This is a genomic window from Streptomyces sp. P6-2-1, assembly GCF_050613165.1.
Taxonomy (GTDB): domain Bacteria; phylum Actinomycetota; class Actinomycetes; order Streptomycetales; family Streptomycetaceae; genus Streptomyces.
Genome location: NZ_CP192513.1, coordinates 559,973 through 655,000, shown reverse-complemented (window position 1 = coordinate 655,000; position 95,028 = coordinate 559,973). Strand labels below are relative to the sequence as shown.

86 protein-coding genes, 2 rRNA genes, 2 pseudogenes and 1 riboswitch (2 of these 91 only partly in view) are annotated in these 95,028 nt (G+C 73.1%); of the genes and pseudogenes, 57 read left to right on the top strand and 33 right to left on the bottom strand.

What is annotated here, in order from left to right; translation table 11 throughout:
* From ACQYWQ_RS02925 to ACQYWQ_RS02870, 12 genes are all read left to right on the top strand, one after another.
* Window positions 1–1,676 (top strand): 23S ribosomal RNA (locus tag ACQYWQ_RS02925); it begins 1,447 nt to the left of the window's first position.
* A gap of 91 nt (window positions 1,677–1,767) precedes the next feature.
* A 5S ribosomal RNA gene (gene rrf / locus ACQYWQ_RS02920) occupies window positions 1,768–1,884 on the top strand.
* Window positions 1,885–2,066: 182 nt separating this feature from the next.
* On the top strand, window positions 2,067–2,675 hold the full coding sequence (locus ACQYWQ_RS02915) for a CDP-alcohol phosphatidyltransferase family protein (protein WP_431032298.1): 609 nt from the start codon (window positions 2,067–2,069) through the stop codon (window positions 2,673–2,675).
* Between the two features lie 67 nt (window positions 2,676–2,742).
* Entirely contained in the window at window positions 2,743–5,238 is a 2,496-nt protein-coding gene (locus tag ACQYWQ_RS02910) for a sugar phosphate nucleotidyltransferase (protein ID WP_431032297.1), read from the top strand.
* 204 nt (window positions 5,239–5,442) lie between these two features.
* Window positions 5,443–6,396, top strand: a complete 954-nt coding sequence (locus ACQYWQ_RS02905) for a DUF881 domain-containing protein (RefSeq protein ID WP_431032296.1) — start codon at window positions 5,443–5,445, stop codon at window positions 6,394–6,396.
* Complete coding sequence (locus tag ACQYWQ_RS02900) at window positions 6,393–6,725, top strand: small basic family protein (protein ID WP_008749169.1); 333 nt, start codon at window positions 6,393–6,395, stop codon at window positions 6,723–6,725. Before ACQYWQ_RS02905 ends, ACQYWQ_RS02900 begins: the two co-directional genes overlap by 4 nt.
* Window positions 6,726–6,732: 7 nt before the next feature.
* Window positions 6,733–7,662 (top strand): DUF881 domain-containing protein, encoded by a 930-nt coding sequence (locus tag ACQYWQ_RS02895; protein ID WP_431032295.1) that lies wholly within the window; start codon window positions 6,733–6,735, stop codon window positions 7,660–7,662.
* A gap of 189 nt (window positions 7,663–7,851) precedes the next feature.
* Window positions 7,852–8,676 carry an FHA domain-containing protein gene (locus ACQYWQ_RS02890; RefSeq protein WP_431032294.1) on the top strand — a complete coding sequence of 275 codons (825 nt, stop codon included), beginning with the start codon at window positions 7,852–7,854 and terminating at the stop codon, window positions 8,674–8,676.
* Window positions 8,677–8,697: 21 nt separating this feature from the next.
* Window positions 8,698–9,420 carry a transcriptional regulator FtsR gene (ftsR, locus tag ACQYWQ_RS02885; protein ID WP_431032293.1) on the top strand — a complete coding sequence of 241 codons (723 nt, stop codon included), beginning with the start codon at window positions 8,698–8,700 and terminating at the stop codon, window positions 9,418–9,420.
* Window positions 9,421–9,566: 146 nt separating this feature from the next.
* A complete protein-coding gene (locus tag ACQYWQ_RS02880; protein WP_431032292.1) occupies window positions 9,567–10,040 on the top strand; it encodes a bifunctional nuclease family protein in 474 nt (157 codons plus the stop codon).
* Between the two features lie 192 nt (window positions 10,041–10,232).
* Window positions 10,233–10,847 (top strand): MerR family transcriptional regulator, encoded by a 615-nt coding sequence (locus tag ACQYWQ_RS02875; protein WP_431032291.1) that lies wholly within the window; start codon window positions 10,233–10,235, stop codon window positions 10,845–10,847.
* A gap of 133 nt (window positions 10,848–10,980) precedes the next feature.
* Entirely contained in the window at window positions 10,981–12,408 is a 1,428-nt protein-coding gene (locus tag ACQYWQ_RS02870) for a DNA polymerase IV (protein WP_431032290.1), read from the top strand.
* 17 nt (window positions 12,409–12,425) lie between these two features.
* Here the strand turns inward: ACQYWQ_RS02870 and ACQYWQ_RS02865 are convergent, their stop codons facing one another.
* Window positions 12,426–12,797 (bottom strand): PRC-barrel domain-containing protein, encoded by a 372-nt coding sequence (locus tag ACQYWQ_RS02865; RefSeq protein WP_431032289.1) that lies wholly within the window; start codon window positions 12,795–12,797, stop codon window positions 12,426–12,428.
* Between the two features lie 143 nt (window positions 12,798–12,940).
* A riboswitch (glycine riboswitch) is annotated at window positions 12,941–13,040 on the top strand.
* 189 nt (window positions 13,041–13,229) lie between these two features.
* On the opposite strand from ACQYWQ_RS02865, the gene gcvP reads away from it, so the two are divergent.
* Window positions 13,230–16,115 (top strand): aminomethyl-transferring glycine dehydrogenase, encoded by a 2,886-nt coding sequence (gene gcvP, locus ACQYWQ_RS02860; RefSeq protein WP_431032288.1) that lies wholly within the window; start codon window positions 13,230–13,232, stop codon window positions 16,113–16,115.
* A gap of 109 nt (window positions 16,116–16,224) precedes the next feature.
* Here gcvP and ACQYWQ_RS02855 read toward each other — a convergent pair whose 3' ends face one another.
* Both ACQYWQ_RS02855 and ACQYWQ_RS02850 read right to left on the bottom strand, forming a co-directional pair.
* The gene (locus ACQYWQ_RS02855) at window positions 16,225–16,428 is read right to left on the bottom strand and encodes a DUF5999 family protein (RefSeq protein WP_431039044.1); all 204 of its coding nucleotides are present in this window, start codon (window positions 16,426–16,428) and stop codon (window positions 16,225–16,227) included.
* A gap of 255 nt (window positions 16,429–16,683) precedes the next feature.
* On the bottom strand, window positions 16,684–17,271 hold the full coding sequence (locus ACQYWQ_RS02850) for a hypothetical protein (protein WP_431032287.1): 588 nt from the start codon (window positions 17,269–17,271) through the stop codon (window positions 16,684–16,686).
* A 578-nt stretch (window positions 17,272–17,849) separates the two neighbouring features.
* Here ACQYWQ_RS02850 and ACQYWQ_RS02845 point away from each other — a divergent pair.
* Window positions 17,850–19,343, top strand: coding sequence for a glutamate--cysteine ligase (locus ACQYWQ_RS02845; RefSeq protein WP_431032286.1), 1,494 nt, complete (start codon window positions 17,850–17,852; stop codon window positions 19,341–19,343).
* A 172-nt stretch (window positions 19,344–19,515) separates the two neighbouring features.
* On the opposite strand, the gene ACQYWQ_RS02840 is transcribed toward ACQYWQ_RS02845, so the two are convergent.
* Window positions 19,516–21,282: a substrate-binding and VWA domain-containing protein gene (locus ACQYWQ_RS02840; RefSeq protein ID WP_431032285.1), complete on the bottom strand. Its 1,767-nt coding sequence runs from the start codon at window positions 21,280–21,282 to the stop codon at window positions 19,516–19,518.
* A 322-nt stretch (window positions 21,283–21,604) separates the two neighbouring features.
* Here ACQYWQ_RS02840 and ACQYWQ_RS02835 point away from each other — a divergent pair, with 322 nt between their 5' ends.
* Window positions 21,605–22,405 (top strand): CPBP family intramembrane glutamic endopeptidase, encoded by an 801-nt coding sequence (locus tag ACQYWQ_RS02835; RefSeq protein WP_431032284.1) that lies wholly within the window; start codon window positions 21,605–21,607, stop codon window positions 22,403–22,405.
* 139 nt (window positions 22,406–22,544) lie between these two features.
* Here ACQYWQ_RS02835 and argG read toward each other — a convergent pair whose 3' ends face one another.
* The 5 genes from argG to ACQYWQ_RS02810 form a co-directional block, all read right to left on the bottom strand.
* Window positions 22,545–24,011 carry an argininosuccinate synthase gene (gene argG / locus ACQYWQ_RS02830; protein ID WP_431032283.1) on the bottom strand — a complete coding sequence of 489 codons (1,467 nt, stop codon included), beginning with the start codon at window positions 24,009–24,011 and terminating at the stop codon, window positions 22,545–22,547.
* A 90-nt stretch (window positions 24,012–24,101) separates the two neighbouring features.
* A complete protein-coding gene (locus tag ACQYWQ_RS02825; RefSeq protein WP_431032282.1) occupies window positions 24,102–26,483 on the bottom strand; it encodes an ATP-binding cassette domain-containing protein in 2,382 nt (793 codons plus the stop codon).
* Window positions 26,484–26,629: 146 nt separating this feature from the next.
* Window positions 26,630–27,553, bottom strand: coding sequence for an aminoglycoside phosphotransferase family protein (locus tag ACQYWQ_RS02820; protein ID WP_431032281.1), 924 nt, complete (start codon window positions 27,551–27,553; stop codon window positions 26,630–26,632).
* 98 nt (window positions 27,554–27,651) lie between these two features.
* A complete protein-coding gene (locus ACQYWQ_RS02815; protein ID WP_431032279.1) occupies window positions 27,652–28,710 on the bottom strand; it encodes an aminoglycoside phosphotransferase family protein in 1,059 nt (352 codons plus the stop codon).
* Between the two features lie 232 nt (window positions 28,711–28,942).
* Window positions 28,943–30,673, bottom strand: a complete 1,731-nt coding sequence (locus ACQYWQ_RS02810) for a CocE/NonD family hydrolase (RefSeq protein WP_431032278.1) — start codon at window positions 30,671–30,673, stop codon at window positions 28,943–28,945.
* Window positions 30,674–30,768: 95 nt separating this feature from the next.
* On the opposite strand from ACQYWQ_RS02810, the gene ACQYWQ_RS02805 reads away from it, so the two are divergent.
* From ACQYWQ_RS02805 to ACQYWQ_RS02790, 4 genes and pseudogenes are all read left to right on the top strand, one after another.
* Entirely contained in the window at window positions 30,769–31,485 is a 717-nt protein-coding gene (locus ACQYWQ_RS02805) for a TetR/AcrR family transcriptional regulator C-terminal domain-containing protein (RefSeq protein WP_431032277.1), read from the top strand.
* Window positions 31,486–31,794: 309 nt separating this feature from the next.
* On the top strand, window positions 31,795–32,553 hold the full coding sequence (locus tag ACQYWQ_RS02800) for a TnsA-like heteromeric transposase endonuclease subunit (protein ID WP_431032276.1): 759 nt from the start codon (window positions 31,795–31,797) through the stop codon (window positions 32,551–32,553).
* A 231-nt stretch (window positions 32,554–32,784) separates the two neighbouring features.
* Window positions 32,785–32,976 carry a hypothetical protein gene (locus tag ACQYWQ_RS02795; protein WP_431032275.1) on the top strand — a complete coding sequence of 64 codons (192 nt, stop codon included), beginning with the start codon at window positions 32,785–32,787 and terminating at the stop codon, window positions 32,974–32,976.
* 46 nt (window positions 32,977–33,022) lie between these two features.
* Window positions 33,023–33,959: pseudogene (locus tag ACQYWQ_RS02790) on the top strand (ATP-binding protein).
* A gap of 1,129 nt (window positions 33,960–35,088) precedes the next feature.
* Here ACQYWQ_RS02790 and ACQYWQ_RS02785 read toward each other — a convergent pair.
* Window positions 35,089–35,658 carry a DinB family protein gene (locus ACQYWQ_RS02785; RefSeq protein WP_431032274.1) on the bottom strand — a complete coding sequence of 190 codons (570 nt, stop codon included), beginning with the start codon at window positions 35,656–35,658 and terminating at the stop codon, window positions 35,089–35,091.
* A gap of 335 nt (window positions 35,659–35,993) precedes the next feature.
* On the opposite strand from ACQYWQ_RS02785, the gene ACQYWQ_RS02780 reads away from it, so the two are divergent.
* The 4 genes from ACQYWQ_RS02780 (at window position 35,994) to ACQYWQ_RS02765 (ending at window position 39,980) form a co-directional block, all read left to right on the top strand.
* A complete protein-coding gene (locus ACQYWQ_RS02780; protein WP_431039043.1) occupies window positions 35,994–36,740 on the top strand; it encodes a PadR family transcriptional regulator in 747 nt (248 codons plus the stop codon).
* A 178-nt stretch (window positions 36,741–36,918) separates the two neighbouring features.
* Window positions 36,919–37,584, top strand: a complete 666-nt coding sequence (locus ACQYWQ_RS02775; protein ID WP_431032273.1) for a Clp protease N-terminal domain-containing protein — start codon at window positions 36,919–36,921, stop codon at window positions 37,582–37,584.
* 125 nt (window positions 37,585–37,709) lie between these two features.
* Window positions 37,710–38,717: an EamA family transporter gene (locus ACQYWQ_RS02770; RefSeq protein ID WP_431032272.1), complete on the top strand. Its 1,008-nt coding sequence runs from the start codon at window positions 37,710–37,712 to the stop codon at window positions 38,715–38,717.
* 330 nt (window positions 38,718–39,047) lie between these two features.
* Window positions 39,048–39,980 carry a DMT family transporter gene (locus ACQYWQ_RS02765; RefSeq protein WP_431032271.1) on the top strand — a complete coding sequence of 311 codons (933 nt, stop codon included), beginning with the start codon at window positions 39,048–39,050 and terminating at the stop codon, window positions 39,978–39,980.
* A gap of 153 nt (window positions 39,981–40,133) precedes the next feature.
* Here ACQYWQ_RS02765 and ACQYWQ_RS02760 read toward each other — a convergent pair whose 3' ends face one another.
* Window positions 40,134–40,805, bottom strand: coding sequence for a pyridoxamine 5'-phosphate oxidase family protein (locus tag ACQYWQ_RS02760; protein ID WP_431032270.1), 672 nt, complete (start codon window positions 40,803–40,805; stop codon window positions 40,134–40,136).
* Between the two features lie 94 nt (window positions 40,806–40,899).
* Between ACQYWQ_RS02760 and ACQYWQ_RS02755 the strand changes: the two genes are divergently transcribed.
* Window positions 40,900–42,237: an aminotransferase class I/II-fold pyridoxal phosphate-dependent enzyme gene (locus ACQYWQ_RS02755; RefSeq protein WP_431032269.1), complete on the top strand. Its 1,338-nt coding sequence runs from the start codon at window positions 40,900–40,902 to the stop codon at window positions 42,235–42,237.
* A gap of 61 nt (window positions 42,238–42,298) precedes the next feature.
* On the opposite strand, the gene ACQYWQ_RS02750 is transcribed toward ACQYWQ_RS02755, so the two are convergent.
* The 4 genes from ACQYWQ_RS02750 to ACQYWQ_RS02735 form a co-directional block, all read right to left on the bottom strand.
* Window positions 42,299–42,736: a Rieske (2Fe-2S) protein gene (locus ACQYWQ_RS02750; protein WP_431032268.1), complete on the bottom strand. Its 438-nt coding sequence runs from the start codon at window positions 42,734–42,736 to the stop codon at window positions 42,299–42,301.
* Window positions 42,737–42,885: 149 nt separating this feature from the next.
* Window positions 42,886–45,021: a prolyl oligopeptidase family serine peptidase gene (locus ACQYWQ_RS02745; protein WP_431032267.1), complete on the bottom strand. Its 2,136-nt coding sequence runs from the start codon at window positions 45,019–45,021 to the stop codon at window positions 42,886–42,888.
* Between the two features lie 80 nt (window positions 45,022–45,101).
* Window positions 45,102–45,554 carry a hypothetical protein gene (locus tag ACQYWQ_RS02740; RefSeq protein WP_431032266.1) on the bottom strand — a complete coding sequence of 151 codons (453 nt, stop codon included), beginning with the start codon at window positions 45,552–45,554 and terminating at the stop codon, window positions 45,102–45,104.
* Between the two features lie 61 nt (window positions 45,555–45,615).
* On the bottom strand, window positions 45,616–46,134 hold the full coding sequence (locus tag ACQYWQ_RS02735; RefSeq protein WP_431032265.1) for a hypothetical protein: 519 nt from the start codon (window positions 46,132–46,134) through the stop codon (window positions 45,616–45,618).
* An 85-nt stretch (window positions 46,135–46,219) separates the two neighbouring features.
* Here ACQYWQ_RS02735 and ACQYWQ_RS02730 point away from each other — a divergent pair.
* The 7 genes and pseudogenes from ACQYWQ_RS02730 to ACQYWQ_RS02700 form a co-directional block, all read left to right on the top strand.
* Window positions 46,220–47,026, top strand: a pseudogene (locus ACQYWQ_RS02730) (HipA family kinase); the annotation flags it as partial.
* Window positions 47,012–47,440, top strand: coding sequence for a DUF3037 domain-containing protein (locus ACQYWQ_RS02725; RefSeq protein ID WP_431039042.1), 429 nt, complete (start codon window positions 47,012–47,014; stop codon window positions 47,438–47,440). The pseudogene ACQYWQ_RS02730 and the gene ACQYWQ_RS02725, both read left to right, overlap by 15 nt.
* Window positions 47,441–47,727: 287 nt before the next feature.
* On the top strand, window positions 47,728–48,489 hold the full coding sequence (gene fabG / locus ACQYWQ_RS02720; protein ID WP_431032264.1) for a 3-oxoacyl-ACP reductase FabG: 762 nt from the start codon (window positions 47,728–47,730) through the stop codon (window positions 48,487–48,489).
* A 22-nt stretch (window positions 48,490–48,511) separates the two neighbouring features.
* Complete coding sequence (locus ACQYWQ_RS02715) at window positions 48,512–49,276, top strand: SDR family oxidoreductase (protein WP_431032263.1); 765 nt, start codon at window positions 48,512–48,514, stop codon at window positions 49,274–49,276.
* 258 nt (window positions 49,277–49,534) lie between these two features.
* On the top strand, window positions 49,535–50,218 hold the full coding sequence (ung, locus tag ACQYWQ_RS02710) for a uracil-DNA glycosylase (protein ID WP_431039041.1): 684 nt from the start codon (window positions 49,535–49,537) through the stop codon (window positions 50,216–50,218).
* A gap of 93 nt (window positions 50,219–50,311) precedes the next feature.
* Window positions 50,312–50,758: a hypothetical protein gene (locus tag ACQYWQ_RS02705; protein ID WP_431032262.1), complete on the top strand. Its 447-nt coding sequence runs from the start codon at window positions 50,312–50,314 to the stop codon at window positions 50,756–50,758.
* 65 nt (window positions 50,759–50,823) lie between these two features.
* A complete protein-coding gene (locus ACQYWQ_RS02700; protein WP_431032261.1) occupies window positions 50,824–51,342 on the top strand; it encodes a GNAT family N-acetyltransferase in 519 nt (172 codons plus the stop codon).
* Window positions 51,343–51,345: 3 nt separating this feature from the next.
* Here ACQYWQ_RS02700 and ACQYWQ_RS02695 read toward each other — a convergent pair whose 3' ends face one another.
* From ACQYWQ_RS02695 to ACQYWQ_RS02680, 4 genes are all read right to left on the bottom strand, one after another.
* Window positions 51,346–51,717, bottom strand: coding sequence for a hypothetical protein (locus tag ACQYWQ_RS02695; RefSeq protein ID WP_431032260.1), 372 nt, complete (start codon window positions 51,715–51,717; stop codon window positions 51,346–51,348).
* 63 nt (window positions 51,718–51,780) lie between these two features.
* On the bottom strand, window positions 51,781–52,590 hold the full coding sequence (locus tag ACQYWQ_RS02690) for a copper homeostasis protein CutC (RefSeq protein ID WP_431032259.1): 810 nt from the start codon (window positions 52,588–52,590) through the stop codon (window positions 51,781–51,783).
* The gene (locus tag ACQYWQ_RS02685) at window positions 52,587–54,164 is read right to left on the bottom strand and encodes a M81 family metallopeptidase (protein ID WP_431032258.1); all 1,578 of its coding nucleotides are present in this window, start codon (window positions 54,162–54,164) and stop codon (window positions 52,587–52,589) included. The genes ACQYWQ_RS02690 and ACQYWQ_RS02685 overlap by 4 nt, the downstream gene beginning before the upstream one ends.
* A 119-nt stretch (window positions 54,165–54,283) precedes the next feature.
* On the bottom strand, window positions 54,284–55,546 hold the full coding sequence (locus ACQYWQ_RS02680) for an ROK family protein (RefSeq protein WP_431032257.1): 1,263 nt from the start codon (window positions 55,544–55,546) through the stop codon (window positions 54,284–54,286).
* Window positions 55,547–55,875: 329 nt separating this feature from the next.
* On the opposite strand from ACQYWQ_RS02680, the gene ACQYWQ_RS02675 reads away from it, so the two are divergent.
* The 5 genes from ACQYWQ_RS02675 to ACQYWQ_RS02655 all read left to right on the top strand — a co-directional run bounded on the left by ACQYWQ_RS02675 (window position 55,876) and on the right by ACQYWQ_RS02655 (window position 62,522).
* Window positions 55,876–57,675, top strand: a complete 1,800-nt coding sequence (locus ACQYWQ_RS02675; protein ID WP_431039040.1) for a peptide ABC transporter substrate-binding protein — start codon at window positions 55,876–55,878, stop codon at window positions 57,673–57,675.
* Window positions 57,676–57,854: 179 nt separating this feature from the next.
* Entirely contained in the window at window positions 57,855–58,814 is a 960-nt protein-coding gene (locus ACQYWQ_RS02670) for an ABC transporter permease (protein WP_431032256.1), read from the top strand.
* Window positions 58,811–59,710 carry an ABC transporter permease gene (locus ACQYWQ_RS02665; RefSeq protein ID WP_431032255.1) on the top strand — a complete coding sequence of 300 codons (900 nt, stop codon included), beginning with the start codon at window positions 58,811–58,813 and terminating at the stop codon, window positions 59,708–59,710. The genes ACQYWQ_RS02670 and ACQYWQ_RS02665 overlap by 4 nt, the downstream gene beginning before the upstream one ends.
* The gene (locus ACQYWQ_RS02660) at window positions 59,707–61,551 is read left to right on the top strand and encodes a dipeptide ABC transporter ATP-binding protein (RefSeq protein WP_431032254.1); all 1,845 of its coding nucleotides are present in this window, start codon (window positions 59,707–59,709) and stop codon (window positions 61,549–61,551) included. The genes ACQYWQ_RS02665 and ACQYWQ_RS02660 overlap by 4 nt, the downstream gene beginning before the upstream one ends.
* A 56-nt stretch (window positions 61,552–61,607) precedes the next feature.
* Complete coding sequence (locus ACQYWQ_RS02655; RefSeq protein ID WP_431039039.1) at window positions 61,608–62,522, top strand: ROK family protein; 915 nt, start codon at window positions 61,608–61,610, stop codon at window positions 62,520–62,522.
* 19 nt (window positions 62,523–62,541) lie between these two features.
* Here ACQYWQ_RS02655 and ACQYWQ_RS02650 read toward each other — a convergent pair whose 3' ends face one another.
* Window positions 62,542–62,988, bottom strand: a complete 447-nt coding sequence (locus ACQYWQ_RS02650) for a hypothetical protein (protein ID WP_431032253.1) — start codon at window positions 62,986–62,988, stop codon at window positions 62,542–62,544.
* Between the two features lie 116 nt (window positions 62,989–63,104).
* On the opposite strand from ACQYWQ_RS02650, the gene ACQYWQ_RS02645 reads away from it, so the two are divergent.
* Window positions 63,105–63,485, top strand: a complete 381-nt coding sequence (locus tag ACQYWQ_RS02645; protein WP_431032252.1) for a VOC family protein — start codon at window positions 63,105–63,107, stop codon at window positions 63,483–63,485.
* Here ACQYWQ_RS02645 and ACQYWQ_RS02640 read toward each other — a convergent pair.
* Window positions 63,479–64,135 (bottom strand): HAD family hydrolase, encoded by a 657-nt coding sequence (locus ACQYWQ_RS02640; protein WP_431032251.1) that lies wholly within the window; start codon window positions 64,133–64,135, stop codon window positions 63,479–63,481. The two genes, ACQYWQ_RS02645 and ACQYWQ_RS02640, sit on opposite strands and share 7 nt — an antisense overlap.
* Window positions 64,136–64,246: 111 nt before the next feature.
* On the opposite strand from ACQYWQ_RS02640, the gene ACQYWQ_RS02635 reads away from it, so the two are divergent.
* Window positions 64,247–65,161 (top strand): Gfo/Idh/MocA family protein, encoded by a 915-nt coding sequence (locus ACQYWQ_RS02635; RefSeq protein ID WP_431032250.1) that lies wholly within the window; start codon window positions 64,247–64,249, stop codon window positions 65,159–65,161.
* A gap of 235 nt (window positions 65,162–65,396) precedes the next feature.
* On the opposite strand, the gene ACQYWQ_RS02630 is transcribed toward ACQYWQ_RS02635, so the two are convergent.
* On the bottom strand, window positions 65,397–66,935 hold the full coding sequence (locus tag ACQYWQ_RS02630) for a DHA2 family efflux MFS transporter permease subunit (RefSeq protein WP_431032249.1): 1,539 nt from the start codon (window positions 66,933–66,935) through the stop codon (window positions 65,397–65,399).
* Window positions 66,936–67,333: 398 nt separating this feature from the next.
* Here ACQYWQ_RS02630 and ACQYWQ_RS02625 point away from each other — a divergent pair, with 398 nt between their 5' ends.
* From ACQYWQ_RS02625 to ACQYWQ_RS02615, 3 genes are all read left to right on the top strand, one after another.
* Window positions 67,334–67,975 (top strand): HAD family hydrolase, encoded by a 642-nt coding sequence (locus ACQYWQ_RS02625; RefSeq protein ID WP_431032248.1) that lies wholly within the window; start codon window positions 67,334–67,336, stop codon window positions 67,973–67,975.
* A 144-nt stretch (window positions 67,976–68,119) separates the two neighbouring features.
* Complete coding sequence (locus tag ACQYWQ_RS02620) at window positions 68,120–68,602, top strand: hypothetical protein (protein WP_431032247.1); 483 nt, start codon at window positions 68,120–68,122, stop codon at window positions 68,600–68,602.
* The gene (locus tag ACQYWQ_RS02615) at window positions 68,599–68,922 is read left to right on the top strand and encodes a transcriptional regulator (protein WP_431032246.1); all 324 of its coding nucleotides are present in this window, start codon (window positions 68,599–68,601) and stop codon (window positions 68,920–68,922) included. The genes ACQYWQ_RS02620 and ACQYWQ_RS02615 overlap by 4 nt, the downstream gene beginning before the upstream one ends.
* A 60-nt stretch (window positions 68,923–68,982) precedes the next feature.
* Here ACQYWQ_RS02615 and ACQYWQ_RS02610 read toward each other — a convergent pair whose 3' ends face one another.
* The 3 genes from ACQYWQ_RS02610 to ACQYWQ_RS02600 form a co-directional block, all read right to left on the bottom strand.
* Window positions 68,983–69,165, bottom strand: a complete 183-nt coding sequence (locus tag ACQYWQ_RS02610) for a hypothetical protein (RefSeq protein ID WP_007829623.1) — start codon at window positions 69,163–69,165, stop codon at window positions 68,983–68,985.
* A gap of 228 nt (window positions 69,166–69,393) precedes the next feature.
* Complete coding sequence (locus ACQYWQ_RS02605) at window positions 69,394–70,266, bottom strand: undecaprenyl-diphosphate phosphatase (protein WP_431032245.1); 873 nt, start codon at window positions 70,264–70,266, stop codon at window positions 69,394–69,396.
* A 187-nt stretch (window positions 70,267–70,453) separates the two neighbouring features.
* Window positions 70,454–71,197 (bottom strand): TVP38/TMEM64 family protein, encoded by a 744-nt coding sequence (locus tag ACQYWQ_RS02600; protein ID WP_431032244.1) that lies wholly within the window; start codon window positions 71,195–71,197, stop codon window positions 70,454–70,456.
* Window positions 71,198–71,430: 233 nt separating this feature from the next.
* On the opposite strand from ACQYWQ_RS02600, the gene ACQYWQ_RS02595 reads away from it, so the two are divergent.
* On the top strand, window positions 71,431–72,279 hold the full coding sequence (locus ACQYWQ_RS02595) for a spermidine synthase (RefSeq protein ID WP_431032243.1): 849 nt from the start codon (window positions 71,431–71,433) through the stop codon (window positions 72,277–72,279).
* Here the strand turns inward: ACQYWQ_RS02595 and ACQYWQ_RS02590 are convergent, their stop codons facing one another.
* Window positions 72,280–73,626: an MFS transporter gene (locus ACQYWQ_RS02590; RefSeq protein WP_431032242.1), complete on the bottom strand. Its 1,347-nt coding sequence runs from the start codon at window positions 73,624–73,626 to the stop codon at window positions 72,280–72,282.
* Window positions 73,627–73,716: 90 nt separating this feature from the next.
* The gene (locus tag ACQYWQ_RS02585; RefSeq protein WP_431032241.1) at window positions 73,717–74,886 is read right to left on the bottom strand and encodes a hypothetical protein; all 1,170 of its coding nucleotides are present in this window, start codon (window positions 74,884–74,886) and stop codon (window positions 73,717–73,719) included.
* Between the two features lie 233 nt (window positions 74,887–75,119).
* Between ACQYWQ_RS02585 and ACQYWQ_RS02580 the strand changes: the two genes are divergently transcribed.
* The 4 genes from ACQYWQ_RS02580 to ACQYWQ_RS02565 all read left to right on the top strand — a co-directional run bounded on the left by ACQYWQ_RS02580 (window position 75,120) and on the right by ACQYWQ_RS02565 (window position 78,076).
* Entirely contained in the window at window positions 75,120–75,920 is an 801-nt protein-coding gene (locus ACQYWQ_RS02580; protein ID WP_431032240.1) for a DedA family protein, read from the top strand.
* Window positions 75,917–76,441, top strand: a complete 525-nt coding sequence (locus ACQYWQ_RS02575) for a gamma carbonic anhydrase family protein (RefSeq protein WP_431032239.1) — start codon at window positions 75,917–75,919, stop codon at window positions 76,439–76,441. Before ACQYWQ_RS02580 ends, ACQYWQ_RS02575 begins: the two co-directional genes overlap by 4 nt.
* A 76-nt stretch (window positions 76,442–76,517) precedes the next feature.
* Complete coding sequence (locus ACQYWQ_RS02570; protein ID WP_431032238.1) at window positions 76,518–77,336, top strand: acyltransferase; 819 nt, start codon at window positions 76,518–76,520, stop codon at window positions 77,334–77,336.
* Window positions 77,337–77,506: 170 nt separating this feature from the next.
* Window positions 77,507–78,076, top strand: coding sequence for a YbaK/EbsC family protein (locus ACQYWQ_RS02565; RefSeq protein WP_431032237.1), 570 nt, complete (start codon window positions 77,507–77,509; stop codon window positions 78,074–78,076).
* Here ACQYWQ_RS02565 and ACQYWQ_RS02560 read toward each other — a convergent pair.
* A complete protein-coding gene (locus ACQYWQ_RS02560) occupies window positions 78,073–78,483 on the bottom strand; it encodes a CoA-binding protein (protein ID WP_431032236.1) in 411 nt (136 codons plus the stop codon). The two genes, ACQYWQ_RS02565 and ACQYWQ_RS02560, sit on opposite strands and share 4 nt — an antisense overlap.
* An 86-nt stretch (window positions 78,484–78,569) precedes the next feature.
* On the opposite strand from ACQYWQ_RS02560, the gene ACQYWQ_RS02555 reads away from it, so the two are divergent.
* A complete protein-coding gene (locus tag ACQYWQ_RS02555) occupies window positions 78,570–79,199 on the top strand; it encodes a YigZ family protein (RefSeq protein WP_431032235.1) in 630 nt (209 codons plus the stop codon).
* 43 nt (window positions 79,200–79,242) lie between these two features.
* Here ACQYWQ_RS02555 and ACQYWQ_RS02550 read toward each other — a convergent pair whose 3' ends face one another.
* Both ACQYWQ_RS02550 and ACQYWQ_RS02545 read right to left on the bottom strand, forming a co-directional pair.
* Window positions 79,243–79,848, bottom strand: coding sequence for an HD domain-containing protein (locus ACQYWQ_RS02550; protein WP_431032234.1), 606 nt, complete (start codon window positions 79,846–79,848; stop codon window positions 79,243–79,245).
* A gap of 65 nt (window positions 79,849–79,913) precedes the next feature.
* On the bottom strand, window positions 79,914–80,474 hold the full coding sequence (locus ACQYWQ_RS02545) for an NAD(P)H-dependent oxidoreductase (protein WP_431032233.1): 561 nt from the start codon (window positions 80,472–80,474) through the stop codon (window positions 79,914–79,916).
* Between the two features lie 161 nt (window positions 80,475–80,635).
* Here ACQYWQ_RS02545 and ACQYWQ_RS02540 point away from each other — a divergent pair, with 161 nt between their 5' ends.
* The gene (locus tag ACQYWQ_RS02540) at window positions 80,636–81,265 is read left to right on the top strand and encodes a TetR/AcrR family transcriptional regulator (protein WP_431032232.1); all 630 of its coding nucleotides are present in this window, start codon (window positions 80,636–80,638) and stop codon (window positions 81,263–81,265) included.
* A gap of 65 nt (window positions 81,266–81,330) precedes the next feature.
* Here the strand turns inward: ACQYWQ_RS02540 and ACQYWQ_RS02535 are convergent, their stop codons facing one another.
* Together ACQYWQ_RS02535 and ACQYWQ_RS02530 are read right to left on the bottom strand one after the other, a co-directional pair.
* The gene (locus tag ACQYWQ_RS02535) at window positions 81,331–81,957 is read right to left on the bottom strand and encodes a DUF305 domain-containing protein (RefSeq protein ID WP_431032231.1); all 627 of its coding nucleotides are present in this window, start codon (window positions 81,955–81,957) and stop codon (window positions 81,331–81,333) included.
* A 120-nt stretch (window positions 81,958–82,077) separates the two neighbouring features.
* The gene (locus tag ACQYWQ_RS02530; RefSeq protein ID WP_431032230.1) at window positions 82,078–82,482 is read right to left on the bottom strand and encodes a DUF6153 family protein; all 405 of its coding nucleotides are present in this window, start codon (window positions 82,480–82,482) and stop codon (window positions 82,078–82,080) included.
* Window positions 82,483–82,650: 168 nt separating this feature from the next.
* Between ACQYWQ_RS02530 and ACQYWQ_RS02525 the strand changes: the two genes are divergently transcribed.
* From ACQYWQ_RS02525 to ACQYWQ_RS02495, 7 genes are all read left to right on the top strand, one after another.
* Window positions 82,651–82,782 carry a hypothetical protein gene (locus tag ACQYWQ_RS02525; protein ID WP_431032229.1) on the top strand — a complete coding sequence of 44 codons (132 nt, stop codon included), beginning with the start codon at window positions 82,651–82,653 and terminating at the stop codon, window positions 82,780–82,782.
* Window positions 82,783–83,110: 328 nt separating this feature from the next.
* Window positions 83,111–84,151 carry an amino acid ABC transporter permease gene (locus ACQYWQ_RS02520; protein WP_431032228.1) on the top strand — a complete coding sequence of 347 codons (1,041 nt, stop codon included), beginning with the start codon at window positions 83,111–83,113 and terminating at the stop codon, window positions 84,149–84,151.
* Window positions 84,148–84,963, top strand: coding sequence for an amino acid ABC transporter ATP-binding protein (locus ACQYWQ_RS02515; RefSeq protein ID WP_431032227.1), 816 nt, complete (start codon window positions 84,148–84,150; stop codon window positions 84,961–84,963). Before ACQYWQ_RS02520 ends, ACQYWQ_RS02515 begins: the two co-directional genes overlap by 4 nt.
* Window positions 84,964–85,053: 90 nt before the next feature.
* Window positions 85,054–86,076, top strand: a complete 1,023-nt coding sequence (locus ACQYWQ_RS02510; protein ID WP_431032226.1) for a transporter substrate-binding domain-containing protein — start codon at window positions 85,054–85,056, stop codon at window positions 86,074–86,076.
* Window positions 86,077–86,126: 50 nt separating this feature from the next.
* On the top strand, window positions 86,127–86,849 hold the full coding sequence (locus ACQYWQ_RS02505; RefSeq protein ID WP_431032225.1) for a GNAT family N-acetyltransferase: 723 nt from the start codon (window positions 86,127–86,129) through the stop codon (window positions 86,847–86,849).
* 115 nt (window positions 86,850–86,964) lie between these two features.
* The gene (locus ACQYWQ_RS02500; protein ID WP_431032224.1) at window positions 86,965–88,170 is read left to right on the top strand and encodes an LLM class flavin-dependent oxidoreductase; all 1,206 of its coding nucleotides are present in this window, start codon (window positions 86,965–86,967) and stop codon (window positions 88,168–88,170) included.
* Between the two features lie 26 nt (window positions 88,171–88,196).
* A complete protein-coding gene (locus ACQYWQ_RS02495) occupies window positions 88,197–89,546 on the top strand; it encodes an NtaA/DmoA family FMN-dependent monooxygenase (protein ID WP_431032223.1) in 1,350 nt (449 codons plus the stop codon).
* A 127-nt stretch (window positions 89,547–89,673) separates the two neighbouring features.
* Here the strand turns inward: ACQYWQ_RS02495 and ACQYWQ_RS02490 are convergent, their stop codons facing one another.
* A complete protein-coding gene (locus ACQYWQ_RS02490) occupies window positions 89,674–90,555 on the bottom strand; it encodes an alpha/beta hydrolase (RefSeq protein WP_431032222.1) in 882 nt (293 codons plus the stop codon).
* 407 nt (window positions 90,556–90,962) lie between these two features.
* Here ACQYWQ_RS02490 and ACQYWQ_RS02485 point away from each other — a divergent pair, with 407 nt between their 5' ends.
* Together ACQYWQ_RS02485 and ACQYWQ_RS02480 are read left to right on the top strand one after the other, a co-directional pair.
* Window positions 90,963–92,123, top strand: a complete 1,161-nt coding sequence (locus ACQYWQ_RS02485) for an exonuclease SbcCD subunit D (protein ID WP_431032221.1) — start codon at window positions 90,963–90,965, stop codon at window positions 92,121–92,123.
* A protein-coding gene (locus ACQYWQ_RS02480; RefSeq protein WP_431032220.1) for an AAA family ATPase crosses the window boundary here: on the top strand, window positions 92,120–95,028 show its 5' portion. It continues 97 nt past the right edge of the window; the window shows 2,909 of its 3,006 coding nt (coding positions 1–2,909); the start codon lies at window positions 92,120–92,122; its stop codon lies off the right edge, out of view. Before ACQYWQ_RS02485 ends, ACQYWQ_RS02480 begins: the two co-directional genes overlap by 4 nt.

Here is a 95,028-nt window from a genome sequence, read left to right as displayed (position 1 = left end):
CCCAGGGTAAGTCGGGACCTAAGGCGAGGCCGACAGGCGTAGTCGATGGATAACCGGTTGATATTCCGGTACCCGCTGTGAAGCGTCAAACATTGAATCCAGTGATGCTAAGCCCGTGAAGCCGCCCTGATCTCTTCGGAGTTGAGGGGAGTGGTGGAGCCGGTGACCCAGGCTGGTAGTAGGTGAGTGATGGGGTGACGCAGGAAGGTAGTCCATCCCGGGCGGTGGTTGTCCCGGGGTAAGGGTGTAGGGCGTTGCGTAGGTAAATCCGCGTAGCTTGTGCCTGAGACCTGATGCCGAGCCGATTGTGGTGAAGTGGATGATCCTATGCTGTCGAGAAAAGCCTCTAGCGAGTTTCATGGCGGCCCGTACCCTAAACCGACTCAGGTGGTCTGGTAGAGAATACCGAGGCGTTCGGGTGAACTATGGTTAAGGAACTCGGCAAAATGCCCCCGTAACTTCGGGAGAAGGGGGGCCACACTTGGTGATCCGATTTACTCGGTGAGCTGGGGGTGGCCGCAGAGACCAGCGAGAAGCGACTGTTTACTAAAAACACAGGTCCGTGCGAAGCCGTAAGGCGATGTATACGGACTGACGCCTGCCCGGTGCTGGAACGTTAAGGGGACCGGTTAGCTGACTTTCGGGTTGGCGAAGCTGAGAACTTAAGCGCCAGTAAACGGCGGTGGTAACTATAACCATCCTAAGGTAGCGAAATTCCTTGTCGGGTAAGTTCCGACCTGCACGAATGGCGTAACGACTTCTCGACTGTCTCAACCATAGGCCCGGTGAAATTGCATTACGAGTAAAGATGCTCGTTTCGCGCAGCAGGACGGAAAGACCCCGGGACCTTTACTACAGTTTGATATTGGTGTTCGGTTCGGCTTGTGTAGGATAGGTGGGAGACTGTGAAGCGGCCACGCCAGTGGTTGTGGAGTCGTTGTTGAAATACCACTCTGGTCGTGCTGGATGTCTAACCCGGGTCCGTGATCCGGATCGGGGACAGTGTCTGATGGGTAGTTTAACTGGGGCGGTTGCCTCCTAAAGAGTAACGGAGGCGCCCAAAGGTTCCCTCAGCCTGGTTGGTAATCAGGTGGTGAGTGTAAGTGCACAAGGGAGCTTGACTGTGAGACCGACGGGTCGAGCAGGGACGAAAGTCGGGACTAGTGATCCGGCGGTGGCTTGTGGAAGCGCCGTCGCTCAACGGATAAAAGGTACCCCGGGGATAACAGGCTGATCTTCCCCAAGAGTCCATATCGACGGGATGGTTTGGCACCTCGATGTCGGCTCGTCGCATCCTGGGGCTGGAGTCGGTCCCAAGGGTTGGGCTGTTCGCCCATTAAAGCGGTACGCGAGCTGGGTTTAGAACGTCGTGAGACAGTTCGGTCCCTATCCGCTGTGCGCGTAGGAATATTGAGAAGGGCTGTCCCTAGTACGAGAGGACCGGGACGGACGAACCTCTGGTGTGCCAGTTGTTCTGCCAAGGGCATGGCTGGTTGGCTACGTTCGGGAGGGATAACCGCTGAAAGCATCTAAGCGGGAAGCCTGCTTCGAGATGAGTGTTCCCACCTCCTTTGAGAGGGTAAGGCTCCCAGTAGACGACTGGGTTGATAGGCCGGATATGGAAGCCCTGTGAGGGGTGGAGTTGACCGGTACTAATAGGCCGAGGGCTTGTCCTCAGTTGCTCGCGTCCACTGTGTTGGTTCTGAAACCACGAACAACCGGACCACGTCCTTTTGAGGGGCGGGGTGGTTGTGGGTTTTATAGTGTTTCGGTGGTCATAGCGCGTGGGAAACGCCCGGTTACATTCCGAACCCGGAAGCTAAGCTGCGTAGCGCCGATGGTACTGCAAGGGGGACCTTGTGGGAGAGTAGGACGCCGCCGAACAATTATTGTGGGATTGCCCCGCACCATTCATTTGGTGCGGGGCTTTTCCGCGTTCGAGGGCAGGGCCGGCCGAGGCCGCACCGCCGTCAGCGGGACCCTGCGGGACCCCTCGCGTCCCGGCGCCCGGGCCACCCGGTAAAGTCGGGCTGCACTGTTGACGGTTCCCCTCAGGAGGCCCCCGGGTGGAGGTCCAGGAGACCGCGGTCCAGACGGATCGGGTACTCACCATTCCCAACATCCTCAGCGCGGCGAGGCTTGTCGGCGTTCCGCTGTTTCTGTGGCTGATTCTCCGCCCCGAGTTCGGGGGGCCGCAGAGCGACGGCTGGGCACTCCTCGTACTCGCGCTCAGCGGGATCAGTGACTACCTCGACGGCAAACTCGCCCGGCGGTGGAACCAGATCAGCAGCCTCGGCCGGGTACTCGACCCCGCGGCCGACCGGCTCTACATCCTGTCCACCCTGGTTGGTCTCACCTGGCGCGAGATTCTGCCGCTGTGGGTCACCTGCGTTCTTCTCGCACGTGAGCTGCTTCTCGGCGTCATGGTGCTGATCCTGCGCAGGCACGGATTCCCGCCGCCCCAGGTGAACTTTCTCGGGAAGGCGGCTACGTTCAACCTCATGTACGCCTTCCCGCTGCTGCTGCTCAGCGACGGAAGCGGATGGCTCGCCTCGTTGGCGGCGATTTTCGGATGGGCGTTCGCAGGATGGGGTACAACTCTGTATTGGTGGGCAGGAATCTTGTACGTGGTGCAGGTCCGCCGGGTCATCAAGGCGGCGGCCACGGCCGACTGAAGCCGTTCTCCCGAAGGGGCGGCTTGTTCGGTATTCGATCCGTCTCTTCGAGGAGGACACTCCCGATATGAAGGCCGTCGTGATGGCCGGTGGTGAAGGTACCCGGCTTCGCCCCATGACCTCCAGCATGCCCAAACCACTGCTCCCGGTCGCCAACCGGCCGATCATGGAGCACGTGCTGCGGCTGCTCAAGCGGCACGGTCTCACCGAGACAGTCGTCACCGTGCAATTCCTGGCCTCGTTGGTCAAGAACTACTTCGGCGACGGCGAAGAGCTCGGTATGGAGCTGAGTTACGCCAACGAGGAGAAGCCGCTCGGCACGGCGGGGAGTGTGAAGAACGCCGAAGAGGCGCTCAAGGACGACGCCTTTCTCGTCATCTCCGGCGATGCGCTCACCGACTTCGACCTGACCGACCTCATCAATTTCCACAAGGAAAAGGGTGCTCTCGTCACGGTCTGTCTCACCCGGGTCCCCAATCCGCTCGAATTCGGCATCACCATCGTCGACGACGAAGGAAAGGTCGAGCGCTTCCTGGAGAAGCCGACCTGGGGGCAGGTCTTCTCGGACACGGTGAACACCGGCATCTACGTCATGGAACCGGAGGTCTTCGACTACGTCGAGGCCGACACCTCCGTCGACTGGTCGGGTGACGTCTTCCCGCAGCTGATGAAGGAAGGCAAGCCCGTCTACGGGTACATCGCCGAGGGCTACTGGGAGGACGTCGGCACCCACGAGAGCTACGTCAAGGCGCAGGCCGACGTGCTCGACGGCAAGGTCGACGTCGAACTCGACGGCTTCGAGATCTCGCCGGGCGTCTGGGTGGCCGAAGGTGCCGACGTCCACCCGGACGCCGTGCTGCGCGGTCCCCTGTACGTCGGCGACTACGCCAAGGTCGAGGCCGGCGCCGAACTGCGCGAGCACACCGTCGTGGGCTCCAACGTCGTCGTCAAGAGCGGCGCCTTCCTCCACAAGGCCGTCCTGCACGACAACGTCTACATCGGTGAGCACAGCAATCTGCGCGGCTGCGTCATCGGCAAGAACACCGACATCATGCGCGCGGCCCGGATCGAGGACGGCGCCGTCATCGGGGACGAGTGCCTCGTCGGCGAGGAATCGATCATCCAGGGCAATGTGCGGGTCTACCCGTTCAAGACCATCGAGGCCGGCGCCTTCGTCAACAACTCCGTGATCTGGGAGTCGCGCGGCCAGGCGCACCTCTTCGGCGCCCGAGGCGTCTCCGGAATCCTCAACGTCGAGATCACCCCCGAACTCGCCGTGCGCCTCGCCGGTGCCTACGCCACCACGCTCAAGAAGGGCTCCACGGTCACCACGGCGCGTGACCACTCCCGTGGCGCCCGCGCCCTCAAGCGGGCCGTGATCTCCGCGCTCCAGGCGAGCGCCATCGACGTACGCGACCTGGAGAACGTGCCCCTGCCCGTCGCCAGGCAGCAGACCGCGCGAGGAAGCGCGGGCGGCCTGATGATCCGTACGACCCCCGGCGTGCCCGACTCCGTCGACATCATGTTCTTCGACGGGAACGGGGCCGACCTCTCGCAGGCCAGCCAGCGCAAGCTCGACCGCGTCTACGCCCGGCAGGAGTACCGCAGGGCCTTCCCCGGCGAGATCGGCGACCTGCACTTCCCTTCCAGCGTCTTCGACTCGTACACCGGCTCGCTGCTCCGCAACATCGACACCACGGGCATCAGCGATTCCGGGCTCAAGGTCGTCGTGGACGCGTCCAACGGGAGCGCCGGGCTCGTGCTGCCGAGCCTGCTCGGCAAGCTCGGTGTCGACTCGCTCACCATCAACCCCGGGCTCGACGAGTCCCGCCCCACCGAGACCGCCGACACGCGGCGCGCGGGTCTGGTGCGGCTCGGTGAGATCGTCGCCTCGGCGGGCGCCGCCTTCGGGGTGCGTTTCGACCCGGTGGGGGAGCGGCTCTCGCTCGTCGACGAGAAGGGCCGGATCGTGGAGGACGACCGCGCCCTGCTCGTCATGCTCGACCTCGTCGCCGCCGAGCGGCGCAGCGGCCGCGTCGCGCTGCCGGTGACCACGACCCGTATCGCGGAACAGGTCGCCGCCTACCACGGCACGCAGGTCGAATGGACGATGACCTCGCCCGACGACCTCACCCGGGTCGGCCGCGAGGACGGCACGATCTTCGGCGGCGACGGCCGGGGCGGCTTCATCATCCCCGAGTTCAGCAGCGTCTTCGACGGCACGGCCGCCTTCGTACGGCTCATCGGGCTCGTCGCCCGCACCCAGCTCACGCTGAGCCAGATCGACGCGCGCATCCCGCGTGCCCACGTCCTCAAGCGCGACCTCGCCACACCGTGGGCGGTCAAGGGTCTCGTGATGCGGACCGTCGTCGAGGCCGCCGGAGGGCGGTCCGTCGACGTGACCGACGGCGTACGGGTCGTCGAGTCGGACGGGCGCTGGGTCATGGTCCTCCCCGACCCCGCCGAAGCGGTCACCCACCTGTGGGCCGAGGGCCCCGACGACGAGTCCGCGCAGGCCCTGCTCGACGAGTGGGCGAGCGTCGTGGACAGCGCGGGGCACTGAGGCGTATCCCGCCGGAGGCCGTCCCCCTGGACGCGACGTACCAGGGGGACGGCCTCCTTCGACGTGCGAGCCACGGACTGACACCTCGTGAAGAACCTGGCAGGACGGGCGGAGACTCACTCTTGCGGGTGAAAGAGGACACCCGGGCGCATCGCCGGTGGGGCCATTCGGAGGAACGGCCCCCGACATGCGACGATGTGCGGCATGTCGCAGCAGCCCCCTACCCGAGGCGGTGCCCCCTCCCGGCGCCCGGACGCCTCCATGTCGCTGCTGACGAACGTCATGGACCACAGCCTCGACGACGGGTACGCCGAGGCCGCCGCCCGTAAGCGGGCCGCCGGGAGTGCCGCGGGGCTGCCGCGCACCCTGCGCGGCAGGCTGCTGCTCGGCCTCGGTCTCGTCCTCGCCGCACTCGTCGTGACGGTCGGTGCCTCGCAGGCGCGGGAGAGCGCGCCCGTACTGGCCAAGGAGCGCGAGGAACTCATCGACCGCATCAACGACGAGAGCGACGCGGCCGACAAGCTGGAGAAGCACGTCGAGTCCCTGCGCGACGAGGTCGGCCGACGCCAGGACGCGGCGCTCAAGGACAACGGTACGGACCGCGTCCGGCTCCTCGGCCTGCTCTCCGGGGCGAGCGCCGCCCACGGCCCCGGGGTGCGGCTCGTCGTGGACGACGCCGCCTCCGCGCAGAGCAGCACCGGCGACGGGCCGCGGCAGACCACCGACTTCTCGGACATCGGGCGGGTGCGCGACCGGGATCTGCAACGCGTCGTCAACGGCCTGTGGGAATCGGGTGCCGAGGCAGTCGCGGTCAACGGGCAGCGCCTCACCGCGCTCTCGGCGATCCGGGCGGCCGGGGAGGCCGTGCTCGTCGACAACAAGCCACTCGTCCCCCCGTACACCGTCCTCGCCCTCGGGGACGGGCCCCGGCTGAAGGACAGGTTCGCGCGCAGCGTCGACGGCCAGTACCTCGACCGCCTGCACAAGGACTACGACATCCGGGTGAAGCTCTCGGCCGAGGACTCCCTGCGGGTCCCGGCCGCTCCCGCGGTCCGGGTGCGCTCCGCCCGGCCCGAGACCCCGCAGGAGAAGCGACCGGGGGCACAGCCGACAACGCAGTCGAAGACAGCGAATCCAGCAGGGAAGGGCACATCGTGATCGCCGTACTGGGCCTCGTCGTGGGGGTGGTGGTGGGACTCTTCGTCCGCCCCGAGGTGCCCGCCGTCGTCGAGCCGTATCTGCCCATCGCCGTCGTCGCGGCGCTCGACGCCGTCTTCGGCGGCCTGCGTGCGATGCTCGACGGCATCTTCGACGACAAGGTCTTCGTCGTCTCCTTCCTCTCCAACGTCGTGGTCGCCGCGCTCATCGTCTTCCTCGGCGACAAGCTCGGCGTCGGTGCCCAGTTGTCGACGGGAGTCGTGGTCGTCCTCGGCATCCGCATCTTCTCCAACGCGGCCGCGATCCGCCGACACGTGTTCAGGGCGTGAGCGCACCATGAGCGAAACGCCCGACGAGCGGCCCCCAGCGCGGCCAGGCGAGCTGCCGGGCCCCCTGCCCGAGGAACAGACCGGCGAACGAACCGGCGAACAGAGCGGCGTACGACCAGCGGAGCGGGCCGGGGGACGCGACGAGAGGCGAAGCGGGGAACAGCCCGCCGAGCCGCTCCCCGCGGCCCCGCGTACGCCCGAAGGGTCCGGCGCGCAGCTGACGGGCCGTCAGCGGCTCGTGAAGGGCCTGTGGCCGCCGCGCGTCACGCGTGCGCAGCTCATCGTCGCCCTGCTGCTCTTCGTCCTCGGCCTGGGGCTCGCCATCCAGGTGCGCTCGCACAACGACAGCAGCGCGCTGCGCGGAGCGCGTCAGGAAGATCTTGTTCGTATCCTCGATGAACTGGATGACCGAACTCAGCGTCTGGAAGACGAGAAGCAGAGTCTGGAGGGCCAGCGCACGGAGCTGGAGAACAGCTCGGACCAGGCGGAGGAGGCACGGAAACAGACCGTGGAGAAGGAACGCCAGCTCGGCATCCTGGCCGGCACGGTGGCCGCGCAGGGTCCGGGAATCACCGTGACGGTCAAGGACCCGGAGCACCGGGTCAAGGCCGACATGCTCCTCGACACCATCCAGGAGTTGCGGGCCGCGGGGGCCGAGGCGATCCAGATCGGCGACGTCCGGGTCGTCGCGAGCACGTATCTGACCGACGCGGGCAAGAGCGTGCGGATCGACGGACAGAAGGTCGACGCGCCGTTCCGTTTCAAGGTCATCGGTAAATCACAGGACCTCACGCCCGCGCTCAGCATCCCGGGCGGGGTCGTGCAGACTCTGGAGAAGGAGCAGGCCACCGTCGTGGTGCAGGAGGAGAAGAAGATCGTCGTGGACGCCTTGCGGCCCGCGAAGACGCCCGATTACGCTCAGTCGTCCTCGCGGTGAAGCGGTGCGCATGACGGTTGCCGCGCGAGGGCAGGAGGAAGCGGGGGGTCGACGCGTCGTCAGACCGGCGCGTAGGGGAAACTGTCCGATGGTCGTGGGCCTCGTGGAGATGTCCCGGACAGTCAGTGAGAGCAATGAGGGTTCGTCCTGCCCCACGGGCGGGTCTGTTTCGGTCAAGGGGAATCGCCCGTGAGTTTTTTTTCGAAGTTGTTCGGCAGGAACAAGCGCGAGGACGGTGCCGCCGCGCGGCACCGCGCCCGTCCCGGCGAGGAGGGGGAGCGCCCGCTGTTCCGCGACGAAGTCGCTGGTCCGGCCGGTGGTACGCAGGGTGGTCAGGGCGCGTCGGCTGTTGACCCGGCCACCGCGGGCCGCATAGGTTTCGGGGAACCGTCAACCTCAAGTGCGGGTGGAGGGTTCGCCCGCGGCTCCTCTGCGTCGAACGCTTCCGCGGGACAGCCGGGTCAGGAGGACTCGCACATGGGCTTTCTGGTGTGTGGCAGGTGCGGTCATCAGAACCCACAGACCGGCCGCTTCTGCTCCAACTGCGGGGCTCCGTTGCGCCCCGGCGCGGTGCCCGAGCGTGCCTCGGAGACCACGTCGACCATCTCCATCTCGGGTCTTGAGGCGTACGATCCCGAGGCCACAGGACAGACGGCGCTGCCCGCGCTCTCGCCGGAGGCGCAGGCGGCCGTGGACGCCCTGCCGCTCGGCTCGGCGCTCCTGATCGTGCGGCGCGGCCCCAACTCGGGCAGCCGCTTCCTGCTCGACGGGGAGCTGACCACGGCGGGCCGTCACCCGCAGAGCGACATCTTCCTCGACGACGTGACCGTCTCCCGGCGGCACGTGGAGTTCCGGCGGGAGGCCGACGGCACCTTCACGGTCGCCGACGTCGGCAGTCTCAACGGCACCTACGTCAATCGTGAGCGCATCGACTCGGTCGTGCTCGCCAACGGCGACGAGGTGCAGATCGGCAAGTACCGGCTGGTCTTCTACGCGAGCCAGCAGGCACTCTGACCCGCGAGAGCAGAGGCGATCATGGACAGAGCGAGGGGCGGTGCCGGACTTGACGGCACCGCCGCCGAGCGGACTCGCTCGGTGAGTATCGGGGCCGTGCTGAACATCCTGCGCGAGGAGTTCCCCGAGGTCACCATCTCCAAGATCCGCTTTCTGGAGTCGGAGGGGCTCATCGAGCCCCAGCGCACCCCTTCCGGATACCGGAAGTTCACCCCGCGGGACGTGGAGCGCCTCGGCCACGTCCTGCGGATGCAGCGCGACCACTACCTGCCGCTCAAGGCGATCCGCGAGTACCTGGACGCCGTCGAGCGCGGGGAGCGCCCCGCTGCCCCGCTCGTCGGACGGCAGAGCGGCCCGCCGCCACGCGACGAGGTGACCGTACGCCGCCTCGGCCGCGCCGAACTGCTCGCCGCGGCGGGTGTGGACGAGGCGGAACTGGCCGCCTGGGAGTCGTACGGCCTCGTCGCCCCGCTCCCGGACGGCCACTACGACGCGCGCCTCGTGCGCATCGCGCGCCTCGTCTCCGCACTGGGGCGGCACGGCATCGAGCCCCGGCACCTGCGGGCGACCAAGGCTGCGGCCGACCGCGAGGCCGGGCTCGTGGAACAGGTCGTCGCCCCGCTCGTCCGCCACCGCAACCCGCAGACGCGGGCGCAGGCGGAGGAGCGCACCCGGGAGCTGGCCGATCTCGCGACGGGGCTGCACAGCGCGCTGGTCGAGCTGGCGCTCGACGTACGGTCCTGACCCGGCCCCGCCGGGGGCTCCGGCCCGTTCCGCGGCGGTGCGCGCGGGTGCTTCCGTACGCGATCGGTGCGCCTTTCGGACCTGTGCGCCCCTGCTCGTACGCCCCCGACTACCCAAACCGGCCGGGGACGACCTAGGGTTGGTGTGTGAATGAGCTCGACGTCGTAGGTGTCCGGGTCGAAATGCCCTCCAACCAGCCGATCGTGCTCCTGCGAGAAGTGGGAGGCGACCGGTACCTTCCCATCTGGATCGGTGCCGGCGAGGCGACGGCCATCGCCTTCGCCCAGCAGGGGATGACCCCTGCCAGGCCGCTGACGCACGACCTCTTCAAGAACGTGATCGAAGCCGTCGGCCAGGAGCTGACCGAGGTCCGTATCACCGGCCTCAAGGACGGCATCTTCCACGCGGAACTCGTCTTCGCCAGCGGGATCGAGGTCAGCGCCCGTCCCTCCGACGCCATAGCGCTCGCGCTGCGCACCGGCTCGCCGATCTACGGTGCGGAGGAACTGCTCGACAGCGCGGGGATCGCGATCCCCGACGAGCAGGAGGACGAGGTGGAGAAGTTCCGCGAATTCCTCGACCAGATCTCTCCCGAGGACTTCGGGACCAACAGTCAGTGAGTCCCGCTCCGGGCCCCCGGTTCCCGCTGAGGAACCGGGGGACGGGCGGGCATTCAGCCAGCCTTACCCCCGTACACTGCGCGGCAAACCACTCTCCGGGGGAATATCACCCGGCGTGCCCAGCGTGGCGATCGTTGACGCACCCCGGGTGACTGCCTACCGTCATGTGCCAGGTCGAGGACGGAGGTCGGCGTGAGAAGCAGCGGCGACAGCAGGGTGGGGGGCGTTCCCGGACGACGCCCGAACGGCGAGACTCCCCTGCCGCTGCGCGGGGGGGCGCCGGGGCCGCAGGCGGTCGTGCCCGCGCCCGCGGTGGGGTACCGGGGTCCCACGGCGTGTGTGGCGGCGGGTATCACGTACCGCCAGCTCGACTACTGGGCGCGCACCGGACTCGTGGAGCCGAGCGTGCGTGCCGCGCAGGGCTCGGGGACCCAGCGGCTCTACAGCTTTCACGACGTCGTGGTCCTCAAGATCGTGCGGCGCTTCCTCGACACGGGGGTGGCGCTCCAGAACATCCGCGGCACCGTGCAGCACCTGCGCCACCGCGACCCCCAGGACCTGGAGGGGATGACCCTCATGAGCGACGGCGCCACGGTCTACGAGTGCACCTCGTCCGAGGAGGTCGTCGAACTCCTCCAGGGCGGTCAGGGCATCTTCGGCATCGCCGTGGGCGTCGTGCAGCGCGACGTCGAGGCGGCGCTCGCGCAGCTGCACGGCGAGCGGATCGACGCCGGGGAGACGGTGGTACGGGGCACTGAGACCGCCGGGGACGAGCTGGCGGCGCGGCGGCGCAACCGGGCGGTGTGAGCCCCGGGCCCGGCAGGGACCGCGGCGACAGGGATTTCGCGGGGGAGGCGGGCGGCCGGGCGGCCGTCCGCCTCGTTCGTGTCCCGCGCCTTCCGTACCCGGCGTTGTCAGTGGGGTGCGCGAGCATGGGGGTGTGAGACGTGCCCCGACCGTGCTGCATCTCGACATGGACGCCTTCTTCGCCGCAGCGGAGCAGGCCGCGAAGCCGAGCCTGCGCGGGAAGGCGGTCGTGGTCGGGGGGCTCGGGCCGCGAGGCGTCGTCTCCACCGCCTCGTACGAGGCGCGGGCCTTCGGGGTCCACTCGGCGATGCCGACGGCACAGGCGCGCCGTCTCGCGCCGAACGCCGCGTACCTCTTCCCGCGCTTCACGCTGTACCGGAGCGTGAGCGAGCAGGTGATGGAGCTGCTCGGGGCGCTCTCGCCGCTCGTGGAGCCGCTCAGCCTCGACGAGGCGTTCGTCGATCTGGAGGCCGGAGGCGTGGCCCACGACGCGGTGACGGCGCGCGCCGTGGGGGAGAAACTGCGGGCCGACATCAGGGCGCGCACGGGGCTGACGGGCTCCGTGGGGCTCGCCGCGTCGAAGATGCTCGCGAAGATCGGTTCCGAGCGGGCCAAGCCGGACGGCCTCGTGCTGATCGAGCCCGGCACGGAACGCGACCTGCTCGCGCCGCTCTCCGTGCGGGTGCTGCCCGGCGTCGGCCCTGCCACGGGGGACCACCTGCGCAGGGCGGGGATCGGCACGATCGGGGAGATCGCCGAAGCGGGCGAGGACGAACTCGTACGGCTGCTCGGGAAGGCGCACGGCGCGGGCGTGTACGCGATGTCGCTGGCGCACGACGAGCGGCCCGTCGTGGCCGAACGGGAGGGGAAATCGGTCTCCGTCGAGGACACCTACGATCTCGACATCCACGACCGGGTACGGGTACGCGCCGAGGTCGCCGCGCTCGCTGACCGTTGCGTGGGGCGACTGCGGGCGAGCGGGCGATCGGGCCGGACCGTGGTGCTCAAGGTGCGGCGGTACGACTTCTCGACGCTCACGCGCTCCGAGACGCTGCGCGCGCCCACCGACGACCCGGCCGTCGTGCGCGAGGCGGCGGCGCGGCTCCTGGAACTCGTCGACACGACAGGCGGGGTGCGGCTGCTCGGGGTCGGGGTCTCCGGGCTCGCCGACTTCACGCAGGAGGTGCTCTTCGCGCGTACGACGGCGGGCGAGGAACCCCTCGCGCGCGCCCCCGAACCGCTCCCGGTGCCCGCGGCCTCGCCCGTACCGCCGCCGCCCTCCGTGCCGCAGTGGCGCCCCGGCCAGGACGTCGTGCACGAGGAGCACGGGGCAGGGTGGGTGCAGGGCAGTGGCCTGGGCCGCGTCACGGTGCGCTTCGAGACGCCCTACGACGCGCGGCCGGGGCGCGTGCGGACCTTCGCCGTCGACGACCCGGACCTGAGCGCGGGGGAGCCGCTGCCGCTGGTGCGCGGAACGGGCGACGAGGAGGTGCGGCCGGGAGCGGCGGGGGCCTGGTGGCCGGCGGTGCCGGAAGGTGGCCGGGAATCGACAGGGGCGTGATCCGGGGCGCCCGGTTCTCAGGCGTCCTCGCGGCCGGCGATCTGCCCGAACTCGACGTCCTCGTGCGCCTCGGGGGGGCTCGCGTCGAGGCCGTAGTGGCGGTAGAGCTGGATCTCCTGCTGCGGGGAGAGGTGGCGGCCGACGCCGAAATCGGGCGCGTCCTTGATGAGGGCGCGCGCGAAGGGGACGCGCAGGACGCCCGAGACGAGTTCGCTCGGCTCCAGCGGGACGAAGGCGTCCCTGCTGAAGAGGCCGGTGCGTATCGCCGCCCACTCCGGGATTCCGGTGGCGTCGTCGAGGTACACCTCGTCCACGGTGCCGATCCTGGCACCCTCGTGGTCCACCGCCTTGCGACCGATCAGGGCGTGCGGGTCGATATCGGTCTCCACGGCACCTCCTGGTGTCGGCGCCCGCGCTGCGGGGCCGTAGGGCTCGTACCCCTACGTAAATGCACTTCCGCCCCGGCGGCCACTCGGCGGCCCGCTGCCCCTGACCTGCCCGGCGCGCCGCTGGTAGGCTGGCCATTGGCTGCTGACCCTGTGCGGGAGAGTGCCCCGGAGCGCGAAGGCCGGGGACGCCGAAGGAGCAAATCCTCCCCGGAATCTCTCAGGCCCCTGTACCGCGCGGGTGAGGTCACTCTGGAAAGCAGGACGCGTCCGGCGGGTACGCAGGGCGATGGTCCTCACCGACGGTGAAAGCCTGCCCGGGCGCGTGCGCCCGTGAAGGTGAAGCTCTCAGGTCCGGATGACAGAGGGGGAGGCCGTCCGGGTACCCGCAGGCGGTATCCGGTGCAGGTCGCGCCGACCAGGAGGCCCCCGCAGATGACCGTCCACCGCACCCCGCTGACCCGGCTGGAAGAGGGCACGCCCTTCTCCCAGCGCCACATCGGGCCCGATGCCGAGGCGCGGGCGAAGATGCTCGCCCAGGTCGGTTTCGGCTCGCTCGACGAGCTGACCGCCGCCGCTGTGCCCGAGGTGATCCGCTCCGCCGAGGCGCTCCAGCTCCCCGCGGCGCGCACCGAGGCCGAGGTTCTCGCCGAACTGCGCGCCCTCGCCCGGCGCAACGAGGTCGTGGACTCCATGATCGGCCTCGGCTACTACGGCACCTTCACGCCGCCGGTCATCCTGCGCAACGTCATGGAGAACCCTGCCTGGTACACCGCGTACACCCCGTACCAGCCGGAGATCTCGCAGGGCCGCCTGGAGGCGCTGCTCAACTTCCAGACGATGGTGGCCGACCTCACCGGGCTGCCCACATCGGGCGCCTCGCTGCTCGACGAGGGCACAGCGGCCGCCGAGGCGATGGCCCTCTCGCGGCGCGTCGGCAAGGTCAAGAAGGGTGTCTACCTCGTCGACGCCGACACCTTCCCGCAGACCGTCGCCGTGCTGCGCACGCGCGCGGAGCCGACGGGCGTCGTCGTCGTCGTCGCCGACCTGTCGCAGGGCCTGCCCGCCGAGTACGCCGAGGGCGGCGTCACGGGCCTCCTCCTCCAGTACCCGGGCGCCTCCGGGGCCGTACGGGACCTGCGCCCCGTCATCGAGCAGGCGCACGCGGTCAACGCCGTCGTCACCGTCGCCGCCGATCTGCTCGCCCTCACCCTGCTCACGCCGCCCGGTGAGCTGGGCGCGGACATCGCCGTCGGTACGACGCAGCGCTTCGGCGTCCCGATGGGCTTCGGCGGCCCGCACGCCGGGTACATGGCCGTGCGCGAGACCTTCGCCCGCAACCTGCCCGGGCGCCTGGTCGGCGTCTCCGTCGACGCGGACGGCGACAAGGCGTACCGTCTCGCGCTCCAGACCCGCGAGCAGCACATCCGCCGTGAGAAGGCGACGAGCAACATCTGCACCGCGCAGGTCCTCCTCGCGGTCATGGCCGGGATGTACGCCGTCTACCACGGCCCCGAGGGGCTGCGCGCCATCGCCGAGCGCACCCACCGCTACGCGAGCCTGCTCGCCGCCGGGCTGCGTGCCGGGGGCATCGAGGTCGCCCACGGCGCGTACTTCGACACCCTCACCGTCACGGTCCCGGGTCGCGCCGACGCGGTCCTCGCCGCCGCCCGCGAGCAGGGCGTCAACCTCTACCGCGTCGACGCGGACACGCTCTCGCTCGCCTGTGACGAGACCACCGACCGCGCCCGGCTCCGCGCCGTCTGGGCCGCTTTCGGCGTCACCGCCGACGTCGAGGCGCTCGACGCCTCCACGCAGGACACGCTCCCCGAGGCGCTGCGCCGCACGAGCACGTACCTGAGCCACCCGGTCTTCCACACGCACCGCTCCGAGACGGCGATGCTGCGCTACCTGCGCACGCTCTCCGACAAGGACTACGCCCTGGACCGGGGCATGATCCCGCTCGGCTCCTGCACGATGAAGCTGAACGCGACGACCGAGATGGAGCCCATCACCTGGCCCGAGTTCGGCTCCCTGCACCCCTTCGTGCCCGTCGGGCAGGCGCAGGGGTACCTGGAGCTGATCCGCGAGCTGGAGGAGCGGCTCGCCGAGGTCACCGGGTACGACGAGGTCTCCCTCCAGCCGAACGCGGGCTCGCAGGGTGAGCTGGCCGGGCTGCTCGCGGTGCGGGGCTACCACCGCGCCAACGGCGACACGGACCGTACCGTCTGCCTCATTCCTTCGTCGGCGCACGGCACCAACGCCGCTTCGGCCGTCATGGCGGGGATGAAGGTCGTCGTCGTCAAGACCGCCGAGAACGGCGAGGTGGACCTCGACGACCTGCACGCGAAGATCGACAAGCACCGCGAGGAACTCGCCGTGCTCATGATCACTTACCCCTCGACGCACGGCGTCTTCGAGGAGCACGTCGCGGACGTCTGCGCGGCCGTGCACGAGGCGGGCGGCCAGGTCTACATCGACGGTGCCAACCTCAACGCCCTCGTGGGCCTGGCCAGGCCCGGGCACTTCGGCGGCGACGTCTCGCACCTCAACCTGCACAAGACCTTCTGCATCCCGCACGGCGGCGGCGGCCCCGGCGTCGGACCGATCGGCGTCCGCGCGCACCTCGCCCCCTACCTGCCCAACCACCCGCTCCAGCCCGCCGCTGGCCCGGAGACCGGTGTCGGCCCCGTCTCGGCCGCTCCCTGGGGCTCGGCGGGCATCCTGCCGATCTCCTGGGCGTACGTGCGGCTCATGGGCGGCGAGGGACTCAAGGAGGCGACGCAGGTCGCCGTGCTCTCGGCGAACTACATCGCCAAGCGCCTGGAGTCGCACTTCCCCGTGCTCTACACCGGTCCCGCCGGGCTCGTCGCGCACGAGTGCATCGTCGACCTGCGCGAGCTGACGAAGACCACGGGCGTCACCGTCGACGACATCGCCAAGCGCCTCATCGACTACGGCTTCCACGCCCCGACGATGTCGTTCCCGGTCGCAGGGACGCTCATGATCGAGCCGACCGAGAGCGAGAACCTCGCCGAGCTGGACCGTTTCTGCGAGGCGATGATCGCCATCCGCGCGGAGATCGACCAGGTCGCGGCCGGTACGTGGCCCGCCGAGGACAACCCGCTGCGCAACGCCCCGCACACCGCGCGGGCGCTCGCGGGGGAGTGGGAGCACGCCTACGAGCGCGCCGAGGCGGTCTTCCCCGGACACGTCGACCCTGCGACGAAGTACTGGCCGCCGGTGCGCCGCATCGACCAGGCCTTCGGCGACCGGAACCTCGTGTGCTCCTGCCCGCCGCTGGACGCCTACGAGGACTGAGCGGGCACAGCGGCCGCGTACACACGGACTCCCCCCACGGGAAAGCGCGGGGCCGGTACGGAGGGATGAACTCCGCACCGGCCCCGCGCCGTTCGTCGTCCGGCCGGTCTCAGGCCGCCGTCGTCACCGAACCCGCCGTCGGGCGGTGCGGGGCGATGACGCTGCCGTCCGGGAGGAGTTCGCCGGTGTCCTCGAAGAGCAGGACCCCGTTGCACAGCAGGCTCCAGCCCTGCTCCGGGTGAGGGGCGACCGGCAGGGCGGCGTCCCGGTCGGCGGAGAGGGCGGTGGGGCAGGGTGGCTGGTGCTGGCACATGGTTCGGGTCTCTCGCAGGCTCGTGGGGCTCGGCCGGCTCGTGGGGCCGGTGGGTTCCTCGATGGTCATGACCGCATCCCCCGTATCGGTTGCTGGTCGCAAGTCTTCCCCTGAGAGGCCGCTCCCGCAGGGATTTCGCGAGAGCGGGCCTCCTCGGACAGGGACGCTTCACCCGTGCGGGCGGTTCACTGAACGGCCTTGCCCGTTCGGGTGGTTCGCCCTAGTCCGGAGGGACTACGGGGTTGCGGGCGGTCCTCAGGCGAGGCTGTCGAGCAGCCCGGCGGGCGGGGACAGCCTCCGTTCGAGCACCGGCAGGAACTGCGCGGCCCGCAGCGGCAGGTACGCGGTGAAGCCGGGCGGGGCCGGGGCGAGCGGTACCAGGAGGTCCTGCTCGCCCAGCGCGCTCTCCGTCGACATGTCGGCGACGTCGGTGTGCAGCCACAGCATGAGCATGTAGAGGGCGGGAACGGACAGCAGCCGGGCCTGGTACGGGGTGCTCAGGGCGTCCGCCTCGTGCAGCGCACGATCGGCCGCGTTCACGTACGGGCCCTCGAAGAAGTGCGAGAAGGTCCACCCGTCCGCCGTGAGCCGTGCCTCGCCGACCGCGAGCGGGCGATCGCCGTTGCGAACGGTGAAGCGCCAGGAGTTCAGGCGGGTGCGCCCCGCCGAGCGGGGGGCGGCGGGGTCCAGGACGTGCACCGGAAGACCCGGCTCGGCGATGAGCGGGCCACGTGCGGTGCGCAGCGCGGGGGTGGGGGCAACGCGCGCGGCGGTCGGCGATGCCAGGGCGGTACGGACGCTGCGCAGGCCGGCCGCGGGGGCAGGCGGAAGGTGCAAGGGCATGGGCGGGAGCCTCTCTCGTGCGACAGGCTGGTGGAGCGGGCGGTACGACGGCGCTGTCCGCTCGCGCGCCACGGAGGATGCTCTCGACTCCCGGCGCGCAAGCGCCAACTCTCCACCTCGTGCGCAGAGTTTATACGATGCGTGTTCGCCCGCGGTTTCCGCTAGCTGTCGCGCTTATTGCGGGCAAGTCACTATCCGGTCTTTTCTGTGAAGGTTTCACCATTGATTTCCCGGGTACCCCGCCAGTGACCTCGGCATGTGCCGTTGGCGTGGTCGTCCGGTAGTCGTCGGCGATATTCACCAGGACCGTCGCAAGCTCAGCCCGAGATCGGCCGGAAGAGGGTGGGAGATCGGTGAGAGATCGGCGGGGGATCGGCGGGCGGAAAAAGATCCGTGAATCCTGGCGTGCGCCCTCGCTTTGGCCCTGCCATGCCCTTGGAATGTGCCGTACGGGGGTGGCGACAGCCTATCCGCAATGAGCCGTCCGCGGGGCGTTACGGATCAGCGGGCCGGGGCATCATCCACCGTGGACCTCGTGGCCGGAGCACCCGGCCGCCCATCCAGGAGGGGACACTTCGATGGGGGAGAAGGTCGTGGCGGGCATATTCGACCTGTCCGACCGCCGACGCTACCGGGCGAAGTTGCGGCAGTGTCTGGACGGTCTGGAGCGACTTCTGCGGGAAGGGCGCTTCGACCGCCCGAAGAACCTCATGGGCCTGGAGATCGAACTCAATCTCGCGGGCCCCGACGGACTTCCCCGAATGGTCAACGGGGAAGTGCTCGAACGCATCGCGAGCCGGGATTTCCAGACCGAGCTGGGAATGTTCAACCTGGAGGTCAATATCGCCCCGCACCGCCTCGGCGGTCGCGTGCTCGACCAGCTCGCCGAAGAACTCCGTACGGGTCTCTCGTACGCGCACAGGCAGGCCGCGCAGCGGGACGCCGGCGTATTGATGATCGGAATTCTCCCGACGCTCGGACAGGAACACCTGGTAGAGGCGAATTTCTCCGCCGTCGACAGGTACACCCTGCTCAACGAGCAGATCGTCGCGGCGCGGGGCGAGGACTTCACCCTCGACATCGAGGGCCCCGAGCACCTCTCGTGCACCACGGGGTCGATCATGCCGGAGGCCGCCTGCACCTCCGTGCAGTTGCATCTGCAAGTGACTCCGGAGCGCTTCGCCGGGGTGTGGAACGCGGCGCAGGCCGTCACCGCGGTGCAGATCGCGGTCGGGGCCAACGCGCCCTTCGTCTTCGGGCGCGAGCTGTGGAGCGAGTCGCGCGTGCCGCTCTTCGCGCAGGCCACCGACACCCGCCCGCCCGAGCTGGCCGGACAGGGCGTGCGGCCGCGTACCTGGTTCGGGGAGCGGTGGATCGAGGGGCCGCTCGAACTCTTCGAGGAGAACCTGCGCTATTTCCCCGCGCTGCTCCCGATCTTCGACGACGAGGACCCGGGGAAGGTCATCGAGGGGGGCGGCGTGCCCGGGCTCGGCGAGCTGTGCCTCCACAACGGCACGGTCTACCGCTGGAACCGGCCCGTGTACGGCGTCGCCGACGGCGCGCCGCACCTGCGCGTCGAGAACCGCGTGCTGCCCGCCGGGCCCACCGTCACCGACGTCGTCGCCAACGCGGCCTTCTACTACGGGCTCGTGCGCACGCTCGCCGTGCAGAGCCGGCCCGTGTGGACGCGGCTGCCCTTCGCCGAGGCGGAGCGCAACTTCGACGAGGCGTGCAGGCACGGGATCGACGCGCGGCTCCGCTGGCCCCGGCGGGGGCGCGGGGGCCTCGCCGAGGTGGACGCGGTGACGCTGGTACGGGACGAACTGCTGCCGCTGGCCGCGCAGGGCCTGGATGCCTGGGGGGTCGATCCCGCGGACAGGGACCTGTACCTCGGGGTGATCGAGGAGCGGTGCCGACGGCGCGTGAACGGGGCTTCGTGGCAGGTCGCCGCGTACCGCTCGGGGCGGGAGCGGGGCCTGGCGCGGGGGGAGGCGCTGGCAGCGATGACACGGCGGTACGCGGAGCTGAGCCGGGCGGACGAGCCGGTGCACTTGTGGGGGGTACGGGGGTGAGGGGGACCGGGCGCGAGGGGGTTTCGGCCCGAGGAGAGCCCCCGCTGCGCCGCCCCCCGGCCTTCGGCCCGAGGAGAACCCCCGCTGCGCCCGCCCCCCTTCGGCCGGGGCGCCCCCCACGCCCTGCGGGACGCCTGCCCACGGCGGGGGGCGTCCGGCAGGGCGGGGCGGGTCAGCGCTGTTGTTTGCTGCCGGCCTCCACGATGGCGTTGTTGATGACCTCGTGGATCTGGGCCGGGTCGTCGACCTTGAAGCCGGAGCCACCGGTGGCCGCGCCGATCGCCTTCATGTCGTCCCCCGCCGCCTCGGGGCCGACGGCGATGGCCACGAGGGGGAGCGGGTGGGCAGGGTCGGCGAGGTCCCTGAGCTTGCTGAGCAGGGCGCCGCGGGTCAGTGAACCGGGGTCCTCGTTGGTGCCGTCCGTGAGCAGGACGACGGCGTTGAACTTGTCCGGGGCGTAGCCCTTGCTCGCCTTCCGGTAGGCGGCGAGCGTCGTGTCGTACAGACCGGTCGCGCCGCCCGTCTGGGGCTGGAGCGCGCCGAAGGCCTCGGTGAGCTTGTCGCGTTGGGTGACGCCCTCGCCCTTGCGGGCGCCGAGCCGGTCGGTGGGGACCAGTTCGCGGTAGTCGCGATTGCCGTCGAGCCGGGTCGAGAACTCCCACAGGCCGATGTCGTCCGCGGGCGTGAACTGCGCGAGGGCCTGGAGCAGGGACGCCTTGGTGACGTCCATCCGGCTCTGCCCCCGCCCGGGGACCAGCTCGGCCATCGAGGGCGAGGCGTCCACGACGACGAGCAGCCGTGCGCTCTGCACGGTGATGGTCCACATCCCGCGCGTCTCCTGGAGCGCCTTGGCCGAGGGCGGCTCGGCCGTCGGCGAGGTGTAGGGCTGCGGCGCGCGTGCCCCGGCCGCCTTGGCCACGCCCGCGTCGGCCTCGCCCCCTTCGGGACGGAAGCCGTCGGCGCGCAGCAGGCGCTGCCCCCGGCTCTCGTTGAGGAAGGTCATGAAGCGGACGGCGGCGCGGCTCTCGGCCGTGCTCAGCCTGGTGTTGTCCGGGAGGACGTAGGGGTAGTCGAGGGCGGGGGAGCCGCCCTTCGGGTAGAAGAGGTCGAGTGTGCGGTCGCTCTCCTTGTTGCGCGTGTAGGCACGCTGTTCGGTGAGGATCAGGGCGTCGTTGCGCTTCGGGTTCCCCGACTCGGCGCCCGAGTCGTCGCGGGCGAGGGTGTCGAGCAACTGGGTGTCGTCGTCGACGGTGCGCTCGGCGAGGATCTTCGCCGCGGCGGCGACCTGCGCGCTGCCGCCCTTCGCGTCGCCGGCCTCCCGGGCGACCTCGGTGAGGGCGAGCAGGCCCGTGGCGCTGCGGGCCGGGTCGGCGCTGCCGAGCCGTAGGGAGTCCCCCTGCGAACCCGCGGCGGCCATCTCCGCCCACGTGTACGTCTTCTGGGGCCAGCCCAGTCTCTTCGCCGCCTTCTCGGTCATGCCCACGGCGACCGGCGTCGATGCGATGGCGCCGGTCGGCGAGACCCGCGAGGAGTTGCCGCCGGAGTTCGCCTGGTCGACCCACATGCTCGCGTCGGGTATCCACGCCTGGAAGCCGGGGTCCTGGCCCGCCCTGAGGCGCTCGGCGACCTTTGAGGAGTCCTCGGCGGTCACCCGGACGTCCAGGCAGTTCCCGTCCGATGTGACCTCGTGCTCCTTGGCGTAGGCGGCCGCCTCGCGCAGGGTGGGCGCGATGTCCGGGGACGCGCTGACCTTGAGGCGTATCGCGTCGTCCGCGCAGCTCCCGCCGAGCGGTATCACGCCGCTTCGCACGGCGATGCCCGTCCCGGCGACGACCGCCACGACGAGGATCGTGGCCAGCGTGACCGTTCTGCCGCGCCCACGGCCCTTCGGGCTGCTGCGGGTGCCGTGGTCCTCCTCGGTCACCTTGTGACGTCCCATACCGGTGGTGCCCTTCTTCCTTCTCGCTCTCAGGCGCCGCGGCTGTGGGGCCCGCTGACGCCACACGTGCTGTCTCAGGTCGTGCGCGTGCTGACTCGTGCGGTGGAACGGGGGCGGTCGCCCGGCCGCGCGGGACCCCGTGATCCCACAGGGACTCGTGGTCCCCTGAAGGCGGCCCGGCGAAGCGCCGGACGGGTCCGCGCGGCGGTGCGGGTGGAGCGCCGGCGCGAACCTCGGATGTGCGTGCGAGCCCTGGGGCTCGGTCGGCACCTTAGCCGGGCGATGATGATGATGAGGCAGGATCGGTCAACTGGAGGCAGCTGTGCCCGTTGAGGAGGGCCTGGTGGCCGGAACTTTTCCCACCGAAGGGCCCACGAGACGAATTTTCCGTAACGAGACGCTGCTTGTCCTCGCGCTCTCGCTCGGCGCGAGCGGTGTCTCCGCGCTGATCAGCTTCGTCGGCTCGGTGACCCGTCCCGGGGGGCTCAAGGACCAGGCCGCCACGATGAACGCCTCGGCGGCGCCCGGGCGCCCGTGGCTTGATCTGGCGTGGCAGCTCTTCGGGATCGCGAGCGCGCTCGTCCCCGTGGCGCTCGTGCTGCACCTGCTGACGCGGGAGCGGGCGGGCGCCCGCGATCTCGGCTTCGATCTGCGCAGGCCCTGGACGGATCTGGGGCGCGGGGCGGTGGTCGCCGCGGTCGTCGGCAGCGTCGGTATCGCCTTCTACCTGGGTGCGCGGGGTCTCGGCTTCAATCTCACGGTGGTGCCGGAGGCGCTGCCCGCCGTGTGGTGGAAGTACCCGGTCCTGGTGCTCTCCGCGGTGCAGAACGCGGTGCTCGAAGAGGTCATCGTCGTGGGCTATCTGCTGCGCAGGCTGGGGCAGTTGGGGTGGAGCCCGATGGCGGCACTGGTGGCCAGCTCGGTGCTGCGCGGCTCGTACCACCTCTATCAGGGGGTCGGCGGCTTCTTCGGGAACCTCGCGATGGGGGTGCTCTTCGTGCTCCTGTACCGCAGGTGGGGGCGGGTGGGGCCGCTCGTCGTCGCGCACTCCTTCCTCGACATCGGGGCCTTCGTGGGCTTCGCGCTGCTCGCGGGCCGGGTGGACTGGCTGCCGACGGGCTGAGGGGCGCGTGGCGGTACGGGGCACGGACCGGCCGCCGCCGCGCACGAAGGAGGGCCCCGCGCGTGGTGCGCCGGGCCCCTCCTCGTACGTGCTCCCGTACTCCCGTGGCGGTGACGGCCGTTCCGCCGCCCTACGGGGTTCAGTCGGTGCCGAACTCCATCGCCGCGCGGTCGAGCATCTCCTCGTCGCCGTTGACCGAGGTGGTCTCGCCGCGTGCGGCGATCGCGTCGGCGCCGCCCTCTGGGAGCCGGCCGATGAGGCCGGTCGAGGCGGCCTGGGCCGCGCCGAGCGCGGGGGTGCCCTCGCCGGAACCGGCGCCGATGAGGCCGAGGCCCGCGTACTGCTCCAGCTTGGCGCGCGAGTCGGCGATGTCGAGGTTGCGCATGGTGAGCTGGCCGATGCGGTCGACGGGGCCGAAGGCGGCGTCCTCGGTGCGCTCCATCGAGAGCTTGTCGGGGTGGTAGCTGAAGGCGGGGCCCGTGGTGTCGAGGATCGAGTAGTCCTCGCCGCGCCGCAGCCGCAGCGTCACCTCGCCGGTGACGGCGGCGCCGACCCAGCGCTGGAGCGACTCGCGGACCATGAGCGCCTGCGGGTCCAGCCAGCGGCCCTCGTACATGAGGCGGCCGAGACGGCGGCCCTCGTTGTGGTACTGGGCGAGGGTGTCCTCATTGTGGATCGCGTTGACGAGGCGCTCGTAGGCGGCGTGCAGGAGGGCCATGCCGGGCGCCTCGTAGATGCCGCGGCTCTTCGCCTCGATGATGCGGTTCTCGATCTGGTCGGACATGCCGAGGCCGTGGCGGCCGCCGATCGCGTTCGCCTCCATGACGAGGTCGACGGCGGTGGCGAACTCCTTGCCGTTGATCGCCACCGGGCGGCCCTGGTCGAAGCGGATCGTGACGTCCTCGGGGAGGATGTCCACCTCGGGGTCCCAGAAGCGCACGCCCATGATCGGGTCGACGGTCTCGACACCGGTGTCCAGGTGCTCCAGGGTCTTCGCCTCGTGGGTCGCGCCCCAGATGTTCGCGTCCGTCGAGTACGCCTTCTCGGTGCTGTCGCGGTACGGGAGGTCGTGGGCGACGAGCCACTCCGACATCTCCTTGCGACCGCCCAGCTCGGTCACGAAGTCGGCGTCGAGCCAGGGCTTGTAGATGCGCAGGTGCGGGTTGGCGAGCAGCCCGTACCGGTAGAAGCGCTCGATGTCGTTGCCCTTGAAGGTCGAGCCGTCGCCCCAGATCTGGACGTCGTCCTCCAGCATCGCCCGCACGAGCAGCGTGCCGGTGACGGCGCGGCCCAGCGGGGTCGTGTTGAAGTACGCGCGGCCGCCGGAGCGGATGTGGAAGGCGCCGCAGGACAGGGCGGCGAGCCCCTCCTCGACGAGGGCGGCGCGGCAGTCGACGAGGCGGGCCACCTCGGCGCCGTACGTCTTGGCGCGGCCAGGGACCGAGGCGATGTCCGGCTCGTCGTACTGACCGATGTCGGCCGTGTACGTGCAGGGGACGGCGCCCTTGTCGCGCATCCAGGCGACGGCGACGGAGGTGTCGAGACCGCCGGAGAAGGCGATGCCGACGCGCTCGCCGGCGGGCAGGGATGTGAGGACCTTGGACATGCAGAGAGTATGCATCGATCCGCATGACTATGCAAACTCGGGTGGGTCGACCCCGCTCGGCGCCTTCTCCGGCGCGCTGCGCACGTCCGGCTAGCCGGCCACGTACCTCCGCAGGTGCTCCGCCGTCAGCGTCGTCCCCTTCGCCACCAGGTCCGCCGGGGTGCCCTCGAAGACGATGCCGCCGCCGTCGTGGCCGGCTCCCGGGCCCAGGTCGATGAGCCAGTCCGCGTGGGCCATGACCGCCTGGTGGTGTTCGACGACGATCAGCGAGGTGCCGTTGTCGACGAGGTGGTCGAGAAGCGCGAGGAGCTGGGTGACGTCGGCGAGGTGGAGCCCGGTGGTCGGCTCGTCCAGGACGTAGAGGGTGGGGCCCTTCTTCGCGCCGAGGTGGGTGGCGAGCTTGAGGCGCTGGCGTTCGCCGCCGGAGAGCGTGGTGAGGGGCTGGCCGAGGCGGAGGTAGCCGAGGCCGACCTCGGCGAGGCGGGTCAGGACGCGGTGCGCCGCGGGGGTGCGGGCCTCGCCTTCGGCGAAGAACGCGGTGGCCTCGTCGACCGTCATGCCGAGCACCTCGCTGATGTCGCGTCCACCGAGCCGGTGGGCGAGCACCCCGGGCTCGTACCGCTTGCCCTCGCACACCTCGCACGGCACCGCGACCCCTGCCATGATCCCGAGATCGCTGTAGACGACGCCTGCGCCTTTGCAGTGCGGGCAGGCGCCCTCGGAGTTGGCGGAGAACAGCGCGGGCGAGACGCCGTTGGCCTTCGCGAAGGCCTTGCGCACGGGGTCGAGCAGCCCGGTGTACGTGGCGGGGTTGCTGCGCCGCGAGCCCTTGATGGGGCTCTGGTCGACGGTGACGGCCTCCGTGCCGGGCGGCAGCGAGTCGTGCACGAGGGAACTCTTGCCCGAGCCCGCGACGCCCGTCACGACCGTGAGCACGCCGAGCGGAATGTCGACGTCCACGTTCCGCAGGTTGTGCGCGTGGGCGCCGCGGATCTCCAGGGCGCCGCTCGGCACCCGTACCTTCTCCTTGACCGGGGTGCGGTCCGTGAGGTGGCGGCCCGTCGTCGTGCCCGAGGCGCGCAGCCCGTCGACCGTGCCCTCGAAGCCGATCTCGCCGCCCGCCGCGCCCGCGCCGGGACCGAGGTCCACGACGTGGTCGGCGATCGCGATCGTCTCGGGCTTGTGCTCCACGACGAGGACCGTGTTGCCCTTGTCGCGCAGGCGCAGCAGCAGGTCGTTCATGCGCTGGACGTCGTGCGGGTGCAGCCCGGCCGTGGGCTCGTCGAAGACGTACGTGACGTCCGTGAGCGAGGAGCCGAGGTGGCGCACCATCCTGACGCGCTGGGCCTCGCCGCCGGAGAGCGTCCCCGCCGGGCGGTCGAGGCTGAGGTAGCCGAGACCGATCTCGACGAAGGAGTCGAGCACCTGTCGCAGCGCGGTGAGCAGCGGGGCGACCGAGGGCTCGTCCAGCGCGGCGAGCCACGCGGCGAGGTCGCTGATCTGGAGCGCGGACAGCTCGGCGATGCCCTTGCCCCCGACCTTCACCGACCGCGCCTCCTCGCTCAGCCGCGAGCCGCCGCACTCCGGGCACGTCGTGAAGGTGACGGCCCGGTCGACGAAGGCGCGGATGTGGGGCTGCATCGCCTCGCGGTCCTTGGCCAGGATCGACTTCCTGATCCGCGGGACGAGACCCTCGTACGTCATGTTGATGTCCGCGATCTTCACACGGGTCGGCTCGCGGTACAGGAAGTCGTGCAGCTCGCGTTCGGTGAACTCGGCGATCGGTTTGCTCGCGTCGTACAGCCCCGACGAGGCGTACAGCCGCGCGTTCCAGCCGCCCGCCTTGTAGCCGGGGACGAGGAGCGCGCCCTCGTCGAGGGACTTCGAGGCGTCGTACAGCTGCGTGAGATCCATGTCCGTGACCGCGCCGCGCCCCTCGCACCGCGGGCACATGCCCCCGGTGCGGTGGAAGGTGACCTTCTCGGCGCGCGCGTGCTCCTTGCCGACCTTGAGCGCGCCGCTCGCCTCCACGGTCGCCGTGTTGAAGGAGAAGGCCCCGGGCCCGCCGATGTGCGGGGAGCCGAGCCTGCTGTAGAGGACACGGAGCATCGCGTACGCGTCGGTCGCCGTCCCGACCGTGGAGCGCGGGTCGCCGCCCAGGCGCTGCTGGTCGACGACGATCGCGGTGGTCAGCCCGTCGAGCACGTCGACGTCGGGGCGCGCGCGGTTGGGCATGAAGCCCTGCACGAAGGCGCTGTACGTCTCGTTGATGAGCCGCTGCGACTCGGCGGCGATCGTGTGGAAGACGAGCGAACTCTTGCCGGAGCCCGAGACGCCCGTGAAGACCGTCAGACGCCGCTTGGGGATCTCGACGCTCACGTTCCTGAGGTTGTTCTCGCGCGCGCCCACGACCCGGATCAGCGCGTGGCTGTCGGCGGGCGCGGGGTGCGCGGTCGGGCGGGACTGCGTCATGCGGGGACTCCGTCCGTACGGGGGCGGGGTGGCGCGGGGCCGGTCGGGCCGAGCCTACGGGCGGGCACTGACAAGGCCCGCTCGCGGCTGCGTGCCACCGGCCACGCGGGCGGGCTCGGCGCGCCCCGCCCGTACGGCACGGGGTCTCACACGGGCGCGATCACGCGGCGCAGCGCGGCGCGTGCCGGCGGGCCCCAGGAGGTCTTGCCGCCGGGGCGGCCGTGCTCCCCGGCGTCGGCGACGTGCAGGGCGCCGACGGAACGGGCCACGACCCAGCCGCGTGCGCGGGCCAGCAGGGCCGGGTCGGGGGCGTAGGCGTCGAGGAAGGAGCCGAGCGCGCCGTCGGGCAGGATGCTCCAGGCGCCCGCGAGGTCGCAGGCGGGATCGCCCTTGCACAGGTCGCCGAAGTCGATCACACCGCTCAGGACGCCGTCCGTCGTGACGACGTTGGCCGGGTGCAGGTCACCGTGGAGCCACAGGGCGGGTCCGTCCCACTCGGGAGCGGCGAGCGCGTCCTCCCAGACGGCGCGGACGGCGTCGGGCTCCGTGAGCAGACCCTTCTCCACGGCCTCGGTGAAGCCGTGCGGCAGCCCGTCGGCGGCGCCCGCGAGCGGGGCGCCGCGCCCGAAGCGCCCGGCGGGCGCTTCGGCGGGAGCGGGGCGGTGCAGGGCGAGGAGGAAGGCGGCGAGCGCGGTGCTCGTGGCCCGCCCGTCCGTCGCCGGGGCGTGGTCGGCGGGTTCGCCCGGCACCCACGTGGTAAGCATCCACGCGTGCGGGAAGCGGGCCGAGGGCTCCCCGATCGCCTGCGGGCGCGGTACGGGCAGCGGCAGTCGTCCGGCGAGCGCGGGCACCCATGCCAGCTCGTCGCGCAGCGGTTCGTCGGCGCGCCGCGTGGCCCACGGCACCCGGAGTGCCAGTTCCTCACCCAGGCGCCACACTTGATAGTCCCAGCCGCGCGCGCCGAGCCGGATCGGCAGCTCCGCCAGGTGCGGGAAACGCTCGCGCACGAGGTGCCTGAGGAGGCCCTCGGTGATGTCGGGCGGGGCCGCGGCGGTGTCCGGGGAAGTCATGCCGGTAAGGACGGACCAGGGCCCGGGGACGGTTCCGGCCCGCGGCTCCCCGGCGGGCGACGGTGTAGCCGTGCGGCGGGGCGGTGCCCGGGGCGGACTCAGTACCAGGGGCGGGCTTCCTGCGTGGGCAGGGGCCGCAGCTTCGGCCAGCGGGCGAGCAGGCGGTCGGCCAGGGCGGAGCTGAGGCGTCCGAAGGCGTGCAGGTGGTCGTGGTCGCGCGTCATCCCGGCGACCACGTTGAGGCGGTGGACGAGCCGCTCGCGAGCGGAGACCTGGCCCCACTCGAAGTCCTCGGCGGGTATCCGGGCGAGCTGGTCGGCCGTGCCCCGGTGAGCCCGTTCGACCAGCGCGTCGCCCTGGACGAGCCAGCCGGCGCACGCGTCGGCGAGGTCGCCGGGCACGTCCGTCCCGGTGAGGTCGCGCCAGGTGGACCGGTAGACGTCCTCGACCTCGGCGAGCGGGGTCCCGGTGACCGACAGGGCGCACCAGCAGGTGGGGAAACCGATGCGGAAGTAGGCGAGTTCGGTCAGGCCGTTGCCGAGCGAGGCTCGCTCGAAGTCCACGAAGCGGACGCCGTCCGCAGTGCGCAGATCATTGCCGGGGCAGGGGTCGCCGTGCAGCAGCGCGTGGTGCGGGGCGGGGTCCAGTCGCTCAAGGAGACCGGCGAGTTCCCCGGGAACGGCGGACGGTACGGGGACGTCGAGCGCCCCGGCCAGGGCGAGGAAGGACTCCGCGTCGTCGGCCGTGGGGCCCGGGGCGGACGGGAGCGCTCCGGCGTCGGAGGGGCCCGTCAGGGCGTGCAGCCGGGCGAGCGATTCGGCGTACCCGGGCATCCAGTCGTCCGTCCGCCCGAGGTCGTCCACGTGGTCGAGGACCAGCACCCGCGCGGACGGGTCGGTGGCGAGCACGGCGGGCGCCACGGCGGGCCGCGTCGCCCGGCCCGCCAGGCGCAGCCCTGCGACCTCGCGGGCGAAGCGCGTGTCCGCGTCGGCGCCCCTGTCCCCGCCGTCGGCGATCTGCTTGACGACCACGAGGCGTCCGTCCACCGTGCGCACTCGCCACACGTGCGAGCGCGGACTGCTGTCCAGGAGCTCGGCCGACCCTGGAGTGCCCACGGTGGACAGCAGCTTCTCGTTGAGGGGGAGTTGGTGTGTCATGCGAGGAGCGTAGGCGTGGCCGGGGACGGCGCGGCGGCCCGTGCTCCGCCCCGCCCCGGTCACGCCGCTCCTCCCTCGGGAGGGTCCGGCGGCGGGCGTCCTCCCGTCCGTCGGGGCGCGGTGCCGACGGGGCATTGCCGGACGGGAGAACGCGGTGCCGACGGGACCTTGCCGGACGGGAGAACGCGCCTCCCGGCCGCGCGGGCCGGAAGGAACCGGCTCGCGCGGCCGGTCAGCCTTCGGGCCCGGTCTCCCGGCTGGTCGCCGCGGCACCGGTCCCGGCACCGCGGGCGGGCTCCGCGAGCAGCAGCGCCGACTCCGCGTGGAGCGTGACGCGCACGGGAGTGAAGACGGTGGCATCCGCCGGAGGTTCCCCGGTGCCGGGGCCGGGCGCGAAGCGCGGATGCGCGCCGCCGCTGAGCTGCCAGCGAACGCGGTGACCGGCGGCGAAGCGGTGGGCGGTGGAACTCATCAGCACCGTGACGCGCGTGGGCGCCCGCCCTGTCGTGCGAAGCCCTGCCAACCCGTCGCAGACGTTGACGGAGCGGCCCTGGGGGTCCACGTCGCACAAGCGGCTGAAGAGATCGGCGTGGCCGGTGTCCGTGGACACCGTAAGCCGCGCGGAGACCGGGCCCAGGACGTCCAGGGGCTCGGTCAGCGGCGGGCCCGTGAAGGTGAGCACGTCCTCCCGTCGCTCCAGGGCGCCGTTGTCACGGGGGCCGGCGGCACCGGTGAGCAAGGGGCCGCCGAGCGAAGGGGTCGGGTCGGCGGGGTCGAAGCGGAACGATGTCAGTGGCGCGTGTTCCGCGGGGGCCTGCCGGGTGAGGTGTCCTTGCGGGGTGGGGAACCAGGGAGCGACCGCCGTGTCCGGCGGCCAGTCGTCGAGGTCCCGCCAGGCGTCCTCGCCGCCCACGTGCACCCGCACCCGGGTGGGACGGAGTCCGGAGGGATCGGCGTACAGGTGCGCCCGCAGCCAGGCGAGGCTCTCGGCGAACACCTCGGGCCAGCCCTGCCGCAGCGCGGACGCGTGCGTCCAGGGACCGACGAGGAGGGCGGTCTCGCAGCCGGCCGCGCGCAGCCGGCGGTACTGCGCCAGCGTCTGATCGCCCAGCGCGTCGTGCCACCCGGTGACGAGAGCGGTCGGCACGTCCAGCCGGTCCGCCACGGGAGCCAGGGAGGCACCGTCCCAGTACGCGTCCTCGGCGTCCGGGTGCGACAGCACCTCGTCCAGCCAGAGCGCGTCGCTCCCGAGGGCGGTCACGGCCGCCCCTCGCAGCGGTCGCGCGCGGAGCACGTCACGCAGGCGGCGCCGCAGCCGTAACGTCGCTCTCAGGAACGGTGCCGTCCCCCGGTGCTGGTACGTCATGCCGACCCCGAGGGCGAGGGCGTTCTCCAGGCGGAGCGCACCGTCCGCGTGGAAGAGGGCGTGCGGATCGTGCAGCCCGGCCTGCGCCACCATCGCCTTCAGCTCCGGTGGCGGGTCCGCCGCGAGAGCCCACTGCACGTATCCCAGGTAGCTGGGGCCGATGGTGCCCAGCGTTCCGTCGAACCAGCTCCGCTCGCGCAGCCAGGAGACCGTGGCCAGGCCGTCGGCGGCCTCGTTGCGCCACAGATGGAACGCGCCGCCGGAGCCACCGGTGCCGCGACAGCTCTGGAGCACGACGTGGAAGCCCTGCTCGGCGAAGAGAAGTCCGTACATGGGCGACCACGGCAGGCCCCTGCCGTACGGCGAGCGCACCAGGAGCGTGGGGAAGTCGCCGTCGGCGCGTGGGAAGTAGTGGTCCGTGAGCAGGGTGCCGCCGTCCGCGGCCGGCACCGGCAGTCCGGGTTCCCAGCCGACGTCGTGCCGTTTGGCCGGGAGGCCGCGCCAAGTGGCCCGCAGCAGGCGGGAGGACAGCGGCGGTCTGCCGGAAGGCGGCGTCCATGTCTGGTCGGGCGCGGGACCGCGCGTGCGTGGTGTCATCGTTCCCCTCCTCGTTTTCCGTACGCCGTACGAGAATAGGCGATGCTTGGATGGGGACCGCAAGGCCGCCTCGATCGACGGAAGGAGCGTGGGTCATGACCCGGGAGGACGGGGCCGAGGCCCCGGGCGTCGACCCCGAGCGGCTCTGGCTGCGTGACGCCGGGCCCCGCAAGGGCCGTAAGCCGGTCTACAGCCGTGAGGCGATCACGGCGGCGGCCGTCGCCCTGGCGGACACGGAGGGGATCGAGGCGGTCACCATCAGGAAGGTCGCCGCACGGGTCGGGGCGGGTGCCATGTCGCTCTACAGCTACGCCCCCGACAAGGAGACGCTGCTGGAGCTGATGGTCGACCACGTCAACGGTGAACTGCCCGCCGGGGGTACGGTCACCGGCGACTGGCGCGCCGACCTGAAGGCCATCGGCCACCTCCAGCGCGCCCACATGCTGCGCCACCCCTGGCTCCCCGCCGCTTTGACCGCCCATCGTGTCCCCGGCCCCCGCACCCTGGCGTTCCTGGAGCGCGCGCTCGCGGCCCTGCGGCCCACTGGCCTGGACGGTGCCGCGAAGCTGGAGGTCTTCGCCCAGCTCACGGCGTTCGTGGCCGGGCACGTCGCCCACGAGCTGGCGCGGACCGCGGCCTCGCGGTCCCCGGACCGTCTCGCGGCCGAGGCCCGCTACCTCGCTGCGGTGGCGGCGGACGGCCGGCATCCGGAGCTGGCCGAAGTCCTCGCGGCCCCCGGCCGCCCCCTCGCCCCCGAGGCCACCTTCACTCGCTTCCTCAACCGTCTGGTCGACGGCCTGGACGCCGACTGATCAACGGCCGGTACGCCGCGGAGGACCGGCCCGCCCGGTCCCGCTCCGCCGCGCGGCAGCCCCCGGTTGTGCCCCGCCGCGGCGATCGGCACCCCGCACGGCGACGCGGCGATCGGCGGCTCGCCGGTCTTCGTCTGCGCGGCGGGGCGTATCGGGGGCGCCGACTGCTCGATCACCAGGCCGCTGAGGCGCCTTCTCTCCCCTTGACCTGTCGCAGCGAAGATGCTGCGAATCTCAGCGAAGGTGAACGGATGGCCGTTCGTCTCACCGAAGGTTGAGCACCGCCTCGGCCTTCGGGGTGGGGATGCGGTGGAAGCGCTCTCGCGTGCGTACGGCGATGAGGCGTTAACAGCGTTTGAGCTGGACTTTCTCAGCGACGGAGAGCGGCGTCGGCTCCCGCTGGGTGCGAGCTGGCAGGTCTCGTTCGAGGCAGTCGAGCCTGTCCGGCCGTTCGGTTGGGACAAGGGCACGCCGGGCTTCGCGGGCTGGTACTACTCGGCGACCATGCGTGATCACGTGGGCTATGAGTCGTGGCTGGAGCGCGGCCGTCTGATCCTGCTCGACCGAGATCCGCAGGTGAAGGCGATATCGTCGCAGCCCTTCTGGCTGCACTGGCACGACGGCCAACGACAGCGCCGACACGCTCCCGACTACTTCGTCCGGCTGACCGACGGTGGCGCCCGCATCGTTGACGTCCGTGCCGCTGACGAGCTGGATGAGGCGACGGAGGAGGCGTTCGACGCGACCGGGCATGCCTGCCGGGCCGTGGGCTGGGAGTTCGAGTGGGCCGGGCGGCCCGAGCCGGTGGTCATGGCGAATGTCCGCTGGCTGTCCCGGTATCGGCGGGCCCGCTGCGGACGGCCGGTGCCTGTGGCGGACCGGCTGCTGGAAGTCTTCCGTGAACCGATGGGGCTCTGGGAGGGTGCCGGGCTGGTCGGCGACCGTCTGCAGGTTGTGCCGGTGCTGTTCCATCTGCTGTGGTCCGGTGCCTTGAAGACGGACCTGGTGGGAGCGCTGATGGAGACCGGCAGTCTGATCTGGACGGAGGGAAACTCATGGGCAGCCTGAAGCGGCCTCCGGCCTTGGCGGTCGGCCAGCGGGTCCGGTTCGAGGGCCAGGTCAGGGGGTTCTCGAGGTCACCGCACAGGCGGCGGTGCTAGAGGACACCGAGGCACCGCACCGAGTGGTCGCTCTGATCGACCTGTTCGAGACGGCAGACTCCTTGAGGTTCTGCACGGCCTGCCACCCGGCGTCGAACCCCGCACACAATCACGGCCGGGCTACGGACCGGGCACGTCGGTGACCTCACGCCAGAGGACCAAGGCTGCTGAACTCGCGGCCCTCGGCTACGAGATCAAGAGGGACCGCTGCGTCGCGGCCCGCACCAAGGCCACCACGCCGACGCCAGCCACAACGCCGCCACCGACGAACACGCAGGACGAGCCCGCCCCGCACGAGCCGGCAGAGGACGAGGAAACATGGCCGAGGTGATCCCGCTGGGGCTCTTCGACCCGCTCGAGGATCACTGGAAGAGATCATGACGACGATGCCCGACAGCGGCCCGCACGACGACTTCGGCCAGTACCTGACTGTCCTGCCAGGCCGGCAGCAGTTCGTCGCGTCGACGACCAGCACCACGATGACCGTGCTGACGAAGAACGAGTACGACGCCCTGAGCAAAGAGGAAAGGTACGACTACGACGAGGACCGGCTCGACCACCAGGCCCGTCTCCAGGTGGTCGCCACTTCCACCGTCCGCCGTACCGTCACCTGCGGACGTCGTCTGACCGTCCTCAACCGCGGTGCCATCAGCGCACGCCGCGGCTTGATCGTCACCGGCCCCGCCTACACCGGCAAGACGATCGCTCTGGCCCCAGCTCGGCCTGGCCCACGAACTCCAGGACCGTCGCCGGCACCCTGGGCAGGACGAGCGCATACCGGTCGTCTACATCACCGTTCCGCCCGCCGCGACACCCCGCATGATCGCCGCCGAGTTCGCCCGGTTCCTCGGTCTCCCGGTCCTGCGAAGCTTCCACGTCACCGACCTCACTGAAGCCGTGGTCGGCGTCCGCACCAAGGTCCGCACCGGCCTCGTCCTGGTCGACGAGATCGACAACATCTCGCTGCAGACCCGCACCGGAGCCGACGCGTCCGACACACTCACGTACTTCTCCGAGCGGATTCCGGCGACCTTCGCCTACGGCGGGCATCGACATCGAGGCCAGCAGCCTGCTGACTGGAACCCGCGGCGACCAGATCGCCGCAAGGTTCACGGCAGTGGACACCCACCCCTTCCCCTACAACGCGGAATGGAAGGCCCTGGTCGCCCAGTCGGAGGCGAATCTCCCGCTGCACTCCGCAGGGCCGCCGTCGACGCCATCCTCACCGGCACCGAAAAGATCACCAAAGCAGGACTGCTGGCCGTCGACCTCGACACCGCCTCCCGCCGCAAGCAGCCCGGCGCCGACGGATGACGTCGCCGTCCCCGGGCACCGAGGTTTACCCGCCTTCCGCTCAAGGTCCGTCCGCAACGCGGAGAAGGAGCCGCCTCGTTCATCACACGCCTGGCCCAGGCGAACTACCTTCCTCCCGCTTACCTGCGGGAACACCTCACCGGACCACCCCACCACCTCGGCAGATCGACCTGGCCCCGCATCGCCGCGGCCGTCGGCCGCGACCCGGACGATCTCCATCTGATCCTGAACACGGTCCAGTGCAAAGAATGCGGAGCCCCGATCAGGCGCAAGTCGCTGTTCGGCGCCACACCCCTGACCTGCTCGAGGGCCTGGCGGCAGAGGAGACACCGCAAGCGCTCCCCCGCCGGCGAGTGGTGCCGGGAACCCTGCCGGATCGATCCGCGGCAAACCGTGCGGATGCAGCTCGGCCAGCGCCGTCCACTCTGCTCGTCGGCCTGCCGACGGACCGCCTACCTCGAACGACAGCAACGCGACCAACAGGCCGCCGAGGCGCCTTCGAACCCGGAGGGCGACTCACCCCCGGCCTGCCCGGTCTGCGAAGGCCCTCTAGCGCAGAGCACCGCGAAGAGCCGACGACGCACGTGCTCGCAACGCTGCCGCAAGTCCGCCTACCGCTGGAGAACACCACCACCCCGTCCACCAGACCCACCCCGGAAACCGCAACTGGCGCCGGCCCGCACAGGCGGGATCTGCGAACAGCCGCTGCCTCCTGGCCGCGGACAGTCACGGCGCCGCACGTGTTCAGCCCGATGCCGCCAGCGGGCCTACCGGTCATCCGGAAAGCAACGTGCGGCGACAACCCCAAGCCTCGTCCCGTTGCCGGGACCTGCAACTCGACCCAAATCGGTCCGGGCGAGGGCGGGCGACGCCCTCGCCCGGACCCGCAACGAATCCCTTAAACCACCGTGCTGCCCAGTCTGTTCAGGCCCTATGCCAGAAGGAAACCGCAGGTCACAGCGCCGGACGTGCTCCCAGCGCTGCCGTCAGAAGGCATATCGACGACGGAAGACGACGCTGTCCTGTCCCGAAGAAGAACGGGGGGAAGGTTGAAGGCATCTCGGCAGCAGCCACGGAGCGTCACGGAGTCCACGTAGGTTTCCGAAGCTCGATCGCCGGTTGTCGAAAGTCAAATTCGGCGCGGTACGGCTCCGTCCTGCCAGCGGTAGAGGTCGCGCAGCAGGGAAATCTCGGCGCCGTGATGGATCAGCTCCCTGTTGACGTGCAGGACCCTGTTCTCGATGGGAAACCGCTCGGGGCCCATCACGGGCGGGTTCTCCAGGTCGGCATCCGAGAGCTGGCGGACCCCCGCGTTCCATCGCCCGTACATCTCATCGAGCTGTTGCAGCGCCTCGTCAGCGGTCCCCGCGTAGGCGAACGCCTCGGATTCGAAGTCCCGGCCGCCGAAGTACCACTCGACCCGATAGGCCAAGCACGAGACGATGATGTGCCCAAGGCGCCAGGCGATCGTGGTCACCGGCGCCGGTTCCGGCACCAGGTCGGGGGACGCGTAGTCCAGCGTCCATTCCCCCGAACCGTCCGACATCGGTGCGGCCGACGTGCCACGTGGGCGGATGCTCCAGCAGCCGCTCACCGGCTCCCAGAAGTACTCCTCGTCGGTGAGACCTTCCAGCCGTGGCCGCAGGTTCTTGCGCCAGTACCAGTCCAACTGCTCCGCGAGCCGCTCGCTTCTTGTCACTGCCGCACACTACAGACCCGTCGAGCAGAGAGAGTGAGTGTCGCCGTCTGCGGTCATCCTCCACTGTCACAAACCCGCAGGCAGTCATCCCTAACTGACACAGAAGTCAATCGATCGGCCTTCGCCGGCAATCGATCAACACCCACTGACACAGGTCACCCCTCCCTCTTCTTCAGGGCTTGCCTTCGATGCTATTGCGATATATCGTTGAGACATCGCGAACGGATCGCGATACGTCTCCGAAGGTCGGTGGCGTGAGGAAACGCAGAGAAGGAGTGAGTGTCATGCGTGGTTACGGACACGACTTCGAGAACGGCATGCAGGACATGCGCGCGATGCGCGGCATGGGAGACGGGCGCGGGCGCGGGGGCCACCACGGTGGCGGTCGTGGGCGCGGGGAGTACGAGGGGCGGCGGGCCGCCTTCGGGCCGTTCGGGCCCGGGCACGGGGGCCGTGGTGGTCCCGGCGGCTTCGGGGGCTTCTTCGGTGGTCCCGGTGGCTTCGGTGGTCCCGGTGGCTTCGGGCCGGGCGGCCCCGGTGGCGGGCGGCGGGGGCGGGCGCGGCGCGGTGACGTGCGCGCCTCGATCCTCGCGCTCCTCAAGGACCGCCCGATGCACGGCTACGAGATGATCCAGGAGATCGCCGAACGCAGTGGCGGCGCCTGGAAGCCCAGCCCCGGTTCGGTCTACCCGACCCTCCAGCTCCTGGAGGACGAGGGCCTCATCGTGAGCCGCAGCGAGGGCGGCAAGAAGCTCTTCGCGCTCACCGACGAGGGCCGTACCGCCGCCGACGCCGGGCCGGACGCCCCCTGGGAGGAGGCCGGCAAGGGTGTCGACTGGGAGGCGCTCGGCGAGATCCGCCAGGCCGGTTTCGGACTCATGGAAGCCTTCGGGCAGGTCTGGAAGACCGGCAGCAAGGAGCAGCGCGACCGCGCCGTCGCCGTACTCAACGAGACCCGCAAGCGCCTCTACCTCATCCTCGCCGAGGACGAGAACACGGAGGCGGCGGACCCGGAGGGCACGGGCAAGGACGCGGGCCCAGGCAAGGACGACGCCGCGGGCGAGCGCCCCTCCGGTGACTGAGCGCAGGGGCCCGGGCCCCGCGCGCGCACCCGGCGACGGGCCCCGTACACGGGAGAGCGTGCGGGGCCCGTCGCCGTTCCCTTCTCCGCCGGGCGGGGGAAGGATCTCCTCCGCAAGGAGGAGACAGTGGGGCGAAAGCCCCACCCAGCGCGGGAGGCGAGAACCGTCCCGCCCGCCGATGACCGGACCGCCGCGCCGTGGTGAAGTGGAGGACGTGCAGCGTTGCAGTTCGTCGGTACCCGGCCCCCGTGACTCCGCCCCGGACCCCGCGGCGGGGCTCAGCGGAGCCCTCGCCGGAGTCGTCTCGGGCGCCCGCCGCCGCGCCGTGCGCGACGGCGACGAACAGATCGACACCGCACACCTGCTCCACTCCCTCCTCCAGGAGGACCCGCACTGCCGCGTGGTCCTCCGCCCGCACCTGGCGCGCCTCCTGGGGCTTCTCGTCCAGCGCAGCATCGGGTACGGGCTGCGCTGGCAGGGCACCGTCGAGGACTCGGGAAGCCTGCCCGCGCTCGGCCACGCGGGCTGGTCACCGGCCGCCAGTCTCGCCATGCGGCGGGCCCGCGAGCGCGCCGCGAGCCGCGGTGAGGCCGCCGGCCCCCGCCCCGTCGACCTCCTCGCCGCTCTCGCCGCCGACCAGGACTGCCGCGCGGTCGCGCTCCTGCGGGACGCGGGCGGGGAACCCGGGCCGCTCCTTGCCGCGCTGGACGCCGAGGAGGCCGAGCCCGGGACCGAGGCGGGGTATCGCGAGGGGGACGAGTACGTACGGCCCCTCGACGTGGCGGACCTGCGGGCCCGTCACAGTGACGCGGCGGAGCCGCGCGCCCGTCACGGTGAACCGTAGGAACGGCTTCGCCTTCCCGGCCCCTTCACCCCGTCAGTACCAACGCGGGTGACGCACCTGACGGCTCCTGTCATGATGGCCCCGTTCGCCGGGGCCGAGGGGGCGCGGGCGGGAGGGGCGGGACGATGGGCGGGACGGGGACGCGGGAACGCAAGGGCGTGGGGCTGGGGCTCGCGCTCGTGTCGGCGCTCGCCTTCGGTGGCTCGGGCGTCGCGGCGAAACCGCTCATCGAGGCCGGGCTCGACCCGTTGCACGTGGTGTGGCTGCGGGTCGCCGGTGCCGCGCTCGTGCTGCTCCCCGTCGCGTGGCGGCACCGCGCGCTGCCGCGGGCGCGGCCCGCGCTGCTGCTCGGGTACGGGCTCTTCGCGGTCGCGGGGGTGCAGGCGTGCTACTTCGCCGCGATCTCGCGCATCCCGGTCGGTGTGGCGCTGCTCGTCGAGTACCTGGCGCCCGCGCTCGTGCTCGGCTGGGTGCGCTTCGTGCAGCGCAGGCCCGTGAGCCGGGCAGCGGCCGTCGGGGTCGTGCTCGCCGTGGGCGGGCTCGCGTGTGTCGTGGAGGTCTGGGCGGGGCTGCGCTTCGACGCGCTCGGGCTGCTGCTCGCGCTCGGGGCCGCGTGCTGCCAGGTCGGCTACTTCGTCCTCTCGGACCACGGTACGGAGTCGGCGGAGCCGGAGCGGACTCCGCCCGCGCCGCTCGGGGTCATCGCCTACGGGCTGCTCGTCGGCGCCGTCGTCCTCACGTTCGTGGCGCGGCCGTGGGGCATGGACTGGGGCGTGCTCGGCGGGCGCGCCGAGATGGACGGGACGCCGGTCGCCGCGTTCCTGCTGCTCGCCTGGATCGTGCTTCTCGCGACCGTCGTCGCCTATGCCACCGGGGTCGTCTCGGTGCGCAGTCTCTCGCCGCAGGTCGCGGTGGTCGTGGCGTGCCTGGAGGCGGTCGTGGCGACCGTGCTCGCGTGGGTGCTGCTCGGCGAACACCTCTCGCCGCCCCAGCTCGTGGGCGGATTCGTGGTCCTGGTCGGCGCGTTCGTCGCGCAGACGGCGACCCCGGCGGGGGCGGGCGGGGCCCGCACGGTCGCCGAGGGCGGCGCGGTTCCTCTGGAGACACGGGAGGAAGTCCCGGACGCGCGCTGACGCTCCGCCGTACGTCGCCGTGGGCGCGGAGCCGCTCGACGGCCTCGCGGGCGGGCCGACGCCGTGCGGTGGGGCGAGGCCGCGAACCGTGCCCCGGATGCGCCCCCCACGGTCCCGGCCGGTACGGCGGGACATCCCCTAGGGTGATCCCCGTGTACGCGCGAGCGCTCGTTCTCCCGCCTCCCGCCCGCTGAGCGCGGGCTGAGGCCGTCGGCCGTTCCGCCCCCGTACGACGTGGGGCGTGGGCGTTCCTCGTGCTGCCCGCGGAAGTCCCGGCCGCGCCGCCCCGGCGCCCCGGCGTCCTCTGACTTCTCGCGGAGAACCTTTCTCGTGTCGTACGCCGTTTCCGGCCGCCCCGTGGGGCGCGGCCTGCTCTCTCTCGTCGTCGCCGGGCTCGCCTGGGGCACCGCCGGTGCCGCCGCAGCCCTCCTCTACCGCTCCTCCGGGCTCGGCCCGCTCGCCCTCTCCTTCTGGCGGTACGTCGGCGGGCTCGCGCTCCTCCTCGCCGCCCGCGCCCTGCGGCCCGCCGTCCCCCGGCCCGCCGCTCCGGTACGGGGCGGGCTCGCGCGGACCCTTGTGCAGGGGCTCGTGCTCGCCGCTTTCCAGTCCACGTACTTCCTCGCCGTGCGCGACACCGGTCTGGCGGTCGCGACCGTCGTCGCGCTCGGCTGCGGGCCCGTCCTCATCGCGCTCGGGGCCCGGCTCGGCTTCGGCGAACGCCTCGGCGCGGGCGGAGTACTGGCCGTCGCGGCCGCGCTCGCGGGGCTCGCCGTGCTCGTGCTCGGCGGGGGAGGGGCGACGGTACGGCCCGCGGGGGTGCTGTGGGCGCTGGCCTCGGGGATCTCGTACGCCGTGCTGACCCTTGTCACGCGCGGGGCGGCGCGCGCGGGCGGCGGGCGCGACGCCGTGACGACGACGGCGTGGTCCTTCGGCGTCGGGGCGCTCGTCCTGCTGCCCTTCGCCCTCGCCGAGGGCGCGTTGCCGGGGAGCGGCGCGGACCTCGGCATCACGCTCCTGCTCCTCGGCTACCTCGCCGGGGTGCCGAGCGCTCTCGCGTACGTCCTCTACTTCGCCGGGGCGGCGGTGGTCCGCGCGGCGACGGTCGCCGTGATCATGCTGCTCGAACCGGTGAGCGCGGCGGTCATCGCGGTCCTCCTGCTCGGCGAACGCCTCACGGGCGCGACGATGCTGGGCGTGGCCCTGCTGCTCGCGGCGGTGGCGGGACTGGCGGCCCAGGAACGGAGGGCGGGGGAGGAGGAGTAGGGGTACGGGTACGGGGCGGGGACGGCCTTCCGCGCCGAAAGAGAGCCCCGACCGCGGCGGCCTTCCGCGCCGAAAGGGCGGTGCCCCGGCCGGTCGCCCGCCCCGGCCGGTCGCCCGCCCCGGCCGGTCGCCCGCCCCCGCTCTCGTACCGCCTCAGTCGCTCAGGTACTCCGGGAGCGGGACCGACGGGTCCAGGTCCGCCGCCGGTTCCGGGGTGCCGTACGCCCGCCGGACGGGGACGACGCCGGACCAGTACGGGAGGGCGAGGTCCTCGGGCTCGTCGTTGGGGCCCCCGGTGCGGAGCTTGGCGGAGACCTCGGCGAGGTCGACGCGCAGGACGGCCGTCGCGGCGAGTTCCTTGGCGTTCGCGGGGCGGGAGTCGGCGGCGCGCCCCGCGACCACCTGGTCCACGATCGCGTCGAGCGCCGTGCGCTTCTCGGCCTCGTCCGTCACCTGCCGGGCGATGCCCTGCACCACCACGGAACGGTAGTTGATCGAGTGGTGGAAGGCGGAGCGGGCGAGGACGAGGCCGTCGACGTGGGTCACCGTGAGGCACACGGCGATGCCGGGGTCCTGCCGCGCGTCGCGCAGCGGGCGCGAACCGGTCGAGCCGTGCACGTACAGCGTCTCGCCGCGCCGCGCGAAGAGCGTCGGCAGCACGACGGGCGCGCCCTCGCGGACGTAGCCGAGGTGGCAGAGGGAGGCGCTGTCGAGTATCGCGTGCACCGTCGGCCGGTCGTAGCGGGCCCGCTCCGGGGCGCGGGTGGGCTTCGTGCGGGGTGTGGGGCCGTAGGGCTCGGTGGACTCGGCGGGCTCGGTGGTCATGCGGGTCTCTCCTCGCTGCGAACGCACGGTGTGCGGTGGGACGGTCCGCGGGGACGACTTGCGTCCTCGATTGCACTAGTGCAAAATGTTGTTTGTGCTAGGAGAGTATCGGATTTCCGGGCGGCGTGCCGCCGATATCGCCGCTGACGTGGAACAAGCCGTTGGACGGGGGGAGTTGGGGCCTGGCGATGTGCTGCCGCCGATGCGTGAGCTGGCCGCGGACCTCGGCGTGAACCCGAACACGGTCGCCGCCGCGTACCGCACGCTGCGCGAGCGCGGGGTCATCGAGACGGCCGGGCGGCGCGGGAGCCGGGTGCGGGCGCGCCCGGTGACGACCTCGCGCGACGCCGCGAGGATCGCCGTGCCGCCCGGCGCCCGCGACGTCGCGTCGGGCAACCCCGACCCCGCGCTCCTGCCCGCGCTCGCGCCCGCCTTCGCCGAGGCGGCCGCCGCGGCCGACGCGGGCCCTGTCCTCTACGGGCACGCCCCCCTCGACCCCTCGCTCGCCTCGCTCGCTCGCGCCTCCTTCACGGCGGACGGGGTGCCGGACGGCCCGCTCGCCGTCACCTCGGGTTCGCTCGACGCGATCGAACGCGTCCTCGGCGCCCACCTGCGCCCCGGTGACGCGGTCGCCGTCGAGGACCCGGGCTGGGGCAGCCTCCTCGACCTCGTGCCCGCGCTCGGGCTGCACGCGGTCCCTGTCGCCGTCGACGAGGACGGCCCCGTGCCCGCCGACGTGGCCCGCGCGCTCGCCGCGGGGGCCCGCGCCCTCGTCGTCACCGAGCGCGCCCAGAACCCGACGGGCGCGGTGCTCACCGCCGAACGCGCCGCCGTGCTGCGGCGGTCGCTGGCCGCGCACCCCGAAACGCTGCTCGTCGAGGACGACCACGGGCACGGCATCGTCGCGGGCGCCCCCGTACCGCTCGCGGGCACGACGCGGCACTGGGCCTTCGTCCGCTCGGCGGCCAAGGCGTACGGTCCCGACCTGCGGATCGCCGTGCTCACCGGGGACGAGGTGACGCTCGACCGCCTGCGCGGCAGGCAGCGGCTCGGCCCCGGCTGGGTGAGTCACGTGAGCCAGCGCGCCCTGGCCCACCTGTGGCGTACGGGCGCCGTCGACCCCGTACGTGTCGCCGCCGCCTACGACGCGCGGCGCGCCGCCGTCATCGGGCGGCTCGCGGCGCACGGCGTGCCCGCCCGCGGCCGCAGCGGCATGAACGTGTGGGTCCCCGTCCCCGACGAGACCGCCGCCGTCGCCCGCCTGCTCACCGAGGGCTGGGCCGCCGCGCCCGGCGCCCGCTTCCGCCTCGCCTCGGGTCCCGGCGTCCGTGTCACGGTCTCAGGACTCGACGCGCCCGCGCTCGACGCGCTCGCCGACGCGCTCGCGCGGGCGGTAGGGGGCGGGGCGGGCGAGCCCAGGACGTACGTCTGAGGAGGAGCGGAGGGCCTACGTGGGCGCCTCCGCACCCGTACCGCGCCTTCCCGCGCGGCCGTCAGGCCAGCGTGATCGTCCCGCCCGTGACCTGGAGCTTCAGCTCCTGCAGCGGCGAGGTCGCCGGGGGGTGCTTCACGGAGCCGTCCTCGATGGAGAACTTGCTGCCGTGGCACGCGCAGTTGATCGTGCCGCCCGAGACCCCGGCGACCGGGCAGCCCGCGTGCGTGCACACGCTCGTGAACGCCTTGAACTCGCCCTTCGCCGGCTGGGTCACCACGACCTTGGCGTCCGGGAAGATCTTGCCGCCGCCCTCCGGGATGTCCGCCGTGCTGCCGAGCGTCGTGCCGTGGCCGCCGGCCGCGGCCCCCGACGAGCCCTTGGAACCCGACGAGGAGCCGCCGCACGCGGCGAGGAGCGCGGCGAGACCGCTCGCCCCCGCGGCGGCGACGAAGGTGCGGCGCGAGGCGCCGGAGCCTGAGGGGTGGAGCACGGTCATGTCGGATTCCCTTCCGGGGCACGAGGACGCGCGAGGCGACAAGAGTACGGGCGGGGCGCGCGGCGCGCCGCCCCTATTGTCCGCCCCGCGCGCTCCGCCGTGCGGCCGGGGCCGACCGGCACCCCCGCCGCTCGCTCACCGGCCCTCTGTCACTCGCGCGTCCGCACCCCGAGCGCCCTGCCGAGCCACCTCACCTCGTGCCGCAGCAGCGCGGCGGCGACCGGCGTGCCCACCACGCCGTGCCCCGCCCCCGGCAGCGGCAGCACCTCGTGCGGACGGCCCGCGGCGAGCAGCGCCGCCGAGAGGCGCAGCATGTGGGCCGCGCTCACGTTCTCGTCGGCGAGGCCGTGCACGAGCAGCAGCGGGCGGCGCAGGCGCGGCGCGTCGTCGAGGAGCGAGGAGGCCCGGTACCCCTCGGGCAGCACCGCGGGATCACCGAGGAAACGCTCCTCCCAGTGCGTGTTGTAAAGGGCCCGGTCGGCCGGTGCCGCACCCGCGACGGCCGCGTGGAAGGTCTCCGGGTGCCGCAGCACCGCCCCCGCGGCGAGGTACCCGCCGTAGGACCAGCCCCGGATACCCACCCGGCCCAGGTCCAGGTCGGGGCACGCCTCGGCCGCCGCGCGCAGGGCGTCCACCTGGTCGGCGAGCGGAGCCGTGAGCCGGTCCCCGTGGATCGCGTACTCCCACGGCGCGCCGCGCCCGGGCGTACCGCGCCCGTCCGTGATCAGCACGGCGAAACCGTGCTCGGCGAACCATTGCGCGACCGCAGCCCACCACGTACGGGCCCGCACCACGAGCCCCAGTCCGTAGCCCCCGTACGGGCTCAGGAGCACGGGCAGCCGGGTGCCCGGCGCGTGCCGGGAGGGCAGGAACAGCGTGCCGCGCAGCGCGCGGGCGCCCAGGCGGAGGTGGCGGGGGCGGGGGAGGACGAGGGGGGTCTCCTCAAGGGAAGGGAGAACGGCGGTACGGGGGCGCGCCACCCGCGGCGCCCCGGCCGCCTCGCTGTCCGCCTCGCTGTCCGCCTCGCTCGTGACCCGTACCGTACGGCCCTCGGGGCCGAGCCCGTCGAGCACCAGCGTCGGCCCGCCCACCGCGCCCTCGTACACGCCCGGCCCTGGGCCGCTCAGGCACACGGGCGCGCCCCCCGGCGTCCACGACCACACGTGGACCTCGGTCGGGTCCGTCCCCGCGCGCAGCACCACCTCCTCGCCGCGCACTCCCAGCACCTCGCGCACCTGAAGGCCCTCCGGCGTCGTCGCCGCACCGGCGGCGAGACCGCGCGTACCGTCGGCGAGGACGTGCGGCAGGACGAGGACACCCGCCCCCGTGCGCACCGGCGCGCCGGGAAGCAGCGCCACCCAGTACGGGTCGTGCTCCTCGGCGAGCGGGCACGCGGAGCCGTCCGCCGGATCGATCGCGAGAGTGCGCACCGAGCGCTGGTCGCGGGTCTGCACGCTCGCCCAGGGCCCGTGCGCGTCCCAGCCCGCCGCCGTGAGGTAGGTGAACTCCGCCGCCTGCCACGGGGCTCCGGGGTGTCCGGCGCCCGCACGCTCCGGGAGCGCCACGGCCCGTACCCCGCTGCCGTCCGCCGCGACCACGTGCAGGCTCGTGACCGCGTTCGCCGTGCCCGCCGCCGGGTAGCGCAGCACACGCGGGGGCCGCTCGGGGCGCGCGGGGTCGCCGAGCCAGCGGCGCGCGACCGCGCTCTCGTCGGTACGGGCGACGAGCAGCGCCGAGCCGTCGGGCGCCCACCAGTACCCCTCCTCGCGCCCGATCTCCCCGCGTGTCACGACGTCGGGCAGCCCGTACGCGACGTCGGGGCCCTCCGGCGCGATGAGACACAGCACCGCGCCCTCGCGGCCGGGCCACCGCACGACGTGCGGCGCGCCGTCCCGCACGAAGGCGAGGTGTTCGCCGTCGGGCGCGAGGCGCGGCGCCCGCGCCTCGCGTATCCCCGGCAGGGGACGCGGCACGCCGGGCACCCGCGTGTCGAGCGCGGCGAGGGTCCCGCCGGGGAACGAGACGACGACGTGCCGCGCCCGCGCGTCGGCGGTGTACGCGGTGATCCCCGGCTCGGTGAGCGGCCGCTCGGCCGCCGCCCCGGTCTCGTACGACCACAGCCGCAGCGCCGCGTCCGTGCCCGAAACGGAGCGCAGGAAGAGGACGCGACGGCCGTCGTCCGAGACGGTGAAGGCGTGCGGGCGGCCCCGGGAAAAGCGGGCGGAACGGGCGAATTGCTCGGGAAAATCGCGCAGTTGTGCCTGGAGGGGAGGGGTGGGAGTCATGGGGCACTTTAGGCACACGGGTGGCGCGGCTGTCAGGTGAATCCGGGGGCGGCCCCATTGCCTCCCGGGCCGACGTGACCTCAGCCCGTGGCCGTGGCCGTGGCCGTGGCCGTGGTCGTCTTCGCGTGCGTGTCTGGGCCCGCATCGGTGTCTGGGCCCGCATCGGTGTCCGCGTCCGCGTCCGCGTCCGTGTTCTCCAGGACGAGCCGGATCTCGGTCACTTCGTAGCCCGCGCGGTCGAAGGCGGCGGCCATCGGGGTGTGGGTCGTGGCCGTCGTCGTGGTGTTCCGTTCGGCGCCCGCGGCCGCGTGGACGCGGGTGATCTCGCCCAGGATCTCGTCGATCAGGCCCTTGCCGCGCAGCTGAGGCACGACGCCCAGGCAGCCGACGTTGCGGTGGTACGGGGTCGCCGAGGGCACCGCGAGACCGGCGAGGCCGCCCCCGGGCAGCCCGGCGCGCCGCCACCAGGAGCGCTCGCCGGGGCAGCCGAGAGAGAACTCCGGTTCCTCCTGGGCGAGTTCACGCGGGGTCATGGTGCGCAGCTCCTCCTGGGTCGCGAGATCGAGGCTGCCTTCGGAGACCCGTACGAACGCCTCAAGGAACTCCTCGTCCGTGCCGTCCCCGGACCGCAGCCGACCGCTCGCCCCGGCACTCCCGCCTGGGGGTCCACTTGTCGCGCAGGCGCTGGATCTCACGGCTCGGGCCCGCGCGCGCACCCGCCGTGCGGCGCAGGTCCACGGCGGCCCTGAGTACGGGATCGCCCTCCCAGCCCGTCGGGAGCGAGACGTGGTACCGCGCGCGGGTGCCGAAGACCGCGTGCCCGGCCGCTGGGAGGTCAGCGGCGACGGCGGCAGGGGCGGCGACCGAGGGCAGGACCTGGAGGCAGTCGAGCGCGGTCGGGCGCTCACTGCCGGGGCGGCCCCACCACAGCGCTCGGGCGAGCACGCGCGCCTCCTCGGCCTCGGCGAGGCGGACCCACTCGGGGCGGAAGCGACGCGCGTCCGCCTCCTCGCGGATCTTCCCCGGCGCGAACGGCGGGACGGGCCCGTCGCAGGGGGAGGCGAGGGCCCGGTCGAGGCCGGTGGGGTCTGCGGCGGCGGAGAGGGAGCGCATGGGGCAGAGGGTGCGGACGTGGCCGTGCGGAGGGAATGATTGTCGGACGAGGGGGACCCGTGTCCCTGCCGCTAACCTGCACCTCATGCTCATCGAAGCCCCCGTGACCCGATACCTGACCCCGCTGCGCGAAGGCGGCTCCCTGCCCGGGCTCGTCGAGGCCGCCGACGGGGAGCTGTACGTGCTGAAGTTCAGCGGGGCGGGGCAGGGGCGCAAGACGCTCGTGGCCGAGACCGTCTGCGGTCTGCTCGCCGCGCGGCTCGGGCTGCGCGTGCCGCCGCTCCGCGCGCTCGACCTCGATCCGGTCGTCGGTCTGGGAGAGCCCGACGAACAGGTGCAGGGGCTGCTCAAGAACAGCGGGGGGCTCAATCTCGGGATGGGGTACCTGGCGGGCGCGCTCGGCTTCGACCCGCTCGCGTACGCCGTGGAGCCGCGCGAGGCCGGGCGCGTGCTGTGGTTCGACGCGCTCGTCGGCAACGTGGACCGCTCCTGGCGCAATCCCAACCTCCTTGTCCACGCGGGTGCGGTGTGGCTCATCGACCACGGCGCCACGATGATCTGGCAGCACAACTGGCCCGCGGCGGCGGCGTCCGCGCTGCGCCGCTACGACGCGCGCGACCACGTCCTCGCCCCCTTCGCGCCCGATCTCGCCGCCGCCGACGCGGAGTTGGCCCCCCTCGTCACCGAGGAGCTGCTCTCGGGCATCCTCGCCGAGGTCCCCGACGTGTGGCTCGAAGGCGAGCGCGGATTCGACTCGCCCGACGCGGTGCGCCACGCGTACGTGGACGCGCTGCTGCGTCGCGCGGACGGTCTGTCCGGCCGCGTGGACCTGCCCGACGCGCCCCCCGCGCCGCCCGTCCCCGTCTCGGGCTGGCGGCTGCCCGACGACGGCGCCCCCGTACCCGTACCGCCCGCGCCCGGCACCGGGACGCCACAGGTCTTCGAGTACGCGGCGCTGCGCCTCGTCCCGCGCGTCGACCGCGGCGAGTACGTGAACGCGGGCGTCGTCGTCTACCAGCGCGCCACCGGCTTCGTCGCCGCCCGCACCCGCCTCGACGGGGCGCGCCTGCGCGGCATCGACCCCGGTGCCGACGCCGAGGGTGCCGCCGCGCTGCTGCGCGCGGTCGAAGCGGTGTGCGGCGGTGGGAGCGCGGCCGGGGCCGCGGCGGGCGACGACGCGGGCCGCCGCTTCCGCTGGCTCGTGGCACCCCGCTCGGCCCTCCTCCAGCCCGGGCCCGTGCACACCGGGCTGACGCGGGCGCCCGGGGCGGAACTGGACCGCTTGCTGGAGCGGCTCGTTCCCTGAGGGGGCCGTGTCCCTGAGGGGGCATGGCGCCGGGGGCGGGTCTCGTACGGCCGCCCGCCCCCCCCGGGGGGCGCTCGGTCCGGCGCGTTCTCGCGCGAGAGGGATCACACGCGGCCGCGCGCCCGGGCCGTTGACACCCGGTGCCACGCCTTCTAGCGTCACTTCCACCCAAGGTACTAAGCGGTCGCTCATTCGCGCGCGGTAGTGTGAGGAGCCCGCCGCGCGAGCGCCCACGCGGCCCTCCGTACCGGGCGTCGAGGCTTCCCCAGGGACGAGGAGAACACCACATGTCCACCACCGAGCAGCGCGTAGCCGTCGTCACCGGTGCGGCGCGCGGAATCGGCGCCGCCACCGCGATCCGCCTCGCCGATGAGGGCCGTGCCGTCGCCGTCGTCGACCTCGACGAGGCGGCCTGCGAGGACACCGTCGAGAAGATCACCGCCGCGGGCGGCAGGGCCCTCGCTGTCGGCGCCGACGTCTCCGACGAGGCGCAGGTCGAGGCCGCCGTCGCGCGGGTCGCCGCGGAGCTGGGCGCCCCGACGATCCTCGTCAACAACGCGGGCGTGCTCCGCGACAACCTGCTCTTCAAGATGAGCGTGAGCGACTGGGACACGGTCCTCGGCGTCCACCTGCGCGGCGCCTTCCTCATGGCCCGCGCCGTCCAGAAGCACATGGTCGACGCCACGTTCGGCCGCATCGTCAACCTCTCCAGCTCCTCCGCGCTCGGCAACAGGGGCCAGGTCAACTACTCCGCGGCCAAGGCCGGGATGCAGGGCTTCACGAAGACCCTCGCCATCGAGCTGGGCAAGTTCGGCGTCACCGCGAACGCCGTGGCCCCCGGCTTCATCGCGACCGACATGACGGCGGCGACCGCCGAGCGCGTCGGCATGGACTTCGAGGACTTCCAGAAGGCCGCGGCCTCGCAGATCCCGGTTCAGCGCGTCGGGTACCCCGAGGACATCGCCAACGCCATCGCCTTCTTCACCGCCGACGCGGCCGGTTTCGTCTCGGGCCAGGTCCTGTACGTGGCCGGCGGCCCGCTCAACTGAACACCCGGAAGGACAGCACCAGATGACTGAGCAGCAGCGGCCCGACACCGGAGAGGTCGCCCTCGTCACCGGGGCCAGCAGGGGCATCGGCTACGGCATCGCGGAAGCCCTCGTGGCACGCGGCGACCGCGTGTGCGTCACCGGGCGGGGCGAGGAGGCACTCAAGGAGGCTGTCGAGCGCCTCGGCCCCGACCGCGTCATCGGCGTGGCGGGCAAGGCGCACGACGAGGCCCACCAGGCCGCCGCCGTCGCCGCGACGATGGAGGCATTCGGCCGCGTCGACCACCTCGTCAACAACGCGGGCACCAACCCGGTCTTCGGCCCGATCGCCGAACTCGACCTCAACGTGGCCCGCAAGGTGTACGAGACGAACGTGCTCTCCGCGCTCGGCTTCGCGCAGCAGACGTGGAAGGCGTGGCAGAGGGAGCACGGCGGCACGATCGTCAACATCGCCTCGCTCGCCGGGATCTCCGCCTCGCCCTTCATCGGCGCGTACGGGATGAGCAAGGCCGCGATGGTCAACCTCACCCTCCAGCTCGCGCACGAGTTCGCGCCCGTCGTGCGCGTCAACGCGCTCGCCCCCGCCGTCGTCAAGACGAAGTTCGCCGAGGCCCTGTACGAGGGCCGCGAGGCCGAGGTCGCCGCCTCGTACCCGCTCGGCCGCCTCGGCGTCCCCGAGGACATCGGCGGCGCGGCCGAGTTCCTCACCTCGGACCGCTCCGGCTGGATCACCGGGCAGACCCTCGTCCTGGACGGCGGCATCTTCCTCAACGCGGGCGTGGGCTGAGCGCCCGGTCCCGGCAGCGGCGGCCGGAGTGGACCGCACGGCCCGCCGCCCGGCGCGCCCGTCCTCGTACGCGGGGCGTACGGGGGCGGGCGCGCCGGGCGTGCGTGGGGAACTCCGTGCGCCGGGGCGGCCGCGTGCGCAGGGCGGACGGTGGCGTTCCCGTGTGGCCGCCGGGCGGGCGCGGCGGCGGCATTGTCGGTGGCTCCCGGTAGGTTCGGTGACGTACCGAGCGCACACCCGGAGGTTGTTGACGTGACCGTGACCCCTGCCGCCCCGCTTCCCGCGTCCTGGAGCGGCGTACTCGGCGAGGAGCTGGAGCAGCCCTACTTCGCCGAGCTGATGGCCTTCGTCGCGGCCGAACGCGCGGCGGGCCCGGTCTACCCGCCGCAGGAGCAGGTCTTCGCCGCGCTGGAAGCGACCCCCTTCGAGGACGTCAAGGTCCTCGTCCTCGGCCAGGACCCGTACCACGGAGCGGGCCAGGGCCACGGCCTGTGCTTCTCCGTCCGGCCGGGCGTGCGCGTCCCGCCGTCCCTGCGCAACATCTACAAGGAGATGCACGCCGAGCTGGGCACCCCGATCCCCGACAACGGCTACCTCATGCCGTGGGCCGAGCAGGGCGTCCTGTTGCTCAACGCGGTGCTCACCGTCCGCGAGGGCGAGGCGAACTCGCACAAGAACAAGGGCTGGGAACGGTTCACCGACGCCGTCATCCGCGCCGTCTCGGCCCGCAGGGACCCGGCCGTCTTCGTCCTGTGGGGCGCGTACGCGCAGAAGAAACTGCCCCTCATCGACACCGAGCGGCACGTCGTCGTCAAGGGCGCGCACCCCTCGCCGCTCTCGGCGAAGAAGTTCTTCGGCTCGCGCCCCTTCACGCAGATCGACGAGGCGCTCGCCGCACAGGGTCACAAGGCGATCGACTGGCGTATCCCCGACCTGGGCTGAGCCCCGCCTGAGCCGCGGGGGCCCGGGCTGCCGTTAGCGTGCCCGTACCGCCGTCCGCCCGGCGACGGTGCGGGCGGCGAGCGGAGGCGGCCGGTGCGGGGACAGCGCGAGGACACGAGGGACCACGACGTCGCGACGCGGATCGGCCAGGCCGCGCTGCTGCTGCACGCGGGGGACAGGGCCGAGGCCCGCGCGCGCCTCCTCGCCCTGTGGGAGGAGCTGCCGCGGGGCCAGGACCCGCACCGCTGCGCCCTCGCCCACTACCTCGCCGAGGCCGAGGACGAGCCGGCCCGCCGCATCGACTGGGGCCTCGTCGCCCTGCGCGCCGCGGGCTCCGGCAGCCGCTCCCTGCTGCCCCGCCTCCGTCTCGCCCTCGCCTCCGACTACGCCCGCATCGGCAGGACCAGCGAGGCCCGCGCCCACCTCGTCAGGGCCCGCGAGGCGGCCGACGCGCTGGTGGCGGGGCCTTACGCGGACGCGGTACGGGCGGCGATCATCCGGCTGGGCCAGCGCCTGGGGGAGGAGCGCGGCGGCGCGTGAACGCGGCGCGGGCGGCCAGGTGATCCCGCCCCACAGCGTGCACGGGCGCCGGTAGCCTGCCCGCCATGACCACACCTGCCGCCGCCGACTGGCCACCCGCCGCGATAGCGACCGAACGCCTCGTGCTCCGCGCCGCCGAGGCGCGGGACCGGCCCGCGTTCATCGAACTGTTCGCCTCGGAGGAGGTGGGCACCCACCAGGGCGGGGCCAGGCCGCGTGCGGAGCTGGAGGAGGCGGTGCCCGACGTGCCGGGACAGCGTCCCGGTTTCTTCGTGGTCGCCGTGGCGGGGGAGATGGCAGGCGCGGTGACACTCGACCTGCGCGGGACGGGCGAGACCGAGCTGGGGTATCTCTTCCTGCCGCGGGTGTGGGGACACGGCTACGCCACCGAGGCGTGCGGGGCCGCGCTCGCCTGGTGCGCGCGGACGCGGCCCGGCGCCCCCGTGGTGCTGACGACGCGGACGGCCAACGTCCGCTCGATGCGCCTCGCCGAGCGGCTCGGCTTCACCGAGGTGAAGAGGTTCCACGAGTGGGGCGCCGAGCAGTGGCGCGGGGAGTGGTCGCCCGGGGCCCCCGCGCGGTGAGCCTCAGGCGCCGTCCACCGGCGTGAGCGGGTCGGGCCGCGAGAGGACCCGGGCGAGCGGTGCCCCCTCGCGCGTGGCGACCCGGCGGCGGGCACGCAGAGCGGCGCGGGTGCGGGGGCGGTACTTGGGCTCCTTGCCGCACCCGCAGCCCTCGCGTCCCTCGTACGTGAGCCCCGCGGCGAGCACGACGGCCACGACGGACCACGCGCGCCGGTCGCGCCGGGGCGGCGGCGCGAAGTCGTGGCCCGCGCACACCAGCCCCGCCCCGCAGCCGGGGCAGGGCCGGACCCGCCGCGTGACGTGCCGCTTGAAGCTCAGGCGGCAGTGCACGCACACGTGATGCTGCTTGTAGCTGACCTCGGCCCAGAAGCACATGGCGGCAGGCTAAGGGGCGACGTGCGCGGAGCACCAAGGCATTTCACGGGGGCTGTCCCGCCGTCAGGCGGTCGCCTCCGCCCCTGTGCCGGGGGCTCGCCGCGCCTCCGCGACCGTGTCGAGCGCCCGCCGTGCCTCCGCCACCACCTCCGCGTCCGTGACGAAGTGCGTGTCCTGCTCCGCCGAGGCGCTGGAGGCGCCGAGGGGGACCCAGGCGGCGGAGCCGCGGACCGGGGCGCGGCGCTTCGCCGAGAGATGGACGGCGGCGATGCCCGTCGCTGCCAGGGCGGGGATGTCGTCGGGGCGTACCCCGCCACCCGCCATGACCTGCACGCCCGGCGCCGCGGAGGCCATCGCCGCGAGCCGGTCCAGGCCCTGCCCCGCGGCCGGTGCGCCGCCCGATGTGAGGACCCGGGTGAGGCCGAGTGCAGGGAGCAGCGCGGCCGTCGCGACCGGGTCGGCCGATACGTCGATCGCACGGTGCAGCGTCACCTCGGCGGTGGGGTCGGCCTCGTGGGCCGCGTCGCGGAGCCGCGCGACGGCGCTGACGTCGAGCGTGCCCTGCGCCGTGAGCGCGCCGATCACCACGCCCCGCGCCCCCGAGGCGATCACCGACCGCACCTCGGCGGCCATGAGGGCGATCTCCTCGGCGTCGTGGACGAAGTCCCCGGGGCGGCAGCGCACCAGGACCTGCACCGGTGGCCCCGCGTCGGCGACGGACTCGACGAGCGCGGCCGAGGGTGTCAGCCCGCCCAGTTCCAGGCCGGTGCACAGCTCGACGCGGTCGGCGCCGTGCTCGCGGGCGACGCGGGCACCGGCCGCCGAGGTGACCGCGATCTCCAGCGCGGGACGGGACGCCCCTTCGCCGTTCACTCCTCGTTCCCCGTGAGCGCCCGGTCGGAGGCCGGGATGATGCGGGCGGTCAGGTCGGGGTCGGCCATGTCGCGGTCGAAGGGGAACATCGGGCGGCTGATGCGGTGGTGGCCGAGCCGGACGAGGTCCTGGTCGACGCCGCCGGGCGTGAGCGCCATCTTCCAGTCGTTCGACATGTCGAACAGCTCCGGCTCCAGATAGCCGATCTTGACGATCACGATGTCGGCGGAGCGGGGGTCGAGCGACAGCTCGGTGAAGTCGTGCTCGTGGTGGTACGGCTTGCGGAGCTTCGTGAGGATCGCGTACACGCTGCCGACCCGGATGACGACCTCCGTCTCGGCGTCGCGGTCGCCGTGCCGGACGGCGTGGACGACCCCGGTGAGCGTCACGGGGCCCGCGTGCCGGTCGTCGACGGCGGCACCCGCCGTGACGGTGACGGTCGCGCCGACCCCGGCGGCGACGGCGGTGGCGACCGCCTCGGGGCCGGGGACGGAGGCGTAGAGGACGGTCGGCCCGTCCTCCTTCTGGAACTCGGGCCGTTCCAGGAGCCGCGTGAGGCCCCACGTGACGTCGCCCGCGCCGCCCGCCGTGGGGTTGTCGCCGGTGTCGCTGATGAAGTACGGCTTCCGCTCGGAGGCGAGGGCCTCGTCGAGGAGTTCGTCGTACGTCCCGGTCGGCGCGACGAAGTCGAAGTCGCCGCGCGCGTCCCAGAACCCCCGGGCGAGGCGCTCGGCCCCGCGCGCGACCGCCTCGGTGTCCTCGCCCGTGACGACCACGACGGCGCGGTTGCGGGGTTCGTCGGCCCAGGCGTAGCCGACCCAGATCGCCGCGTCGGTCACGCCGTCGGCCGCCTCGACCTCGTCGACCGCCGCGTACACGCTCTTCGCGGGCTCGATACGCGTCGACGTCTGCTCGCCCGCGAGGAGCACGGGCACGGGAACCCACGCCTTGACGGGGCGGGGCGCGCCCGTCGTCAGGAGATCGACCAGATTGCGTACCGCGCGCTCCTTGGTCTCCATGTGGTCCTCGTGCGGTGCCATCCGGTAGCACGTGATGAGGTCGCTGCGGTGGACGAGCGCGCGCGAGACGTTGCCGTGCAGGTCCATCGAGGTCGAGACGATCACATCGGGGCCCACGGTGGCGCGGATGCGCTCCAGGAGGACCGCCTCGGCGTCGTCGATGCCCTCGACGGTCATCGCCCCGTGGATGTCGTACCAGAGACCGTCCAGTCGCGGCAGCGCGGCGAGCCGCTCGATGAGTTCGTCGGTGAGCGCCTGCCAGGCGGCGGCCGTCACGGTCCCGCCGGGGAGCGACTTGCCGACCAGGGCACCGTGCCACTCGGCGGCCTCGCGCAGGGGCGCGCCGGGGGCGAGGAAGGGGTACCGGTCGAATATCGCGGCGCCGCGCGCGGGGTGGAAGGCGGCGGCCTCGGTACGGGCGGGCGAGAAGGTGGAGGACTCGATGCCGAGCCCGGCGACGGCGATGACGGGGCGGTCGACGGCGGTGCGGGCCGCGCCGGTGCGGGCCGCGCCGGTCCGGGCTGTGCTGTTCCGGGTTGTGCTGGTGTCGGACATGGCTCCTCGTACGGGGTCGTATGTGCGGGTGCGGGTGCGGGTGCGGGTGCGGGTGCGGGCTCCATCCGGGCGCTTGCTCCGGCCGGAGCCCGCGCCCCCTGATGAGGGCGTGCGGGGCGTCAGCCCCTGGCGGGTGACGGCAGCGCCGGTACGGGAAGGGAGGCGATGCCGCCCGCCTCGCCGAGCGCGCGGGCCAGCGCGCGCTGGAGCGCGAAGAGCCCGGCGCCGACGAGGCCGGCGTCCGCGCCGAGCGAGGCCCGCTCGATGGTGAGGTGTTCCGTGACGAGCGGGTGGCAGCTCTCGTAGAGCTGCCCGCGCACGGCGGCGACGAAGGGTTCGAGGGTGGAGAGGATGCCGCCGAGGTAGACGGCGTCCGGGTTGAAGAAGTTGACGTTGGCGGCGAGGACCTGCCCGAGGTGGTCCCCGGCCCTGCGGACCGCGCGGGTCGCCTCGGGGTCGGCGTCGCCCGCGAGCCGTACGACGTCCTCGGTGCTCGCGACGTCGACCCCGCGCTCGCGCAGGATGCGTACGAGCGCCGCCCCCGAAGCGACCGTCTCCAGGCAGCCGGTGTTGCCGCAGGAGCAGGGGACGTCGGCGCCGCCCGCGTCGACGCGGATGTGCGTGATGTCGCCGGCGGCGCCGGTGGCGCCCCGGTAGAGGCGCCCGTCGGCGATGACCCCGGCACCGATCGCCGAGCCGATCTTCACCATGATCGACTGGCGGTGTTCGGCGGGCCTGACACTTTGTTCGCCGACGGCCATGCAGTTGGCGTCGTTGTCGACGACGGCGGTGACCCCGAAGCGCTCCTCCAGCCAGTCGGCCACGGGGAAGCGGTTCCAGCCCGGCATCCGCGAGGGCAGGACGACGGCTCCCGCCGCGGCGTCCACCGGGCCTGGCAGGGAGAGGCCGACACCCCGCAGCCGGTCACGGCCGCGCGCCGCCGCGAGCGCCTCCAGGTGCTCGGCGAGCCGCGGCAGCGCGGCCTCGGGGCCGTCGTCGATCTCGAACGGGACGCCCGCGACCTCGCGCAGCCCCCCGCCGGGGAGCACGACACCGATCCTGGCGTGCCTGCCACCGACGTCGGCGGCGACCGCGTACTCGTCGTGGCCGCCCACGCGCAGCACCTTGCGGGGACGGCCGCCGGTGGAGGACTGGGTGCCCTCCTCCGCGACAAGTCCCCGCTCGACGAGCTGGGCCACGGTGAGGGAGATGGTGGAGGGAGCCGCGCCGAGCAGCCCGGCGAGTTCGGCGCGGGACGAGGCCTGGCCCGAGGCGACGAGTTCGATGACCCGCGCCGCGAGCGTGGGCGCGCCCTTGGCCGCTGCGCCCTTCGCGGACACGCCCTTGCCGGCCCTGCGGTCCCGTGCACTTATTTCAGTCATGTACGAAGTAACTTCCGCAATGGTGGGTGTGACGGAGACAGTACGCCCGCGCCGTGCGCGGATGACAGCTCCCTGGAGAAAGTTGACGAGCTGTTGGATGAAGAAGAAGCGGAGCAAAACGGCACAGAGTCGCCCATATTTCACGCCTCCGTGGCCGGATACGGCTTTCTTCGGGATCGCAGTAACTTACTTTTTACTAATTCTTGTTTGTTTGTTCGGCCGGTCCGTCGTTGACTGTCGCCGTACAGCGCCGACCCCGCGGCGCCGGCCCGGACTGCCGGGACGAATGCGGGTCCTTTCACCTGAGGAGAGTCATGTCCCTTGCTCGCATGGCGGCCGGTCGCCGCTGGGCCCTGGTCGCGGGTGCCGCCGTCACCACCGGCGCGCTGCTCACCGGGTGTTCCGGCGGCGGAACCTCGTCGTCCGGCTCGTCGTCCTCGGACACCATCAACTACGCGCTGCCCGCGAACTTCACGCCGAACTGGATTCTCCCTGTCGGCACCGCCTCGCACCTCAACACGAACAACTCGTCCATATCCCAGTCCCTGTGGGAGCCGCTCGTCGCCTACGACGGCTCCGCGGGCAAGGTCGGCTGGAACAAGGACAACTCGCTGGCCACCGACGCGAAGTTCGCCGCCGACAGCAAGAGCGTGACGATCACCCTCGGCGACCGGCACTGGAGCGACGGAAAGCCCGTCACCGCGCGCGACGTGGAGTTCTGGTACAACCTGGTCAAGGCCGACAAGGAGGACTGGGCGAGCTACAGCCCGGGCAAGGCCCCGGACAACTGGACCTCCTTCAAGACCGTCGACGACAGGCACTTCACCCTCACCTTCGACAAGGCGTACAACCAGCAGTGGATGCTCGCCAATGAGTTGAGCATGATCCGCCCCATGCCGCAGCACGTGTGGGACAAGACCAGCGACGCCGGCACCGTCTCCGACCTGGACCGCGGCACCGCGGGGGCGAAGAAGGTGTGGGCGTACCTCAACGGCGCGGCCAAGAAGATCTCGGGCTACGCGAGCGACCCGCTGTGGAAGACCGTCAGCGGTCCGTACACCATCAAGACCTTCACGACCGCGGGCAAGGTCCAGCTCACCGCCAACCCCACGTACGACGGCGGCGGCAAGGCCAACATCAAGAACGTCAACCTCCTGCCGTTCACCACGACCGACGCCGAGGTGAACGCGCTCCGCTCCGGCACCGTCGACTACGGCTACATCAACGCCACCGACCTGGGCCAGGAATCGGCCTTCAAGGCCAAGGGCTACACGCTGAAGCCGTGGACCGGCTGGGCGATCACGTACATGCCGTACAACTTCAACAACCCCGCGATGGGCGCGGTGTTCAAGCAGCTGTACGCGCGGCAGGCGATCCAGATGTCCGTGGACCAGGCGAGCCTGTCCAAGGTCGTCTTCAACGGCACCGCCGTCGAGACCTACGGCCCCGTCCCGCAGGGCCAGACCTCGACCTTCGTCTCGCCGGAGCAGAAGAACAACCCGTACCCCTTCGACACCGCCAAGGCCAAGAAGCTCCTCGCCGACCACGGCTGGACCAAGCAGGGCGGCAGCCTGGTGTGCACGAACCCCGGCACCGGCGACGACCAGTGCGGCAAGGGCGTCGACAAGGGCACCAAGTTCGAGATGCAGGTCCTGTCGCAGTCCGGCTCGACCGTGACCGACAACATGATGAGCGCCCTCCAGTCCTCCTTCGCGAAGACCGGCATCGCGTTCTCCATCAAGACCGCGCCCGTCAACTCCGTGCTGTCGCAGGCCGGTCAGTGCAAGGCGGGCGACTCCGGCTGCAAGTGGCAGCTGTCGTTCTTCGGCACCGCGGGCAGCTGGTACTTCCCCGCCTACCCGAGCGGTGACTCCCTCTTCGCGACCGGCGGCGGCTCCAACTTCGGCAGCTACTCCAACCCCGAGGTCGACAAGCTCGTGACCGCGACCACCACCTCGTCCTCCGACGAGGCCATGCAGAAGTACAGCGCCGCGCTCGCCAAGGACCTCCCGGTGGTCTGGCTCCCCGAGCCCGACTACCAGATCTCCGTGGTCAAGGACGGACTGGGCGGCTTCGCGCAGGACTCCCTCGCCAACTTCCACCCGGCCATGTGGAAGTGGACCAAGTAGGTCCGGTCGGTGCCCACGCGGGCCCGCGGAGCCGGCCGGTCACCCCGGCAGGCGGCCCCGGGCCCGCGCGCACCCTCGCGCCCGCGCACCCCCCCGCCGGCTCCCGCGCGGCGGTGACGCCGCCCGTGCCCCGGTGACGCCCGCGCGCCCCACAGAGACGAAGGCGACCGGAAGAACACATGAGCACCTCCTCCTACCTGATCAGACGCGTCCTCCAGGCGCTCGCGGTGATCGTCATCGTGACGATCGTCGTGTTCGGCCTGCTGCACGCCCTGCCCGGCGGACCCGCGCGCGGCATCCTCGGGCCCCAGGCCACCGCGCAGCAGATCGCGCACTTCAACCATGAGCAGGGCCTCGACAAGCCGCTGCCCGTCCAGTACTTCTACTACCTCGGCCAGCTCCTCCACGGCGACCTCGGCACCTCGTACACCCTCAACGAACCGGTGTCGCAGCTCATCACCGAGCGCCTGCCCAAGACCCTGGTGCTCACCGTCCTGTCCGCGCTCCTCGGCCTCGTCCTCGCCGTGCCGCTCGGCATGTGGCAGGCCGTGCGCCGCAACAAGCCGGTGGACTACGTCATCACCACGGTGAGCTTCATCGCCTACTCGACGCCCGTCTACTTCCTCGGGCTCATCCTGGTCCTCGTCTTCAGCCAGGGCCTCGGCTGGTTCCCCTCGCAGGCCCCGCAGGGCGAGAGCGTCGGCCAGGTCTTCGCCGACCCGCAGGCCCTCGTGCTCCCCGTCGTCGCGGGCGCCGCCTCGATGATCGCCGTCTTCAGCCGCTACATGCGCGCGGCGACCCTGGAGAACCTCTCCGAGGACTACGTGCGCACCGCGCGGGCGGGCGGTTCCCGCTCCCGCGCCATCCTGTGGCGCCACGTCTTCCGCAACTCGCTGACACCTGTGGTCGCGATGCTCGGCTACTACGTACCCGTCCTCTTCGGCGGCGCCCTCGTCGTCGAGCAGCTCTTCAACTACCCGGGCATGGGCCTGCTGTTCTGGACCGCTGCCCAGGCGTCCGACTACCCGGTCCTGCTCGGCTGCGTCCTCGTGATCGCGGTCGCGACCGTCGTCGGCACCCTGCTCGCCGACATCGTCCAGCGGGTCATCGACCCCCGAGTGAAGGCAGGACGGGCATGAGCGCCGTCATCCAGCCGGGCAAGGTCCCCGGCACCGCCACCGCGCCCCGCGAGACCTCCGGCGCCAGGCTCGCGGTCCGCCGCTTCCTGCGCAACCGGCTGGCCGTCGTGGGCCTCGCCTTCGTCGTCCTCTTCTTCCTGTTCTGCTTCATCGGTCCGCTCGTGTACTCCACCGACCAGACCCACACGATGCTCGACCAGGTCAACCAGTCCCCGAGCGGCGCCCACTGGCTCGGCACCGACGCCGTCGGCCACGACGAACTCGGCCGGCTCATGTACGGCGGCAAGGTCTCCCTCATCGTCGGCCTCGCCGCGGGTGTCCTCGCGACCGTGATCGGCACCCTGTGGGGCGCCACCGCCGGGTACGCGGGCGGCTGGATCGACGCGTTCATGATGCGCGTCGTCGACGCGGGCATCGCCATCCCCGCGCTGTTCATCCTGCTCGTCGTCTCCGCCATCACCACGCCGGGACTGAGCGGACTCGTCGTCATCCTCGGCCTCGTGTCCTGGCTCGTGCCCTCCCGGCTCGTCCGTGCCGAGACCCTGACGCTGAAGAACAGGGACTACGTGCTGACCCTGCGCGCCATCGGCGGCACGCACGGCCGCGCGATCCTGCGGCACATCCTGCCCAACTCGGTCTCGACCGTCATCGTCGCCGCGACCTTCCAGATCGCCGACGCGATCCTCCTGGTCGCCTACGTCTCCTACCTGGGACTCGGCGTCCAGCCGCCGCAGACCGACTGGGGCGGGATGCTCTCGGCCGGGCTCACCGCCGCCTATTCCGGCTACTGGTGGCTGATTCTGCCGCCCGGCCTCGCCATCATCGTGGTGGTGTGGGCGTTCAACGCGATCGGGGACGGGCTCCGCGACGCTTTCGATGTGAGGGGACGCGGATGAGCGCCACCACCAAGGCTCCCGGGCGCCCGGCACCGGGACCCGTACTCGCACTCGACGACCTCGGCGTCGTCTTCACCACGGAGACCGGCGAGGTCCCCGCCGTCAAGGGCGTGTCCCTCCAGGTCGCCCCCGGCGAGACCCTCGCCCTCGTCGGCGAGTCCGGCTCGGGCAAGTCGACCATCGCGCTCGCCGCGATGGGCCTCCTGGACGCCAACGCCCGTACCACGGGCAGCGCCCTCGTCGCGGGCACCCAGGTCGTCGGCACCCCGGACTCCGCACTCGCCGCGCTGCGCGGCAAGAGCGTCTCGATGGTCTTCCAGGAACCCGCCACCGCGCTCGACCCGCTCACCCGGATCGGCCGCCAGATCAGCGAGGTCATCCGCAACCACCGCGAGATCTCCGCGAAGGAGGCGGCCGCCGAGGCCGTCGCACTCCTGCGCCGCGTCGGCATCCCCGACCCGGAGAACCGCGCCCGCGCCTACCCCTTCCAGCTCTCCGGCGGGCAGCGCCAGCGCGTCGTCATCGCGATGGCCATCGCCAACGAGCCGGGCCTGCTCATCGCCGACGAGCCCACGACCGCCCTCGATGTCACCGTGCAGGCCGAGATCCTCGACCTCCTGCGCCGCCTCGCCGTCGACACCGGCACCGGCGTCCTGCTCGTGACCCACAACATGGGCGTCGTCGCCGACTTCGCCGACCGCGTCGCCGTCATGTACCGCGGTGAGATCGTCGAGACGGGCCCCGTCGAGGACGTCCTGCTGCGCCCCGGCCACGACTACACGCGCCGCCTCCTCGCCGCGGTGCCGCGCCTGTCGGTCGCCTCCACCGCGGGCACGGGCGAGTCCCCGGGAACGGGCGATCCCGCCGCGGAGGCGGGCGAGGCGAAGGCAGGGGCGGTACGTGGCGAGCGTGCCGGTTCCGTACGGCCCCGTACCCCCGAGAAGCCCGTCCCCGAGGCGGAAGCCCCCGCCGGGCCGAGCGCGCCCGTCGCCGGAGCGAGCGCGCCCGTCGCCGAACTCCGCGACATCAGCGTCGTCTTCGGCCGCGGCAAGGGTGCCGTGCGCGCCCTCGACGGCGTCTCGCTCCACGTCGGCCCCGGCGAGACCCTCGGCCTCGTCGGCGAGTCGGGGTCGGGGAAGTCCACGGCGGCGCGGGTCGCGCTCGGCCTCATCCCGCCGACTTCGGGCACCGTCACGCTCTTCGGCGCCGACCTCGGCCGCACCAGGGGCCGCGCCCGCCGCACCCTGCGCTCCGGGATCGGCGTCGTCCTCCAGGACCCCGTGGCCTCGCTCGACGCACGCATGACCGTCGGCGAGTGCGTCGCCGAACCGCTCAGGGTGCACAGCCGCGAGCTGTCGGCCAAGGACCGCCAGGCCAAGGTGGCCGCCGTGCTCGAACGGGTCCGGCTGCCGCGCGAGGTCGCCAGGCGCGCGCCCCGCGAACTCTCCGGCGGACAGCGCCAGCGCGTCAGCCTCGCGCGTGCCCTCGTCCTCGAACCGCGCCTCCTCGTCGCCGACGAACCGACCAGCGCGCTCGACGTGAGCGTGCAGGAAGCGGTACTCGACGTCATCACGGAACTCCAGGAGGAGCTGGGCTTCGCCTGCCTCTTCGTCTCCCACGACCTCGCCGTCGTGCAGCACTTCGCGCAGCGCGTCGTCGTGATGCGCGCGGGGCGCGTCGAGGAGCAGGGCAGTACGGGCACGACCCTGCTGCACCCGGAGACCGACTACACCCGCCGTCTGCTGGCAGCAGTGCCCGTGCCCGACCCGGCGGTGCAGCGCGCCCGCAGGGCCGAACGCCTGGCCACACTCGCCGCGGGCCGCTCGGAGGCACAGGCGTGACCCACCCCCTTCCCCCCACAGGGGCCCGCACGGCCCCCGACGACGCCGCGCGGCCGCTGTTCGCCGGCATCGACATCGGCGGCACCACGACCCAGGTGGTGGTGTGCGCCGAGGACCTGACCGTCCTGGCCAGGGCCGAGGCCGCGACCCCGGCACACGACGGCGGCGCCGCCATGATCGGTGCCGCGCTCGGCGCGCTCGCGCCGCTCCTCGCCCGCACCCCGGGCAGGCTCATCGGCGCCGGAGTCGGTGCGGCAGGGGTCGTGGACCCCGCGACGGGGCGCATCCTCGTCGCGAGCGACTCCTTCAGCGGCTGGGCGGGTTTCGCCGTCACCGAGGCGGTCGAGACGGCACTCGGCGTCCCCGCCTTCCTCGACAACGACGTCAACGCCTTCCTCCTCGGTGAGGTGTCGGCGGGTGCCGTGCGCGGCGAGAGCGATGTCCTCGGGATGACGCTCGGGACCGGCGTCGGCGGCGCGCTGTGGACCGGCGGCGCCCTCTTCCCCGGCCCGCACGGCGCGGCGGGCGAGATCGGGCACATCCCCGGCTTCGGTGACCTGCCGTGCACGTGCGGCGGGCGCGGCCACCTGGAGACGCTCGCCTCGGGCCGCTCCATCGGCGCCCGGTACGCGGACCGCACCGGGCGCCGCCTCACCGCCCGCGAGGTGTACGAGGCCGCCACGTACGGGGACGAGGACGCGCGCGCCGTCTACCACGCCGCCGGGCGGGGCATCGCCCGCGCCGTGGTGATCACGGCGGGCGTCGTCGACCTCACGACCGTCGTCGTGGGCGGCGGCGTCAGCGGGGCCTGGCCGCTCCTGGAGCCGGTCGTCCTGGCGGCCCTCGCCGCCGAGCCGCCGGTGAGCGGGCACCCGGTCCGCCTCGTGCGGGCCGGGCTCGCCTCCGACGCGGTCCCCGTCGGCGCCGCGGCACGCGCCCGCAGGGAACTGACCGCGGTGCCGCTCGGGTAGCACCCGGCCCCCGCCCCGCTCACCCCCCGTACGCGTCCCGGCAGATCCGGGCCTGCGGGCTGTCGGCCGGCCAGCCGCCGTACGTACGGCCCAGGGCGCACACGTCGCCTCCCCCCTGCGCCGCCGGGGGCTTCGCCGCGCGCCGCTCGCCCTGCGGGGCGGGGCGGCGCGGGGGCGGCGGTGGCGGCGCCTGGGGCCGCGGGTGGGCGCGGGGCGGTGCCGGGCGGGGCGGGGGAGGGGCCGGCCGAGGAGGCGCAGGGTCCTCGCGGTGTCCCGCGGAGTGGGCCTCGCGGTCGGTGTCGGCGCTCGGCAGCGGGGTCGTGGAGGCGGTGAGCGCGCCCGGCACGGCCAGGCTCGTCCGCGGCACCGGCTCGGCCGGTTCCTTCGCCGCCTCGCGCACGGTCACACACCCGGACAGCGCCGCGCCCGCGAGGGCGAGCAGTACCCCGGCTGCGGTTCTCGTCATTCGCACCCCGCCACTGTGCGGAGCCGCGCCCCGCCGCACCAAGCCGAGAGGCCCGAAGTCCACCGGACGAGTGGGGTGGTGGCGTCCCGCGCGCTGACGCGAGGCACAGTGGTCGCATGACCGTGCTCGCCACCTTCGCCCGCATGTACGTCGACGACCTCGACACCGCCCTCCCCGTCTTCCGCGCCCTGACGGGCGAGGAACCACGCCTCCGCTTCACCCACCGGGGCATCGAACTCGCCGCCGTCGGCGGCTTCCTGCTCCTCGCGGGAGCGCCCGAGGCCCTCGCCCCCGTCCGCGCCACCCAGGCCACGGTCGTCGTGGACGCGCTCGGCCCGGTGCTCGACGGCGCCGCGCGCGAGGGCGCCGAGATCCTCGCGCAGCCCCGCGACGTGCCCACCGGCCGCAACCTCGTCGTACGGCACCCGGGCGGGGCCGTCATCGAGTACGTGGAGTTCGACGCCGCCACGCGCGCGGCGGCCGGGCTCGCCTACTGACGGAGCCACGCCTCCAGGAGCGGCAGCACCGCGCGCAGATCGGCGCCGTCCACGGCGACGTCCGCCGCCGCGCGCGCCTCGGCCGAGCCGTTGAAGGCGATGCTCAGCCCGGTCGCGGCGAAGAGCGGCAGATCGGAGCGGCTGTCGCCGATCGCGGCGCAGTCCCCGGGCGCGAGGCCGAGCGCCGCGGCCCGCGCGAGGGCGGCCTCGCGCTTGTCGTACTCGTCGAAGTGCCGCGCGACGCGCCCCGTGTACCGCCCGCCGCTGTGCGCGGGGCGCGGTCCGTCGTACGCGTGGAAGCCGAAGCGCTCCGTCAGGTGCGCGCCGACCGGGGTCCACGCGAGCGTCGCGAGCACCGGTACGAGGCCGTGCTCCCGGCACCACGCCAGGGTTTCCGCGATCCCCGCGACGAGCGGCAACTCCCGCAGCAGCCGGGCCACTTCGGCGACCGGGACGCCGGCCCAGCTGCGTACGTCCCGGTCGGCGACCCAGCGGTTGTCCACCTCGCCCCGCGCGCACGCCTCCTCGGCGGCGGCGAGCGCCGCGTGGTGGCCGAGCGAGGCGGCGAGGTGGGCGGCGGAACTCGTACCGGGCACGAGGGTGCCGTCGACGTCGAAGAAGACGGCACCGGTGGGGCGGGTACGCGGCATGGGTGACACCCTGCCACGCCCGGCCGCGCGCCCCGCCCCCCGTCCCCTTAAGCTGCGAGCGCGCCCGGAGGGGCGGGCAGCGGGCCCGCGCGGGCTCGGAGAGGTGGTGCCGTGAAGATCGCGTGCGTGGGGCTCGGGGACATAGCCGAGAAGGCGTACCTGCCGGTGCTCGGGGCCAGGGCGGACACGGAACTGCACCTGTGCACGCGGAACCCGGAGCGCCTCGCGCGGTTCGGCGCCCAGTACCGCGTACCGCCGGAGCGACGGCACGCCGGTCTCGACGGGGTGCTCGCCGCGCGGCCCGACGCGGTGCTCGTGCACGCGGCGACCGAGGCCCATCCGGCGCTCGTGAGCCGGCTCGTGGAGGCCGGGGTGCCCACGTACGTCGACAAGCCGCTCGCGTACGAGCTGAAGCAGGCGCGGCGCCTCGCGGACCTCGCCGAGGGGAGGGGCGTCCCGCTGATGGTCGGCTTCAACCGCCGTTACGCGCCCGGCTACGCCCAGTGCCTGGAGCACCCGCGCGACCTGATCGTGCTCCAGAAGAACCGGCACGGGCTGCCCGAGCGAGCCCGTACCTTCGTGCTCGACGATTTCATCCACGTCGTCGACACGCTCCGCTTCCTCGTCCCCGGCACCCCCGACGAGGTGCGTGTGCACGCCCGCGCGACCGAGGACGGCCTCCTCTCGCACGTCGTGCTCCAGCTCGCGGGGCCCGGCTTCACCGCGCTCGGGATCATGAATCGCGTGAGCGGCTCGACGGAGGAGGTCCTGGAGGTCTCGGGCCAGGACACCAAGCGCGTCGTGCGCGATCTCGCCGAGATCACCGACCACCGCGGCCAGCCGACCGTCCGCCGCCGCGGCGACTGGACCCCGGTGGCCCGTCAGCGCGGCATCGAGCAGTGCGTCGAAGCCTTCCTCGACGCGGTCGCGACCGGCACGCCGCTCAGCGCGCGCGACGCCCTGGAGACCCAGGAGCTGTGCGAGCGTGTCGTCCTGGCGGCGGAGGAGGTGGGGGCGCTGGTCTAGCGCACGGTACGGGGTACGGAGCGGGCGGTAGGGGAAACGGTGCCGCGCGTTTCGCCTACGCCGAAGACCCGGACACCCCGGCGGCTGCTGCCGCAGCGAGGGGTCCGGGCCTTTGCCGCCGGTTGGGCCTCCGTCCCCACGTGGCTTCCGGCGTGGTCCCCGGGCGAGCCCGCTCATGCGCGCCCGGGGAGTTCGTGCCCGTGCCGCCGGGGGAGGTTCCTCCGGCGCGGGGCTGTCACATGTGCACCGTGGGCGCGCCTTCGTCGCTGCCGGTGCTCAGGTCGGGGCGACCGCTGCGGTACATGAGTGCCGCGATGACCGCGCCCGCCGCGAAGAAGCCGGCCGACCACCAGTAAGCGGTCGAGTAGCTCTCCAGCTGGGCCTGGGCGAGGACGCCGGGGCTCGGCCGCTTGCCCACGAGGTAGCTGGTCGCCGCGCTCGCGGCCAGCGTGTTGAGCAGCGCGGTGCCGATGGCGCCGCCGACCTGCTGCATCGTGTTGACGGCTGCCGAGCCGGCACCCGCGTCGTTCGCCGCGATACGGCTCGTCGCGAGGCTCATCGCGGGCGGCATGACGAGGCCGAGGCCGAGGCCCATGAGGATCAGCGGGGGCAGCACGTTCGCCGCGTAGGTGCTGCTCAGGTCGAGACCGGTCATCCAGACGAGACCGCCGGAGGCCATCAGCATGCCGAGCGGGACGATCGGCCGGGGGCCGACGCGGGGCAGCAGCATGTTGGTGGAGAGCTGGGCCGTCACCATCAGGGCGCCGATCATCGGCAGGAAGGCGAGACCGGTCTTGACCGGCGTGAAGCCGAGCGAGGCCTGGAGGTAGTACGTCAGGAAGAGGAAAACGCCGAACATGCCCATGCTGGAGATCGCGACCAGGATGAACGAGGCGCCCCGGTCGCGGTCGGCGAGGACGCGCAGCGGGAGCAGCGGGTGCGCCGTGCGGGTCTGCCACCAGGCGAAGGCGGCGAGCACGACGGCGGCGCCGGAGAGGAAGCCCCACGTCATCGGCGAGGACCAGTCGTGCGTCTCGGCGTTCGAGAAGCCGTAGACGAGGCCGAAGAGACCGGCAGAGGCGAGCACGGTGCCGGGCACGTCGAGCTTCGGGCGCTCCTTGACGGTGCTGCGGCCGAGGAAGATGATGCCGCCGATCAGCGCGAACACCGCGATGATCAGGTTGACGTAGAGGGTCCAGCGCCAGCTGAGGTGCTCGGTGAGCACGCCGCCGAGGAGCAGCCCGATGCCGCCGCCCGCACCCGCGATCGCGCCGTAGATGCCGAAGGCGCGGGCGCGCTCCTTGGCGTCGGTGAAGGTCGTGTTGAGCAGCGCGAGCGCGGCCGGGGCGAGGAGCGCCCCGAAGACGCCCTGGAGGACGCGGCCCGTGACGAGGACCTCGAAGTTCTGCGCGGCGCCCGCGAGCGCGGACGCGCCCGCGAAGCCGACGACACCCGTGAGGAAGACGGTCTTGCGGCCGAGGAGGTCGGCGAGCCTGCCGCCGAGCAGCAGGAGGCTGCCGAAGGACAGGGCGTAGGCCGTCACGACCCACTGCCGGTTGCCGTCGCTGAAGGCGAGCGCCTTCTGCGCGGAGGGCAGGGCGATGTTGACGATGGTCGCGTCCAGAACGACCATCAGCTGGGCGAGGGCGATGACACCCAGCACCCACCAGCGGTGGTTGGAGGACTTCTCGGGTGCGGCGGGCGAAGTTCCGGCACCGGCGGGGGCCGGCGACCGGTCCACCGGCTGACCGAGGGTCTGCGTGGATTCACTCATGGACTGGTGCTCCAGGGCGCGTCGGGAAACGCTGACGGGACGGGGAACTGCGCCGGTGGGGCGGCGCGGGACGGTGGGGCCCGTGAGCGGGCCACCTGGGAAACGAAACCGTTTCGTACGCCACCGTAAGGCTTGCGTCGAGTCGCTTCCAACAGCCTGCCTCGCCACCATTGAGACACGCGTCACCCGCATTGGCGGGGAATATCGGGAATACGCAGCTCATGGGGGGCGGGAGGCCTCCCGGAGCGGCTGCATGGTGAACGAAACCGTTTCGTTTTTTTACCTTCTCTTGGGGGAGCGGTGTGTCGCGGGCGGGCCGCGCACCCGGCCGTGCCGCGTGTCCCCGGCGGGCGGCGCGCCCGGGCCGTGCCTCGCGCGGATGCTCGTACGCTGCGCGGATGAACGAGACGATCGTGTTCGACATCGGCGAGACCCTGGTCAAGGACGACCGGTACTGGGCGGGCTGGGCCGACTGGCTGGGCGTGCCCAGGCACACGGTCTCCGCCCTCGTCGGCGCCGCCGTGGCGGCCGGGGGCGACCACGACGACGCGCTGCGCCTGCTGCGGCCCGGCATCGACGTCGCGGGGGCCCGGCAGGCGCGCGACGTCGTGGGCAGGGGCGAGTACCTCGACGAGAGCGACCTCTACCCCGATGTGCGCCCCGCCCTCGCCGCCCTGCGCGAGCGTGGCCACCGCGTCCTCGTCGTGGGCAACCAGACCGTGCGCGCGGGCCAGCTCCTGCGCGACCTCGATCTGCCCGTGGACCTCCTGGCCACCTCCGAGGAGTGGGGCCTCGCCAAACCGTCGCCCGACTTCTTCGCGCGCGTGCTCAAGGAGGCGGGCACCGAACCCGCGGAGACGGTGTACGTGGGCGACCATCCCGCGCACGACGTCTTCCCCGCCAAGGCCGCCGGGCTCCGCGTCGCCCACCTGCGCCGCGGCCCCTGGGGGCACTGGTGGGCCGAGGACGCGACGGTGCGCGCGGCGGCCGACTGGAGCGTGGACTCGCTGACCCGCCTGGAGGCGGCGCTGCGCGCCTGAGGCGCTCGGCCCGCGCCGTCACGGTTTCCGCACCGCTTGCCCCTCGCAGCGGGACAACTCCCTTACCGCGAAGTACTTTTGCCACGCAAAAGTATGTGCCAATCTGAGGGGACGGGCAGCACACGACGACCAGGGGGAAACGCGGTGTCGAACGGACCGGAGCCGGGGACCACGAAATACGCGGAGCGGACGCTGCACCTCGCCGAGCGGGCGCGGGCGGCGGCGCGGGTGCCGCAGCCGTGGCCGCGCTGGTTCGCGCCCGCGCGCGGCGTGCTCGGCGCGGCGGTCTTCGCCCTCGGCGGCGCCCCCTGGCCCGCGCGCGCGGGCGACCTCGCGGGAGCGCTCCTGTGCGCGCTCGCCGCCGCTTTCGTGGTCGCGCACTACGTCGCGGTACGGCGCTCGCGCGTCCTCGCGTGGCCGGGGGACGGCGGCACCACCTGGCAGCGCCTGACGCCCACCCTCGTGCAGGCGGCGCTCTACGGGGCGGGCTGGCTCCTCGCGCTGCCCTTCGGCAGGACCGCCGGGGCCCTCGCCGCCGGTGTCCTCCTCGGGGCGACGCTGTGGACACAGACCGCCCTGCACGACGCGCGGGCCCGCGCGGCACGGCGTGCGGCGGACGCCGGATGACGACGCCCGACGGGCTCGACCCGCACCTCCAGCACCCGACGCGGCTGACCGTCGCGGCCTTCCTCTCCGGCTGCGCCGAGGCGGAGTTCGGCGCCGTACGGGACTACGCCGGACTCTCCGACGCGAGCGTGAGCCGCATCGCGACCGCGCTCGCCGACGCCGGGTACGTACGGGTGCGCAAGGGCTACGTGGGGCGCAGGCCGCGTACGTGGCTCTCGCTCACCGCGGCGGGCCGCCGGGCGCTCGAAGCGCACCTGGAGGGGCTGCGCGCGATGGCGCGGAGCGCGCGGCGGGCGGGGGCGGCACGCGAGGAGGCGTGAGCGCGGCCGGGGAGGGGTGCGGGACCGGGGAGTGGGGTGGACGGCGGACCGGGCCCCGCCTCAGGCCGCCGGGACGACCTCGCGGCGTACCGCCGCGGCCCACTCGGTGATGAGCCGCTCGTACTCGACGCGCTGCTCCGCCGTGAGGTGGCCGCCCGCGCGCAGCCACAGGCTGCGGATCTCCTCGTTGACGGCGGCGGCGGAACGGGCGGGCTGAGCCGGAGTGAGTGGATTGGCGGACATGTGTCCCAGCCTAGGGGGTGAAGGTGACGGACCGCTGCCTCGTCAGCACCGTTCGTGGCCTCCGAGGGCGGGCGCCCGACCCTCCTGACCTGCTTGATCACCCCTCAAACCCACCCTTGTGGGCGGCTTTTGTGATCTCGGCCTCATTTCGCCGCCCGTGTCCCCGGCTCCCGCCCCGCGCACCCCCGCTGAGCTGCGCCGACGCGCTGCGCGCCACCGGGTGGCCGGTCAGCCGGCCGACTCGCCCGCGTGCGGGCTCAGGGCCCCGCTCTGCACGAGGCCGAAGAGCACGAGGCCGAGGGCGATGCGGTAGATCACGAAGGGGAGGAAGGTCCGGTGCGAGATGTACGACATGAACCACGCGATGACCGCGTACCCCACCGCGAAGGCGATGACCGTCGCGAAGAGCGTCGGGCCCCAGGACACGTGTCCCTCGCCCGCGTCCTTCAGTTCGAAGATGCCCGAGGCGAGCACGGCCGGGATCGCGAGCAGGAAGGAGTACCGGGCGGCGGCGGCGCGCGTGTAGCCCATGAGCAGACCACCGCTGATCGTCGCGCCCGAGCGCGAGACGCCGGGGATCAGCGCGAGCGCCTGGCAGCAGCCGTAGATGAGGCCGTCCCGCACCCCGAGGTCGTCGAGCGTCTTGCGCTGACCGCCCGCGCGGTGCCTGCCGCCGTTCTCGTCGCGCGCCGCCAGGAAGTCGGCGAAGCCGAGGACGAGACCCATGACGACGAGCGTCGTGGCGATGAGCCGCAGATCGCGGAACGGGCCCTCGATCTGGTCCTGGAGCGTGATGCCCAGCACCCCGATCGGGATCGAGCCGACGATGACGAGCCAGCCCATCTTCGCGTCGTGGTCGCTCCTGGCCTCACGGCTCGTCAGGGACCTGAACCACGCGCCGATGATCCGCCCGATGTCTTTGCGGAAGTACAGGATCACCGCGCACTCCGTACCGATCTGGGTGATCGCGGTGAACGCCGCGCCCGGGTCGTGCCAGCCCGCGAAGGCGGCCGCGAGCCGCAGGTGCGCGCTGGAGGAGATCGGGAGGAACTCGGTCAGGCCCTGGACCAGACCGAGAATGAAGGATTCGAACCAAGACATGAACGCGCAGCCGTCCCACAGTCGTTCGGTACGGGACCGGGAGCGGCAGGCCCCGGCCGGAGGTGGTCAACCGCCGCCGCCGTGGGGCCCGGGGAGGGAGAGACGATCATGCGCCGGTCGCGGTGAGCGTAGGGCACGTGAGGGTACGGACAGGTGAACGCGAGCCGAAGCGTGGGCCAATGGGGTGTCAACGCCTGCCGCCCGCCCCGACCAGCTCGCGGGCCTCGTCGTCGCTCCCGCCGTCACCGCGCATCCGGTGCCTGCGCCGCCAGCCGACGAGACCCCCGCCGAGCGCCGTCACGACGACGAAGCCCACGGCCAGGAGGAAGACGGGCGAGCCCGGTGTCGCGGCCCGGCTCCCCGCCACGACGTACGCCGCCGTGTTCGGTACGACCCCGATCGCCGTCGCGAGCAGGAACGGCAGCCACCGGGTGCGGGCCACGGCCGCGCAGTAGTTGACGCCCCAGTAGGGCAGCCCGGGGAAGAGACGCAGCGCCAGGGTCGTGCGGAAGCCGTGCCTGCTGAGCTGGCCGTCGGCCGCGCGCAGCCATCTCGTCCGCAGGAGCGGGCGCAGGGCGTCCTGGCCGAGCATGCGGCCGAGTCCGAAGGCGAGCCCGGCGCCGAGCACCGAACCCGCGACCGCCGCACCGAGCCCGAAGGCGCTCCCGAACAGCGCGCCGGCGAGCAGATTGAGGACCGGGCGCGGCACGAACGCGGCCGTGCAGACGCCGTAGGCCAGGGCGAAGGCGGCCACGGCGGCGCCGCCGGTGAACTGGTGCGAGAGCGTGCCGGTGAGGAGGGCGCGGGGGTCGTGGCTCAGGACGAGCGCGGCGCCGGTGCCGAGAAGGGCGAGGAGGAGGGTGAGCCGCGCCCACGGCGAGAAGAGCAGCCGGACTCCGCGAGCAGGGCGGATTTCGACTTCGTCGAACATTCCCGGAGCGTAACCGAATTGGCGGGAGGTGTGGTCACCCCGGGACGGGGTCCGCCTCGCGGGGCTCCGCCCCGGCCCCGGATTCCCGGGCTCCGCCCCCGGGCCCCGGCCCCGGACCCCGCTCCTCAAGCGCCGGAGGGGCTGGACGCCGCCCCCCTGGCGGGGGCCCGGCGCCGTAAGCGCGGTGGGGCGTGAGGCAGGTCTCCCAGGCGGCGCCCGGCACAATGGTCTTCGTGAGCGCCTCCGAACCCCTCCCCGTCCGCCGTCTCGTCGACCACGGTGTCGCGCGGTTGCTGCCCGATGTCGACCGGGACCGGGCCTGGCTGCTCACCGTGGACGAGGCGCCGCAGTCGTACGTCGACCTCGACGCGCCCACGTACCTTGAGTTCGAGTACACGCGGCGGATGGGGCACGCGCTCGACCTGGCCGCGCCCGAAGGGGCCCCGCTCGACGCCGTGCACCTCGGTGGCGGCGCGCTCACCCTGCCCCGGTACCTCGCCGCCACGAGGCCGGGCTCGCGACAGGACGTCGTCGAGGCCGACCGGGGGCTCGCCGCGCTCGTCGCCGAGGAGTTCCCCGCGGTCCCCGGCGCCGCCGTGCACGTCGAGGACGCGCGCGCCTGGCTGGAGCGGGCGCCGGAGCACAGCGCGGACGTCCTCGTCGCCGACGTCTTCGGCGGGTCCTCCGTGCCCGGACACCTCACGACGACCGGGTACGCGCGCGAGGCCGCCCGCGTGCTGCGCCCCGGCGGCCTCTACCTCGCCAACCTCGCCGACTCCGCGCCCTTCGCCTTCCTCGCCGCCCAGCTCGCGACCCTCGGCACCGCCTTCCCGCACCTCGCGCTCCTCGCCGAGCCCGCCGTGCTGCGCGGGCGCCGCTTCGGGAACCTCGTCGTCCTCGCCTCCACCGCCCCGCTCGTCACCGAGGGGCTCGCCCGCCGTTGCGCCCAGGACGCCTTCCCCGCCCGGCTCGTCGACGACCCCGACGCCATCGGGGCGCTGCGGGGCACGGCGCGCCCCGTCCACGACGGCGGGAGCACCCCTTCTCCGCTCCCGCCCGGCGGCACCTTCCAGGTCGGCTGATCAGGTCCCCGGGCGTTCGTCCCCCAGCGTCGTCACCGTCTCGGGCAGCCCCTCCTCCGGCGTCGGCAGCACCGGCGCGGACGCCTGCCGCGGCGCGCGCCGCAGGTTCCGTACCTCCGGCACGCACAGCACAGCGAGCGTCAGGAGCAGGATCAGGACCGAACAGCCCCACAGCGCCGCCGAGCGCCCCACCGCCGACTCCACGGGACCCGCGATCGCGGTCGCGAGCGGTAGCATCGCGAGCGAGCCGAGCCAGTCGTACGAGGACACGCGCGAGAACTTGTCCTCGGGGATCTCCTGGTGGAGCACCGTCATCCACGAGACCCCGAAGACCTCGACACAGCACCCGCTCAGGAACATCACCACGAAGAGGCCCGCGACCGGCAGCGGCACGGCGAGCGCCGCCGAGGGCAGCGCGAGCGGCAGCACGCACAGCGTGCCCGCGAGCAGCGGCCGCCGGGGCCGCCACCGCATCATGGCGAGCGCCCCGAGCAGGGTGCCCGCGCCGAACCCGGCGAGCGCCGTGCCCCAGGGGCCCGGACCGCCGAGGTGGTCCTTCGCGACGAGCGGCCCGTACACCGCCTCGGCGGCGCCGACGACCGCGTTGACCACGGCGAACTGGAGCACGATCGACCACAGCCACGGGCGCCCGGTCACCTCGCGCCAGCCCTCGCGCAGATCCCGCAGGAGCGAGGACCTGTCGCCCTCGCGTCGCGGGATCTTCTCGACATCGAGCAGCGCGCGAAGGGCGCCCGCGGCGGCGAAGGCCGCCGCGTCGACGGCGAGGACCCAGCCGGGCCCGATGAGCGCGACGAGGCCGCCGCCCAGCGCGGCGCCGCCGATCCCCGCACCGTGCATCGCGACGCGGTAGAAGGCGAAGGCGCGGCTCGCCTGCGGTCCGTGCACGGAGGCGAGGAGCATGCCCTCGGAGGCGGGCGAGAAGAAGGCGGTCCCCGTGCCGCCGAGAGCGGCGAGCAGCATCATCGACCACACCTGGGCGTGCCCGGTGAGCACGAGGACGGCGAACAGCCCCTGCGAGACGCAGTTGAGGCTGTTGGCGGCGACCATCACGTGGTGCCGGGGCAGCCGGTCGGCGAGCGCGCCGCCCACGAGCAGGAAGACGACGAGCGGCAGCGTGCGCGCCGCCGCCACGAGCCCCACGTCCCCGGTGTCCCCGCCCGCGTCGAGCACGGCGAACGCGCTCGCGATGAGCGCGCCCTGGCTCCCGAGGTTGCTGACGACGGCCGCGGCCGTCAGCAGCGTGTAGTTGCGTCCGGCCCACTCGGGCCCGCGACGTGCGGAAGGGGGCGCCCCTGGCGTCGGGGAGATCGGGGGTGTAGTGCTCACGCGGAGACTATCCCCACAGGCGGGACCCCCTGGCAATTCCCTTCGCCCCCGTGCGGGGGGACCGCTCGGTCCCCCCGCACCGCCCGTTCCTCAGTCCATCGGCTTCGGCGGCGTCTTCGTCAGCCTGACCGTGCTCAGGATGCGCTGGATCAGCTCCTCGGGCACCTCGCCCTCGACGCCGCTCGGCCCGCTGAAGTCCCAGCTCACGTAGTCCCCGGCGCCGTTCTTGAAGGCGAAGACGATCGCCTTGCCGTCGCTTGAGCACTTGTTCTTCTTGGGGGCGTTCTCGGACCAGGAGCGCGCCACGCTTCCGGTCAGCCCGGACTTCGTCGTGTACGGCTTCGGCTTCTCCTGCTTCACGCTCTTCTTGTCCGGCTGCGTGTAGCCGCCGAAGATCCACCAGGGCACGCGCGACTCGGCGGCCTGGTCGGTGCTCTGGGCGCCCTGCTCGCCACGCGTGCCGACGAGCCCGAGGGACTTCTCCTGCTTCCCGTCCTCCTTGTCGACATAGCTGCACCAGTCGGACGTGAAGTACGCGGGCCGGTTGACGGTGACACTGCCCTCGCCCATCGGCTCCTTCTTGTCCGGCCACCCGTAGCCGCGACTGGCGTCGGCCATCTCGACCTCCCAGTCGGCCGGGACCTCGAAGACCGCGCCGAACTTCGGGTTCGCGACCACCTGCCAGCCCGGGATCGTCGCCTCCTCGCGGCCGGCGTTGCGCGAGGACGGGCTCGGCTTGGGGCTCGGCTTGTGCGAGGACGCGGTCGGCGAGGGGGACTTCTTGCCGTCGTCGGCGACGGTCTTCCTGTCGTCCCGCTTCCCGACGACGTACGCGGCGGTGCCGCCCGCCGCGGCGATGACAGCGACGGCGCAGACGACGGCGACGATCACGGTCGTGCGCTTGCTGTTCTTCCCGCCCTTGCCGTCACCGGGACCGGCAGGGCCGCCGGTGCCGCCGTAGGGCTGCTGCGGCGGGTACCCGTAGGCGGGCTGCTGCTGGTACGGGCCCGGCTGCTGGTACGGGCCGGGGGTGCCGTAGCCCCCCGGCTGCCCGTACGGGCCGGGCTGAGGCTGCCCGTATCCGCCGCCGGTGCCGGGTTGAGGCTGCCCGTAGCCCCCGCCGGTGCCGGGCTGCGGTTGCCCGTACCCACCGGCGCCCTGCCCTGTCTGTCCCGCCTGCCCCGCGCCTTGCTGCCACGGACCGTCGGGCGGTGTCCGCGGGTTGTGCTCGCCCCCTGGCGGCTGTTCGTCTGGCCACATGATCGAGACCCTAGGCCGCGGCGCGTCGTGCGCGCCACGGGGAGGGCGCGGGCGAGACCGGGTCGTGACACGGGAGCGGGGCACGTCACGGGCTTCCCCGCGGGAACACCGGGGCGGCTTCTCACGTTTGTCTCATCCAGTAGGCTGCCCGCCGAGCGCACCGCGTCGGGCGTGGCGTGAAGTGTCCGCGCGTTCCGCGTAACCCGCGTGAGAAATGTCTGGGAGGCAACACGGTGCACGTCCAGGAGTGGCTGGAGACCGTCCCCGCCATCGCCGTGTACATCGTCGTCGCGGCGGTGATCGGTGTCGAGAGCCTCGGGATTCCGCTGCCCGGTGAGGTCGTGCTCGTCTCTTCCGCCGTGCTCGCCTCGCAGCACGGCCACATCAACCCGTACGTGCTCGGGGCCTGCGCCGTCGCCGGGGCCGTCGTGGGCGACTCGATCGGGTACGCGATCGGGCGCAAGGGCGGGCGGCCCCTCATCGCCAAGCTGGAACAGAAGTTCCCCAAGCACTTCAGCGCCCAGAACGTGGAAGCGGCCGAGAGTTCCTTCCACCGCTGGGGCATGTGGGCCGTCTTCTTCGGCCGCTTCATCGCGCTGCTCCGCATCTTCGCCGGCCCCATCGCGGGTGTCCTGCACATGCCGTACTGGAAGTTCCTCATCGCCAACCTGCTCGGCGGCATCGCCTGGGCGGGCGGGACCACGGCCGTCGTCTACACGCTCGGCAAGGTCGCCGAGGAGTGGCTCAGCCGCTTCTCCTGGCTCGCGCTGCTCGCCGCCCTCCTCATCGGCGCCCTCTCGCTCCTCTTCATGAAGCGCCGCGCGGCCAGGCAGCGGGCGAAGGGCGCGGCGGCGGAGAAGATCCTCGGCGGTGCGGCGGGTACGGAAGGTGCCGGAGCCGGTACGGAGGCCGCGGCCCCCACCGCCGCCGCGCAGCCTGCCACCGCCACCGTCGCTGACCCCGCCGCCGCCGGGCCCGCGTCCGCCGCGGCGGCAGGACCCGAGCCCGAGCAGACCCAGGAGACCCCCGCATGACCGACGCCCTCGTCTCGCCCGTCGGGGGCCGCAGCCCCGAGGTCGATCCCGCCGCCTTCACCGCGCCGACCTCCGTCGTGCTCGGCGCGGTCCGCCTGGAGGCGGAGGCGAGCGTCTGGTACCACACGGTGCTGCGCGGGGACGCGGACAGCATCACGATCGGCCCGGGCAGCAACGTGCAGGACAACTGCACGGTCCACGCCGATCCCGGCTTCCCCGTCCGCGTCGGCAGCGGCGTCTCGGTCGGGCACAACGCCGTCCTGCACGGCTGCGTCGTCGAGGACGACGTCCTCGTCGGCATGGGCGCCACCGTCCTCAACGGCGCGCGCGTCGGCGCGGGTTCCCTCGTCGCCGCGCAGGCGCTCGTCCCGCAGGGCATGGAGGTGCCGCCGGGTTCCCTCGTCGCGGGCGTCCCCGCCAAGGTGCGCCGCGAGCTGACCGCCGAGGAGCGCGAGGGCATCGCGCTCAACGCCGCCGTCTACCGCGACCTCGCCAGGACCCACGCGGCCGAGGTGCGCTGAGCGGAGCGGGCGCGCTGGGTCGAAGATCACAGAACCCGGCCGCGCCGCCGAGGCTACTCGTGAGTACGGTAAGTCCGTGCCGCGCAACCGCAAGCCCCTGCCCCCGCCCGCCCACTGGCCGCGCGCCCTCGCGCACCGTGCCGCGCAGAGCGGCTGGCGCCTGCTGCGCGAGGCGGGCGCCGTCACCGCGCACGCGCACGGGCGGCTGCGCTTCGGGGCGATCGGCGAGGGCACCCGGCTCGCCTTCCCGCAGGGCACGATCTTCAACGAGCGCTGGATACGCCTCGGCGCGCACTGCATCATCGCCGAGCAGGTGACCCTCACCGCAGGGATGCTGCCGCTCGGCCCCGGCGAGACGCTCGGCCCCGACCCCGTCCTGTGCCTCGGCAACGGCGTCGTCCTGGGCAGGGGCAGTCACGTCGTGGCCGACGCGCCCGTCACCATCGGCGACGAGGCCTTCTTCGGCCCGTACGTCTACGTCACGTCGACCAACCACAGCTACGACGACCCGCACCAGCCGGTCGGCAAGCAGTGGCCGCGCCGCGCCCCGGTCACGATCGGCGCGGGCTCCTGGATCGGCACGGGCGCGGTGATCCTCCCCGGCGCGCACCTCGGCCGCAACGTCGTGGTCGCCGCGGGCTCCGTCGTCCGCGGCACGGTCCCCGACCACGCGGTCGTCGCGGGGGCGCCCGCGCGCGTCGTACGCCGCTGGGACGAGGCCACGGGCTGGCAGCCGCCGCTGCGCACGCCCGCGCCCGTCCCCCTGCCGCGCGAGGCGAGCGCGGCCCGGCTCGCGGCACTCGCCTCGCTCGACGCCGAGCAGCTCGCGGGCCTCGAACGCCTCGCCGAGCGGGAGCGCGCGCGAGGGCGCGAGCGGGAGCGGCGGCGGGACTGAGGGCCACGCGGTCGCGGGGACGCGCCACACCGCGGTGTCCCGGCGGTCGCGTTCCCGCGGCCCGCGGCGACGGGACCGTCCGGACCGGGACTCCCGCACCCCCGCGCACGTACCACGACGAGAGCGTCCGTGATCCCGTACGAGAAGCAGCGACTGCTACCGTGCCGCCCATGCGCGCACCTCTGGGGAACTTCACCGACGTCCGTACCGCTCCCGAGGCCCTCGACGTCCTCGTCGAGCCCGTCGCCCGCGCGATCCGCCACTGGGCGGGCCCGGTCCCCGCCGAGGAGGTGTACTGGGTGGACACCGACCCGCGGTGGGCGGACACCGCCGCCTTCGTCGAGCGCTACGGGCGCGAACTCCTGGAGAACTCGGCGAACTGCCTCGTCGTCACCGGGCGCAGGGGCGAGGCCCGTTCGCACGCCGCCTGCGTCGTCCTCTCGCACACCCGCGTGGACATCAACGGCGTCGTGCGCAAGCAGCTCAACGCCCGCAAAGCCTCCTTCGCGCCGATGGACTTCGCGACGGGCGAGACCGGCATGGAGTACGGCGGTGTCACCCCTGTCGGCCTCCCCGTCGGCTGGTCGCTCCTGATCGACGCCGCGGTCGCCGACCTCCCGTACGTCCTCGTCGGCAGCGGCCGCCGCCGCGGCAAACTCCTCCTGCCCGGCAAGGCGTTCGCGCAGCTGCCGGGCGCGGTGGTCGTGGAGGGCCTGGGCATCGAGGTGCCGGGCGCCTAGGCACCGAGCCGCGGGATCTCGATGGCGGGGCAGCGGTCCATCACCATGCCGAGGCCCGCTTGCCTGGTACGCGCGTAGGCCGCCTCGTCGATCACGCCGAGCTGGAACCACACCGCCTTCGCGCCCTTCGCGACCGCCGCGTCGGCCACCGCGCCCGCCTGCTCGCTGTTGACGAAGACGTCGACCACGTCCACGGGGAAGGGGATGTCCTCCAGGCTCGCGTATCCCCGCTCGCCGTGGACGGTCTCCGCCTTGGGGTGGACGGGAACGATCCGTTTGCCGAACTGCTGAAGGACCCGGGCCACGCCGTACGCGGCGCGCGCGGTGTTGTTCGAGAGCCCGACCACGGCCCATGTGTCACCGGTCCCCGTGAGGATGTCCCGCACCGTCTCGTCGTCGCCGTACATCCGGCACCTCCTGCTCGCTCGCGTCCGTGTGAGCGGGAACACCGACCCGCCGCGAGCGATTCCCGCAGGCCGCATACGCTGGGGCAATGCCTCAGGACGAGTACCTCACCCTGGCCCGGGAGGGCAGCCACGAGACCGAGATCAACCGGTCGCGTTTCCTGTGCACCCTCGCCCCGGTGGCCGACGAGGCCGAGGCGCAGGCGTTCCTCGCGCGGGTGCGCGCCGCGCACGCGGACGCGACGCACAACTGCTGGGCGTACGTGCTCGGGGCCGACGCCTCGGTGCAGAAGGCGAGCGACGACGGGGAGCCGGGCGGGACGGCGGGCGTGCCCATGCTCCAGATGCTCACGCGCCGTGAACTGCGCTACGTCGCGGCCGTCGTCACGCGCTACTACGGCGGGGTCAAGCTCGGCGCGGGCGGCCTCATCCGCGCGTACGGCGGTGTCGTGGGCGAGACACTCGACCGCCTCGGCACCGTCACCCGCCGCCGCTACCGCCTCGTGACCGTCACGGTCGACCACCAGCGCGCCGGGAAGATCGAGAACGACCTGCGCTCGACGGGCCGTTCGGTGCGCGGCGTGCGGTACGGGGAGCGGGTCAGCATCGACCTCGGCATCCCCGGCACGGAACTCGACGCCTTCCGCGCCTGGCTCGCCGACGCGACGGCGGGCACGGCCGAGCTGACGCTCGGCGGGGAGGCGTACGGGGAGGTGTGAGCCGGGGGGCGGTCCCTCCCTGTCCGCCTCGCGCCCGCCGTCCTCAGTCCCGTACCGGGTCCCCGAACTCCGCCGCCAGCGCCGCCACGTCCGGCTCGCCGAACCGGGCGCGCAGCGAGGCGAACTCCTCGTCCTTGCCGGGCCCGAAGCGGGAGACGAGACGGGCGTAGCCCTCGGCCGTGTGGAAGCGGCCGCCGCGCGATTTGGAGTGGAACTTGTCCGCGTACATCACGAGGCGTTCCTCGTCGGTGCGGGCCACGTAGTCGCCGGGCGGCAGGGGGAGGTGCTGGGTCTCGATGTCGGCGCGGGTGAGGCCGACCCCGGTGTGGCAGGAGCAGAAGCGGCACAGCCCCTCGGGCCAGCCCTCGGCGGCGAGGAGCCGGTGGCCGAGGATGCCGTGGCGGATGTAGTGGCCCTGGCCCAGCTCGCCCGTCTCGGCGTCCTCGTCCAGGCGGTACACACCGATGTCGTGGAGCAGGCAGCCCGCCCGGACGAGGTCCGCGTCCACGGAGACGCCCGAGGCGGCGATGAGCCCCTCGGCGATCCGCCACACGATCCCGCAGTGCCGGTGCACGCTCGCGTACGCGTCGGCGGTGGGGGCGTGGCGCTTGTGCAGGTCTTCGATCTGTTCCGGGGTGGGGAGACGCATGCAGCGAGGGTAGTCGCGCGGCCGGGGCGCCGGGGCTCGGCCCCGGCGCCCCGGACCGCGAGGCGTCAGGCCGCGGCCGGGGTGGCCTTCTCGGCGACCGAGGCGAGGGTCTTGACGAGCCCGTCGACGACCTCGGTGTCGTCGGCCGGGTGCAGCTCGGCGAAGCGGGTCACGGAGCCGGGGATGGACAGCTTGACGTCCTCCAGGACCACGCCACCGGCGATCCCGGCGGCCTTGCGGGCGTCGTCCTGGGCCCACACGCCGCCGTACTGGCCGAAGGCGGTGCCGACGACGGCGACGGGCTTGCCGCTGAGGGCGCCGGCGCCGTAGGGGCGGGACAGCCAGTCGATGGAGTTCTTCAGGACGGCGGGCATGGTGCCGTTGTACTCGGGCGAGAAGAGCAGGAAGGCGTCGGCGGAAGCGGCGGCCTCGCGCAGCTTCGTGGCGGCGGCCGGGACCTGGCCCTCCACGTCGATGTCCTCGTTGTAGAACGGGACATCGGCGAGACCGTCGAAGACGATGACCTCGACGCCCTCGGGGGCGTGCCGCACGGCCGCCTCGGCGAGCTGACGGTTGTGGGAGCCGGCGCGGAGGCTGCCGACGAGGGCGAGGATGCGGACGGACATGGGGAACTCCTGAGAAGGGAGGTGGTACGTGGCATGACCACGGATGTGTGACACTTCCCCTCGCGGGAGGGGTCGCGGCTAAGCGGACCGTGGTCCGTTGAAAGTTGTAACACTTATCCGGACTGGGGTCCACTTCAGGGGAAAAGCGTTACCGTGAGTTCATGACGCGCAACATTCGGCCCCCCGAGGAGAGCGGGAACGGGCTGCCGGTGCTCGCCCCCGCCCCCGGGCTGCGCGCCGATGCCGTACGCAACAAGGGGCTGCTCCTCGACGCCGCGTCGGCCCTCATGGACACGTGCGGCGCCGAACGCCTGACGATGGACGCGGTCGCCGCGGCCGCCGGGGTCGGCAAGGGCACGGTCTTCCGCCGCTTCGGCAGCCGCGCCGGTCTCTTCGCCGCCCTCCTCGACCACCGCGAGTCCCGCCTCCAGGCCGCCTTCCTCAGTGGCCCGCCGCCGCTCGGTCCCGACGCCCCGCCGCGCGAGCGGCTGCTCGCCTTCGGGCCCGCCCTCATCGCACACGACCGCTCGTTCTACGACGTCGTGCGCGCCACCCGCGACGACCCCGAGCGCGCCTACACGATCCCGGCCGTACGCCTGCGCGAGGCCCACCTCGCGATGCTGCTGCGCGAGGCGGGCGGCGCGGGGGACACGCTCCTCCAGGCCCACACGCTGCTCGCCTCGATCGACGCGGTGCTCGTGCACCACCTGATGACCGAACGCGGCGTGAGCGGGGAGCGGATCGAGGCGGGATGGCGGGACCTCGTGGAGCGCTTGCTCGACGCGGGCTGAGCCCGGACCGCGGGGCCGCCGCGCCCGGCCCCCCCCCGGGGCGGGGAACGCGGCGGCCCCCGGCCTCAGTCCCGCCCGGCGCTCAGCTTCCGCATCGTCGCGATCTCCGCGGTCTGCGTCCTCACGATCCGCCGTGCGAGCGCCTTCGCCGGACCGTGGACGCCCTCCTCGCGCTCGGTCCCCGCCATCGTCACCGCGCCCTCGTGGTGGCGGATCATCAGCCGCAGGAACGCCGCGTCGAAGGCGGCGCCCCGGGCTTTCGCCAGGCCCTTCATGTCCGCCTCGCTCATCATTCCCGCCATGACGTGCTCCCCGGAGTGGTGCATCGCGCCGGGCACCTGCTCGCCCCACGAGGTGAGCCACCCTTCGAGCGTCGTGATCTCCGGCCCCTGCGCCTTCGCGATCTCCGCGGCGAGGTTCCGCACGGCCGGGGACGCGGCCCGCCCGTCGGCGAGGTCCGTCATCTCCAGGGCCTGGCGGTGGTGCGGGATCATCTCGCGCGCGAAGGCGGAATCCGCGGCGTTGTGGGCGGCCGGGCTCGCGCTCGGTCCCCCGCCGTGCGGGTGCGGGTCCGCGTGCGGGGTGTCCTTCGCCCCGCAGGCCGTGAGGGCGAGGGCCGCCGTCGCGGCGAGCGCGAGAGCGGTGCGGCGGCGGGCGGTGAGACGGCGGGCGGTGTGCCGAGTGGGGTGCATGGTGGTACGACTCCTCCCCGCACGCCGGGCGCGGCCCGTGGCGTGCGGTGTCCGTGGTTCCTGCGGGTACGGGCACGGGCGCCGCGGGCCGCCGGTGGCGTGCCGCGGCGTGCGTCGGGCCTATATCCGCAGGAGCTGGAGCCTGGAGAGTTCCGGCGGCGCCCGGCAGGCGTCCTCGCCGGTCACGGTCCCCGCCGCGCCGCACGGGCGCGGCGCCGCGAGGAGCGGCGCGCTCCCCGGCACGGGCGGCGCGTACGTGCCCGCCGTACCGGCCGCCGCGCACGTGCCGTCGGCGTGGGCGAGGTGCCCGCGCGAGTCCTCGGGGCAGGCGGCGGGGGAGCGGTGCGGTCCGTGGGCGAGGAGGGGGTGTGCCGCCGTCGCCGGGTGGTGCGTTCGCGCGGCCGTGGCCCGCGGCTCCGGGGCACCTGCGAGGCCGTGCATCGCGAGGAGCCCGAGCAGCACCGCGAGCAGCAGCACCGGGGGACCGTGGGGCGCGGGGCGCGGGCGGCGGGACACGCGCGCCATCGTACGGGCCGGGCCGCCGCCCGCGCGGAAGGCGCGGCGACCCCCGCGAACCACCCGTCCGCGGCGCCGAGTTGTCCACGATGCGGGGCGCCGTTGACAGCTTCGCGCCGGGCTGCCTACCTTACGCCGCAGACGGGAACGACGAACGAGGGAAGAAGGTGGTCGGCGATGCGGGCTCAGTCCGCAGTCTCCCGGCACCGCGGCCGCCTCGCGCCCTTCCTCAACCGGCCCGTCGACCTGCTGCGCGTCAACAGCGCCCTGTGTCCGTGTTTCCCGCGCCCCGCGCGCGTCACCCGCTGAGCCCGAGCCCGCGCGCCTGACCCGGCAGGCGGACCGCGGCCCGGCCGCGCTCGGCCGCACCGGCCGCGCTCCGGTCGGCACACCGCCACGGGAGCGGCCGGCCGCAAGGCCGCTCCGCCCCGTACCGCCCGAGGCGCTCCCGCACCCCCTCAGCACCCCGCACCCCCTCAGCACCCCGCACCACCTCGCCCAGCCCGCCCCCGCGCGCCCCGCGGGCGGTCGTCGCCGGGCCCCGCCCCCTTCTCCGCACCCGGCCCCGCGCCGGTGGCGCTCCCTTCGTACGCGTCCGCCCACCGGCGTGCGCCGCTGCCCTCCGCAGGAGCCCCCTATGAGCGAACCGCCAGGGTCCGCCGTCACCCCGGTCCGCCCACCCCAGCCCGTACCCGAGCCGCGTGACGAGGCGCACGCGAAGGACCAAGTGCCCCCGGAGGAAGGCGAGCCGGCCCCCACCGGGCCGCCCGTCTCCGAGCGTGTCCTCCCGCTGCGCCACCCCTGGCGCTGGCTCGCGACGGCCGTCGTCCTCGTGCTCGCCGCGCAGGTGGTGCACGGGCTCGTCACGAACCCCTTCTACCAGTGGGACCGCTTCGCCTACTGGTTCCTGCGGCCGACGATTCTCGACGGGCTCCTCATCACGCTGGAGGTGACCGCGCTCTCCGCCGTGCTCGGCCTGCTCGGCGGAGTGGTGCTCGCGCTCGGCAGGCTCTCGCGCAGCCCGGTCCTGCGGGCGGTGAGCTGGACGTACATCTGGCTCCTGCGCTCGACGCCGCTCATCGTGCTGCTGCTCTTCCTCTACAACTTCAGCGCGCTCTACCAGACCCTGAGCCTCGGCGTCCCCTTCGGCCCCGCCTTCTTCACCTTCGACGAGAGCCGCCTGGCGACCGACATGGCGATCGCCGTCCTCGGCCTGAGTCTCAACGAGGCCGCCTACGCCGCCGAAGTGGTACGCGCGGGACTGCTCTCCGTCGACCAGGGCCAGCACGAGGCGGCCGCGGCCCTCGGCCTGCCCCGCCGCTTCCAGTTCCTGCGCATCGTCCTCCCGCAGGCCCTGCGCGCCATCGTGCCCGGCTACGTCAACCAGCTCATCGGCCTCGTCAAGAGCACGTCCCTGGTCTTCTACGTCTCGCTGCTCGACCTCTTCGGCTCGGTGCAGAGCCTCGGCTCCACCTACCCGGGCGACATCGTGCCGCTCCTGCTCGTCGCGACCGTCTGGTACGTGCTCCTGACGAGCCTCGTCTCGATCGCGCAGTTCTACGTGGAACGCCGCTCCTCGCGCGGCGCCCTGCGCACCCTGCCGCCGACCCCGCTCCAGAAACTGCGCGCGTCCGCCCGCGAGCTGCGCGCCCGGGTCCGTAAGGAGGCCGCACTGTGAGCACCACCACGACGACGCCCGCCGAGAGCACGACCACACCGGCGGCACAGGCACCGCCCGCCGTCGAGATCCACGAGGTGCAGAAGTGGTACGGGGCGCAGCAGGTGCTCAAAGGGGTGAGCCTGACCGTGCGCCGCGGCGAGGTGACCGTCATCCTCGGCCCCTCGGGCTCGGGCAAGTCGACGCTCCTGCGTGTCGTCAACCACCTGGAGAAGCCCGAGGCCGGGCACGTCCGGCTCGCGGGTGAACTCATCGGCGTCCGCAGGCACAAGGGGCGGCTCAAGGAGCTGAGTGAGCGCGCGATCCTCGCCCAGCGCGGCCGGATCGGTTTCGTCTTCCAGAACTTCAACCTCTTCCCGCACCTCACGGTGCTCGACAACGTCGCCGCCGCGCCCGTCGCCACCGGGCGGCTCGGCAAGGACGAGGCGAAGGACCTCGCCCGCGACCTGCTCGCCAGGGTCGGGCTCGCCCAGCGCGCCGGCGCCTACCCGCGGCAGCTCTCCGGCGGCCAGCAGCAGCGCGTCGCCATCGCCCGGGCCCTCGCCCTCCGCCCCGAAGTGGTGCTCTTCGACGAGCCCACGTCGGCGCTCGACCCCGAACTCGTCGGCGAGGTACTCGCCGTCATCCGCGACCTCGCCACGAGCGGCACGACACTCGTCGTCGTCACGCACGAGATCGGCTTCGCCCGCGAGGTCGCCGACCACGTCGTCTTCCTCGACGAGGGCCGCGTCGTCGAACAGGGCCCGCCCGCGCAGGTCCTGGACCACCCCTCCCACCCCCGCACCCAGGACTTCCTCCGCAAAGTGCTGTGACGCGAGGGCGCCGCGTCCCGTGCCGCGGGGCGCCCCCGCCGTCCGTCCGCTCCCGTACCCGCCACCCTCACCGACAAGGACCCCGCCGTCATGCCCACGCCCCGCAGCCGCCACCGCCGCACCACCTTGCTGGCCGCCCTCGCCCTCGTCCCGCTCGCCGCGAGCCTCACCGCCTGCGGCGACGACGCGGAGCCCGCGGCCGCCGTCGCCGGGGCCGCGCCGGGCGAGGTGGGCATCGGCGCGCTCTCCAACGGCGCGGCGAAGCCCGCGGCGCTCAAGGTCCCCACCGTCGCCTCGCTGCGCGCCCAGCTGCCGAAGAAGATCAGGGACAAGGGCGAACTCGTCATCGGCGTGGGCGCCCTGCCCGCCGGCTCGCCGCCGCTCAACTTCATCGGCAGCGACCAGAAGACCCTCACGGGCTCCGAGGCCGACCTCGGCCGCCTCGTCGCCGCGACCCTCGGCCTCAAGCCCGTGGTCCGCAACTCGACGTGGGAGAACATGTTCCTCGGAGTCGACAGCGGCAAGGTCGACGTCGCCTTCTCCAACGTCACCGACACCGAGGAGCGCAAGCGCAAGTACGAGTTCGCCTCCTACCGGCAGGACAACCTCGCCTTCGAGACGAACAAGTCCGACGACTGGAGCTTCACCGGCGACTACAAGGTGCTCGCGGGCAAGACCGTCGCCGTCAGCTCGGGGACCAACCAGGAACGCATCCTGCTCGACTGGCAGAAGCAGCTCGAGGACGAGGGCAAGAAGCTCACCGTCAAGCACTACCCGGACAACAACGGCACCTACCTCGCGCTCAGCGGCAAGAAGATCGACGCCTACTTCGGCCCCAACCCCGCCATCGCCTACCACGTCCGCACCACCGAGGGCACCCCGCGCGCCACGCGCAGCGCGGGGACGTACTCGGGAGCGGGCGCCGAGCTCCAGGGCCTCATCGCCGCGACGGCGAAGAAGGACAGCGGTCTCGCGAAGCCGCTCGCCGGGGCGATCAACCACCTCATCGACGGTGGCCAGTACGCGAAGTGGCTCGCCGCCTGGAACCTCTCCGACGAGGCCGTCCGGCGCAGCGAGATCAACCCGCCCGGTCTGCCGCTGAGCACCTCCTGATTCCCTGAACCCGTACAGAACACCCCACACCTCAGGAGCAGAACCGCGTCATGGCCACCAGCGTCCAGCCGGCCCCCTCGCCCGTCCCCGCGAGCCCACACCTCCTCGACAACCCCGCCTGGGCCTCCCTCACCGGGCCCCACGCCGTCTTCGCCGAGCGCCTCGGCGGCGCGGCACGCTACCCGGGCGACGTCGCCGCCTTCACCGCGCTCGCCGACCCCGAGGACCCCGCGGCCTGGGCGGACCTCGCGAAACTCCTCGGCCCCGGCACGGTCGCCCTCGTCAACGGCGCGCCCGGGGCGCCCGAGGACTGGGAGGTCCTGGAGCGCGGCCAGGGCGTCCAGCTCGTCGCCACCTCGCTGCGCTCCGAGCCCGCCCCCGAGGCGGTCCGGCTCGGCACGGAGCACACCGAGGAGGTGCTCGACCTCGTCTCGCGCACCAAGCCCGGCCCCTTCAAGGAGCGCACCGTGACGCTCGGCACCTACCTCGGCATCCGCGAGGGCGGCCGCCTGGTCGCCCTCGCAGGCGAGCGGCTGCACCCGCCGGGGTGGACCGAGATCAGCGCCGTGTGCACCGACCCCGACTTCCGCGGGAAGGGCCTCGCCACGCGGCTCGTACGGGCCGTCGCGCACGGCATCAGGGAACGCGGCGAGACGCCGTTCCTGCACGCGGCCGCGAGCAACACGAACGCCATCCGGCTGTACGAGTCGATCGGCTTCACGCTGCGCAGGCGCACGACGTTCCTCGCGGTCCGCACGCCCGAGGCGCACTGAGCGGGCGGGGGCGGCCTGACCGGCCGCCCCCGGGGGCGCCCCTCGCGGGCGCCCCGCCCCGTACCGCCTCGCTCGCCCCGTACCGCCGTCCCACCCCGACCGGAAGGGCCCCAGCATGTCCGACACACCTCCGCTCCACCTCGCCGTCGCCCTCGACGGGGCCGGCTGGCATCCCGCCGCCTGGCGTGAACAGGGCGCCAGGCCGGGGGAGTTGTTCACCGCCGCCTACTGGGCGGACCTCGTGCGCGAGGCCGAGGCCGGCCTGCTCGACTTCGCCACCTTCGAGGACGCGCTCTCGCTCCAGTCCAGCCGGCTCGACGGGCCCGACGACCGCACGGACCAGGTGCGCGGCCGCCTCGACGCCGTCCTCACCGCGGCCCGCGTCGCCCCGCTCACGCGGCACCTCGGCCTCGTACCGACCGCCGTCGTCACGCACACCGAGCCCTTCCACCTCTCCAAGGCGATCGCCACGCTCGACCACGTCAGCAAGGGACGCGCGGGGATACGGCTACAGGTCTCCGCCCGCCCACAGGAGTACGGGCACTTCGGGCGCCGCACCCTCGCACCGCTCACCCTCGGCGAACTCCGGTCCCCCGCCGGGCAGGCCCTCGTCTCCGGGCTGTTCGACGAGGCCGCCGACTACGCCGAGGTACTGCGCCGCCTGTGGGACAGCTGGGAGGACGACGCCGAGATCCGCGACGCCGCCACCGGGCGCTTCATCGACCGCGACAAGCTCCACTACATCGACTTCGCGGGCCCGCACTTCGCCGTCAAGGGCCCGTCCATCACGCCGCGCCCCCCGCAGGGGCAGCCGCTCGTCACCGCCCTCGCCCACCAGACCATCCCCTACCGCCTCGTCGCCCGCTCCGCCGACCTCGGCTACGTCACCCCGCACAGCGCGGACGACGCGCGCGCGATCGTCGAGGAGATCCGTACGGAGCGGGAGGCCGCCGGGCGCGCGGGCGAACCCCCGCACGTCTTCGGCGACCTGGTCGTCCTCGTCGACGAGGAGCCGGGCCGCGCGGCCGAACGGCTCGCCGCGCTCGACGAGCTGGCCGGAGAGCCGTACACGAGCGACGCCGAGATCTTCGCGGGCACCCCCGCCGAACTCGCCGACCTCCTCACCGACTGGCAGTCCGCAGGACTCACCGGCTACCGCCTGCGCCCCGCCGTGCTCGGCCACGACCTGCGCGGCATCACCCGCGGACTCGTCCCCGAACTCCAGCGGCGCGGCGCCTTCCGCACCGCCTACACCGCCACGACCCTGCGCGGCCACCTCGGTCTCGACGCCCACCCGGCCAACCGCTACGCGAGCGCCTGACGCCTGCCCCGGAGAGGAACCCTTCCATGAGCGCACCGCTCAAGCAGATTCACCTGGCGGCCCACTTCCCCGGCGTCAACAACACCACCGTGTGGAGCGACCCGGAATCCGGCAGCCACATCGACTTCGACTCCTTCGTCCACTTCGCCGAGACCGCCGAGCGCGCCAAGTTCGACTTCCTCTTCCTCGCCGAGGGCCTGCGGCTGCGTGAACAGGCGGGGAAGATCTACGACTTGGACGTCGTGGGCCGCCCGGACACCTTCACGGTCCTCGCCGCGCTCGCCGCCGTCACGACGCACGTCGGGCTCACCGGGACCATCAACTCCACCTTCAACGAGCCCTACGAGGTGGCCCGCCAGTTCGCGAGCCTCGACCACCTCTCCGCCGGGCGTGCCGCGTGGAACGTCGTCACCTCCTGGGACGCGTTCACCGGCGAGAACTTCCGGCGCGGCGGTTTCCTGCCGCGCGACCAACGCTACGCGCGCGCCAAGGAGTTCCTCGCGACCGCGCACGAACTCTTCGACTCCTGGCGGGGCGACGAGATCGCCGCGGACCCGCAGAGCGGCACCTTCCTGCGCACCGCGCGAGCGGGGGCCTTCGCGCACCACGGCGAACAGTTCGACATTCAGGGCCAGTTCAACGTGCCCCGCAGCCCCCAGGGGCGGCCGGTCATCTTCCAGGCGGGTGACTCCGAGGAGGGCCGCGAGTTCGCCGCGGCCGGAGCCGACGCCATCTTCAGCCGCCACGACACGCTGGAGGCGGGCCAGGCCTTCTACCGTGACGTCAAGGGGCGCCTCGCCCGCCACGGTCGCACCCCCGAGCAGCTCCTCATCCTGCCCGCGGCGACCTTCGCGCTCGCCGACACCGACGCGGAGGCCCGCGAACTCGCCCACGAGATACGGCTGAAGCAGGTGAGCGGCCAGACGGCGCTGCGCCACCTCGAACACGTGTGGAACACGGACCTCTCCGCCTACGACCCCGAGGGCCCGCTCCCCGACATCGACCCCGTCCCCGGCGAACACACCCTCGCGCAGGGCCGCTCCACCACGCGCCACCACCGCGACCCCCGCGAGATCGCCCGCGAACTGCGCGAGCGCGCCGAGGCGAAGAACCTCTCCATCCGTGAACTCGTCATCGACATCACCGCCCGCCAGACCTTCATCGGCTCGGCGGCGACCATCGCGGCGACGATCAACCATCTCGTCCAGCACGAGGCGGCCGACGGCTTCATCCTCGCCCCGCACGTGAGCCCCGGCGGCCTCGACGCCTTCGCGGCCCAGGTCGTCCCGCTCCTCCAGGAACGAGGCGTGTTCCGCCGCGAGTACGAGGGCACGACGCTCCGGGAGCACTTGGGGCTGGCGCACCCGGACGCGTGAGGGGGCGGCGGCTGGACGCGTGAGGGGGCGGTGGCTGGACGGGAGAGGGGGCGGAAGCGGGCGGGTGCCGGGTGGTCCGGTCGGTGCGTGGGCCCGGGGCGGTGGCCGGGGGCGGATGCGTCGTCCGTCAGGCCGTTTCCTCGTGGGCCGCGCCCGCGACCAGCTCCGTCAGTACCGTCGCGGCGCCGGCCGGGTGGACGAGCCAGTGGAGGTGGCTGCCGGGGAGGGTGCGGACCTTCGTCGGGTTCCCGGGCGTCAGCCTGTCCGCCTCGCGGATCAAGCGGTCCTGCATCGCGAGGGGGATGCTCGCGTCCGCCACCAGGCGGACGAAGGCACGGGGGACCGTTCCCCACGTGGCGGCCTGGGCCCGGTCGTCCGGCGTGCCCGCGTCCAGGCCCTCGTCGGGCTGGAAGGTGCTGAGGAAGCCGAGCAGCTCGTCCTCGGTGAGATCCGCGCCGAAGGCCGACCGGAAGGCGTCGAGCGCGACCGGGTCCGCCGTACGGAAGTTGACGCGCAGCACGCCGAGCGCGGCCGGGTCGGCCACGACCGCGGGGGCGAACGCGGCGGGGTCGACGCCCGCCATCTCCGGCTCGCCGTAGTAGTCGCCGACCGGCAGGTCCACGGGGCACCACGCGGACACGTACACGAGCAGGTCGACGAGGTCCGGCCGCGCGTTCGCGACGGCGGTCACGGTCGCTCCGCCCCTGCTGTGCGCGACGAGGACGACGGGCCCGTGCTCCCGTACCCGCTCCAGCACCCCGACGAGGTGCGCCGCGTTGTCCGCGAGCGTCACCCCCTTGATCACGCCCGGCGCGCTCGCGAGCGCCGCCGCGTCCTGCGGCGTCTGGTACCCGGGCGGGAACGTCGCACCGAAGCCGTGCCCCGGCAGGTCCACCGCGAGCGAGCGCTGCCCGCGCAGGGCGAGTTCCCGCTGAAGGGGAGCGAACGAGAAGGAGTTGGCGAAGGCGCCGTGGACGAGGACGAAGGTGGGCGAAGGAGGAGTGGCCATGCCGGCACCCTGTCGGGAAGCCGCTCTCCGGCGCAAGATCACATGGTGTCGGCACGTATTTCGCGCGGCCCTTGGCGACGGACGCCGAGCCGCGAGCCCGCACGGGCGGGACGGACGCGAAGGGGAGTGCGCGCACGCGGGGGCGCGCGTAACCGGCCGCGGGGGCGCGCGGAACCGGCGCGGCCGACGTCCTTCCCCGTGAGGGCGGCGCTGCCGAAGAGCCGACGACACGGCGGCCCGGTCAAAGCGGTGTGTATGGCGTGAAAGGGTCGCAATCGGCAACTCCGCGCAAGCCGCTCCCCGCCGGGTGGCAGACTGTCGGGCGTGAGGTCTCAGGTGGCCGCCGGGTGCGGCGGGAGCGGTGCGCGGGGTGATGTGCGAGTGAGCGGGCGGGCGGAGGGAGCGCGTTGAGGATTCTGCACACCTCCGACTGGCACCTCGGGCGATCCCTGCACCGGGTCTCGCTGCTCGACGCGCAGGCCGCCTTCCTCGATCACCTCGTGGCGACCGTACGGGAGCGTGAGGTCGAGGCCGTCGTCGTGGCCGGGGACGTCTACGACCGCGCGGTGCCCTCGCTGCCCGCCGTCGAGCTGTACGACCAGGCGCTGCACCGGCTCGCCGCGCTCGGCGTGCCCACCGTGCTGATCTCCGGGAACCACGACTCCGCGCGCCGCCTCGGCGTCGGCGCCGGGCTGCTCGGCACCGCCGGGGTCCATCTGCGCACCAGGCCCGCCGAGTGCGGCGAACCCGTCGTCCTGTCCGACGCGCACGGCGAGGTCGCCTTCTACGGGCTGCCCTACCTCGAACCCGGCCTCGTCAAGGACGAGTTCGCGGCGCCCGCCGACCATGAGGGCGTCCTCGGGGCCGCCCTCGACCGGGTCCGGGCCGACCTCGCGACCCGCCCCGCAGGCACCCGCTCCGTCGTCCTCGCGCACGCCTTCGTCACCGGCGGCGCCCCCAGCGACAGCGAGCGCGACATCACCGTGGGCGGCGTCAGCGCCGTACCCGCCGCGCTCTTCGACGGCATCGACTACGTCGCACTCGGTCACCTCCACGGCAGCCAGGCGCTCGGCGAGCGGCTGCGCTACTCGGGCTCCCCGCTCGCGTACTCCTTCTCCGAGGCGAACCACCGCAAGAGCATGTGGCTGATCGACCTGGACGGCGCGGGCGGCGTCACCGCCGAGCGCGTCGACTGCCCCGTACCGCGCCCGCTGGCCCGCCTGCGCGGCACGCTCGAAGAACTGCTCGCCGACCCCGCGCACACCCCGCACGAGAACGCGTGGATCGAGGCGACACTCACCGACCCCGTACGGCCCGAGGAGCCGATGGCGCGGCTCTCCGCCCGCTTCCCGCACCTGCTCAGCCTCGTCTTCGCGCCCGAGCGGCCGCCCGAGCCCGACGGGCGCAGCTACGCGCGCAGGCTCCAGGGGCGTGCCGACCACGAGATCGCCGAGGACTTCGTGACACACGTGCGGGGCGAGGCCCCCAGCGCGGAGGAACGCGCCGTGCTGCGCGCCGCCGTCGACGCCGTGCGCCGCGAGACGCAGGCCACGGAGGCTGGCCGATGAGACTGCACCGCCTCACCCTCACCGCCTTCGGGCCCTTCGCCGGGACCCAGACCGTCGACTTCGACCGCCTCGCCGACGCCGGGCTCTTCCTCCTGCACGGGGCGACGGGCGCGGGCAAGACGTCGCTGCTCGACGCCGTCTGCTACGCGCTCTACGGAGTGGTCCCCGGCAACCGCCAGGGCGTCTCGGCGCAGGGCGAGAAACTGCGCAGCGACCACGCGGCCCCGGCCACCCGTACCTCCGTCACGCTCGACTTCACCGTCGCCGGCCGCCGCCTGGAGATCACCAGGCAGCCGCCGTTCGTACGGGCCAAGAAGCGCGGCACAGGCACCACGACCGACAAGGCCCTGACCACGCTGCGCGCCCACGACCCGGCGCACGGCTGGACCGGGCTGAGCCGCACCCACCAGGAGATCGGCGAGGAGATCAAGCAGCTCCTCGGCCTCAACAGCGAGCAGTTCTGCCAGGTCGTCCTCCTCCCGCAGGGCCAGTTCGCCCGCTTCCTCGGCGCCGACACGGCCGACCGCGCGCTCCTGCTGCGCCAGCTCTTCGACACGCGGCGCTTCTTCGCCATCGAGGGACACCTGCGCGAGCGCAAGGCCGGGACGGACGAGGCCGTGCAGTCCGCCGACAGCGAGCTGCTCGCCCTCCACCACCGCATCGGCCAGGCCGCAGCGCTGCCCCGTGACGAGGCCCCCGACGACCCGCCGGGCGCGGGGGACCCCGCGCTGCCCGGGTTCGTCCTCGCGCACGCCGCGCTCGCCCGCGCGCACGCCAGGGAACTCCTCGACATCGCGCGCCTGCGCCACGCGGGCGCCGAGGCCGCGCACCACGCCGCGGCGGCCGCCCTCGACAGCGTCCGCGAACTCGCCGCGCTCCAGCGCCGCCACGCCGATGCCCGCGCCCGCGCCGACGCCCTCGCCGCGCGCGAGCCCGCGCACCGCGCCGCGCTGGACCGCCTCGACACCGCGCGCCGCGCCGAGACCGTCGCCCCCGCGCTCGCCCAGCGCGACGCCGCGGCCACGGCCCACGCCGAGGCGCTCGCCGCCGAAGACCGGCTGCGCGCGGCCCTGCCGCCCGAGCACGCCGAAGCCGACGCGGCCGCGCTCGCCGATGCCGCCAGGCGCCAGGACGAGACACGCGGCGCGCTCGCCTCGGCCCGCCGCGCCGAGGAACGCCTCCAGGACCTCGTGAGGGAACGGGAGGCCATCGACCGCGAGGACCGCGCCGACGCCCAGGCACGCGCCGAGGACGAACAGTGGCTCGACGCCTGGCCGGGACGCCGCGCGGAGCTGCGTGCCCGCGTCGCCGCCGCGCGCGACGCGGCGACCCGCGCCGCCGAACTCGCGGGGCGCACCGAGCCCGTGGCGCGCCGCCTCACCGCCGCGCACCGGTACGAGGAACTCACCGCCGGGCACACGCGGGCCGCGACCGCCGAGGCGGCGGCCCGCGCCCGCCGCGACGAGTGCCGCGCCGCCTGGCTCGACGCGCGCGAGGCCCGCCTCGACGGCATCGCGGCGGAACTCGCGGCCCAGCTCACCCCCGGCTCCCCCTGCGCCGTGTGCGGGGCGACCGAGCACCCCGCCCCGACCCCGCTCGGCGCCCGCCACGTCGACCGCGCCACCGAGGACGCGGCCGAGGCCGCCTACCGCCGCGCGGACGCGGCGGCCAACGAGGCCACGACCCGCGCCAGGACGCTCGCCGCGCAGCGCGACGCCGCGGCGGAGGCCGCGGGCGACACCCCCCTCGCCGCCCTCGTCGCCGAGAAGGCCGCGCTCGACCGCGAACTCACCGCCGCGCGCGCCCGGGCCGCCCGTCTCCCCGAGGCCCTGGCAGCCGAGGAACGCGCCGAGCGGGAGCACGCACGCCGTACGGCGGCGCGCGAGGCGGCGGCCACACGGAGCGCCGCCCGTACCAGCGCCCGCGAAGCGCTCGACGCCGAGGAGACCCGGCTGCGGGCGGAGGCCGCCGAGGCACGCGGCGGCTTCGCGAGCGTGGCCGCGCGCGCCCGTCACCTCGAAGGGCTCGCCGGGCTCCTCGCCGAGGCCGCCGACGCGGTACGTGCCGCCGGTGCCACGGCCGACCGGCTCAAGGAGGCCGACGCGCGCCTTGCCGACGCCGCCTTCGCCGCCCGCTTCGACACCCCGGAGCGTGCGGCGGCGGCGAGGCTCCCCGAGGGGGAGGCCAGGCAGCTGCGGGAACGCACCGATGCCCACGCGCGCGAGGCCCACACCCTCGCCGTCGCGCTCGCCGAGCACGCCGTCGCCGAGGCCGCCGCCCGGCCGCCCGCCCAGCCCGATGAGGCCGCCGAGGCCGCCCGCGCCGCGGAGGCCGCCGCTCGTGCCGCCGCCTCCGCGCTCGACGCGGCGCGCTCCCGCACCACCGCGCTCACGAGCCTCTCCGCCCTCCTCGCCGACCGGGTCCGCGCGCTCGGCCCGCTGCGCGCCGAACACGCCCTCGTGGGCGGGCTCGCCGACCTCGCCTCCGGCAGCGCGAAACGCAACGAACGGAAGATGCGCCTGGAGTCGTACGTGCTCGCCGCGCGCCTGGAGCAGATCGCCGCCGCGGCGTCGGCGCGCCTGGCCCGTATGTCGCAGGGCCGCTACACGCTCGTCCACTCCGACGACCGCGCGGGCCGGGGCAAGCTCTCCGGGCTCGGCCTGCACGTCATCGACGCCTGGACCGGGCGCGAGCGCGACACGGCGAGTCTGTCGGGCGGCGAGACCTTCTACGTCTCGCTCGCCCTCGCGCTCGGCCTCGCCGACGTCGTCACCGACGAGGCGGGTGGGGTGCGGCTCGACACGCTGTTCATCGACGAGGGCTTCGGGAGCCTCGATGAACAGACACTCGACGAGGTCATGGACGTGCTCGACGGACTGCGCGAGCGCGAGCGCTGCGTCGGCAT

Bases quoted from the DNA above. Each gene is read 5' to 3' on its own strand.
- ACQYWQ_RS02910 (WP_431032297.1), top strand. From the start codon at position 2,743: ATGAAGGCCGTCGTGATGGCCGGTGGTGAAGGTACCCGGCTTCGCCCC.
- ACQYWQ_RS02905 (WP_431032296.1), top strand. From the start codon at position 5,443: ATGTCGCAGCAGCCCCCTACCCGAGGCGGTGCCCCCTCCCGGCGCCCG.
- ACQYWQ_RS02895 (WP_431032295.1), top strand. From the start codon at position 6,733: ATGAGCGAAACGCCCGACGAGCGGCCCCCAGCGCGGCCAGGCGAGCTG.
- ftsR (WP_431032293.1), top strand. From the start codon at position 8,698: ATGGACAGAGCGAGGGGCGGTGCCGGACTTGACGGCACCGCCGCCGAG.
- gcvP (WP_431032288.1), top strand. From the start codon at position 13,230: ATGACCGTCCACCGCACCCCGCTGACCCGGCTGGAAGAGGGCACGCCC.
- ACQYWQ_RS02855 (WP_431039044.1), bottom strand. From the start codon at position 16,428: ATGTGCCAGCACCAGCCACCCTGCCCCACCGCCCTCTCCGCCGACCGG.
- ACQYWQ_RS02850 (WP_431032287.1), bottom strand. From the start codon at position 17,271: ATGCCCTTGCACCTTCCGCCTGCCCCCGCGGCCGGCCTGCGCAGCGTC.
- ACQYWQ_RS02845 (WP_431032286.1), top strand. From the start codon at position 17,850: ATGGGGGAGAAGGTCGTGGCGGGCATATTCGACCTGTCCGACCGCCGA.
- ACQYWQ_RS02840 (WP_431032285.1), bottom strand. From the start codon at position 21,282: ATGGGACGTCACAAGGTGACCGAGGAGGACCACGGCACCCGCAGCAGC.
- argG (WP_431032283.1), bottom strand. From the start codon at position 24,011: ATGTCCAAGGTCCTCACATCCCTGCCCGCCGGCGAGCGCGTCGGCATC.
- ACQYWQ_RS02825 (WP_431032282.1), bottom strand. From the start codon at position 26,483: ATGACGCAGTCCCGCCCGACCGCGCACCCCGCGCCCGCCGACAGCCAC.
- ACQYWQ_RS02820 (WP_431032281.1), bottom strand. From the start codon at position 27,553: ATGACTTCCCCGGACACCGCCGCGGCCCCGCCCGACATCACCGAGGGC.
- ACQYWQ_RS02815 (WP_431032279.1), bottom strand. From the start codon at position 28,710: ATGACACACCAACTCCCCCTCAACGAGAAGCTGCTGTCCACCGTGGGC.
- ACQYWQ_RS02810 (WP_431032278.1), bottom strand. From the start codon at position 30,673: ATGACACCACGCACGCGCGGTCCCGCGCCCGACCAGACATGGACGCCG.
- ACQYWQ_RS02805 (WP_431032277.1), top strand. From the start codon at position 30,769: ATGACCCGGGAGGACGGGGCCGAGGCCCCGGGCGTCGACCCCGAGCGG.
- ACQYWQ_RS02780 (WP_431039043.1), top strand. From the start codon at position 35,994: ATGCGCGGCATGGGAGACGGGCGCGGGCGCGGGGGCCACCACGGTGGC.
- ACQYWQ_RS02775 (WP_431032273.1), top strand. From the start codon at position 36,919: ATGACCGGACCGCCGCGCCGTGGTGAAGTGGAGGACGTGCAGCGTTGC.
- ACQYWQ_RS02770 (WP_431032272.1), top strand. From the start codon at position 37,710: ATGGGCGGGACGGGGACGCGGGAACGCAAGGGCGTGGGGCTGGGGCTC.
- ACQYWQ_RS02760 (WP_431032270.1), bottom strand. From the start codon at position 40,805: ATGACCACCGAGCCCGCCGAGTCCACCGAGCCCTACGGCCCCACACCC.
- ACQYWQ_RS02750 (WP_431032268.1), bottom strand. From the start codon at position 42,736: ATGACCGTGCTCCACCCCTCAGGCTCCGGCGCCTCGCGCCGCACCTTC.
- ACQYWQ_RS02745 (WP_431032267.1), bottom strand. From the start codon at position 45,021: ATGACTCCCACCCCTCCCCTCCAGGCACAACTGCGCGATTTTCCCGAG.
- ACQYWQ_RS02740 (WP_431032266.1), bottom strand. From the start codon at position 45,554: ATGACCCCGCGTGAACTCGCCCAGGAGGAACCGGAGTTCTCTCTCGGC.
- ACQYWQ_RS02735 (WP_431032265.1), bottom strand. From the start codon at position 46,134: ATGCGCTCCCTCTCCGCCGCCGCAGACCCCACCGGCCTCGACCGGGCC.
- fabG (WP_431032264.1), top strand. From the start codon at position 47,728: ATGTCCACCACCGAGCAGCGCGTAGCCGTCGTCACCGGTGCGGCGCGC.
- ACQYWQ_RS02715 (WP_431032263.1), top strand. From the start codon at position 48,512: ATGACTGAGCAGCAGCGGCCCGACACCGGAGAGGTCGCCCTCGTCACC.
- ACQYWQ_RS02700 (WP_431032261.1), top strand. From the start codon at position 50,824: ATGACCACACCTGCCGCCGCCGACTGGCCACCCGCCGCGATAGCGACC.
- ACQYWQ_RS02695 (WP_431032260.1), bottom strand. From the start codon at position 51,717: ATGTGCTTCTGGGCCGAGGTCAGCTACAAGCAGCATCACGTGTGCGTG.
- ACQYWQ_RS02685 (WP_431032258.1), bottom strand. From the start codon at position 54,164: ATGTCCGACACCAGCACAACCCGGAACAGCACAGCCCGGACCGGCGCG.
- ACQYWQ_RS02680 (WP_431032257.1), bottom strand. From the start codon at position 55,546: ATGACTGAAATAAGTGCACGGGACCGCAGGGCCGGCAAGGGCGTGTCC.
- ACQYWQ_RS02675 (WP_431039040.1), top strand. From the start codon at position 55,876: ATGGCGGCCGGTCGCCGCTGGGCCCTGGTCGCGGGTGCCGCCGTCACC.
- ACQYWQ_RS02670 (WP_431032256.1), top strand. From the start codon at position 57,855: ATGAGCACCTCCTCCTACCTGATCAGACGCGTCCTCCAGGCGCTCGCG.
- ACQYWQ_RS02665 (WP_431032255.1), top strand. From the start codon at position 58,811: ATGAGCGCCGTCATCCAGCCGGGCAAGGTCCCCGGCACCGCCACCGCG.
- ACQYWQ_RS02660 (WP_431032254.1), top strand. From the start codon at position 59,707: ATGAGCGCCACCACCAAGGCTCCCGGGCGCCCGGCACCGGGACCCGTA.
- ACQYWQ_RS02650 (WP_431032253.1), bottom strand. From the start codon at position 62,988: ATGACGAGAACCGCAGCCGGGGTACTGCTCGCCCTCGCGGGCGCGGCG.
- ACQYWQ_RS02645 (WP_431032252.1), top strand. From the start codon at position 63,105: ATGACCGTGCTCGCCACCTTCGCCCGCATGTACGTCGACGACCTCGAC.
- ACQYWQ_RS02640 (WP_431032251.1), bottom strand. From the start codon at position 64,135: ATGCCGCGTACCCGCCCCACCGGTGCCGTCTTCTTCGACGTCGACGGC.
- ACQYWQ_RS02630 (WP_431032249.1), bottom strand. From the start codon at position 66,935: ATGAGTGAATCCACGCAGACCCTCGGTCAGCCGGTGGACCGGTCGCCG.
- ACQYWQ_RS02625 (WP_431032248.1), top strand. From the start codon at position 67,334: ATGAACGAGACGATCGTGTTCGACATCGGCGAGACCCTGGTCAAGGAC.
- ACQYWQ_RS02615 (WP_431032246.1), top strand. From the start codon at position 68,599: ATGACGACGCCCGACGGGCTCGACCCGCACCTCCAGCACCCGACGCGG.
- ACQYWQ_RS02610 (WP_007829623.1), bottom strand. From the start codon at position 69,165: ATGTCCGCCAATCCACTCACTCCGGCTCAGCCCGCCCGTTCCGCCGCC.
- ACQYWQ_RS02605 (WP_431032245.1), bottom strand. From the start codon at position 70,266: ATGTCTTGGTTCGAATCCTTCATTCTCGGTCTGGTCCAGGGCCTGACC.
- ACQYWQ_RS02600 (WP_431032244.1), bottom strand. From the start codon at position 71,197: ATGTTCGACGAAGTCGAAATCCGCCCTGCTCGCGGAGTCCGGCTGCTC.
- ACQYWQ_RS02585 (WP_431032241.1), bottom strand. From the start codon at position 74,886: ATGTGGCCAGACGAACAGCCGCCAGGGGGCGAGCACAACCCGCGGACA.
- ACQYWQ_RS02575 (WP_431032239.1), top strand. From the start codon at position 75,917: ATGACCGACGCCCTCGTCTCGCCCGTCGGGGGCCGCAGCCCCGAGGTC.
- ACQYWQ_RS02565 (WP_431032237.1), top strand. From the start codon at position 77,507: ATGCGCGCACCTCTGGGGAACTTCACCGACGTCCGTACCGCTCCCGAG.
- ACQYWQ_RS02560 (WP_431032236.1), bottom strand. From the start codon at position 78,483: ATGTACGGCGACGACGAGACGGTGCGGGACATCCTCACGGGGACCGGT.
- ACQYWQ_RS02555 (WP_431032235.1), top strand. From the start codon at position 78,570: ATGCCTCAGGACGAGTACCTCACCCTGGCCCGGGAGGGCAGCCACGAG.
- ACQYWQ_RS02550 (WP_431032234.1), bottom strand. From the start codon at position 79,848: ATGCGTCTCCCCACCCCGGAACAGATCGAAGACCTGCACAAGCGCCAC.
- ACQYWQ_RS02545 (WP_431032233.1), bottom strand. From the start codon at position 80,474: ATGTCCGTCCGCATCCTCGCCCTCGTCGGCAGCCTCCGCGCCGGCTCC.
- ACQYWQ_RS02540 (WP_431032232.1), top strand. From the start codon at position 80,636: ATGACGCGCAACATTCGGCCCCCCGAGGAGAGCGGGAACGGGCTGCCG.
- ACQYWQ_RS02535 (WP_431032231.1), bottom strand. From the start codon at position 81,957: ATGCACCCCACTCGGCACACCGCCCGCCGTCTCACCGCCCGCCGCCGC.
- ACQYWQ_RS02530 (WP_431032230.1), bottom strand. From the start codon at position 82,482: ATGGCGCGCGTGTCCCGCCGCCCGCGCCCCGCGCCCCACGGTCCCCCG.
- ACQYWQ_RS02525 (WP_431032229.1), top strand. From the start codon at position 82,651: ATGCGGGCTCAGTCCGCAGTCTCCCGGCACCGCGGCCGCCTCGCGCCC.
- ACQYWQ_RS02520 (WP_431032228.1), top strand. From the start codon at position 83,111: ATGAGCGAACCGCCAGGGTCCGCCGTCACCCCGGTCCGCCCACCCCAG.
- ACQYWQ_RS02510 (WP_431032226.1), top strand. From the start codon at position 85,054: ATGCCCACGCCCCGCAGCCGCCACCGCCGCACCACCTTGCTGGCCGCC.
- ACQYWQ_RS02505 (WP_431032225.1), top strand. From the start codon at position 86,127: ATGGCCACCAGCGTCCAGCCGGCCCCCTCGCCCGTCCCCGCGAGCCCA.
- ACQYWQ_RS02500 (WP_431032224.1), top strand. From the start codon at position 86,965: ATGTCCGACACACCTCCGCTCCACCTCGCCGTCGCCCTCGACGGGGCC.
- ACQYWQ_RS02495 (WP_431032223.1), top strand. From the start codon at position 88,197: ATGAGCGCACCGCTCAAGCAGATTCACCTGGCGGCCCACTTCCCCGGC.
- ACQYWQ_RS02490 (WP_431032222.1), bottom strand. From the start codon at position 90,555: ATGGCCACTCCTCCTTCGCCCACCTTCGTCCTCGTCCACGGCGCCTTC.